We start from the raw sequence: 115343 nt of genomic DNA on the forward strand, positions 1-115343 counted from the left end.
CGTACCGTCCTGCGGCAGCCGGTAGGCGGCCATCAGCGCGCGGGCCGGGACCTCCTCCTCGATGACCTCGCGCACGCCCTCACCGATCAGGTCGGGCAGGGCGCCGTCGCGCGGGGGCTGCTTGCCGTCGTGGCGCGGGATGGAGCCGAAGTACTTCTCGACCCAGACCAGCGTCTGCTCGGGGTCGATGTCTCCGACGACCGAAAGCACGACGTTGTTCGGCGCGTAGTACGTACGGAAGAAGTTCCGCGCGTCCTCCAGGGTGGCCGCGTCCAGGTCGGCCATGGAGCCGATGGGCGTGTGGTGGTACGGGTGGCCCTCCGGGTAGACGAGGGCGGTCAACTTCTCGAACGCGGTCCCGTACGGAACGTTGTCGTAGCGCTGACGGCGCTCGTTCTTGACGACGTCGCGCTGGTTCTCCATCGACTCCTCGTCGAGCGCGGCGAGGAGGGAGCCCATCCGGTCGGCCTCCAGCCAGAGCGCGAGCTCCAGCTGGTGGGTCGGCATGGTCTCGAAGTAGTTGGTGCGCTCGAAACTCGTCGTCCCGTTCAGCGAGCCGCCGGCGCCCTGCACCAGCTCGAAGTGCCCGTTCCCGTGGACCTGCTTCGAGCCCTGGAACATCAGGTGCTCGAAGAGATGAGCCAGGCCCGTGCGGCCCTTGACCTCGTGGCGCGAGCCGACGTCGTACCAGAGGCAGACGGCTGCGACCGGGGTCAGGTGGTCCTCGGAGAGCACCACGCGCAGGCCGTTGGCGAGGCGGTGCTCGGTCGCTGTCAGGCCGCCGGAGCCGGCCTCGGCGGTGGCCGTGTGACCCATGGGCATGTACGTCCCTTCGATCGCTGAACTATCGCGGAAACTGCAGATGTGCTGCCAGTTCTGCCACTGTATGCAAGCGTTCTGACGCCTGGCGAAGTTCCCGCACTGGGTACGCCGAGAGCGAGCACCGAACGCCCTACGGACGGGTCGCGGTCGGCGTTGTCAGTGGGGCGGTCCACAATGGTGCGCGTCAGATTCTCGTACATGCCCCGGCAGCATCTGTGAAGGAGCCGCAGCAGCGATGGCCCGCCGCAGCACGAAGACCCCGCCTCCCGACGACTTCGAGGAGCGGATCCTCGACATTGACGTTGTCGACGAAATGCAGGGCTCCTTCCTCGAGTACGCGTACTCGGTGATCTACTCCCGGGCCCTGCCGGACGCCCGTGACGGCATGAAGCCCGTGCACCGGCGCATCGTTTACCAGATGAACGAGATGGGCCTGCGCCCCGACCGCGGCTACGTGAAGTGCGCCCGCGTCGTCGGCGAGGTCATGGGTAAGTTGCACCCGCACGGAGACGCGTCGATCTACGACGCCCTGGTGCGGCTCGCCCAGCCGTTCTCGATGCGCCTCCCCCTGGTCGACGGCCACGGGAACTTCGGCTCCCTGGGGAACGACGACCCGCCGGCCGCCATGCGGTACACCGAATGCCGGATGGCCCCGGCGACGTCGCTGATGACGGAGTCGATCGACGAGAACACGGTCGACTTCGGGCCGAACTACGACGGCCAGGAGCGGGAGCCCGCCGTCCTGCCGGCCGCCTACCCGAACCTCCTGGTCAACGGCGCGTCCGGCATCGCCGTCGGTATGGCGACGAACATGCCGCCGCACAATCTCGGCGAGGTCATCGCCGCCGCGCGCCACCTGATCAGGCACCCGGGCGCCGACCTCGAGACGCTCATGAAGTTCGTCCCGGGCCCCGACCTGCCGACGGGCGGCCGGATCGTCGGCCTGTCCGGCATCAAGGACGCCTACGAGTCGGGCCGCGGCACCTTCAAGATCCGCGCCACGGTCTCCGTGGAGGACGTGACGGCGCGCCGCAAGGGCCTCGTCGTCACCGAACTGCCCTTCGCGGTGGGCCCCGAGAAGGTCATCGCGAAGATCAAGGACCTGGTCGGCTCGAAGAAGCTCCAGGGCATCGCGGACGTCAAGGACCTCACCGACCGCCAGCACGGCCTGCGGCTGGTCATCGAGATCAAGAACGGCTTCGTGCCGGAGGCCGTCCTCGAGCAGCTCTACAAGCTGACGCCGATGGAGGAGTCCTTCGGTATCAACAATGTGGCGCTGGTCGACGGCCAGCCCCTGACCCTCGGCCTCAAGGAGCTCCTGGAGGTCTATCTCGACCACCGCTTCGAGGTCGTGCGCCGCCGCAGCGAGTTCCGCCGTACGAAGAAGCGGGACCGGCTGCACCTGGTCGAAGGCCTCCTCGTCGCGCTGGTGGACATCGACGAGGTCATCCGCCTCATCCGCTCCAGCGACAACTCCGCACAGGCGAAGGAGCGCCTGATGGAGCGCTTCTCGCTGAGCGAGATCCAGACGCAGTACATCCTGGACACGCCGCTGCGCCGCCTCACCAGGTTCGACCGCATCGAGCTGGAGACGGAGCGCGACCGGCTCAACGGCGAGATCGACGAGCTGACCGGGATCCTCGACTCCGACGCCGAGCTTCGCAAGCTCGTCTCGGCCGAACTGGCGGCGGTGGCAAAGAAGTTCGGCACCGAGCGCCGCACCGTCCTCCTGGAGTCGGCGGGCACGGCGGTCGCCGCTGTGCCCCTCCAGGTCGCCGACGACCCGTGCCGCGTACTCCTGTCGTCCACGGGCCTCCTCGCGCGCACGGCGAACGCCGAACCGTTCGGGGACGACGAGGACGCCAGGCGCACCAAGCACGACGTGATCGTCTCCGCGGTGCCGGCGACGGCACGCGGCGAGATCGGGGCGATCACGTCCACGGGGCGCCTGCTGCGGCTCAACGTCATCGACCTGCCGCAGCTCCCGGAGACGGCCTCGGCACCGAACCTCTCCGGAGGCGCTCCCGTCACGGAGTTCCTGTCGTCGCTGGAGGCGGACGAGAAGGTGGTCTGTCTGACCACCCTCGACGAGTCGTCCCCCGGCTTGGCGATCGGTACCGAGCAGGGCGTGGTCAAGCGCGTCGTGCCCGACTACCCGGCTAACAAGGACGAGTTGGAGGTCATCGGCCTGAAGGACGGTGACCGCATCGTCGGCGCCGTTGAGCTGCGCACCGGCGAGGAGGACCTCGTCTTCATCACGGACGACGCACAGCTGCTCCGCTACCAGGCGTCGCAGGTACGTCCGCAGGGCCGGGCCGCGGGCGGCATGGCGGGCATCAAGCTGACCGACGGCGCCAAGGTGATCTCGTTCACCGCCGTCGATCCGGCTGTCGACGCGATCGTCTTCACGGTGGCCGGGTCGCGCGGCACGCTCGACGACTCCGTCCAGACGACCGCGAAGCTCACCCCGTTCGACCAGTACCCGCGCAAGGGGCGCGCCACGGGCGGCGTGCGCTGTCAGCGCTTCCTGAAGGGCGAGGACTGCCTGAGCCTGGGCTGGGCGGGCCCGACACCGGCCCGCGCGGCGCAGAAGAACGGTACCCCGGCCGAGCTGCCCGAGGTCGACCCGCGCCGCGACGGCTCGGGCGTCTCCCTCGCGAAGACGGTCTCGGTGGTGGCGGGACCGGTCTAGCCCGCGTCGCTTTCCGCGTCGCTCGGCTCCTGTACGTATCTCAGGACGCCCCACATGCTGTGCTCGTCGGCATAGGTGTGCGGGGCGTCCTGGGCGCAGGCGGTCAGTTCCTTGCTCAGCCGCGGGGCGTCGATCCCGGCGCCGATGAGGACGAGCCGGCTGAGGCGCGGCTCCCCTGGAGTCCAGGGCTCCGGCGAGAACCGCAGGAACCGCCCGACGGCGTGCACGGTGTACTTGTTGCGCGCGTCGGCCGCACCGAAGTCGACGTACCCCTTGATGCGGTAGAGACCTTCGGGCCTGCTGTCGAGGAACGTCATCAACCGGCGTGGATCGAGCGGCACTTCGGACTCGACGGAGACGCTGTCGTAGGCGGAGTGCAGATGTCCGTCGTGCACGTCGTGCTCGCCGTGCCCGTCTCGGCCTCCGCCTGCGCTGTCGCTGTCGCTGTCGCTGTCGCTGTCGGGACCGTCTTCGTGATGTCGGTGCAGGTCGTCGAACGACAGCTGTCCGATCCGCTCCCCCGTCGGCCGGCAGTCGAAGAGGAACTCGGGGTCCACGCGCGCGTACGTCGCGGGAACGACTGCCGCGCCTCCGGCCAGCCCGCGCACGCGCTCCAGGACGCGCCGGTGCTCTGTCTCCGGGATCCGGTCGGCCTTGTTGGCCACCACGAGGTCGGCGATGGCCAGATGCCGGTCGAGCTCGGGGTGGCGTTCCCGTGTCGCGTCGAACTCGACGGCGTCGACGACCTCGACCAGACCGCCGTACACGATCCGCGGATTCTCGCTGGCGAGCACCATGCGCACGAGCTCCTGCGGCTCGGCGAGCCCGCTCGCCTCGATCACGATCACATCGATGCCATCGATGCCGTTGCGGGCCGACGGCCGGGTGAGCCGGTCCAGGTACTCGTCGAGCTCGCTCGCGTCGACGGCGCAGCACAGGCACCCGTTGCCGAGGGAGACGGTGGAGTCGCCGAGTTGCCCGGCGACGGCCATGGCGTCGATCTCGATGGAGCCGAAGTCATTGACGATCGCGCCGATCCGCGTGCCGCCGCCGTGGTGCAGCAGATGGTTCAGCAGGGTGGTCTTGCCGGAGCCCAGGAACCCGGCAAGCACGACGACCGGGATCTGCTGCGGAAGCTCCCGCCTCGACTGACTCAACGCGCGACCTCTCTCATACCGACGCGCACGCCGGTCTCATACCGACGCGCATACCGGCGTTCTTACGACGAATGAATGCCGCCCCAGGATACGAGCGCGTAGAAACACCGCGAAGTGAACGATTGTTAGCGTCGCGGGCTGGGCACACGACAGGCATGGCGCCCGGACGAGCGACCCCTGCTTCCCTCCGTGTGCCTCCTCTCCGCCTCCCCGCCGACCAGCGCCGCTCGGCACCCTGGGGGGCGGCAAGCGCGCCGCCCACCGCTCGCCGGTCCTTTCCCGTCGCCCCGCACCCGACGACCGGCGGACGGTCGCCTGAACCGGGGGTTGACATGGCCACACAGAGTAATGGGATATGGGCGTTGAGTGCCGCCGCGCTGGCGGGGTTCGCTCTCGGCGGGGCCACGTCGGCCTTCGCGAAGCAGCAGCGGCGCCGCGAGGAGGCGCGCCTGCGTACCGAGCAGCTGGAGCGGGACGAGGTGGCCGAGCGCCGCCGCGCACGTGCCCATCAGCAACGCATGCACTGGGCACTACTGGTCAAGGCCATCGACGACCCGTCCCTCGCGGTCGTGATCAACACGTACGGCGCGGATGTTCCGCTCGAGAAGTTGCGCCAGTACTTCTATGCGAATGCCTGGTACGTCAACCTCTTCCACCTGGAGCAGTCAGGCCTCGTCGACCAGGAGCAGGTGTACGGCCACCTCCGCGACTTCTTCCAGAGCCCGGTCTTTCGCGAGTACTGGGAAGCCACCCGCAACCACCGAATCGCCCTCAAGCACTCGTCCGACGAAGCCCGGCTCGGACGCCTGGCAGACAGGCTCTACGAAGAGTTGGAAGAGGCGGACACGGACGAGTGGTGGGTCGTCGGGGAACCTCCGACATTCTGAGCCCCAGCTGGCTGTCAACGAGCCCCTTCACCCACACCGGTGATCTCGCACGCCCATCTGCCCCAAAATTCCTCAACTTCCGTTCGCATGCGCCCCACAGGCCGCAGGTGGCGCACTAGCCTGACCCGGAACGTGCCAGAGCTATGCCTTCCCTAAGGACCGGTACCCCTTGAAGATCGTGCGCCGCATCGGTGTGCCTCCGCGCGAACGTGGCAGTGCGTCAGGGGCGACCTGCCCTGACCTGTTCGAGCTGAGCGACGGGAACTTCGCCGTCATCGGGACAGAGGCCACCGCGGAGCTCGACAAGGAGCTTCCGCCTGATGCGGCGCGCGCCGACTACGAGCGCATCGTGATCGTCAGCCGCGAAACGCTCGTGCGCGCGAAGGCCGATATCCCGGACGCCTAGCCCGCCGCTTCCCGGAGCCCGGCCCCCACGAAGGGCCGGGCTCCGGCGCGTTCAGGACACGACTGGCACCGGCACCGGAGCCGCCGGTCCCACATACCGCGCCGCCGGGCGGATGATCTTTGAGTCCCGTGCCTGCTCAAGGATGTTGGCGCTCCACCCCACCACCCGCGCAGCGGCGAACGTGGGGGTGAACATCGTGCGCGGCAACCCGCACAGCTCCATGACCACGCCCGCGTAGAACTCCACGTTCGTGTGAAGTTCCCGCCCCGGCTTCAGCTCCGCGAGGATCGACTCCACATGGCGCTCGACCTCGACGGCGAACTCCACCATCGGCCCGCCGAACCCCTCGGCGATACCCCGCAGCATCCGCGAGCGAGGGTCCTCCGTGCGGTAGACGGGGTGACCGAAGCCCATGATCCGGTCACCCGCGAGGACCCGCTCGCGGATCCACCCGTCGATCCGGTCCGGTGTGCCGATCGCGTCGAGCGTGTCGAGCGCGCGGCTCGGGGCACCGCCGTGCAGCGGCCCGGAGAGCGCCCCCACGGCGCCGACGAGACAGGCTGCGACATCGGCACCGGTCGACGTGATGACCCTCGCCGTGAACGTTGACGCATTGAAGCCGTGATCAATGGTGGAGATCAGGTACTGCTCGATGGCACGGGCGTGAGCGGGCTCCGGCTCCGAACCCGTCAGCATGTAGAGGTAGTTGGCCGCGTACGACAGGTCGTCGCGCGGCTCGACCGGTTCGAGCCCGTCGCCGAGCCGGTGCAGCGCCGTGAGCAGCGTCGGCACGACCGCCGCGGCGGCCAGCGTGTCGTCGCGCCTCCGCCCTTCGTCGATGTCGTACACGGGGCGGAAGCCCTGCGAGGCACCGAAGAGCGAAAGAGCGCTGCGCAGCCCGGCGAGCGGGCCGGAGAGCGCTCCGGCGCGGGCGATCACAGGCAGCGCGGCCCGCACGTCGTCGGGCAGCCTGCGCAGGGTGGCGGTGCGCGTGGCGAAGGCCGCGGAACGCGCGGCGTCAGGCAGCTCGCCGTGGATCATCAGGTGCCATACGTCCTCGAAGCTGCGGGTCTGCGCGAGCTCGACGGCCGAGTACTGGCGGTAGTGGTAAAAGCCCTCACGCCCTCTGACGTCACCCAATTCGGTGTCGGTGACGACGACGCCCGCGAGTCCCCGCGGTACGTCGACAGGGGCGGCCGTGGTCCCGTTGATCGGCATGTTTCCTCCCTGGACTTGATTCGACTGTCCATGCTTGACTTAATGTCTGTCAATATTGATTGAATCAATGCAAGCGATGCGGATATACGGTGGCGCGTATGACGGATCACGAACCCGCACCCGCGCGGGAAGCCCGGCGGCTCAGCACCAAGGAGACGGCCGAACTGCTGGGCGTGAAGCCCGAGACCGTGTACGCGTACGTGAGCCGCGGTCAGCTCAGCAGCCGCCGGGCGGCGCCGGGCTCGCGCGGCAGCACGTTCGACGCGGCCGAGGTGGAGGCGCTCGCGCAGCGCAACAGGCGGGAACCCACGGCCGGTTCGGCCCCTAGCGAGCTCTCGGTGCGCACCCGCATCACGTTGATCGACGAGGACCGCTACTACTTCCGCGGGGTCGACGCGACCGAGCTCGCGGCGCATCACAGCTACGAAGAGGTCGCCGAGTGGCTGTGGACGGGGGTGCTGCGGCCGGGGGTCCGGTTCACCGCTCCCCGGCAGTCGCTCGCAGCGGCCCGGCGCGCTGTGGGGGCCCTGCCGGAACACAGCAGTCCCGTCGACCGTCTGCGGGTCGCCGCGGTGGCCGCCGCCGTCGCCGATCCGCTGCGCTTCGACCTCTCCGAAGAGGCCGTACTCGGCACGGCCCGCACCCTCATCCCGACACTGGTGACCGCCCTGCCGCCCGTACGGCACACGCACCGCGACGGCGGGCCGCTCGCACAGCGCCTGTGGGGTCGCCTCTCCGGACGCGAACCCGACGATCCGTCACTGCATGCACTGGACACGGCGCTTGGGCTCCTTGTCGACCACGACCTCGCCGCGTCGACGCTCGCCGTCCGGGTCGCCGCGTCGGCGCGCGCGCACGCGTACGCGGCGGTGTCCGCGGGCCTCGGCGTCCTGGAGGGGCCGCTCCACGGCGCCGCCAGCGGACTCGCGCACCGCATGCTCCTCGAAGTCCTCGACCGCGGCAGCGCGGCCCCCGTGGTGGCGGACGAACTGCGGGCCGGGCGCCGCGTACCGGGTCTCGGCCACCGCCTGTACCGGGGTGAGGACCCGCGCGCTCAGGCCCTGTTCGCCCTCCTCGAAGAGATCCCGCAGGCCCACTCGGCACTCGCCGCAGCCCGTGACATCGTGACGACGACCGCCCGCCACACCGACCTCCACGCCAATGTGGACCTCGCCCTCGCGGTCTTCACCGTCTCGTGCGGCATGCCCGCCGAGGCCGGCGAGACCGTATTCGCGGTGGCCCGGACGGCGGGCTGGATCGCGCACGCCCTGGAGGAGTACGGCGAGCGCCCGCTGCGGATGCGGCCGAGCGGCCAGTACGTGGGACGGCGCCCGCCTCAGCCGTTGCCCGTGCCCGACGCCCCACTGCCGGCCAAGTGAGGTTAGGCTCCCCTACGTGAGTACGTGTACGACCGCCTCGCAGGACCTGAACGAGCCTCTCGCGGGGACCGCCGCCACCGCGAGTACCTGGCTGCTGATCGAGCAGCCGGGCCCCTGGGGTGTGAAGGCGCTGACGTCCAGCCATCTGGACCCGGCGCTCGGCAGGGCCCTGGAGGCGGCCGCGGAGGGGACCGGCGTACGCGTCGCCCTCATCCGGCGCCCGGGCCGGCACGCCGACTTCCATGCCGCCACCCGGCGCCATGTGTATGTGGCCCACACCATTCCGGGGAACACCTGGCTGCGCGGCACCATGACCGAGTCCCCGCAGTCGTTGCTCGCCCTCGACTTCGTAGCCCTCGGAGCGGGTGATCACCGCGGCTTCGGCGCGCCGCACGAGGGCGCGCCGCTCGCCCTCGTCTGCACCAATGGCAAGCGCGACCGCTGCTGCGCCCTCCTGGGCCGGCCTCTGGCCGCCGACCTCGCCGCGTCCGGACAGGACGGCGTCTGGGAGGTCACCCACCTCGGCGGCCACCGCTTCTCCCCCACGCTCCTCGTCCTGCCCTACGGGTACGCGTACGGCCGTGCCGACGCCTGGCACGTCAGGGGCACCCTCGACGCGGTACGGGCCGGCCGGATCGCCACCGACGGGTGCCGCGGGAACTCCGCGTGGGAGCGGCCCGGGCAGGCCGCCGAGCTCGCCGTGCGCACGTCTGCGGGAATCGATGACGCAGGAGTGCTGAGTGTCGTCCACACGAAGGGCGTGGCGCAGGGACCCGTGGCTCCGCTCTGGGAAGTGACCGTCGCCCACACGGACGGCCGCCGCTGGCACGTCACCGTTGCACAGAGCGCTTCGCAGCCGCCCCGCCCCGAAAGCTGCGGTGCCGCACTGGGCACTCCGGCGCGCATGGACGTACTCGCGGTGGACGAGGCCGCGCCCGTCGTCACAGGCCCCCTCAGCGCGAGCGGCTGACCCGGCGGCCCCGCCCCCTCAGCCGCTCGCGGCACCCCACCACCCCGTGCGAGGCGCATCCCAGGTCGCGAGATGCGAGATACCCGCCACATCCGCTACGGAGTAGCCCGCGCGCCCCCTTACCGTTCTTCATATGAGCCCCACTCCCCCCACTCGCCGGCTGCGCTTCGGCCTGCCGCGGCGCGTCTTCGCGCAGGTGCTGCTGATGCAGGTGGCGATCGCCGCCGGGGTGGCCGTGCTCGCGACGGGGCTCTTCCTCGCGCCGCTGAGCGACCAGCTCGACGACCAGGCGATGCGCCGCGCGCTCGCCATCGCGCAGACCACCGCGGCCCAGCCGAGCATCGCCGAGGACCTGCGTCATTCACGTCCCACGGTCGACGGTCCCGTCCAGCGGGAGGCCGAGCGGATCCGCCGGGCCAGTGGCGCCGAGTACGTAGTGATCATGAACAAGGAAGGCGTCCGCTGGTCCCACACGGATCCGGGAGAGGTCGGCAGGATCGTCTCCACGGACCCGAGCGAGGCGCTCGCGGGCCACGAGGTCATGGAGATCGACAGCGGCACCCTGGGCCGCTCCGCGCGCGGAAAGGTTCCCCTGCGGGACGCTCAGGGCGACATCGTCGGGGCCGTCTCCGTGGGCATCGAGTACGACAGCGTCAGGGCGCGGCTCATCCACGCCATTCCGGGTCTGTTCGCGTATGCGGGCGGCGCCCTCGCGGTGGGCGCGCTGGCCGCCTACCTGATCTCGCGCCGGGTTCAGCGGCAGACCCGTGACCTGGCGTTCTCCGATATTTCGGGGCTGCTGTCGGAGCGCGAGGCCATGTTGCACGGCATTCGCGAAGGCGTCGTCGCGCTGGACCGGAGCGGCCGGATCCGGCTGCTCAACGACGAGGCGCACCGGCTCCTGGGCATCGGCGACGAGGTGCTCGGGCAGTCGCTCGACGACGCCCTGGGCCCGGGTCGTACGACCGATGTGCTGGCGGGCCGGGCCACGGGCACGGATCTCGTGACCGTCCGCGGACAGCGCGTCCTGATCGCCAACCGCATGCCCACGGACGACGGCGGCGCCGTCGCCACCCTCCGGGACCGCACCGAGCTGGAGCAGCTGGGCCGCGAACTCGACTCGACGCGCGGCCTGATCGACGCCCTGCGTGCCCAGGACCACGAGCACGCCAACCGCATGCACACGCTGCTCGGCCTGCTCGAACTGGAGATGTTCGACGACGCCGTCGAGTTTGTCGGCGAGGTGGTCGGCGATCACAGGGCGACCGCGGAGCAGGTGACCGAGAAGGTGCACGACCCGCTGCTTGCGGCGCTCCTGGTCGGCAAGGCGACGGTGGCCGCGGAGCGAGGAGTCGCGCTGTGGATCTCCGACAGGACACTCCTCCCCGATCAATTGATCGACCCGCGGGGACTCGTCACGATCGTCGGGAATCTGGTCGACAACGCGGTGGACGCGGTCGCGGGCACCCCCCACGCGCGCGTGGAGGTCGATGTACGGGCGACCGACGACCACACAGTGGAGTTGCGGGTACGCGACACCGGACCCGGCATCCCCGCCGCCCGACGGGAGCTGATCTTCACAGAGGGGTGGTCGACCAAGAAGCTGCCCTCCCACGGGAAGCGCGGCATCGGCCTGCCCCTAGTGCGCCGGCTCGCGGAACGGCAGGGCGGCAGCGTCCACGTCGGCGAACCGGACGGCGGGGGCGCCGAGTTCACCGTCGTCCTGCCCGAGGCGCTCACGGATCCGGGCCTCGCGCAGGAGGCCGGCGAAGCACCCGCGACCACCACGGCCGGCACCGCCGCCGATGCCATGGCCACCCCCACGAAGGAGGACCCGCGATGATCGAAGTGCTGGTCGTGGACGACGACATCCGCGTCGCGCGCGTGAACGCGGCCTACGTGCAGAAGGTGGCGGGCTTCCGCGTGGTGGCCGAGGCGCACAGCTCGGCCGAGGCCCTGCGCGAGGTGGAGGCCCGGCCGCAGATCGACCTGATCCTCATGGACCACTACCTGCCGGACGAGACGGGTCTGGCGACCGTTCAGGAGATCCGGCGCCGCGGCCACCAGACCGACGTGATCATGGTGACGGCGGCGCGAGACGTCTCCACCGTGCAGGCCGCCATGCGACTCGGGGCGCTGCAGTATCTGGTCAAGCCGTTCGCGTTCGCGGGTCTGCGCGCCAAGCTGGAGGCGTACGCGGGGCTGCGCCGCACCCTGGACGGCGGCGGCGAGGCCGAACAGGCGCAGGTCGACCGGATCTTCGGGGCCCTCTCGGCCGACACCGAGCCGGACCTCCCGAAGGGGCACTCCCTCAGCACGGCGGAGCTCGTCCGCAGGGCGCTGGTGGACGCGGAGGGCCCGCTCTCGGCGCAGGAGGTCGCGGACCGTACGGGTCTGAGCCGGCAGACGGCCCAGCGCTACCTGAAGCTCCTGGAACGCACCGGCAGGGCCGGCCTGACCCTCAAGTACGGCGATGCGGGTCGCCCGGAACACCGTTATGTCTGGGCGACCCGCACCTGAGGCACATACTTCGAGTTGACGTGGTCAGCCGGCGGCCTTGTCCACGAACTCGGTGGTGTAGGTCTTGCTCAGGTCGACCTTGGCGTTCTTGATGTTCGGGTTGAACGCCTTGAGCACACTCTCAACAGTCTCGGGGCCGTTCTCGGGCATCACCCCGTCCGTCGTGAACATCGGCAGCGTGGCCTTGATCGCCTCGGCGTACAGCTTCTTGTCGCCCTGTGAGTAGTCGGCCGGCATCTTGGCCGCGATCTCGTCGGCACTGTGCGTGGACATCCACTTGAGCGTCTTCACGAACGCGTTGGCGAGCTTCTGGACCGTCGGCTTGTGGCTGTTGACCCAGTCGGTCTGCATGTAGAGGCTCGACGACGGGTACGGGCCGCCGAGCGCCTCCTGGGAGCCCTCCGGGGTCCGCATGTCGACGAGGACCTTGCCGAGCTTCTTGTCCAGGATCGTGGCGACGGTGGGGTCCGTCGTCATGCCGCCGTCGATGGCGCCCTTCTGGAGCGCGGAGACGAACGTCGGGCCCGCGCCGACGGCCACCGGCGAGAACTGGCTCGGCTGGACGCCGTTCTTGACCGCCAGATATTTCGTGAGGAAGTCCGTCGAGGAGCCGAGGCCCGTGATGCCGAGCTTCTTGCCCTTGAAGTCCTTGGGCGAGGAGATGGCCCCGGACGCCTTGTTGGAGACGATCTCCACCTCTCCGGGGGCGCGTGAGAACTGCACCACGGACTCGACGGCCTTGCCCTTCACCTGTAGGTCGAGGGTGTGGTCGTAGAAGCCGACGGCCCCCTGGACCTGGCCGGAGACGAGCGCCGTCTCGGCCTGGACACCCGCGGGCTCACTCAGAAGTTGGACATTCAAACCCTCGTCCTGGAAGTAGCCGAGCCGGTCCGTGAGCATCGCCGGCATGTAGATGACCTTGTCCAGGCCACCGACCATGATCTTGACGTGCTCTCCCTTGCCGTCCGCCTTCTTGCCGGAGCCGGTGCTCGTACTGGCGGCGTCGTTGGCGCACGCCGTGAGCGAGGAGAGGGCGAGCAGGCCGGTCGCTGCGAGGGCACAGAGCCGCGCGGTGTTACGCATGGTGGTTCACGTCCTTGTGAAGAGACTGAGGAGGGCGGAGAGGGTGGGGAGTGGGGAGAGAGCGGTACGGGGAAGCGCTCGTGACTCGCGCCGAGCGGCGGTGGTCAGCTGTCCGAATCCGCCGGCTTCCAGCGGAAGATGCGGCGCTCGGCAAAGGTGAGCAGCCCCTCGGCCAGCAGGGCCACGACGGCGAGGATGACCATCGCCGCGTACACACCGGCCGCGTTGAACGTGCCCTGCGACTGTGCGACGAGCAGGCCGACGCCCTTGGTCGCGCCGATGTACTCGCCGACGATGGCGCCGATCAGCGCGAAGCCGAAGCTCACATGGAGGCTGGTGAAGATCCATGACGTGGCGGACGGGATGACGACCTGAAGCGTCACGCGGCGGTCGCTGGCGCCGAGGATGCGGGCGTTGGCGACCAGGTTCCGGTCGACCTCACGGGCTCCCTGGAAGGCGTTGAAGAACACCGGGAAGAACACCAGGACCACGGCGGAGGCCACCTTCGAGGCCGGGCCGAGGCCGAACCAGATCACGAAGATCGGGGCGAGCACGATCCTCGGGATCGAGTTGAGGACCTTGATGTACGGGCCGAGGATGTCGGCGAGGAAGGTGATGCGCCCGAGCGCGATTCCGAAGACGACACCGGCGATCACACCGATGATCCAGCCGACGAGCGCTTCGTAGAGCGTGAACCAGACCTGTTCGCCCAGCGAGCCTAGCGCCGTGCCATGGGTGGTCCACGTCCAGATCTGGTCCCAGATCTTCGACGGCATCGAGAAGTTGAACGGGTCGATGATCGCGGCGCGCGAGAGCACCTCCCAGAGGCCGAGCACGGCGACGAGGAGCAGGACCCGGGCGCCGCCGATCAGTACCTTGCGCCGGCGGGCGGCACGGGCCTTGGTGACGGCGCGTCCCGGCTTGGCGGTTTCGGTGGCGGGCACGGTGGTGACGGCATCAGGCGACATCGGCGGCACCTCTCTCGCGCGTGATGCGGACCTCTTCGCCCAGGGACTCCCAGATCTCGCGGTAGATCTCGATGAACTCGGGCAGCAGGCGCACCGATTCGACCTTCCGGGGGCGCGGCAGGGCGATGTCGAAGACCTGCTTCACGGTGGCCGGTCCCGCGGTCATGACGACGACCTTGTCGGCCAGCGCGATGGACTCCTCCAGGTCGTGGGTGACGAAGACGACCGAGGCGCCCGTCCCCTCCCACAGCTCCAGGAGCTCGTCCGACATCAGGGCCCTGGTCTGCACGTCGAGCGCCGAGAACGGCTCGTCCATGAGCAGGATCTCGGGGTCGTTGACGAACGTGGCGGCGAGGGCGACCCGCTTGCGCTGGCCTCCGGAGAGCTGGTGCGGGTAGCGGTCCTCGAAGGAGGCGAGGCCGACGCGGGCCAGCCACTCACGGGCCTTGGCCTTCGCCTCGGCCTTCGGTACGCCGCGGAAGCGCGGACCGGCCATGACGTTGGACAGCACCGTTCGCCAGGGGAACGTCGCGTCCTGCTGGAACACGAATCCGACCTTGTCGCCGACTCCCTCGACGGGTTCGCCGGCCACCAGGACCTCGCCGTCGGTGGGTTCCTCCAGGCCGCTGACGAGGGTGAGGGTGGTCGACTTGCCGCAGCCCGTGGGGCCGACGACGGCCACGAACTCGCCGCGTCCGACGGTCAGATCGAGCTCCCTGACCGCGGTGTGCAGGCCGCCCGAAGGCGTCCTGAAGGTTTTGCTCGCGCCCCGCAGTTCGATGGCGGGGCCGGTGTCTGTGCTCATGGCCGGAAGGTAGATGTGACCTGGGACACCGCATCAGTCTTCTGGGCGCAAGGCGGACTTCTGCTTGCAAGAGACTGTTGTGCTCGTTTTGCTCGCGCTACAACAGCTGAGCCGAAACACGGGCTTAACAGCTCGCCTGGGCTTGAGGGAGAGAGGCCCGATGATTGACGTCCTGGTCGTGGACGACGACTTCCGTGTCGCCGAGATCAACGCGAAGTACGTGGGAAAGGTTCCCGGCTTCCGGGTGGTCGCCCGCGCCCACAACGCCGCGCAGGCACTGGCCGCCGTGGAGCGCCAGCGCATCGACCTCGTGCTGCTCGACCACTACTTGCCCGACATGACGGGCCTCGAACTCGCCCACCGGATGCGGGAGAACGGCCACAACACCGACGTCATCATGATCACCGCGGCGAGCGACGTCCTGACGGTGCAGGCGGCGATGCGCCAGGGAGCCCTGCACTACCTGGTGAAGCCGTTCACGTTCGCCGCGCTGCGTTCGCGGCTCGACTCGTACGCGGCGCTGCGCCGCACCGTGGACCGGGTCAGCGGCCGCGGCGCGGCGGGCCAGGAGCAGGTCGACCGGATTTTCGGTGCGCTACGGGCGCTGCCCATGCCCGCGTCGCCCGGCCTGCCGAGCGGTCAGTCGGAGCCGACCACGGATCTGATCTGCGATGTGCTGCACCGCGCCGACCATCCGCTGTCCGCCCACGAGGTGGCGGCGGAGACCGGCCTGAGCCGCTCCACGGCGCAGCGGTATCTGCGCCACATGGAACAGTCGGGCCGGCTTCACCTCTCGCTCAAGTACGGGGACACCGGGCGTCCTGAGCATCGCTATGTGTGGGTGGCGCCCTGAGGCGGCCGGCGATGGCCTGACCTGAGCACTCTGGGGCAGCCGCGCGGGGGCGGCCACACCTGTGGGGCGCGGTCCTCAGACGGCTCCCGCCCCGGTCAGCGCACGCACCTCCGTCTCCGCGTGCTTGGCCTCGTCCGGTGGCTCATGTGAGGTGACCGTGCCGAGCCAGCCCGCCAGGAAACCGAGGGGAATGGAGACGAGGCCGGGGTTCTCCAGCGGGAAGTACTGGAAGTCCACACCGGGGAACAGCGAGGTCTCGCTGCCGGACACGACCGGTGACAGGACCACCAGGACGAGGGCGGGCACGAGCCCTCCGTAGACGGACCACACGGCGCCGCGCGTGGTGAAGTTCCGCCAGAACAGGGAGTAGAGCAGCACGGGAAGGTTCGCGGAGGCGGCCACGGCGAAGGCGAGGCCCACGAGGAACGCCACATTGAGGTCGCGGGCGAGCAGTCCCAGGGCGATCGCGACCACGCCGATGCCGGCGGCGGCGACGCGGGCCACGGCGACCTCGCTGCGCGGCTTGGCGTGGGGGCGGCGCAGGGACGCGTACAGATCGTGGGCCACGGAGGCCGAGGAGGCGAGCGTGATCCCGGCGACGACGGCGAGGATCGTCGCGAAGGCGACGGCCGCGACGACGGCGAACAGAACCGTTCCACCTGTGGAGTCCGGGCCGCCGCCCAGGTCGAGCGCGAGCAGCGGAACCGCCGTGTTCCCCGCCGCGTTCGAACCCCGCACGGCGTCGGATCCCACGATCGCCGCCGCACCGAAGCCGAGCACGATGGTCATCAGGTAGAAGCTGCCGATGAGTCCGATGGACCAGATGACCGAGCGGCGCGCGGCCCGTGCCGTCGGAACGGTGTAGAAGCGCGACAGGATGTGCGGCAGTCCGGCCGTGCCGAGCACGAGCGCAAGGCCCAGGCTGATGAAGTCGAGCCTCGCGGTCCAGTCGCCGCCGTACTTCAGTCCGGGCGCGAGGAACGCGGCTCCGTGCCCGCTGCGCTGCGCCGCCGTACGCAGCAGCTGGTCGAAGTCCCCGTGGAAACGGACCAGGACGAGCACGGTCAGGACGATCGCCCCGCCCATGAGCAGGACCGCCTTGACGATCTGGATCCAGGTGGTGGCCCGCATCCCTCCCAGCGACACATAGATGACCATGAGCCCGCCGACGCCGACGACGGTCCACGCCTGTACGGCTCCGCCGGTGCTGCCGAGCAGCAGCGCGACCAGGCTGCCCGCACCCACCATCTGCGCCACCAGATAGAGAACGGACACCGTCACCGAAGAAGTTCCCGCCGCGATCCGCACGGGACGCTCTCGCATCCGGGCGGCGATGACGTCGGCGAGGGTGAACCGCCCGCAGTTGCGCACGAGTTCGGCAACCAGCAGCAGCACGACGAGCCAGGCCACGAGGAACCCGACCGAGTAGAGCAGGCCGTCGTAGCCGAAGAGCGCGATCAGGCCAGAGATCCCGAGGAAGGAGGCGGCCGACATGTAGTCGCCCGCGATGGCGAAACCGTTCTCCATGGGCGAGAACAGCCGGCCGCCCGCGTAGAACTCCTCCGCCGATCCGTGCCTGTTGCGGCTCACCCATGTGGTGATCGCCAGCGTGACGGCGACGAACACGCTGAACAGCAGCAGCGCCAGCGTCTGATGGTTCCCGGTCACCGCTGGCCACCCTCGATCACTCGGGTCATCTCCTGGGTGTCCCAGCGCAGTTCGAGCGCCGCGCGGTCCCTTCGCAACCGCGCGTGGCGCGAGTACAGCCACGTCAGAAGGAAGGTGCTGAGGAACTGCCCGAGGCCCGCCAGCATCGCCACATTCACCGCTCCCGCGACGGGCCTGCCCATCAGACCGGGGGCCGTCGTCGCCGCCAGGATGTACGCGAGGTACCAGGCGAAGAAGGTCGCGGCGGCCGGAATGACGAACCTCCGGTAGCGGCTGCGTACTTCCTGGAAGGCCGCGCTGCGCTGCACCTCCAGATAGATCGCCGCCGCGCTCCGCTCCGGGGGGGCGGCCTGCGGAGGTACGGCCGGGGCCGGTGCCCCCGTGCCGTCCAACTCGCCCCACCCGGAGGCCAGCGCGTCGTACCAGGGATCGCCGAGAACACCGCGATCACCGGGCCGGGTCTGCGCCGCCTCGCGCCCGTCGTGCTTCTCCACCGAACTCTCCTTGTCCGCGGGCCACTTAGGCCGCGAGCCCAAGGATGGGCAGAACGGGAAGATCCCGGACTCTTCTCACATCTCCCTTCACCCCATTAGGTGATGGCCGACCCCGGTGGCTGAACAAGGCCGTGCCGATAGGCATACCGCACTGCCTGAGCCCGGTCCTTGAGGCCGGTTTTGGCGAAGAGGTTGTTGATGTGTGTCTTCACCGTCGCGGTGGAGACATGCAGGGCGCGGGCGATCTCCTGATTGGTGAGCCCCTCGGCGATGAGCCCCAGAACTTCGGCCTCTCGCGCGGTGATTCCGTCGGGCGGCGCCACGGGCGCGGGGGCCGGCGCCGGCTCCGAAAGACGCTCCAGAAGTCGACGCTGGATCTTCGGGGAAAGGCCCGCGTCACCGGAGAGCACGTCCTCGACGGCCCGCACGATCTCGTCGCCGCCCGCGTCCTTGGTCAGATAGCCGCGGGCTCCGGCCTTGAGCGCGGGGAACAGCGACTCGTCGTCCGCGTAGGTGGTCAGGATGACGACCTGGGTTCCGGGGTACTTCGATCGGATGCGCCGCGTCGCCTCCACCCCGTCACAGCGCGGCATACGCAGGTCCATGAGGACGACGTCCGGGGCGAGTTGGGCAACCAGCGCGACGGCCTCGTCGCCGTCGCCGGCCGCTCCGACGACCTCGATGCCGGGCAGTAGCCCGAGCAGCATCACGATGCCTTCGCGCACGACCGTCTGATCATCGGCGACCACCACTCTGGCGTCCCTACGCGCCGCACCGCCCCCTTGCGAACCTGCCGCGTCCGCCGCGCCTGTCTGCGAACTTTCCGCGTCCGCACCGCCCCTTTGCGAACCTGCCGAGTCCGCCCGGCCATCCGTCCCGTTCGCCCCCGGGTCCGTCCCGTTCATGCGGGTACCTTCAGCTTCACTGCGAAACCCTCCTCGCACGGCCCTGCCACGAGCGTGCCGCCGAGCAGCTCCGCACGCTCCCTCATCCCCAACAGACCGTAGCCGGAGCCACTGCCAGTGAGCTCCCCCGCCGACGTGGCCGAACCCGAATCCCTTACCTCAAGGGTCACTTCGGCGGTGCCGTACTCCAGTCTCACCTGGGCCTTCGCGCCGGGCGCGTGCTTGCGTACGTTCGTCAGGGCCTCTTGGGCGACCCTGCGTACTGTCTGTGACGCCTCGACGGACAACGGCCGCCGCACCCCCTCCACCGAGACCGTCGCGCCGTCCGTGGCGACGAGTTCGCGCAGGAAGTCCTCCAGCGGGGTCATCTCTCCGCGCAGCGCCGAGAGTGCCTGACGTGTCTCGGTGAGCCCGTCGCGTGCCATGCCACGGGCGGCGACGACGCGCTCGTGGATCTGGTCGAGATCCGCGCCCCGCTCGATGAGCAAACGTGCCGCCTCGAGGTGGACGAGCTGGGCGGAGAGGCTGTGCGCCAGCACGTCGTGGATCTCCCGCGCGATCCGGGCCCGCTCGGCCAGGGCCGCGGATTCCGCCTCCGCGGCGCGCGCGGCCCGTTCCTGGCGGAGCAGCCGCTGCGCACTTCCTCTGGCCTCCGCGTCGAGGCGCAGGACGTATCCCGCAAGGCAGAGCCCGATGGTGGTGACCGCTGTGGTGAACCATGCGTCGTTGTTCAGGACAGCGAACCCGGTGAGCGCGCCGGCGGTGAGAGGAATGGCCGCGACCAGGGGCAGCCGCTCAAGAGCGGTGACGGCGCAGCCGCACCAGAGGACGAGCGCCGGCCCTCTGAACCCCGCCTGCTCCGCCGCGAATGCCGCGCCCAGCAGGACGGCGAGCAGACCCACGGAGGGCCACAGCAGGTGTTCCAGCGTGGTCCGGAAGAACCCCCAGGCCGCGGCGCCGCAGGCGATGAGCGCGACCGGCGCCAGGGCAACGGTCCAGCCGTGCACGCCACGCTCCGCTGCCGCGGTCCACACGAGAGCGGTGAGCGCGACCGCTCTCACGACGCGAGCAAGGACCCGCCGCGCCCGCGTGAGCCCTTCGCGGGAGAGCGCCTCCCGCGAGGGCCAGCTGGTCCAGGCTCCGGACGTCACACGCGGTCCTTCCACGACGGCACGGGCACGCCGTCACCGTACGCCCCGGCCCCCTGGGGTGCAGGCCGCAGGGACTGCGCACGCCAGATGAGGACTCCGGAGCGAACGAGCAGTGTGGCGGCCAGGGCGAGCATGAGCGCGGCGCTGCCCTGCTTGATACCGAAGGCCGCGCCGGCGGCGTAGAGACCGGCCCGTACGGCGATTCCGACGACCCAGACGGCGCCGCTGGCCTTGGTGCTCTTGCTCCACACGGTGCCGTCCTGCGCGGTCCAGATCCGGGTGGTCCAGGCCCAGCCGGCGCCGAGGGCGAGACCGACGAGCAGCTCAAGGCCTATGAGCGAGGCCGAGAGGGCCTGGTGGTGGGAGTCGAGGAGGTCCGGCTTGCGCAGCGCCATGAAGACGAGCACGGCGGGCACGACCCACCAGCGCTTGTCCATGGTGATCTGCTGCGCCTTGAACTGACGGACGACCACCAGCACGACGACTGCGATGATCACCAGCACATTGGTGAGCCCGGACATGGTGGCCTCCGACTTTCCGTGACTTCGAGGATTTCGAGAACTTCGCCGGACGACGCCGAGCAGCGGCGTCGAGCAACGTCTTCGAAGTTACGGAGAAGGCCAGCTCACGGTATCGGAGCTGGGGTGGATCGTGGGTGGATCAGCCGGCTCCACCCACGGGTGGAGCCGGCGTCCGGGTCGCCCCTAGGCGTCGATGCGCGAGCGGTCGAGCGTCGCGGCCGAGCTGCTGATGAACTCCTTGCGCGGCGCCACGTCCGTGCCCATGAGCAGATCGAAGACCTGCTCCGCGGCGTCCAGCTCGCCGATGTTGATACGGCGCAGCGTGCGGTGACGCGGGTCCATCGTGGTCTCGGCCAGCTGGTCGGCGTCCATCTCTCCGAGGCCCTTGTAACGCTGGATCGAGTCCTTGTAGCGCACGCCCTTGCGCTGGTACTCGAGGAGCGTCTCGCGCAGCTCGCGGTCCGAGTACGTGTAGACGTACTTGTCCTGGCCCTTCTTCGGCTGGACGAGCTCGATGCGGTGCAGCGGCGGCACCGCGGCGAACACGCGGCCCGCCTCGATCATCGGCCGCATGTAGCGCTGGAAGAGGGTCAGGAGCAGGGTGCGGATGTGCGCGCCGTCGACGTCGGCGTCGACGAGCAGGATGATCTTCCCGTAGCGCGCGGCGTCGATGTCGAAGGTCCGCCCGGACCCGGCTCCTATGACCTGGATGATCGCGCCGCACTCGGCGTTCTTCAGCATGTCCGACACGGACGACTTCTGAACGTTGAGGATCTTGCCGCGGATCGGCAGCAGCGCCTGGAACTCGGAGTTCCGGGCCAGCTTGGCGGTGCCGAGCGCGGAGTCCCCCTCGACGATGAAGAGCTCGCTGCGCTCCACGTCGTCGCTGCGGCAGTCCGCCAGCTTGGCCGGCAGCGACGACGACTCGAGGGCCGTCTTCCTGCGCTGCGCGTCCTTGTGCTGGCGGGCCGCGATCCGCGTACGGGCCGCGGCGACGGCCTTCTCCATGACGGCGCGGGCCTGGGCCTTCGCGTCGCGCTTGGTGGAGGTCAGGAACGCTTTGAGCTCCTTGGCCACGACGTTCGCGACGATCCTGTTGGCCGCCGAGGTGCCGAGCACCTCCTTGGTCTGGCCCTCGAACTGCGGCTCGGCGAGACGCACCGTGACGACGGCCGTGAGGCCCTCGAGGGCGTCGTCCTTGACGACGTCGTCCTCGGCGACGCGCAGTAGTTTCTGGGAGCGCAGCACCTCGTTCATCGTCTTGGTGAGCGAGCGCTCGAAGCCACTCACGTGGGTGCCGCCCTTGGGGGTGGCGATGATGTTGACGAACGACCTGAGTGTCGTGTCGTAGCCGGTGCCCCAGCGCATCGCGATGTCCACAGCGAGCTCGCGGGTGACCTCGGTCGGCGTCATCTGACCGTGGTCGTCGAGGACCGGGACGGTCTCCTTGAAGGTGCCCTGTCCGGAGAAGCGGAGGACATCGCAGACCGGCTTGTCGGCGGCGAGGTACTCGCAGAATTCGCTGATACCGCCGTCGAAGCGGAAGGATTCCTCGCCCTTGCTGCCGCCGTCACCGAGCCCGTACTCGTCGCGCACGACGATGGTCAGGCCCGGCACGAGGAACGCGGTCTGGCGGGCGCGCTGGTGCAGGTTCTCCAGGGAGAGCTTGGCGTCCTTGAGGAAGATCTGGCGGTCGGCCCAGTAGCGCACGCGCGTGCCGGTGCGGTTCTTCGGGATCCGCTTGACCTTGCTGAGCCGCGCGGCCGAGTCGAAGGTCGCGTCGGGTCCCGGCTTGGCGAAGGCGCCGGGGACACCGCGGCGGAAGCTGATGGCGTGCGTGTTCCCGCCTCGGTCGACCTCGACGTCGAGCCGCGCGGAGAGCGCGTTCACCACGGAGGCGCCCACGCCGTGCAGGCCGCCGGAGGCCGCGTAGGAGCCTCCGCCGAACTTGCCGCCCGCGTGCAGCTTGGTCATGACGACCTCGACCCCGGAGAGCCCGGTCTTCGGCTCGACGTCCACGGGGATGCCGCGGCCGTTGTCCCGCACCTCTACGGATGCGTCGTCGTGGAGGATGACCTCGATGTGGTCGCAATAGCCTCCGAGGGCCTCATCGACGGAGTTGTCGATGATTTCCCAGAGGCAGTGCATCAGGCCACGGCTGTCCGTCGACCCGATGTACATGCCAGGGCGCTTGCGTACGGCCTCGAGCCCCTCAAGGACGAGCAGGTGCCGCGCGGTGTAGTTGGAACTGTCCTTGTCCACGATGCCGCCTGCTCCGGTCAGCAGCGCTGTGGACGGCACGGACGTTTCGGCGGTCACGCAGTTCGCTCCTCGCTGAATTTCAGTTGGAACCCTTTTGGGTAAGGGGTCGGCTTCGGTCGCCGCTCAGAGGGTACCGAGGCCTGGTAGAGCCGATGTAACGCAACCCTCGCCTCTGCCCAGACTAGTCCAGCATCGTATGCATGTTCGATCCCTCGATGGGGTGAAGCACACATCACGTTCCCTTTGGCGCATGAACCATTTAGGCTCCGGGCACGTCCTCATGAACAACCGACAAGCCAGTCGGCGAGGACCGACCCTGACGGAACGCGCGAACCCGTAAGACACGTAAGAGACGCAATACGGCCCATTCGCCGCCAACCGGCAGCAGACAGCCCCTCGGAAAGATTTTTCGAGGAAAAGCCACGAGCGGGAACGTTTTCGGCCTGGTTGGATGTTGACCCTGGTACGACAGCTCGTCGAGCTAGAGAAGAGGCGACGTGACTACTGTTCTGACCCCCGCGAGCCCACTGACGGCCGCTGACCGCTGTGACCGTTGCGGCGCCCAGGCGTACCTTCGTGTCGTCCTCATCAGCGGTGGTGAACTGCTCTTCTGCGCCCACCATGGCCGCAAGTTCGAGCCGGAACTCAAGAAGATCGCCGCTGAGATACAGGACGAGACGGAGCGCTTGACCGCCGCTCCGGTAAGCGCCGAAACCGAGGAACGCTGACACCTCGCACAACGACGAGCCAGCTCCGGCCCAGGCCGGTGATCGGGCGGCCATCCCTGCACCACAGGGGTGGCCGCCCGTCCTCGCATCAGGCCCACATATGCCCGTGAGGCGCCCTGAGCGCCTCAGACAGGCTTCGGCATGACGCGCCTTACCTCCGACACCCGGGTGTAGACGCCGGGGCTTCCACGGCGCCCACAGCCGTTCCCCCACGACACGAGCCCGATCAGGCGCCCGCGCGCCACGAGAGGGCCACCGCTGTCCCCCTGGCAGGCATCCCGCCCGCCCTGCGGCGCCCCCGCACACAGCATCGTGCGAGCGAGGAACGCTCCCTCAGGGCCGCCCGGATAGGCCTCCTTGCACACGGAACCACCGAACACCTGCACATCCGACGCCCGCAGCATGGTCGCGTAGTCACCGGCCCCGGTGGTGTCGCCCCAGCCGTAGACAGCGGCGCCGGTCCCGGCCGCGTACACAGAGTCCCCTGCTCCCGCCATCGGGATCACGTACCTGTCGGGTAGTGGCGCGTCCAGTGTGACGATCGCCACATCCCCGGAGTTGGTCTCGGGGTTGTAGTCGGGGTTGACCCAGGTGCGGCGCACCCGGATCTCCACGCCCGACCGGGTCCGCAGGTCATCACGCCCCGCGATGACCTTGAAGTCAGCCACGGCGCGCCGCGTGGCGCCGAGGACCTCTGGGCCAAGGCAGTGGGCGGCGGTCATGACTGTCGACCGCCCGACCACGACGCCCCCGCAGAACTGCCCGGATCGCGTACCCCCGAACCGGTCACGACTGGAGAGCGCCACCACCCACGGACTGTCGGCCACCCGGACCGGCCGGCCCCCGATGACGACACTGTCCGCCGCTGACGGGGCGGGGGAGGCCAGGGGCAGCAAGGCCGCCGCCGCCAGCAGGGCAGGTGCCCGGAACAGCGTTCGGGCGAAGGGGCGACGCATTCTGTGTCCTCACTCTGGGTTGTATCGACCCACCCAGCGTGAGTGAACTTCGTGCGTCATGCACACGAGCACATCGAAGGGCCCGGCCCCCACAGGGGGCCGGGCCCTTCGATGACGGACCTACCGACCGGATCCGGTCCGGGCGGTCGCGCTTCTAGTCCAGGTAGTCGCGCAGCACCTGCGAGCGCGACGGGTGACGCAGCTTCGACATCGTCTTGGACTCGATCTGACGGATCCGCTCACGCGTGACGCCGTAGACCTTGCCGATCTCGTCGAGGGTCTTCGGCTGACCGTCGGTGAGACCGAAACGCATCGAGACGACGCCCGCCTCGCGCTCCGACAGGGTGTCGAGGACGGAGTGCAGCTGCTCCTGGAGGAGCGTGAAGCTGACCGCGTCGGCCGGCACGACTGCCTCGGAGTCCTCGATGAGGTCACCGAACTCGCTGTCGCCGTCCTCACCCAGGGGGGTGTGGAGGGAGATCGGCTCGCGGCCGTATTTCTGGACCTCGATGACCTTCTCCGGGGTCATGTCGAGTTCCTTGGCCAGCTCTTCCGGGGTGGGCTCGCGGCCCAGGTCCTGGAGCATCTGACGCTGCACGCGCGCGAGCTTGTTGATGACCTCGACCATGTGCACCGGGATACGGATGGTGCGGGCCTGGTCGGCCATCGCGCGGGTGATCGCCTGGCGGATCCACCACGTCGCGTACGTGGAGAACTTGTAGCCCTTGGTGTAGTCGAACTTCTCGACCGCGCGGATCAGACCGAGGTTGCCCTCCTGGATCAGGTCCAGGAAGAGCATGCCGCGGCCGGTGTAACGCTTGGCCAGGGAGACCACCAGACGGAGGTTGGCCTCCAGGAGGTGGTTCTTGGCGCGGCGGCCGTCCTCGGCGATGATCTCCAGCTCGCGCTTGAGCTTCGGCGCGAGCTTGTCGGCGTTGGCGAGCTTGTCCTCGGCGAACAGGCCGGCCTCGATGCGCTTGGCGAGCTCGACCTCCTGCTCGGCGTTGAGCAGCGGGACCTTACCGATCTGCTTCAGGTAGTCCTTGACGGGGTCGGCGGTGGCGCCGGCCGCGGCGACCTGCTGCGCGGGCGCGTCGTCCTCGTCCTCGTCGGACAGGACGAAGCCCTGCGCGCCCTCCTCGCCGGGCTCGCCTTCGGCCTTGGCCGTGCCGGGGGTCTCCTCGGCCTCGTCGTCGGCCTCGTCGTCCTTCTTGCCGGACGTCTTCTTCGTCGCCGCCTTCTTGGCGACGGTCTTCTTGGCGGCGGCCTTCTTGGCCGTCGTCTTCTTGGCTGCGACCTTCTTGGGTTCGGCGTCCTCAGCCTCGGCCTCCACGGCCGGGGACTCGGGGGTGGCCGTGGCAGCGACCTTCTTCGCCGTGACCGTCTTGGCAGCGACGGTCTTGGTGGCGGTGCGCTTGACCGGGCTCTTAGCTGCGACGCTCTTGCGGGGGCGCTTCGGCTCCGCGGCACTGACCATCAGCGTCACACCCTCTTCCTCGAGGATCTGGTTGAGGCTGCGCAGAACGTTCTTCCACTGAGTGGCCGGAATCTGGTCGGCCTCGAAGGCACGGCGCACGTCGTCGCCGGCGATCTGGCCATCAGCCTTTCCCCGCTCAATGAGCGCCATGACAGAGACGGACTCGGCGATCTCCGGCGGGAGCGTACGGGATGTGCTGGCCGACACGAACAACCTCTCGGAACGTTGGAAAACGGCTTCCGGCCCCGTCCTGTGAGGACCGGAGCCGACGACCGCCGACTTGGGGATGGGCCGACGGCGTGGGCGGGGGCCGGGGAGATGGACAGCGCCATACGCGGCTGCTGTATTCCCTCCTCGACTGTCGCCTCTTAGGTCATCGCGCTGTTCCGAGGAGCGTTACGCCCAATCTGCGTGGCCCGAGTCACACCCCGTAAGCGGTCAAAAACTAATGGATACGGTCAAACATGGCCACTCTTTGAGTACCCAGCTCGAACCGGCGGAACTCATGGTCCACGCATATGTCGCCGGATCGCGCCAGGTCCGGGGGGATCAGGCGCGATCCGGCGACACATGAGGAACAGATGGTGGGCGCACCCGGACCGTGCGGTGCATCGGACACCGGGGGCCTGCACCGAGGCGCCGATCACCGAATCGCCGTGGAAGGCGTCAGTGCTCGCGGGGCGCGGGGACCACACGTTCGACATCGGGGTGGACGGTGAGCAGCTGCCGCATGGCGGCCTCCGCGCCCGTGCCGTCACCCGCGGCGAGGGCGTCGGCGATCCGGCTGTGGTGGGCGACGGCCACCTCGTTCGGACGGTCGCAGCCCGTGACGGGCCCCCCGGAGACCTGGAGGGCCGCGGAGACGATGCCGGACAGGTGCTCCAGCATCCGGTTGCCCGCGAGCTGGATGAGCAGGGAGTGGAACTCGGCGTCGGCGCGGGCGAAGGTGATCGGGTCGCCCTGACCCAGGGCGTGCCCCATGATCTCGACCATGTCGGTGAGCCGCTGCTGGACGTCCTCACGGCCGTGTCCGGCCGCGAGCCGGGCGGCGAGGGGCTCGATCGTCCAGCGCAACTCGTTCAGCTCCCGGCGCTGGTCATCGCGCTGCGGGCCGAAGGCGCGCCATTCGATGATGTCCGGGTCGAGCAGGTTCCAGTCACTGACGGGGCGGACGCGGGTGCCGACATTGGGACGGGCGCTGACCAGGCCCTTGGCCTCGAGGACGCGGAGCGACTCGCGGACGACGGTGCGGGACACCTCGAATCGCTGGCCGATCTCCTCGGGGACGAGCGGGCGGTCCGCGCCAAGGTCCCCGGAAACGATCATCTGACCCAGCTGCTGGACGAGCTGGCCGTGCAGGCCGCGGCCGCGGCTGCCGGCGGCACGCCGCCCCATCCGGCCGAGGTCCTGATCCGCGACATCCCAAACAGGGGCGCCGACACGGTCGGCACCATTGGCCTCCCCATAGGGGTAACGGTCGAGTTCGCCCGGGCCGCTCAGGCCGGAGTCGGCGGAGCGGGCGGCGGTCATCATGGTGTGCGCAAGGGTACTCACGGATCTGTTGTCGGCGCCGCTCCCAAGTCCCTTGAGGTCTTTGGTGAAAAGCACACGAAAGGGTGATCGCTTACCTCGTCGCAATTGACGCCTTATCGGACGGAAATAGGCGATCATCGCGGAGTTGTGCGCGTGGCCGGACCGGAAGGCGCCGGACGGTCGTCATCGAGCCCTGGGACGCAGCACTGTGAGCAGATAAGCGCAGAGCAGAGCGGTCAGCGACAACATCAGCGCGCCGCCCACAGGTTGAGCGATCATCCGCAGTCCAGCGGCCAGAAAGCGCTCCGCCCCGAACGGCCAGTGCACAAGTGCCAGATCACGAAGCCTCGACGGAAGTCCCGCCGCCGTTCGCACAGATGGACCCGCCAAGGCCTCCTGTACGAGGGGCACGACGAGGATCGGAACGGCGAGTACGGCGGCCAGTCCGGCCGCAGTGGACCGGAAGACACCGGCGGCCAGCACCCCGGCCCAGGCGCAGCCCATGACGAGCGCGAGCCAACTCGCGCTCGACGAAAGCCAGTCGACGGGAACCTTGGTGAGCTCTTCTCCGTATACAAGGTGAAGCAGCACCGCGTCGGACACGACGACGAGGAAGGCCAGCGAGGCGGCGATGGCCGCTGCGACGACGAGTTTCGCGCAGAGAAGTCCCAGGCGACGGGGGACGGTGCCGCGGTCGGCGGCCAGCGCGGGGTGACGGAATTCATCACCGAACGCGAAGGCCCCGAGCAGCCCCGCACCGAGGGCGGCCGGCGGAAGCGGCAGTTCCTGCGGCCAGGCCGCCAGGAGACGGGACTGCGGCGTGTGACCGGTCCGGGCGAGCAGTACGGCGACGATCGCGGAGGCGGCGAGAACGGCGGCCGCCGTGAGGTAACCGGTGGCGATGCCGGTCGCCCGGCGAACCTCGTAACGCAGCGGACGGAGCGGGCTGGGTGCGGGGTGGATCGTGATGGGGGGTGGGAGGGGGGACAGGGGGGAGGGGGGAGGGGCGGGGGCTGGGCGTGAGGAAGTTCCGGGCCCCTGAGGGCCCGGGTCGTCACGCTGCGGCGCCTCGGCCGGGGAGGAGGCGCCGACAAGGTCCGCGTCGGGTTCCGACGGCTCTGTGGCCGGAGGTGGCGTCTCGGCGAGCGATGCCTCCGCGACGGTCGTCTGAGGCGCGGTCAGCTCCGCGTCGCGGACTGCTTCAGTGTGCGCCCGTGCCGGAACGCTCACCGCCGGCCCCGCATCCCCGACCTCGTCCGCGAGTTGGTGGACCAGGATGCTGTGGCGGAACGCGGTTTCGCCGACGTCCGCGCAGTTACTGCCGTATACGGAGAGGCGGTTGCCGTCCTCGTTCACGACCTCGACGGATCGCTGCTTCGCGCGCGCCTCCTTGGCCAGCAGGACACCGAGCCGGGCGGCATGCGGGCTGCGCACGGCGACGCGGGGGCGCAACCGCGTACGGGAGAAGTCCGCGACTCCCTGGTCCGCGATGACGCGCCCTGCCTCCATGGTGACCACGCGGTCAGCGGTCCGCGCCGCTTCCTTGGCGTCGTCGGTGGAGAAGAGCACGGTGCCGCCGAGCGACGCGTGGGCCCGCAGGATGCCGTGCAGCCACTTGCCCTCACGCACCGAGAGCCCGTCGGCGGGTCCGTCGAGGACGAGGGTGTGGGGGTCCGCGAGAAGCGCGCAGGCGAGGCCGAGGCGCCTGTCCATGCCTCGCGAGAGCGTGCCGAGTCGCTGCTCACGCAGGCTGACGATGCCGACGACTTCGAGGACCTCGTCGGCACGCTGCACCGGCACCCCTGCGGCCGCGCACAACATACGCAGTTGTCCGCGCACGGTTCGGGACGGATGCCCCTGGACCTCGCCGAGCAACACGCCCACCTCGCGGGATGGATGGGGGATGCGATGCAGGGGGCGGCCTCTGAAATGCGTGATTCCGCGGCCTTGTTGGAGTTCGAGCATCAGCCGAACCGCCGTCGTCTTGCCGGACGTGCGCGCACCGAACAGCGCCGTGACGCGACCCGTCGGCGCCTCGAAGGACACGTCGTCGACAGCGGGCGGGAGCTCCTGGCGGGGGTTGCTGGTCAGTCCGAAGGCCTGGATCATCGCTTCTCTCGCAGGATGTGCGACCGCTCGGCGGCCGGGACCCGTCCGCCGAGCGGGGACGGACGAACCCCGTGGGTACCGCAGCAAGATAACGCGATATTTCCGCCTTTTCGGGCAGGATGCGCCCTTCGGGTGTCCCTGCGCGGCGTGGGCGGGCAGAGCCCGGAGGTCAGGCTCGGTCAGCTCCGGGTCACACCTCGGGACGCAGCATCGGCGGGTTGAGCAGTGTCGCGCCCCCGGCGCGGAAGAGCTGGGCCGGCCTGCCGCCCTGGCGGGTGGTGGTCCCGCCGGTGGGCACGAGGAAGCCCGGGGTGCCTGTCACCTTGCGGTGGAAGTTTCGCGGATCGAGCGCGACGGCCCACACCGCCTCGTACACGCGCCGCAGCTCGCCGACCGTGAACTCGGGCGGGCAGAAGGCCGTAGCGAGCGACGAGTACTCGATCTTCGAGCGGGCGCGCTCCACGCCGTCCGCGAGGATCTGCGCATGATCGAAGGCCAGGGGCGCCGCCTGCTCACCCTCGCGCCCGTACCCGCTCTGGTTCAGCAGTGCCTCTACGGGTGCCCATCGCGCGCTGTGCGCGTCGCCACCCGCACGCGGTGCGGGCAGATCCGGCGCCAGGGCCAGATGAGCGACGCTGACCACGCGCATACGAGGGTCGCGCTTGGGGTCGCCGTAGGTGGCCAGCTGCTCCAGGTGCGCGCCATTTACCTGGTCCGGGTCTGCGGGATCATGGGCGCAGAGCCCGGTCTCCTCGATCAGTTCGCGCGCCGCGGCGGACGACAGGTCCTCGTCGTCCCGTACGAAGCCGCCGGGGAGTGCCCAACGCCCCTGGAACGGCGGTTCGCCTCGCCGTACCGCGAGCGCACAGAGCGCGTGACGACGCACGGTCAGCACGACCAGGTCGACGGTGACTGCGAAGGGCGGGAAGGCCGACGGGTCGTAGGGCGACATGCCGCGATCATAGTCGTCTTCCTGACGATAAACACTCCCTTCGCGATCGTCGATCAAGGCCTTCTTCGAAGTCTCCGAGGTGGGACCCCGCCGATCTCCCGAACTCACGTCCGCCCCGGTCACACCCCCAACTGCAGCCCGTCGGCCGCCTCCTCGACCATGGCGAGACCGAGTCTGCTGACCCGCACCGAGAATGGTGCGCCCGCGACCCGCAACCCGGCCAGTCCGATCTCCCCCAGGGGTGCGCTGCGCATCGGTCTCAGCGTCACCGTCCCGGCGGGCGCGTCCGGCCGGATCCCGGCGAGGGCCGCGAGGATCTGCACCCCTGCCGCCGCGGCGGTGGCCGCGGGTCTGCAGGCGGCCGGATGCGGAAGCGGCGCGCCCCCTTCGCAACGCTGCTCCCCCGCGTACATCTCGGGCAGCCGGAACCCGAATGCCTCGGCCGCCGACAGGATGCCCCGCAGCAACGAACTCGACTCCTTCTCGTAGCCCGTATCGGCCAGGCCGCCCACGGCCAGCGCCGTCTCCTGCACCCGCACGGCACCGCCACGGTGCCCGAACGGGTTGTACGACGCCTCCCGTACGCCCAGACTGCGCAGCCCCCACCCTGAGTCGAGTGCCGGACCGCCCAGGAGCCGTGCGAGCTGTTCGGTCTGCACCTTGTCGAGGAGTCCCGGCGCCATCACACCGCCGCCGAGCAGCCCTGTGTCGAGGAGGTGGGCCGCGGCGCTGCCGAGGTGGGGCAGGAGGCGTCCGTCCGGCGTGCGGGCGGCGGCGGGCCTGCCGCCTCCGCGGTCCTCAGCCCAGAAGTCCTCCCTGAACCGTGCCCGCAGCACTTCGGCCCACTGACGCAGTTCTACGGCGCCGGGTCGGCCATGGGCGTCGAGGAGATCCGCGCCGAGCAGGGCGGCCCGGTGAGCGTGGGCCTGGGTCTCGCAGCGCAACGGTCCTCCGGGGCCGGGGTCCGCCAGGTACGTCCCTTCGCCAATGGCTGCCCGCAGCCAGTGCAGGCAGCGCTCCGCGGTGGGCAGCAGCTCGGCGACCTCCTGCTCGGGAAGGCCCCAGCGTCTCGCCTCCGCGAGGAGCGCCGGAAACAGGAGCGTCGCTTCGGTTCCAGTACAGCCGGGCGGCAGATGCGGGCCTGCGTCTCTCAGCGGGCCGGGGATCATCCCCGCCTCCCTTCCTGCACCCGGGAGTTGGGTCCGCGCGAGGGCCCTGAGCGTGCCCGCGGCCAACCGGGTTCCCAAAGGCAGCGCCATCCGCGCGGCCGCCAACGCCTCGGCCGGAGCCAGACCACAGCGCCAGGGCGCGCCTGCGGCGAGGTAGAGGTCCGAGGGGTGCGCAGGGTCGCGCAGCAGCAATGCGTGCAGGTCCTCGGCGCAGGTTCTCAGCAGCGGCCCCACGCGTGCGTCGTCCCCTGCGGCTTCCGCCCCGGCGAGCGGACGTGCGGTGCCATGCCCGACCGGCCGGCCCGTCCCACCGCCGTCGGACCGTACCCGTAGTTCGACACTCCACGTGCCACCCGGAAGCAGGTCGAACTCCCAGCGCAGCAGGCCGGCGGAGGCGAGCGCATCCCGGGGCGGCGGGTCGGCGGTGACGACGGCGTGGCCCGCGGGCGACGACCATCGCATGCCGGAGTCGTGGACGGTGGCGGACAGTGCACGCCCTGGCCGTCCGGCCGCCACCGCGCCCAGCTCGGCCAGATCCGTACCGAGCGCGACCTCGACCGGGAGTCGCAGCGGGCGTGTGGCCGAGCTGCGCAGCGTAATCCGCTCCGTGCCGTCGGCATGCCGCATCCGCTCGACCATGATGTCCGGGTCGGGGCCGCCGTCCACGACAGGCCTCAGCGTCGCCACGAACCGGGCCCGGTCGGCGGCGACCATACGGGCCTGAACCGCGACCGGCTCGCGCCCCGCCACGCGGAGCAGGCAGCGCGACAACAAACGGCGCCCGGCACGGTAGAACCCCTCCAGGCCATCGCCCGTCAACTGCCCTTGCTGCGAAGAAATCGCGAGCGAGGGCAGGGCCACGCAGATCAGCGCCGTGTGCGCCGGCGGCAGCTCCGCGGAGCGCCGGGGAGCTGGGGTGTTCGCGCGACCGGCGTGCGCATTTGGGGGCGGAGCGTTGCGGGTAGCAGGTGGAGCCGGGTCCTTGCGGTGAGCGGACGAGATCGCTGGGGAGATTGCAGATGTCACTGCATGAGCGGATGGCGCTCCCTCGATGGCGGTTGACGGCCCCGCGGTGCCGGATGGCGCTCCCAGTCCTGAGGCCGCGGACGACACCCCAGCGGGCGCGGTCGATACCCCAGCCGGTGGAGCGGGCGGCATCCATGCGGGCATTCCAGAGGCCCGGTCCGCACCTCCGCCGAGGCGGTCGACGAACGTGGCCTCCGAGGGACTCTCGAAGGACGCCTTGAACGAGTCTTCGGGCTCCGGCGCGCGTGCAGCTGAAGGCATCACCGCCGCCTCGTCCCCGGACAACCAGCGGTACCGGTCTCGCGGGGCGGTCCGACGGCACCTGGTGGGGCGTCTTTCTCCAGGGCGAGCAGCACCGGCACGGCGCAAGTCGATACGGCGGACACGGTCGACGACGCGGGGGGCGGCATGGGGTGGCTCCTTCCGCGCTGGGCGCGCGCGAGGCGCCGATGGCGCTCCGAAGGGTCGGCGGGGAGACAGCGGCGCAGCCCGATCACGGGCCGTGCCACAGAGGTGAACGGGCCTGCCCCACCCCAAGTCACGCCCTTGGCAAAGGAAGCCGAGCAGCCGACGCCCCGTGCCCCTCCCCAAATCCCCCACGCCGGCCGGTGCCCGCGCTGCTACAAAGGCGGGCATGCGGAACCTGCGCCACGAGCTGGTACTCATCCGTCCCGCCTCGTCCCCTGCCGCCCCACTCGGCGACGTCCCTGCGGTCGCCTCGGCGCATGCGCCCCAGCCTGGGCGGGCCCCTTACCCGCGCCTGCACGTCGCGATCCGCGCCGGCGCAGGGCCGCTTCCAGGGCCCGCGTCACTCGATCCTCGGCCGGTTCCCGCGAGTCCTCGGCACTTGGCCGCCCAGAGGATCCTGCGCCCTTACGGCCGGCGGCGCCTTCGGCATTGACGCCGGCAACGGGCCTCGCGCCTACCGCTGCTCCTGCCCCGGCTCCATCAGAGTCCTCCTCGGAATCCGCCCCGGACGGCGTCACGTTCCGCTCGTCCCGGGTCTTGCGCAGGCTTCGCCGCACCGGCTCCGGATCCAGGTCCGCGCTGCACGCCTCCATGAGGAGCCGGGCGAAGACGTACCGGGGATCCGCCGCCAGAGCCATGTCCAATGCCTCGCCTGCCTCCACTCGGTCGCCCAGAGACCACGCGACCCAGCCGGCGAGCGTCAGCGGCGCCGCCGCGTGTTCGCCGTACGGACCCACGCAGCGGCGGGCCAGGGCTCGCCACAGACGCAGAGCACGCGGTGCCTCGTCGCCCTCCATCCACTCGGCGGCGTGATCCCGGGTCAGCCGGTCCTGGAGGCCGAGGATCAGCCTCGCCGCTTCGTCATGCGCGAGCTGCTCGTCGTCTTTGAGATCGGCTTCGAGCGTGTCGCCGCCGGTCGGCAGGTGCCCGAAACGGCTCCAGACCCGCCGTGCGAGATCGAGCGTCTCGTCCGCGACCTCGACGCGCGGGACTCCGGCGAGAATCCTGGGGACCAGAGCCATGGCCGCGGCATCCAGCGCACGCTCCTGCTCCGGCACGGCCGCCGTCTGCCACGGCATGAGCCTGGCCCTCATCTCCCTTAGCGGGCGCCGCACTTGGATGCCCGCGTAGGTCATCGCGGCCGCCGTGACGGACGTACCGGACGCGGCCAGCGGTGTGCCGTCGGGCGGGCAGCACTCCGCGACCGGGCAGCTGTACGACCAGAAGTGATTGTCGGCGATACAGAGGGTCTCGACCACGGGCACGTCGAGGCGGCCGCAAGCCAAGCGCAGCATCTGCGCCAGTGGGTGCAGGCGCTCCATGATCTGCCGACCGGTCTCGACGGTCTTCGGATCTCGGCACAGGAACGCGACGATGCCGTCCGGCGTTCCGTCCTTCCTCTCGCATCCACTGATCAGGCACTTGGCCATCTCGTCCGCGACGGACGGCCAGTCGCCCGGGCGCTCGGGGATGCCGAGTCGCACGCGCCCGCCGAAGCGTCCGCGGTGCAGGGCGACAAGCACGATGCTGTCCTCGGGCTTGAACCCGAGCAAGTACGGGAGCGCTTCGGCCAGTTCGGACGGGTTGCGCAGGGTGACCTGTTCCGTGCCGGGTGCACCGGCTGCTTCGCTGTGATTCGTCATGTGACGACCATGCCGCGAATCTCAAGGTTCCGTTTTTACCTGTGGATAACCCGGATCAGGGACACGACAGGAGTTGTCCACAAGCCGGCAGGGCCACTCGCGCGAAGCCGACCCATCAGGCCATGCTTGTCCCAGCCATGTCGTTCGCTTGCTGACGTCAGCTCAGCAGCCGTATGCGGAAAGGGACTTCTGGCAAGAAGCGCGCGAACCGCGATCAGGCGTGGCTCTCGCTCCCGTGCTTGAGGTTGTTGACCCAGGTGTGGAGCGAGGCGTCGAGGGCGGCCTGCCGGTTGGCGGTGTCGGCGTCGACCGGTGCGCCGGTCCAGGACGCGAGGCCTCCCCAGGCCGGCCGCTTGCCGGGCACGACCTGCTTGACGGCGGAGTTGACGCCCAGCCCCTGGGTCCCCCCAGCGGAACACCGAGCCCGGCCGCAGTATGCCCGACGTGCCCTTCTTTACCGTGGTGACGTCGGGCTGCCACGACGGCCAGTTCTCGACGTCCGTCTGCACCTTCCAGATTGTGCGCAGCAGCGCATGGATCACGATGTCCTCGCGAGTGATAACGGCAGCGGTCTCGTCGATCTGCGTGTCTGCGGCGGTGAACCTGAAAGTCGCAGAACCCGTCAACGGCACGGGCCTCAAGCCGCACACGCCGCCAGAAGCAGAAGCAGAAACAGCAACGGAAAGGGACGCGCTCGCCCATACTCCGGGCTCGCACGTCCCCCTCTACGACTCCGGTCAGTGACTCAGCTCAGTGCCTCAGCCCTGAGCACCCAATGCTCAGCCCGCCGCAGCCAGCACCAACGGCAGAACCTGCTCGCTCCCCGCCTGCCGGAGCAGCCGCGCGGCGACGGCGAGGGTCCAGCCGGAGTCCGTGTAGTCGTCCACGAGCAGGACGGGACCCGGAGCGCCGGCCAGGGCCGCAGCCAGATCGTCAGGAACAGTGAAAGTGTTGGACAGTGTCCTGAGCCGCTGGGCGGAGTTGCTGCGGCGTGCCGCGTGTACGTCCCCCGGCCCCGAATACGCGAGCGTGCCCAGGAAGGGGAGGCGGCCGACGGTCGCGATTCCCTGGGCGAGGGAACCGACCAGTTGCGGCCGGGTCAGGGACGGCACGGCGACGACTCCCACCGGCCGGGCAGAGGCGTCCGGAACACTCGGCGCCCACCCCCCGGGCGAGCGCGCCCAGTCGGCGATGACGGCTACCGCGGCCTTCAGGGCGTCGTCGGGGACGGGCCCGTCGGGCGCGTTCTCGGCCAGCAGCGGGCGCAGCCGGTTGCCCCAGCCGATGTCCGAGAGCCGCCCCAGGGCGCGCCCGGTGGAGCACTGTTCCTTGGCCGGGATGCGCCCCTTGAGGTCAATGCCCAGCGCGGGCATCCCCGTCGGCCACATGCGGCGCGGCTCGATCTCCACCCCCGGGCGGTCCAGTTCCCTGGCCGCCCCCGTCAGCATCTCCGCCGAAACCGAGGAATCGGCCCAGGCCCCCGCACAGTTGTCGCAACGGCCACACGGAGCCGCACCCTCGTCGTCCAGTTGCTGGCGCAGGAACTCCATCCGGCACTGGGACGTGCTCGCGTAATCACGCATGGCCTGCTGCTCGGTCGCCCGCTGCTTGGCCACCCACGCGTAGCGCTCGGAGTCGTACACCCAGTCGGCTCCCGTGGCCGTCCAGCCGCCCTTCACTCGCTTGACCGCGCCGTCGACGTCCAGCACCTTCAACATCGACTCGAGGCGACTGCGCCGAAGATCCACCGCCGCCTCCAGGGCGGGCACGGACAGCGGCCGTCCCGCACCCGCGAGCGCCGAGAGCGTCTGGCGGACCTGCGCCTCGGGCGGGAAGGCCGTATCGGCGAAGTAGCGCCAGATGGCCTCGTCCTCCTTGCCCGGCAGCAGCAGCACATCGGCGTGGGCCACACCGCGGCCCGCACGCCCCACCTGCTGGTAGTAGGCGATCGGCGAGGACGGCGAGCCGAGATGGATCACGAATCCCAGGTCCGGCTTGTCGAAGCCCATCCCCAGCGCGGAGGTGGCGACCAGCGCCTTCACGCGGTTCTCCTGGAGATCGATCTCGGCCTGGAGCCGGTCGGCGTTCTCCGTCTTGCCCGTGTACGACGCCACGTTGAAACCGCGCTGGCGCAGGAAGGCGGTGGCCTCCTCGGCCGCGGCCACCGTCAGCGTGTAGATGATGCCGGAGCCCTGAAGCTCATTCAGGTGTTCGGCAAGCCAGCCCAGGCGGTGTGCGGCATCCGGCAACTGGACCACGCCCAGGCGCAGACTCTCCCGATCCAACGGGCCGCGGAGTACCAATGCCTCGCCGGCTCCCGTACCCAGCTGATCGGCGACATCCGCCGTGACCCGCGCGTTCGCCGTAGCGGTGGTGGCCAGCACCGGAACACCGGCGGGAAGCTCGGCCAGCATCGCCCGCAGCCGGCGGTAGTCCGGCCGGAAGTCATGGCCCCAGTCGGAGATGCAGTGCGCCTCGTCGACCACGAGCAGACCGGTCGTGGCCGCGAGCTTGGGCAGGACCTGATCACGGAAATCAACCGAATTGAGGCGCTCCGGACTCACGAGGAGAACGTCGGTCTCGCCACGCTCGACCTCCTCATAGATCGTGTCCCACTCCTCCGGGTTGGCCGAGTTGATCGTGCGCGCCTGGATACCGGCCCGCGCCGCCGACTCGACCTGGTTACGCATCAGCGCCAGCAACGGCGAGATGATCACCGTGGGACCGGAGCCACGCCGCCGCAGCAGGGCCGTGGCCACGAAGTACACCGCCGACTTGCCCCAGCCGGTGCGCTGCACCACAAGGGCACGCCGACGCTCCTCGACCAGGGCTGCCACCGCCTGCCACTGATCCTCCCGAAGGCGCGCCGAACCCCCTGGATCGCCGACCAGCTCAGCGAGGATGGCGTCGGCTTCGGCACGCAGCTCCTGGTTACTCATGCCCCCATGCAACCCCACACCACTGACAACGACCCAATCCCCCGCCGCGATGATCACCGCCCGGCCCTTCCATCCGGCTGCCTGGAGGGTGTCCCGCCAGGTGCCGAGCTCCTCTTGATCCGAACCCCTCTTGATCCAATTCTCGGCGCGCCCGGGTCGCGGAGGTCAGGGGGTGTTACCGCTGGTCGTGGCGGTGACGACGCGATCCTGGCGTCTGGTCGAAGCCGTAAAAAACGTGATCCTGGCGTCACGGGTGACGGCGGTGGGCAGGGATATAGCCGACGCTTCCCCAGATACCGGCCCCTGGCCCCGATTGCTCGTTGCCGCAAGCCAGTGCGAAGGGAAGAATTGGAATCGCTCCCGCGCGGCTCGATCGTGGTCCGGTAGGGCTGTGCCGCGGTGCGCTCCCGCAGTCCGACCCCGCCCGCAGTGTGGGCGCGTAGCCGAAGGGAGGACCGTGACCTTCGGATTCGCTCCGTCCTCGGCGACATCATTGTCGACGTCATCGACGCGTGCCGACATGTCCGCCGACTCCGCCAATCAACTCGCCAGGGTGCTCGAACCCGCGGAATGGGCCGCGGCGGGGATCCCCTTGCTGCGCAATCCGCGCGAGGTCGTCAGCGGCCTGCACGCCCGGCACCGCCCCAAGCCTGAGACGGCCGTCGTGGCCGTTCTTGACACGGAGGAGCGGCTCAGTGCCAGCGCGTCGTTCACGCGGCGCGCGAGCGCGGCGGACGGCTGGGTGTTCCGCAACGCGCTGCTCACGCACCTGCGCCGGGTCATCCCGCACGACCTCCGACGCCGTACACCGGTGCGTACAGCTGTACTGCTCTACTGCCGCGAGGGCGACGCGCATTGGACGGAGGAGGACGGTGCGTGGATGTGGGGGCTGCGGGATGCCTGCACACTTCATGGGCTGCGCTGCGGGGCGTACATCACCATGACGCGGGACGGCTGGCAGGTACTCGGCGAGGGACGTGGCGGCCGGCGGCCGAGCCTTGGGTCGACGCCCGAAGTGTTCGAGGGCGGCGTCGAGCCGCCACTGCCGCGCGCAGGAGGAGCCGCGTCGGAGGTACTGCGCCGCGCGGCCGCCCGCTGAGAGCTGCCACTGGAACGAGCCCGTCGCGACGCGGGCCGCAGTCACACGACGCCGCCGGCCGCCCGCGGAACCGTCGAGCGGTCCGGGCAGCCGGCGTGCGGCGTGTCAGACTCCGGCGCCCAGCAGGGAGTTGATCCGCTGCGGGTCGCCGCACACGATCAGCAGGGCGCCCGCCCGGCCGAGGGCGAGAGGCATTGCCGCGGCGGCCGCCTCATCGGCGCCGCCGTTCAGCGCGACGACGACCACAGGCCGCTTGGTGGCACGCCCAGCGGCACCGGCGTCGGCGTAGAAGACGTCGTCACCCGCGTCGTGCTGCGCCCAGTAGGCGGTGTCGCCGAAGGACAGCTCGTGCGTGGCCCACGGGTGCGGGTCGCCGGTGGTGATCACCAGCACCTCGCCGGGCGCACGGCCCGAGTCGAGGAGCAGGTCGACGGCTTCCTCCGCGGCATCCAGGGCCCCCTCGACCGAAGCCGGGATCAGCTGGATCTGCGGCTGCGCGGTCGGCACGGCGGCGGGGGCGGGGGCGGCCGGAGCCGAAGGCCCCGGCTTGGCGGCGGACAGCGACTCGCGCGACGTGCGCTGCGCGGGCGGCATCGGCCGTGCGGGACCCGGGCGTCCGGGTCGCGGCGGCGCCGCGGGACGCGGGCCGGGTACAGGGCGGGGGGTCGGCGCGTTGCGGCTGCTGGGGGCCGAAGTGGCGCGGGGACCCTGGGCACTCTCGTGAATCTGAGGCTCCTCGGGAAGGAGAGGCATGAACTTATCTATCAAACGCCGGTGCGGGTGGCCCCGGCGGGTGGCACATGAGTGCGAACGGAAGATCAGAAGTCGAAGCCGAGTTGTCCTTCGATCTCCGGAACGTTTCCGTCCGCCCAGATGCGGGCCTTCTTGAGGTGCCGCCACTGGGGCAGCGCATCAAGATACGCCCACGTGAGCCGGTGGTACGGGGTGGGCCCCCGCACCTCCAGCGCGGCTTTGTGGACCGGCGACGGATAACCGGCGTTGGCCGCAAAACCGAAGTCTGCATGTTCGATGCCCAGTTCGGCCATCATTTTGTCGCGCCGAACCTTGGCGATCACCGATGCCGCGGCGACGGCCACACAGGACCGGTCCCCCTTGATCACCGTGCGGACCTGCCAGGGAGCGCCGAGGTAGTTGTGCTTGCCGTCGAGGATGACCGCGTCCGGACGGACCGGAAGGGCCTCGAGGGCGCGCACCGCGGCGAGCCGCAGAGCGGCCGTCATCCCCAGCTCGTCGATCTCCTCGTGGGAGGCGTGCCCGAGAGCATGTGCCGTCACCCAGCTCTCCAGCGTCTCGGCGAGCACTTCGCGCCGCTTCGGGCTGATCAGCTTGGAGTCGGTGAGACCTTCGGGCGGTCGGCGCAGCCCGGTGACGGCGGCGCACACAGTGACCGGTCCCGCCCACGCACCGCGACCGACCTCGTCCACACCGGCGACGATCTTGGCTCCGGTGGTGGCGCGCAGTGAGCGCTCGACGCTGTGAGTGGGTGGTTCGTACGGCATGGCGCCAGATAGCCTACGCCGCCTTGACCACTCAGCGACACCCCGGTACGACCGGCCCCTTCTCCGTCCACGCGGCACGATGCCACCACACACCCCGGCGCCGACTCAGATCCACGGTCGGCGCCGCCTCGCGTCACGCCCCCCGCGGCCGCAGCAGCGGAACCATCACCTGATCGATCATCTCCGTGAGATCACGCTCTTCCCATTCGCTCGCGCACACCTTGGAGCGGTACATCATCATCGCAGGAATGACATCGCAGACGTACGCGTCAGCGGCGCCGGGGCGAACCTCTCCCCGCTCGATCCCGCGGTTCACGACCTCTTTGATCAGCTCGACGCTCGGCTGGACGACGCCCTCGAAGATCACCTCATGGAAGCGCTGCGCCGTCGCCGAGTCGCATTCGTGAAGAACCGAACGCAGAGCGAATCCGGGGCGCGAGTACATCGCCTCACGCATCAGGCCGCAGAGCTCGATCAGGTCCTCCCGGACGCTGCCGCGGTCCGGCGCTCCGTCGAGCCTGGGCAGCGCCGCCTGGAGGGCGTCCGCGACGAGCTCCTCCTTGGACGGCCAGCGGCGGTAGACGGCGGCCTTGCCCGTCTGCGCTCCGGCGGCGACGCCTTCCATCGTGAGGGCGTTCCAGCCGACCGTACTGAGCTGCTCCAGCGCGGCTTCCAGGATGGCCCGCTCCAGCACGGGGCCACGCCGGCGCAGGGTGGCCGTCCGAGCGGGGGCGGCCGTCCAGCGCGAAGTATCCATCGTCTTCTCTCCGTTGGGGAACCGGGTGTTCTCGGCAGCTTCTTCAGTGAACGGTTGCGTTCACTGATGGGGAGTCACTACCGTTCGAGGCGACAGTGAACGGTTGCGTTCACTAACGCACTTGTGGGGGATCCATAGTGTCAACCTCTCAGTTAACTCAAGATCAGAAGCCGAACAAGCCAGGGAAGCCGGGGCAGGCACGACGGGCCGGGCGCCCCGGCATAGCCCTCGCCGTCATCGCGGCCTGCCAACTCATGGTGGTACTCGACGCGACGATTGTGAACATCGCGCTCCCGCACATTCAGGGCGCGCTCAAGTTCTCCACGACAGATCTCACTTGGGTCGTCAGCGCGTACACGCTCACCTTCGGTGGGCTGCTGCTTCTCGGTGGTCGCGCGGGAGACATCCTCGGTCGCCGCCGGGTCTTCATGTCCGGCATCCTGCTCTTCACGCTCGCCTCCCTGCTCGGCGGACTCGCCCAGGAACCCTGGCAGTTGCTGGCGGCCCGGGCCCTGCAGGGCGTCGGTGGCGCGATCGCGTCGCCCACCTCGCTCGCCCTCATCACCACGACGTTCCCCGAAGGCCCGGAGCGGAACCGCGCGTTCGGCGTCTTCGCGGCCGTCTCCGCGGGCGGCGGCGCCGTCGGTCTCCTCGCCGGCGGCATGCTCACGGAGTGGCTCGACTGGCGCTGGGTGCTGTTCGTGAACGTACCCATCGGCATCCTCATCGCGGTGCTGGCGCCGATGTACATCAACGAGTCCGAACGCCACCCGGGACGCTTCGACATCGCGGGCGCGCTCACCTCCACGGCGGGCATGGCCTCGCTCGTGTACGGCTTCATCCGGGCGTCGGAGGAGGGCTGGCGGGACAGCATCAGCGTGGGCTCGTTCGTCGCCGCCGTGGTGCTGCTGCTCGCCTTCGTGTTCATCGAGAGCCGGGCGAAGGAACCCATCACTCCGCTGCGGATGTTCGCCGACCGCAACCGCTCCGGCACGTACGTGATCATGCTGAGCCTGGCCGCGGCGATGTTCGGCATGTTCTTCTTCATCGTCCTGTTCGCACAGAATGTCCTCAACTACACGCCGATCGAGGCGGGCCTCGCCTTCCTGCCCGTGACGGCCGCGATCATCGTCGGTGCGGGCCTGTCGCAGCGGCTGCTTCCGGTCCTCGGCCCCAAGCCCTTCATGATGACCGGCGCGACCTTCGTCCTGCTCGGCCTCGGCTGGCAGACGTTCGTCTCCCCCGACAGCTCGTACGTGGGTGGGGTGCTCGGCCCGATGCTGCTGTTCGGCATCGGGATGGGGCTCAACTTCGTGACGCTCACCCTGACCGCCGTCTCCGGAGTCGCCCAGCACGAGGCGGGCGCGGCGTCCGGGCTGCTCAACGCGATGCAGCAGGTGGGAGGTTCGCTCGGCCTCTCCATTCTGACGACCGTCTTCGGTACGGCCAGCAGGAACGAGGCCAAGGACCAGATCCCCTCCTTCATGGCGCAGGCCACGCCCGAGCAGAAGGCGGAGTTCGCCAAGACCCATCAGCTCCCGGCTCCCTGGGGTCACCAGGTCCTGGCCGAGGGCATCTCGACCGCGTTCATTCCGGCCGCGGCGATGGCGCTGCTCGCCCTGATCGTCGCCACTGTGGTGATCCGGGTGCGCAAGAGCGACCTGGAAGCGCTCGCGGGTACCGCGGGTGCGGCCGGGCCGGCGGGCGGCTGACTGGGGGAAGCCGTCCACCGGGGAGGTGGATGCCGGGCCGTCCGACTCGACGAAGCCGGCCCGGTATCCATCACACCCAAGCCGATGCGTTCACCTGAGCCCTAGCCCCACGGTCTATCCGTCACGCCGAGTGAGGCGTGAGGAATCCACAGGTCAGACCGGCAGTCCGGGCGCCCACTCCGGCAGGGGCTCGGTCCGCTGCAGCCACAGGTCCGCCGGAGCGCCACCCAAGCCTGAAGCGACCACTCCGCCCACGATCGCGCACGTCGTATCCATGTCGCCGCCCACCTGGGCCGTCTCCCAGAACGCGCGCTCGAAGTCGCCGAGCCCGCGCGCCGCCGACCACAGGGCGAACGGCACGGTGTCGTGCGCCGTGGTGCGTCGGCCGCAGCCGAGGACCGCGGCCACCGTCCCCGGGTCGCCGTAGTCGAGCATGTCCCTGGCCCGCCGGAGCCCCGCGCCCACCGCACTGCGCGGCACAAGCGCGATCACTCCGTCGAGGAGCGCCTGCGGCGTCGGCGGTCCTGCCGGATCGGCCACGATCGCGGCAGCCGCGGCCACGGCCATGGCCCCGACCACGGCCTCCCGGTGCTGATGCGTCGGATAGGCGGAGATCTCGGCCTGATGGGTGGCCTGCTCCGGATCGTCCGCGTACCAGGCCCCGAGCGGCGCGATCCGCATCGCCGCGCCGTTGCCCCAGGAGCCCTGGCCCTTGAAGAGCGCGGAGGACAGGGAACGCCAGTCGCCGCCCTCGCGGATCTGCCGGAGCAGCCGGTTCACCGCAGGGCCGTAGCCGCGGTCGAAGTCGTGGTGCTCCGCGAAGGACCGGGCGAGCGCGTCCTGCTCGATCCGGTTCTCGGCGGCCAGGACCGCCACTACGGAGCACGCCATTTCGGTGTCGTCGGTCCACTGCCAGATGCCGTCGGGCAGCTCGCGGCGCTTGAGCAGCGGATGGTTGGCGGGCACGAAGAACTGGGAGCCCAGCGCATCCCCCACCGCCAGGCCGCGCAGGCTGGACAGGGCGCGGTCAAGCCGCACATGAGGAGAGGAGTCAGCGGTCATCGCCCTGCCACTCTAACCGGTGACTCCGTAAGGCTCCGGGTCACGCCATCGTTCGAACGGCCGGTCCAAGGTGTATTTGCCGTCCTTCCCGAGAACGAGTGCCCGCGTCTCACCGTTCCTGGGATTCGACAGACATTCGAAGTCGGCGACGGTCCAGTGGAACCAGCGCATGCAGAACAGCCGCATGGTGAGCCCATGGGTGACGAGGAGGACGTTCGAGGGGTGGTCGTGCGCCTCGAAGCTCCGGTACAGACTCTCCAGAAAAGCACCCACACGGTCGTACACGTCAGCCCCGGACTCGCCCTGGGCGAAGCGGTAGAAGAAATGGCCGTACGCGTCGCGGTACGCCTTCTGGAGGCGTACGTCGTCCCGGTCCTGCCAGTTTCCCCAGTCCTGCTCCCGCAGCCGCGGCTCCTCGCGCACCCGTACGAGTTCGGGGTCGAGCCGGAAGGCGCGGAACGTCTGGTGCGTGCGGCGGTAGGGCGACACGTACACGCTCACCTGCTCACGGCCGAACAGCTCCCGCAGGTACTTCCCTGTCTCGTCCGCCTGCCGGTGCCCGGTCTCGGTGAGGGCCAGGGCGTGGTCGGGCTCGCGTTCGTAGACGGTGTCGTCGGCGTTGCCCTCCGACTCGCCGTGCCTGACAAGGACAATGCGCCGCGGTCGTGCCATGCGGAAACCCTAGATCGGGAGGGCCCGGTTCGAGCACCCGTACGGGCTCCATCCGGCGTATGTCACACCGTGGTCGCTCCTGTGGCCGATCCGGATCAGACCGTCCAGGAGGGTTCGAGCTGGACGATGTCGCCCGTGATCCCGGCGATGTCGGTCTCCGTCTGGGCGCGGGTCGAGAGCCGCTCCACGCGTTCGGCCTGGTACTTGCCGTGCTCGGCCACGGAGTGCCACATCGACAGGATCAGGAACTCGTTGCCCGGCGCCTCACCGAACAGTCCGCGCACCATCCCCGGGGAGCCGGCCATCGCGGGGTTCCAGACCTTCTCCTGCATGAGCGCGAAGTGTTCCTCGCGGTCCGCGTGCACCCGGCAGTGCGCGAGGCGCACCGTGTCCGCATCCGTGAAGCGCGGCTCGAAGCCCGTCTTCACGTCGAACCGGTGGTCGAAGAGCTTCACTTGGATGTCTTTGTACGTGCCCGACTGGGCGGCCGCGAGCCGGTCGTGCGAGCGCGCCATGAAGGAGTCGTAGAAGGCACGGCTCTCCCAGAAGCCGAGGACATGAGCCACCCCCGGCCGATTTCTGCTCCAGCCCCCGCCCTGTCCCCGGAATCCCGGCTCCCCCAGAAGCCCCGCCCACTTTCGCTGCCCCCGCTCGAACCCGCGTCGATCGGTCACGGTGCAGCGAATCCACTTGACCAGCACCGCGCCATCGTACGGCCCACGACGTGGGTTAGGTCACGCTCCGGCGTCGCGCATCCTGGTCAGTCGTGCCGCGTCCTCGTCACTCAGTTCGATCCCGAACTCACGGGCGAGAAGGTCCATCAACTCGCCGTCCTGCACGTCCTGTTCGTCCCGGGTCCCGTCCGGCAGCTCGACCGACATCCGCATGTCGATGAGGGAGCGCTGACTGTCGACGGCGGCACGCTGGACGACGGGGCGATGAGTGAAGGCGGACCGCGGATGCGTCGACGTGTAGTGGTTCATCACCACGTAGTCGACGGGATAACGCTCCTCCAGGGTGAAGGCGTATATCTCCTCCCAGCCGCCGGGACGCAAGCCGCACAGGACCAGAACGCCGGCGCCCTCCGGCACGAGGCCGAAGGTCCACGGTCCCTGACGCACCTCGATCCCGTCCCTCAGGGGGATCGGCTCGCGCAGGCCCTGGGCGCCGAAGCCCACGTCGCACAGCCACTCCTGGCCGTCCCCCACGGTGACGCGGGTCAGCATGTGAGTGACCGCGCGAAGCGCCGTGGCGCCCGCCCGGACGCGGGCCCCAAGTCCCTTCACGGGGTAGCCGATTCGCTCCAGAACGGCCGCGAAGAGCAGGTTCTGCTCGTAGCAGTAGCCGCCGCGGCGCTGCCGCACAAGCTTCGCCTGCAAGGCGGAGAGGCTCAGGTCCACCGGCCGCCCGAGCATGATCTCCAGGTTCTCGAACGGGATCGCCGCGATATGCGCCCGGTGCAGCGCGCGCAGCGTGTCCAGGTCCGGTTTGACGTCTCCCGTGAAGCCGATTCGCGCCAAGTAGGCGTCGAGATCAAGGTCTTCCCCGTTCCAGTTCATGGCCACAATCGTAGGACGTAGCGTGTCCGTAGCAGTCATGAGCAGTCAGTGACGAACAGCCGTAACCAGCAGCCGAGAAGGGGGAGTTCGGTGAGCAGCTTCAAGAAAGGGCTCAAGAAGGTCGAGGTCGCGCTGAAATGGGACCCGAGCCCGATCGGCCAGCCGCCCCATGATCTCGACATCATCGCGGCGACCTACACATCCGACGATCCGGGCGGAGCTCCGGCCTACGTCGTGCACTTCGACAGCCGCTCCCCCGACGGGACCATCACCCTCAACAGGGACAGCACGACGGGCCAGGGCTTCGGATTCGACGAAGTCATGACACTGGAACTGGAGCGCCTGTCGCCCTCCTACGCGCGCGTGGTCGTCGGTATCGCCATACAGCAGGGAGAGCGGGCAACGGTGTTCGGAGCGGTGGCGAACACAGCGGTCCGTATCCGCGAGGGGTACACCGGCCTCGCACAGAACGACTTCTCCGAAGTGGCCGATTCCACGGCGGCCGTGATCGCCGAATTCGCGAGGGACGACTCCGGAGAGTGGGCCTTCCGCGAGGTGCTCCAGGGCTACGACAGCGACCCGACATCGTTCGCCGCCGCGATGGGCGGCGCGCACTGAGCGCTCCGGGAACGCGGAACGGGTGAGGGGCGGCGGGCCTGGTGGCCCGCCGCCCCTCACCTCACTGCGTCAGCGGATCAGCTGCAACCGCTGGTCGAGCCGCAGCCCTCGCAGATGTAGCAGGAGCCGGCGCGCTGCATCTTCGTGCCGCAGGAGAAGCACAGCGGGGCGTCCGCCTGGATGCCCAGCTGCATCTCCACGAGCTCGGCGCTGGTGTGCGCCTGCTGCGGAGCGGGCGCCGCGGCGACGGCCTCGGCCTTGGGGGCCTCGACGACGGCCTTCAGGGACTCGGTCTGCCGCGGGGCGGACTGAGCCAGCCCCTCGACGTCGACATCGTCGATGGACTGCTCGTACGAGCCCGTCTCCAGGTGACGCTGACGCTCCTCGGCCGAGTGGATGCCGAGCGCGGAGCGCGTCTCGAAGGGCAGGAAGTCGAGCGCCAGGCGGCGGAAGATGTAGTCGACGATCGACTGCGCCATCCGCACGTCCGGGTCGTCCGTCATGCCGGCCGGCTCGAAGCGCATGTTCGTGAACTTCGAGACGTACGTCTCCAGCGGGACGCCGTACTGCAGACCGACGGAGACGGCGATCGAGAAAGCGTCCATCATGCCGGCGAGGGTGGAGCCCTGCTTCGACATCTTCAGGAAGACCTCGCCGAGACCGTCGTCCGGGTAGGAGTTGGCGGTCATGTAGCCCTCGGCGCCACCGACGGTGAAGGAGGTGGTGATCCCCGGGCGGCCCTTGGGCAGACGCTTGCGGACCGGACGGTACTCGACGACCTTCTCGACCGCGGTACGGATGGTCTCCTCGGCCTTGGCGGTGACCGCCTCCTTCTCCTTCTCCTTGGTCTTGGCGGAGAGGGGCTGGCCGACCTTGCAGTTGTCGCGGTAGATGGCGAGCGCCTTGACGCCCATCTTCCACGCCTCGAAGTAGACCTCTTCGACGTCCTCGACCGAGGCGGTCTCGGGCAGGTTGACCGTCTTGGACAGCGCGCCGGAGATCCAGGGCTGGATGGCGGCCATCATGCGGACGTGGCCCATCGCGGAGATGGAGCGCTCGCCCATCGCGCAGTCGAAGACCTCGTAGTGCTCGGTCTTCAGGCCGGGGGCGTCGATCACATTGCCGTTGTCGGCGATGTGGGCGACGATCGCCTCGATCTGCTCCTCCTGGTAACCCAGGCGGCGCAGGGCCTGCGGGACGGTGCCGTTGACGATCTGCATCGAGCCGCCGCCGACGAGCTTCTTGAACTTGACCAGGGCGAGGTCGGGCTCAAGGCCGGTGGTGTCGCAGGACATCGCGAGACCGATGGTGCCGGTCGGGGCGATGACCGAGGCCTGCGAGTTGCGGAAACCGTTCTTCTCGCCGAGGCGGACGACGTCCTGCCAGGCCTCCGTGGCGGCGGCCCAGATCGGCGTGTCCAGGTCGTCGATACGGACGGCCTTGGTGTTCGCGTCAGCGTGCTGCTTCATGACCCGCTGGTGCGGCGCGGCGTTACGGGCGTAGCCGTCGTAAGGGCCGACGACCGCGGCGAGCTCGGCGGAACGCTTGTACGAGGTACCGGTCATCAGCGACGTGATGGAACCGGCCAGGGCGCGGCCGCCCTCGGAGTCGTACGCGTGACCCGTGGCCATCAGCAGGGCGCCGAGGTTGGCGTAGCCGATGCCCAGCTGGCGGAAGGCGCGGGTGTTCTCGCCGATCTTCTGCGTCGGGAAGTCCGCGAAGCAGATCGAGATGTCCATCGCGGTGATGACCAGCTCGACGACCTTGGAGAAGCGCTCGACGTCGAAGGACTGGTGACCCTTGCTGTCGTCCTTCAGGAACTTCATCAGGTTCAGCGACGCGAGGTTGCAGGACGTGTTGTCCAGGTGCATGTACTCGCTGCACGGGTTCGAGCCGTTGATCCGGCCGGACTCCGGGCAGGTGTGCCACTGGTTGATGGTGTCGTCGTACTGGATACCGGGGTCGGCACACGCCCACGCGGCCTCGGCCATCTTGCGGAAGAGCGACTTGGCGTCGACCTCCTCGATGACGTCACCGGTCATCCGGGCGCGCAGACCGAACTTGCCGCCGGTCTCCACGGCCTTCATGAACTCGTCGTTCACGCGGACCGAGTTGTTGGCGTTCTGGTACTGGACGGACGTGATGTCGTCTCCGCCCAGGTCCATGTCGAAGCCCGCGTCACGCAGCGCGCGGATCTTCTCCTCTTCCTTCACCTTGGTCTCGATGAAGTTCTCGATGTCGGGGTGGTCGACGTCGAGGATGACCATCTTGGCCGCGCGGCGCGTGGCGCCACCCGACTTGATCGTTCCTGCGGAGGCGTCGGCACCGCGCATGAAGGAGACGGGACCGGAGGCATTGCCGCCCGAGGACAGCAGCTCCTTGGAGGAACGGATCCGCGAGAGGTTCAGGCCGGCGCCGGAGCCGCCCTTGAAGATCATGCCCTCTTCCTTGTACCAGTCGAGGATCGACTCCATGGAGTCGTCGACGGCAAGGATGAAGCAGGCGGAGACCTGCTGGGGCTGCGGCGTACCGACGTTGAACCACACCGGGGAGTTGAAGCTGAAGATCTGGTGCAAGAGGGCGTACGCCAGCTCGTGCTCGAAGATCTCGGCGTCGGCGGGCGAGGAGAAGTAGTTGTGGTCCTCTCCGGCCTTCCGGTACGTCTTCACGATCCGGTCGATGAGCTGCCTGAGGCTCACCTCGCGCTGCGGGGTGCCGACCGCGCCGCGGAAGTACTTGCTGGTGACGATGTTGACCGCGTTCACCGACCAGAAGCCGGGGAACTCGACGCCACGCTGCTCGAAGTTGATCGAGCCGTCGCGCCAATTGGTCATGACGACGTCACGGCGCTCCCACTCCACCTCGTCGTACGGATGCACGCCGGGAGTCGTGTGGATGCGCTCGATACGCAGCCCCTTGTTGGCCTTGGCTCCCTTGGCGCGGGAACCTCGTGCCGGGCCACTCGTCGTCTCTGTCATGCCGCCTCCCTATACCGGGCTAAAACGCCCCGAAGTGCCTCGATCTTCCCGTGGCACGGTGTGTGTCTTGTATTGCGGACGCCGCTCTTGCCGCCCGCAACAGGTCTGGATGGCCGCCGACCGACCCCTGGGCCGGTCAGTCGGCAGCGGTGGCGGGCACGGGGACTTCGACAGTCCCTCCGGGCCCGCAGCCACATGGTTCGCGCTCTCCGCCCGCGTCCCCGCGGCTCGCACCGGGCAGCTGTTCCCTCAGCTCCGCGATGGCCGAGTCGAAGTCCTCCAGCGAATTGAACGCCCGGTACACGGACGCGAAGCGCAGATAGGCGACGAGGTCGAGTTCCTGAAGCGGGCCGAGTATGGCCAGGCCCACGTCATGAGTGGTCAGCTCCGCACTGCCGGTGGCACGCACCGCCTCCTCGACCCGCTGGCCGAGCTGGGCGAGGGCGTCCTCGGTGACGGGGCGGCCCTGGCACGCCTTGCGGACGCCGTTGATCACCTTCGTACGACTGAAGGGTTCGGTCACCCCGCTCCGCTTGACCACCATGAGCGAGCACGTCTCCACGGTCGTGAAACGACGGGAGCAGTCGGGGCACTGGCGGCGCCGGCGGATCGACGTGCCGTCGTCGGTGGTGCGACTGTCGACGACACGGCTGTCGGGGTGCCTGCAGAAGGGGCAGTGCATGGAACTCCAACCCTCCTTCACAGCACGACTCAATGGCCTCGCGAGGCCCTTCAGGCCCCTCGAAGCAGCCCCAAGCATAGGCGATGACCGAGGCCTCGTTGGACCGGGGACCACAACTTCTGGGCTACTGATGCCATCGAACCACTAGATCTGGGGTTTGGTCGCTAATTCGCCCCCACGCGTGTCGCTTTCACCTCACGAACACCGGGGCGGGAGCGCGCTCATGACGGATGCGCGCAGATCGCGGGCGGCGGCGCACGGAGAGGGGGCCGGTTCCGGGTTGACGGACCACCGGATGGCACACTGGGAGCCCCACGGAGCGGGTCTCGGCCTCGGCGGTGAAGCGTACCGCAATGGACCGAATTGCCACTCCGGCAAAGCGCAAGGCATACACCCAGGCACATGATCACGACAAGCAATCTGCGATTTTTCACTCGAACGTGTGTTTGGCGCAACCTTTCGAAAGCAACTACCGTTGGCTAGCTAGGGAGAACATCTCGAGAGGGGCCGACCGACGTGACCACCACCGCAGACAGCGCCACCATCACTGCCCAGGACCGTTCCCAGGGCCGACTCGAGCCGGTGCATGCCATGAATGACGCATCCATGAGCGCGGAGGGGCCGAAGCCCGCGCGCTCCTTGCCGGGCCGACCTCCCGGAATCCGCGCGGACAGCTCGGGGCTCACGGACAGGCAGCGCCGCGTCATCGAGGTGATCAGGGACTCCGTGCAGCGGCGTGGTTACCCGCCGTCGATGCGGGAGATCGGTCAGGCGGTGGGCCTGTCGAGCACGTCGTCGGTCGCGCACCAGCTGATGGCCCTCGAGCGCAAGGGCTTCCTGCGCCGGGACCCGCACCGCCCCCGCGCCTACGAGGTCCGCGGGTCCGACCAGCCGAGCGCGCAGCCCACGGACACCGCGGGCAAGCCGGCCGCGTCGTACGTCCCGCTCGTCGGCCGCATCGCCGCCGGTGGCCCGATCCTCGCCGAAGAGTCCGTCGAGGACGTGTTCCCCCTCCCCCGGCAGCTGGTCGGAGACGGTGAGCTGTTCGTCCTGAAGGTCGTCGGCGACTCGATGATCGAGGCCGCGATCTGCGACGGCGACTGGGTCACGGTCCGCCGCCAGCCGGTCGCGGAGAACGGCGACATCGTCGCCGCGATGCTCGAGGGCGAGGCCACCGTCAAGCGCTTCAAGCGCGAGGACGGCCATGTGTGGCTGCTGCCGCACAACTCCGCGTACCAGCCGATCCCCGGTGACGAGGCGACCATTCTCGGCAAGGTGGTGGCCGTTCTGCGGCGGGTGTGACCCCGCGCCCCTGACCGGGCCCCGGAACCAACTGCGCCGGTTCCGGGGCCCTGCTGTGTGCTGAGTCTGCTGTGTCCTAAGTCCGATGTGTCCTGGGCCTGCCGAGCGTCATTGGCCTACCGGATCCGAGGGCCTGCCGCGTGGGCGGAGCCCCGGGTGTCCGGGCCTGCCGCCCACGCGATGGCGCGGTCCGCGCGGCTACGCGCTCTCTTCGGCTTCGGCGGTCGCCTTCGCGTCGATCGCGGCCAGCGAGCGCCGCACCTGGTTCCGGTCCGTCGTGTACCAGAAGTCCGGCATCGAGGCCCGCAGATAGCTGCCGTACCGGGCCGTCGCCAGCCGCGGGTCCAGGACCGCCACCACGCCGCGATCCCCCGTCGCCCGTACGAGGCGGCCCGCGCCCTGGGCCATCAGCAGGGCCGCATGCGTCGCCGCAACGGCCATGAAGCCATTGCCTCCGGCATCCTCGACGGCCTTCTGCCGGGCGCTCATCAGCGGGTCGTCCGGCCGCGGGAACGGGATCTTGTCCATGACGACGAGCTGGCAGCTGGCGCCCGGCACGTCCACGCCCTGCCAGAGGGAGAGCGTGCCGAACAGACACGTCTTCGGGTCGGCCGAGAACCCCTTGATCAGCTCGCCGAGCGTCTCCTCGCCCTGGAGGAGGATCGGGTACTCGGGAAGCCGGGTCCGCAGCTCCTCCGCCGCGGCCTGTGCGGCGCGCATCGACGAGAAGAGCCCCAGCGTCCGGCCACCGGCGGCCTGCATCAGCTCGGCCAGCTCGTCCATCATGTCGCTGCGGGTGCCCTCACGCGCAGGGCGTGCCAGATGCTTGGCGACATAGAGAATGCCCTGCTTGCGGTACTCGAACGGCGATCCGACGTCGACGCCCCGCCACTGCGGGAGGCCCTCGCCCTCCTGGCCCTCGGGGGCCAGGCCCAGAGAGGCACCCACCCCGTTGAAATCGCCGCCCAGCTTGAGTGTCGCCGAGGTCAGCACCACGGACCGCTCCGCGAAGAGCTTCTCCCGCAGCAGGCCGGACACCGACATGGGGGCCACTCTGAGGGACGCGCCGAAGCGGTCGTGTCGCTCGTACCAGACGACGTCGTATTCGGAGCCGTTCGTGATGCGCTCGGCCACGTCGTGGATGCTCTCCACGGAGGCCAGTGCCTGCTTGCGTACCGCGTCCTCGTCCTGGACGGACTTGTCGCGTGTGGTGCCCATGGCCGAGATGACGGTCCGGGAGGCGTCCCGCAGCGCCATCAGCGCGTAGCCGAGGTCCTCCGGGATCTCCTCCAGACGGCCGGGCAGCGCCAGCTCCATGAGCCGCTCGAAGCCCTCGGCGGCGGTCTGGAGCTGATCGGCCGCCTTCTCGTTGACGAGCTTGGCGGAACGGCGCACCGCGCGGTTCACCTGCCCCGGGGTGAGCTCGCCGGTCGCCACACCCGTGACCCGGGAGACGAGCTCGTGCGCCTCGTCCACGATCAACACCTCGTGGGACGGCAGGACCGGTGCCCCTTCGATGGCGTCGATCGCCAGGAGCGCGTGATTCGTGACGATCACATCGGCGAGCTTGGCCCGCTCGCGGGCCGCCTCGGCGAAGCACTCCTGCCCGTACGCGCACTTGGTGGCGCCCAGGCACTCCCTGGAGGAGACCGACACCTGGGACCAGGCCCGGTCGGAGACTCCGGGGGTCAGATCGTCCCGGTCGCCCGTCTCCGTCTCGTCGGCCCAGTCCCGCATCCGCAGCAGGTCCTGGCCGAGCTTGCTGGTCGGAGCGGCCGCCTCGAACTGGTCGAAGAGCCCTTCCTCCTCGTCCTGCGGCGCTCCTTCGTGGAGACGGTGCAGGCACAGGTAGTTCGACCGGCCCTTGAGCATGGCGAACTGGGGGCGCCGGCGCAGCAGGGGGTGCAGCGCGTCGACCGTGCGCGGCAGGTCCCGCTCTACGAGCTGGCGCTGGAGGGCCAGCGTGGCCGTCGCGACCACGACCCGCTCCCCGTGCGCCAGGGCAGGAACCAGGTAGCCGAGGGACTTACCGGTACCCGTGCCTGCCTGGGCGAGCAGGTGGGAACCGCCGTCGATCGCCTCGGCGACGGTCTCGGCCATGGTCACCTGGCCAGGTCGTTCCGTACCGCCGACGGCGGCGACGGCGGCGTGCAGGAGCTCGGGGAGGGAGGGCTTCGTCATAGCTCGACCACCCTACGGGGCACCACTGACAATCCCGCGATCACGGCTGGTGCAGCGGATTGGGCACCGTGCCGTGCACGGCCGCGTGGGGGCGCTGCGACCGGTCGCGGTAACCGTCCAGGTGCAGTCGGTTGCGATTGAGGCAGAGCCGCTCGATACGGGGAGTGAGGAGGTCGAACATCTCGTACCGCTCCTTGAGCTCGGGGAAGCGCGCCTGATGCCGCACGATCTCTGTGCGCACCAGGGACCAGAACTTCTCTTCCGTGACCCCCAGTTCCTTCTCGCACAGGGGCGCCAGATACCGGAAGACGCCGACGAAGAGCCCTGAGTGGATGAACTGGGTCAGGAAGGCGGGCGGCTCGGTGAGCAAGATCTCGCGTACGTCGTGCGGCATGCGGTCGTGTTCGGGCAGCGGCTCGGCGCTCACGTTCACGTCGTCGACGAAGTCCTTCACCGCGAGCCGCACCGGCACGTCGTGGTCGTCGAAGACGACGATGGCGTTCTCCCCGTGCGGGGAGAACACGGTGCCGTAGCGGTAGAGGAAGTGCAGAAGCGGGGGCAGCAGGGCCGCGAAGAGCCGGCGCAGCCACACCTCGGGGGTCAGCCCGGATCGGGCGACGAGCTCCCCGGTGAATGCCCGGCCGTGCGGGTCTACGTGGAGCAGAGAGGCCAGGGTGCGGGCCCGCTCGCCGGGGGCGAGATACCGGGAGACCGGTTCGCGCCAGATGGCGCCCAGCAACTCCTTGTACTGATACGGGACTTCTTCGAGGCCGTCGTATACGGGGTGCTCGACGGCGACCGAAGCCACCTCTCCCAGGAGGATGACCCCGCAATCGTCCTTCAAGAAGGGGTCCGTTTCGCGGAGGGAGTGCATCCACGCCGTGACCGACGGTGCCGCGAGCGTGCGCTCTGTGGGCAGGCCGCGCCACACAAGGGTGTTGAGCACGGACAGCGGAAGCTTCACCGTGTGGCGGTCGGGGCGCGAGATGTTGAGGAACGTACGGATGGACTGCTGGGGTAGGCGCACGTCGCCGTCGGTGGGGAGCGGCACGATGGCGTCCGTCGCGACGGGGCCGGTGAAGAGCGGCAGCACGATGTTGTTCCACTGCCACGGATGTACTGGTAGGTACAGGTAGGCCTGCGGGTCCAGGCCGCGCTCCCGGAGGGCTTCGGCGAAGGAGTCCCGCGCCGCCGGGGAGAGCTCGCGGTCGTACAGCCGATCTGCTGTCGCCAGGTCCGCGACGCCTCTGTAGGCGGCGATCCTCGTGTGGACGGCGATCCACGGAAGTGTCCCGGGGATACGGGCCTCGGGGGCCCAGCGGGCCGTGTCGGAGGCTGAGAACCCCAGGCGGCCCTTGTTGAGGACGAGCCAGGGGTGGCCCGTCTGGTGGCCTTCCAGTTCGGCGTATCCGAGATCGGCGAGCTGGGCCGCGTCGAGCGCGGTGTCGGCGAGACGGGCGTCGGCAGCAAGGGTGACGGTGAGCTCGCGGATGAGATGCCCGAGCGTGGCGCCGTCGAGGCCGAGGACGTGCTTGGCGCGGAGGAGGAAGGCGAGGGGGTCGGTGAAGCGTTCCGGTGGGTTCGCTGTGGTGAGTGACAGCTCGGGCTCGGTGGCGTCCCCGTCCATGTCCGTGTGCGCGGGGCGGCCGGCGGTCTTCTTTGGGCGGCCGGCGATCCACTGGATGCTGCCCGGATCTACGAGCCAGCTGCCGTACGCGCCCCGGCGGGCCCTGAACCGGAACGCGCTGCCCGGGGGCACGTGGGTTCCGTCGACGGGAAGGGTGTACAGGTCTGTCCGCAACAGCCCTGTCCCCTGCCCCGGCCCATGTCCCCGCTCCGGCTCCGGCTCCGGCTCCCGTTTCGGTTCGATGATCTCCTCGTACGCGAACTCCCCGATCATCTTCGCCAGCAGCCGGGCTGCGGCGCCCTCCCAGTTCTCGGAGGTCAGCTCCGCTGGGTCGTACAGAGCGGAGGACGCTGCGGACGGCTGGGGCTCGGACGGATTCGGCACGGGGACTCCTCGGGAGGGAACCGGATCGGGGTGAGCGGTGTACTAAGAGTGACGGGTTCACAGCAGAGCGCGCAGGGCCCGGTCTCGGATCATGAGTGCGGCTCGCTTGTCGGGGAGGTCCACCTCGGCGGAGAAGCGGAAGCCAGCACTCAAGAACGCTGATACGGAGGGGGTGTTGCGAAGGTCCGGCTCCGCGACGACACGTGCGCAGCGCGGGCGATGGTCGAGTACGAGGTCGGCGACGGCCTTGAGCAGGCCTGTGCCGAGTCCTCGGCCGCGGTCGGCGACACCACCGATAAGGAGGTGAACACCTGTGTCGTGCGGGCGGGCGGGGTAGTGGCGCGCCAGCGGGTCGAGGTCGGCGCGGTAGATCTCCCAATAGCTCATCGGAGTGCCGTCCAGTACGCCGAGGCAGGGGACGCTGCGCCCGTCGCCGTCCAGCTGGGGGCGGAGATGGGTCTCCGTGACGCTCTCCGGGCCTTCAAGTTCCCAGAAGGCAGCAACGGCTGGATCGTTCATCCAGCGACTGATCAGCGCCAGGTCGCGTTCGATACGGACGGGAACCAGCTGGAAGACGCCGGAACGTGTGGTGACCGGTCGCCACGCTCCGACGTTGTCGAGCAGGTCGTCGTCCGCCAGGGCCGTCGAGGTGCCGCCCGGTACGTGCGCTCGCGTTCCGTCACCTGTGTGCCCGTAGTCGCCGGAACCCGCATCGGTCCCCTCGCCCGCGCTGCCGTTGACCTGTCCGCCGGGTCCATCCTGCCCGGCGATCAGGTCGATGAGTTCGTCGGGCAGGCGCAGGTCCAGGGTGTCGGCAACATCCGTGCCGCCACCGGGATCGGAGCCAGTGAGCTCGTCGGCGCCGGGGCCCGTGCCCGTGATCTCGTCGGTGACGGCATCAGCAGGGGCGGTGGCGGGCGTGACTCCGGCGTCGGTGCGCGCGTCGGTGGATGACACGGCGACGTTCCTCTCAGGGGATGGGGTGGGGCATGTTCCTCAGGAATGAAGGGGGTTGGCGATGGTGACGTAGACGGACTGGGTGTCGACGGGGCCCACGAGTTCGTCGAGTCCGTGCAGGCGGGTGAGGAGGTTGGCCTTGCAGCGCAGGGCCGGGGAGTCGAGGAGGTATCTGGGCAGAGGGGTGCGGAGCTTGTCCGGGCCTGATGCGACATCGGAGAGGAACCCGCGGAAGGCAGCGAGCAACAGCCGTTCGTCCGCAAGCTGTTGGGAGCCGAAGGCGCCGATGAGACCGAAGATGTTGTTGATCCCGAGGTAGTAGGCGAACCTTTCGTCGGTGACGTCGTCGGAGACGAAGGTGTCGCTGTGGCTGCCGATGCCTGGCAGCCGGCCGTCCAGCTCGGTGCGCCGGGACTCGCGGAAGTAGTAGCCCTGGTTGTCGCGGTAGCGGCCGCCGACGGGCCAGCCCTCGGGGTCGAGCAGCAGCAGTGTGTTCTGCTGATGGGCCTCCAGGGCTACGCCGGCGGTGCTGTCCAGCCAGAGGACGGGGCGCACGACGTGTTCCAGGTAGCGCAGGAACCACTCGGCGGCGACGGCACCGCGGGGGCGTCCGGTACGGCCGGCGAGGCGGGTGATGGTCTCGGCGAGACGGGAGCGCATGAGCTGGCGGTCCCGTTGCCCATGGGCCAGAGCCGGGGGCCTGGGTGACACGAGGCCGGCAATGCAGGCTGCGTCATCTCCGGGTGCGAACGGGTTGTTCCGGATCATCACGTCCAGGCCGGGCACCGGTTCGCCGTCCGGGCCGTTGACAGCGAGCCAGGCCGGGTCGCGAACGATGTCGAATCCCGGGTGAGCGGCCTGCCACTGCTCGAAGAGGCCGGTGCGCAGCAGTCGGTGAACCTCGACGCCGCGGTGGAGTTCCTTACGGAGGTTCTCCCGACGGGAATTGGTGATGCGCAGGCCGATCGAGAGCTTCAGCATGGCCGACGCGTCGGGCTGGTAGAGGGTACGGACGGAGGAGGTGGGGTACCAGGGGGCGCCATGCGGACCGAGGTCACGCAGAAGGCCGGCGTCCAGAAGGGCCGCAGTCTGGGGGCGGTGCTTGAGCTCGCGTACCTGCCAGGGGTGCAGCGGCAGCGCGGCGTGGCCGTCGGGCAGGGGCAGTTCCGTCCCGGCCAGTTGGAGGGCGAGCTGGTCCGCGGGGAGTGGGCGGCCTCGCTGGGTCCAGGCCGAGTCCATCGCGAGCACCGAGCGGTTCACCGCCATCCAGTGCACGGGGAAGGACCCCTGCAACTCGGGCGAGTAGAGCCGGGATTCGGCCTCGGACAGGCCCTCGCGACTCTTCGGGGTCGGATGCAGAGGGTGGCCGAGGAGGAGGGACTGTTCGGCGGCCAGGAAGAGGTCGGTCGTGTCGCGGGGGTTGCTGCGACGGTGAGCGATGAAGTCGGCGGTGCGGCGAACCGAGTCGGCCACGCGCCCCACCAGGTCGGCTCCGTCGCCGGAGAGGCTGGGGTGGGAGTGGTGGAGGGTGGTCGGGCGAGAGGGCTCGGGATGGGGTGACTGCGCCTCCGGGTGAGGGGCCATAGAGGCGGAGGCAGCAGCGACGCCCTCCGGGACGACCTGCGTGCGCGGGGGAACGCTCGGGGTCGGCGACGAGGCGGTCGGCGCCGGGCCGGTCACCGGCTCGGGCCCGGCGTGCGTGCCGGACGTGGTGTCCGGCGTATGCGCCGGCCCTGGGACGACCCCCACCCGTGCGGCGACATCGGCGCCGCTTCCGTCGGCGTCCCTCGCCGGGACTCCGCCCCGCACCGCGGCCGCGCTTCCCGGCCCCGATGCCTCGCGGCTCAGGAGGGCGGCGACTGTGACGGCGTCGACGCGCGGGGCGTCGAGCGGGCCGTCCTGGAGATGGGGCATGCCGAACCGGTGCCAGCCGGTCACGGACCAGTGGTGGACAGGGATGAGGAGGGCGGTGCCACTTGCGGGCAGAGGGATACGCAGAGTGCCGTGCGGGGGTTCGGCCAGATCGTTCTCCCGCACCCAGCAGCGGAGCAGGTTCTCGACGGCCGCGGCCTGGGCCGCGGTGCCGGGGTCGGGATGCTCCAGCAGGTCGGCGGTGGAGCCGTGCAGATGCTCGGCCTCCTGGCTGCCGTCCTTCTGCCGGGGGACCGTCGTCCCGCATTCCGGGGCTAGTTGGGCCTGCGTGTCGCAGGCTCCGCTCGCCTGGGGGCGGTGTCGGTCTTCGGGTGCGGGAGTGGCGTTCAACGGGGCTTCCTTGTGGGGTAGTTGACTCCGTGATGCGGTTGTCCGGACTGTCCGGTGTTCCGCGGCTGTCCGTGGTGGTCCGTGTCGTGGTCGTCGGTGTCGTGGCGGTCCTGGCCCGGTGGGTGTGGGGCCTCGGAACGCGCCCGTCCTGGCAGGGCTATCCCCGATGGGTGCGGGCCGCTTCGGCCAGGGCGTCTGCGAGGCGCTCGACGACCGCGGCAGCCTGTTCGTCGGTAATCGTGAGGGGCGGCAGGAGGCGTACGACGCTGGAGTGGCGGCCGCCGAGCTCGACGATGAGTCCACGACGGAGGCATTCGTGCTGCACGGACGCGGCGAGTTCGGGCGCGGGAAGATGCGGGCTCGCGTCGGGTCCGGCGGGCCGGTTCGGGTCCTGGGCGGCGCCCACGTCGACCAGTTCGACGCCGATCATCAGACCGCGGCCCCGTACGTCCCCGATGCAGGGGTGTTCGGCGGCGAGACCCTGGAGCTGACCCACCATGCGGGCGCCCAGGAGGGCGGCGCGTTCGGCGAGACGGTTCTCCCGGACATAGGCGAGGGTCGCGGCGCCGGCGGCCATGGCGAGCTGGTTCCCGCGGAACGTGCCGGCGTGGGCCCCGGGTTGCCAGACGTCGAGGTCGTCCCGGTAGACGACGACGGCCAGGGGAAGGCTGCCGCCGATCGCCTTGGACAGGACCATGACGTCGGGCACGACTCCGCTGTGTTCGACGGCCCAGAAGGTGCCGGTCCTGCCCACTCCGGTCTGGACCTCGTCGGCGATCAGCGGGATGGAGCGTGCCGAGGTGAGTTCGCGCATCCGGCGCATCCAGGAGTCGGGCGCGGGAATCACTCCGCCTTCCCCCTGGACGGGTTCGAGGATCATGCCGGCGGGGTGCGGCACCCCCGACTTGGGGTCATCGATGAGGGATTCGGTCCAGCGCGCGGAGAGTTCGGCGCCGCGCTCGCCGCCGACGCCGAAGGGACAGCGGTAGTCCTGCGGATAGGGCAGCCGCGCGACCCTGACGTCCTGCGCCCCGCCGGACGCTTCGAGCGCCCCCGCGGTCATCCCGTGGTAGGCGCCGGTGAAGGCGAGCATTCCGCTGCGGCCGGTGGCCGTGCGGACGAGTTTCAGGGCGGCCTCCACCGCGTCGGTGCCGGCCGGTCCGCAGAACTGGATCCGTGCCCGTTCGGCGAGCCCGGCGGGCAGCGTGCGGAAGAGTTCCGTCGTGAAGGCGTCCTTCACGGGGGTGGCCAGATCGAGCACGTGCAGGGGGGCGCCGGAGTCGAGTACGCGTCTGATCGCTTCGAGGACGACGGGGTGGTTGTGGCCGAGGGCCAGCGTGCCCGCGCCGGAGAGGCAGTCGAGGTACCGGCGACCGTCGGCGCCCTCGATGGTCAGGCCGCGCGCCCGCACGGGCACGATCGGCAGGGCGCGCGCATAGGTGCGGGCCGCCGACTCCCGCGCGGACTGCCGCCGCAGGATCCCCTCTTGGGCAGCGCCCTCACGGGCGGCGCCTCCCTCATACCCCGCGGGCACCGCCGCGGGCGCAGGCTCGGTGACGGCCACGACTGCTGGTCCTCCCCCTGGATCCCGCTGGATCCGGTCGAATTCTCGGTGTGGGGGGATCAGTTGACGTACGTGTGTCCGGGGCCGAACCCCAAGGACCGAGCGACGGCACCGAATCCCCCGTACGTACCAACGACGGTGACTGCGCGGGATCACGGGTCGGCGGAAAATCCTTGGCCCGCGGAAGATCCCTGCCGTGACGGAACCGTTGCCGTTCCGTGGATAGTCACCCGCAGCGCGCGCATAGGGTGGGTTGCCGTTCGACGGAGGGCGGAGGGTTCGGTCGCGGGGCGAGGCACATCAAGTGCCGAGCGTGGCGTGACCGGTTCACGACCGCCGGCGGCCGGCACTGCACAGTTCTCGAAGCCCAGGGGGATTCACGACATGCGACCCATACGTCCGCTCTTGACCGTTCAGCGCGGGAGGAGCGTGCGCCGCAGAACCTCCCCCGTGGCGGCCGCTCTCGCCATCGGTGCGGCGCTCGCGCTCACCGCCACCGCGTGCGGTCCTGGCGACGACAACGCGGACTCGAAGCCGACCGCGACCGCGACGCAGGGCGGCAGCGACAAGATCCAGATCCCGGACGACATCAAGGACCGGCTCAAGGAGCACGGTATTGATCTGGACAAGTGGAAGAACGGCGAGTGGAAGAACTGGGACAAGGACAAGTGGCTGCGCGAGGCGCAGGACTACGTCAACCCCATCATCGACGGTCTGTGGGACCCGGACCGGATGCGTGACGCCGACAAGAACCCGGACAACGAGGTCGACGACAACGACATCTCGGGCGACCAGGGCGTGACGGACCCGACGCCGCAGCCGGTGAAGGCCGCGGCCGTCGGCACGCCGTACCACGAGAGCGCACCGTACGCCGGAAAGCTCTTCTTCGACGGCCCCGAGGGGTCGATGGTCTGTTCGGCGACGGTCGTCACGGACCCCGCGCACCCGGGTAAGTCGAACATGGTGTGGACCGCGGGCCACTGCGTGCACGCCGGCAAGAACGGCGGCTGGTACCGCAACATCGCCTTCGTGCCCTCGTACAACAACGCGGGCCTGTCGGACGAGCAGCTCAAGACCGCCACCAAGGAAGAGGTCGCTCCGTACGGCGTCTGGTGGGGCGCGTGGGCGCAGACGTCCGACCAGTGGATCGAGCAGGGCGGCCCGACGGGCGGGCAGGGCGCGCCGTACGACTTCGCGGTCATCCAGGTCACGCCGGAGAAGGGCAGCGAGGGCAAGTCCCTTGAGGAGGCGGTCGGTACGGCCGTACCGGTCGACTTCAACGCGCCCGCGGTGCCCAAGATCGCGACCATGACGGCGAAGGGCTACCCGGCAGCGCCGCCGTACGACGGCCAGACGCTGTACCAGTGCGCCGACAAGCCGGGCCGGCTCTCGCTGGCGAAGGCCGAGCCGACGATGTACCGCATCGGATGCACCATGACCGGCGGTTCGTCCGGTGGCGGCTGGATCGCGCAAGGCTCCAGCGGCAAGCCGTCGCTGGTGTCGAACACGTCGATCGGCCCGGTGACGGCCGGCTGGCTCGCGGGCCCGCGCCTCGGCAAGGAGGCCAAGGGAATTTACGACGCGGTCAGCAAGAAGTACGCCGGCCGGTAGGCAGGCGCCGCCCGTAGGCAGCCCACAGGCAGGCACCGCCAACCGGCAGGCAATGGGCGGCGGCGGGGTGACGAAACCTTCACCACCCCGCCGCCGTTCGTCCCCAACTCCACAGGCATAGTGGGGTGCTGCGTCCGAGATCTCCGCACGGAGCCCAATCCGGACCTGACAAGCTCATGACACATTCAACGGGGGTAACTGCACCATGCGTTCCACACGTCCGTCATCCACGCGGAGCCGGGGCCGGCGTACCGTCCTCGCCGCTACGGGGCTCGCCGCGGCCCTGGCGCTCACCGCCACGGCCTGCGGCCCGAGCGACGACAAGACGAGTGACAAGTCGGCCGCCTCCGCTTCACAGGGCGCCGACGACGGATCCAACGGCCAGCTGCCCGGGGGCATCGCCGACCAGCTCAAGAAGCACGGCATCGACCCGGACAAGTGGCAGAACGGCGCCTGGAAGAACTGGGACAAGGACGACTGGCTGCGCGAGGCCAAGGACTTCGTCAACCCGGTCATCAAGGACCACTGGAAGCCCGAGCGGATGAAGTCCGCCAAGGACCCGGACAAGACGATCGCCGCGAAGGACGCCTCGGCCGACCAGGGTGCCACGGACCCTGAGCCGCAGCCCGTCAAGGCCGTGCCCGAGAAGACCCCGTACCACGACAACGCCGCCCCGGTCGGCAAGGTCTTCTTCGACTCGCCCGAGGGTTCGATGGTCTGCTCCGGCACCGTCGTGAAGGACCCGCGCAACCCGGGCAAGTCCAACCTCGTCTGGACCGCGGGTCACTGCGTGCACGCGGGCTCGGCGGGCGGCTGGTACCGCAACATCGCCTTCGTCCCGGCCTACAACGACCTGGGCAAGTCCGAGGCGCAGCTGCAGAACGCGGCCCCGCAGGAGATCGCCCCGTACGGCACCTTCTGGGCCGACTGGGCCTCCACCTCCAACGAGTGGATCGACACGGGCGCCGAGTCGGGCGGTGCGGGCGCTCCGTACGACTACGCGGTACTGCACGTGAAGCCGGAGCAGGGTTCCAAGTCTCTTGAGGAGACCGTCGGCAACGCGCTGCCCGTCGACTTCTCCGAGCCGGCGGTCCAGTCGGTCAGCAGCATGGGCGCCTGGGGCTACCCGGCCGCGCCGCCGTTCGACGGCCAGCTGATGCACAAGTGCATCGACCGCCCGGGCCGTCTCTCCCTCAGCCCCGACATGCCGACGATGTACCGCATCGGCTGCACCATGACCGGCGGTTCGTCCGGTGGCGGCTGGTTCCGGATGGTCGACGGGAAGACGCAGCTGGTGTCGAACACGTCGATCGGCCCGGCCGAGAACACCTGGCTGGCCGGACCGCAGCTGGGCAAGGGCGCCCAGCAGGTCTTCGACACGATGAGCGAGAAGTACGGCAGCCAGTAACCGCCGGCTTCACCGAACGAACGAGGGCCCGCCCCCAGGAAGTTGGGGGCGGGCCCTCGCCGTCGGCACAGGAGGCCCGGCTGCTGCCGGAGCGTCAGCTCGCGGCCGCCGCCGGAAGGTACGGCGCGAACTCTGCGGCGAGTTCCTCGTGCACCCGCGCCTTGAGCAGGGTGCCGTCCGGGGTGTGCTCCTCGGAGATCACCTCGCCGTCGGCGTGCGCACGCGCGACCAGCTGGCCATGCGTGTACGGCACGAGCGCCTCGATCTCGACCTCGGGACGCGGCAGCTCGTCGTCGATGATCGCGAGCAGCTTGTCCATGCCGAGCCCGGTGCGGGCCGACACCGCGATCGCGCGCTTCTCGACGCGCAGCAGCCGCTGGAGGACGAGCGGGTCGGCCGCGTCCGCCTTGTTGATCACCACGATCTCGGGCACCTTCGTGGCGCCCACGTCGCGGATGACCTCGCGTACGGCGGCCAGCTGCTCCTCCGGCGCCGGGTGCGATCCGTCCACCACGTGCAGGATCAGGTCGGATTCACCGACCTCCTCCATCGTGGAGCGGAACGCCTCGACGAGGTGGTGCGGCAGGTGCCGCACAAAGCCGACCGTGTCGGCCAGCGTGTACAGCCGGCCGCTGGGCGTCTCCGCCCTGCGGACGGTCGGGTCGAGGGTGGCGAACAGGGCGTTCTCCACCAGGACACCGGCGCCCGTCAGACGGTTGAGCAGGGACGACTTGCCCGCGTTGGTGTACCCGGCGATGGCCACCGAAGGCACCTTGTTGCGCTTGCGCTCCTGGCGCTTGATCTCGCGGCCGGTCTTCATCTCCGCGATCTCCCGGCGCATCTTCGCCATCTTCTCGCGGATCCGTCGCCGGTCCGTCTCGATCTTGGTCTCACCGGGACCACGGGTGGCCATGCCGCCGCCGGAGCCGGAGGAGCCACCGCCACCCATCTGCCGGGAGAGCGACTGACCCCAGCCGCGCAGTCGCGGCAGCATGTACTGCATCTGCGCGAGGGCGACCTGCGCCTTGCCCTCTCGGGACTTGGCGTGCTGGGCGAAGATGTCGAGGATCAGGGCGGTCCTGTCGACCACCTTGACCTTGACGACGTCTTCGAGGTGGATGAGCTGGCCGGGGCTCAGCTCACCGTCACACACGACGGTGTCGGCTCCGGTCTCGAGGACGATGTCGCGCAGTTCCAGTGCCTTGCCCGAGCCGATGTACGTCGCCGCGTCGGGCTTGTCCCGGCGCTGGATGACGCCGTCGAGCACCAGGGCGCCGGCGGTCTCGGCGAGGGCGGCCAGCTCCGCGAGGGAGTTCTCCGCGTCGTTCACCGTTCCCGAGGTCCACACGCCGACGAGCACGACCCGCTCCAGGCGGAGCTGCCGGTACTCGACTTCGGTGACGTCCTCGAGCTCGGTGGAGAGACCAGCGACGCGGCGCAGGGCCGCACGCTCGGAGCGGTCGAACTGGTCGCCGTCCCGCTCTTCGTCGATCTCGTGGCTCCAGGCGACGTCCTCTTCCATCAGGGCATCGGCCCGAAGACCTTCGGGGTTGTTCTGCGCGAAGCTCTGCGCGTCCTGGGAAGGGGAAGAAGAGGAGGTCATTGGATCCTTACGTCGAGGTGATACGAACTGGTGACGGTCCGCGCATGACAGCGTGGTCCATCGACTGACACAACGTCCCGGGGCGTCCGTAGATTCCCGGGGCGGCCGTGCCGCCGACCTGGAAGATGGTCGCACGGTACGGCCCGTCTCGTCACCCGACTTATTGCCCGCCGGCGCCGGGCCCGAAGCCTGTCCTGCCTGGGCTGTGCGCCGCCGGTCGATGGCCTACCCCTTGGCCGGCTTCGCCTTCGCCACCGGCGTCGACTTCCAGTCCGGGTGCCCCGGCATCGGCGGCGTCTTCTTCCCGTAGAGCCAGGCCCGGAGGAAGCCCTGGAGGTCGCGGCCCGAGGTCTGCGAAGCGAGGCTGATGAAGTCCGCCGTGCTCGCCGTGCCGTCACGGTGCGTGCGCACCCAGTCGCGCTCCAGGCGCTCGAAGGCCGGGGTGCCGATCTCCTGGCGGAGTGCGTAGAGGACGAGGGCGCTGCCGTCGTAGACCACCGGCCGGAAGATGCTGATCTTCTGGCCCGGCTTCGGGGCCTTGAGGGAGGCCGGCGGACCGCCCGCGGCGCGCCAGCCGTCCGAGGCGCGGTAGGCCGCACGCATGCGCTTGGCCATGGACTGGTGGCCCTTCTCCTGGGCGTAGAGGGCCTCGTACCAGCTGGCATGTCCCTCGTTCAGCCACAGGTCGGACCAGGTGCGGGGGCTGACGCTGTCACCGAACCACTGGTGCGCCATCTCGTGGACCATGATCGAGTCGATGTACCAGGCGGGGTACGCGGGCTCCGTGAAGATCTCCTTCTCGAAGAGGGAGAGCGTCTGGGTCTCGAGCTCGAAGCCGGTCCGGGCCTGGGCGATCAGGAGGCCGTAGTTCTCGAAGGGGTAGCGGCCGACCTTCCCTTCCATCCAGGCGAGCTGGGCGGGTGTCTTCTTGAGCCACGGTTCGAGGACCTTCCGGTACTTGGCGGGGACCACATCGCGGACGGGAAGCCCGTGCGGCCCCTCCCGATGCAGCACCGCGGAGTTACCGATCGAGACCTGCGCCAGCTCGGTGGCCATGGGGTGGAGGGTGCGGTACGACCAGCTGGTGTCCGCGCCATGGCGCATCTTCAGGAAGGGCACCCCGTTGGCCACGACCGTGAGCGCCTTGGGGGCGGTGACCCGGAGCGTGAACAGGGCCTTGTCCGAAGGGTGGTCGTTGCTCGGGAACACACGGTGCCCGGCGTCGGCCTGATTGGCCATGGCGAGACCGTCCTTGGTCTGCACCCAGCCCCCCTCCTCCTTGCCGGGCACCGGGTTGCTGGTGTGCCGCACCGTGATCTCCAGCGGGGCACCCTCCGGGACGGCCCTCTCGGGCGTGACGACCAGGTCTTCGTCGCTGGTGTCGAACCGCGCGGGACTGCCGTTGACCTCCACGGAGCGGACGGTTCCGTGCGAGAAGTCGAGATTCACCTGCTCGAGGCGGGCGGTCGCCGTGGCCTCGAGCTTGGTGACGGCATCGAGCGGCTTCTTGTTGTCGCCGTGGTACGTGAACGCGATGTCGTACGACTCCACGTCGTAACCGGGGTTGCCCAAGTGCGGGAAGAGCCGGTCTCCGATGCCCAGCGGGACGGCCGGCGGCGGGGCGCTCGCGGCGAGAAGTGCGGTGGAGGCGGCCGCGGCGACGAGCGCGGCGCCCATGCGGATGGTGCGGGGGGTGAGCAGCATGAACTACGGCTACCAGCGCCCGCGTCCGGACCCGGGCGGGACGCGCCACACCCACCCGAACGAGACCCTACGAGCTGGTCTGGGCGGAGTGCTGCGCGCGGCTGACGTCGTACACCCCTGCGATGTTGCGCATGGCGCGCATCAGCGCGGGGAGCGTTGTCGCGTCGGGGAGTTGAAGCGTGTAGGTGTGGCGCACACGGCCCTGGGTCGGCGGTTCCACGGTCGCGGAGATGACGGCGACGCTCTCCAAGGCGATGGCTTCGGTGAGATCGGCCAGCAGATGCGGCCGGCTGAAGGACTCGGCGATCAGGGAGACCCGGCACTCCGTGGTGTCGCCCCAGTGCACGCCGACCTCGGCGCGCCCCGCGCTCTTCATGCGCTCCACGCCGTGACACTCCGCGCGGTGCACCGTCACGACACCGCCGCGTACGGCGAAGGCGGTCACCGCGTCGGGCGGCACGGGCGTGCAGCAGCCCGCGAGGCGGACCGTGGCACCCGGCTGGTCCACGACGGCGTTCGCCTCGGCGGGACGGCCCGCAGGGGCGCCCTGAGGCGTCCTGGGGGCCGGCTCCGGGGTGCGCCGGTCCTCGGGCTCGGGCTGGGGTGTGGCCGGGTGGGTCGTGAGCCAGCGCCGGATGGCGATGCGCGCGGCGGGCGTACGGGCATGGTCGAGCCAGTCCCTGGAGGGCTCGGAAGCGGGGTCCTGGCCCATGAGGAGCTGAACGGTGTCCCCGTCGCTCAGGACCGTGCTGAGCGTCGCCAGCCGGCCGTTGACGCGGGCTCCGATGCAGGCGTGGGCGTCCTCGCCGTACTGGGCGTACGCGGCGTCGACGCAGCTGGCGCCCGCGGGCAGGCCGAGCGTGCCGCCGTCGGGCCGGAAGACGGTGATCTCGCGGTCCTGGGCGAGGTCTTCGCGCAGCGTCGACCAGAAGGTGTCCGCGTCCGGGGCGGCCTCCTGCCAGTCGAGGAGGCGGGAGAGCCAGCCGGGCCTGGTCGGGTCGGCGCGCTCCCCGTCACTGTCGGCCTGCTCCTCCGAAGGAGGAGCGTAGGGATTGCCGAGGGCGACGACGCCGGCCTCGGCGACCTTGTGCATCTGATGGGTACGGATGAGGACTTCGGCGACCTCCCCGTCACCGCGCGACACGGCTGTGTGCAGCGACTGGTACAGGTTGAACTTCGGTACAGCGATGAAGTCCTTGAACTCCGAGACGACCGGCGTGAAGCACGTGTGCAGCTCGCCGAGCACCCCGTAGCAGTCGGCGTCCTCGCCGACGAGCACCAGCAGGCGCCCGAAGTCCGCACCGCGCAGCGTTCCGCGCTTGCGTCTCGACCGGTGCACGGAGACGAAGTGCCGTGGCCTGATCAACACTTCGGCCGTGATACCGGCGTCCTTCAGGACGGCGCGGGCGTCCTCGGCGATCTCCGCGAGGGGGTCGGTGTGCCGCGCGTCGTTGGCCGCGATGAGCTCGCGCGTCACCGTGTACTCGTCGGGGTGCAGGATCGCGAAGACGAGGTCCTCGAGCTCGGTCTTGAGCGCCTGGACGCCGAGGCGTTCTGCGAGCGGGATGAGCACGTCCCGGGTGACCTTGGCGATGCGCGCCTGTTTCTCGGGGCGCATCACGCCGAGGGTGCGCATGTTGTGCAGCCGGTCGGCGAGTTTGATCGACATGACCCGCACGTCGTTGCCGGTGGCGACGAGCATCTTGCGGAAGGTCTCGGGTTCGGCGGCCGCTCCGTAGTCGACCTTTTCGAGCTTGGTCACACCGTCGACGAGATAGGCGACCTCTTCGCCGAATTCCGTACGCACTTGATCGAGCGTCACCTCGGTGTCCTCGACGGTGTCGTGGAGGAGGGACGCGGTCAGCGTCGTGGTCTCGGCGCCCAGCTCGGCGAGGATCAGCGTCACGGCGAGGGGGTGTGTGATGTAGGGCTCGCCGCTCTTGCGCATCTGTCCCCGGTGGGAGGACTCGGCGAGGACGTACGCCCGGCGCAGCGGCTCAAGGGGGGCTTCCGGGTGGTGGGCGCGGTGGGCCTCGACCACGTGTCCGATCGCGTCGGGCAGCCGGTTGCCCGCGGCGGGGCCGAGGAGCGCGGCCCAGCCGATGCGGCGCAGGTCGATCCGGGGACGGCCGCGCCGGCGGTGCGCGCCCGGTGTGACCGGGCCCGGCGTCGCGGGATTGGTCGCCTCCGCACTCATGAGCACCTCCGGCTGCGTCGACCGGCGGCGGTCTGCGGGGTTCCCGCCCGGGCCGGTGCTTGATGCTACCGAGCCCATCACGTGGAGCAGTCCCCCTCTCGCCCAGCGTGAAACGGATCACCCATTCGAGCGAACGTTCAGGGGTTTACGGTTTCGAGACCCGCCAGCCAGTCCGTGTCGATCTCCCCCTCGGCGACGATCACCGCGGGTCCTGTCATCTCGATCTCCCCGTCGGCCCGCTCCGTGATCACCAGCTGTCCGCCGGGCAGATCCACTGCGTACGTCACCGGCGATCCGGTGACCGCCGGGTCCAGGCCGTCCCTGCGGGCCGCCGCGACGGCCACGGCGCACGCGCCCGTGCCGCACGAGCGGGTCTCGCCCACACCGCGCTCGTGGACCCTCATGGCTACGTGACGGGGGCCGCGGTCGACGACGAACTCGACGTTCACCCCGTCCGGGTAGGCCGTGGCCGGGGTGAAGGGCGGGGCGGAGAAGAGGTTGCCGGCCTGGGCGAGGTCGTCCACGAAGGCGACGGCGTGGGGGTTGCCCATGTTCACGTTGCGCGCGGGCCAGCTGTGGTCGGCGACGCTGACGGTGACATCCCCTTCGGGGAGGAGGGCCTTGCCCATGCCGACCGTGATGTCGCCCTCCTTGTCGATGTGCACGCTCTTCACGCCTCCGCGCGTGGCCACCGCGAGGTCGCCCTCGCCGACATGGCCGGCGCGCTGAAGGTAGTGGGCGAACACACGCACGCCGTTGCCGCACATCTCGGCGACCGAGCCGTCGCCATTGCGGTAGTCCATGAACCACTCGGCCTCGGACGCCAGGTGCCGCGCGTCGGGGTGGGCTGCGGAGCGCACCACGTGCAGCAGGCCGTCACCGCCGATTCCGGCTCGTCGGTCGCACAGGGCTGCGACGGCCGCCGGGGGCAGCTCCAGGGCGTTCTCCGGGTCGGGGACGATCACGAAGTCGTTCTCGGTCCCGTGCCCCTTGAGGAAGGCGATCCGCGTGCTCATTCCTCGATCGTACGGGGTGGCGACGACAACCCATCGGGACGTCCCATTACGCGGACCGGCCCAGCCTGATCGGAACGAAAGGCACTAGCGCAGGCGGGCGACGCGCCACACGGCGAGGACGGCGACTGCGGCAACCACGACTGCGTACGCGCCGACGACCCGCCAGTCCGGGCGCCGGCCCGATCCCCGGGCCGGGAAGCCGGGCCAGGTGTAGCCGACGCGGCGCGCGGCCATCATTCCCCAGCCCGCGGCGCAGGAACTGATCAGCAGCCCCAACATCGCCACGACGGCCCCGCCGTCCCCGAACTCGAAGAAGAGCGGGAAGGCGAACATCAGGGAGCCGATCGCGGAGAGGATCACAATGGGCGCGAGCTGCCACAGGCGCAGGCGCCGCTGCGGGCGCAGCTCCACCTCGACCTCGGCGCCTCCGGTCTGCGATGCGAGCTCCTCGGCCGTGGGGCCGTCGGCGATCACACCGTCCGGGGTCGCGTCCGGTCCGTCAGGGCTCAGCTGTTCCCCGCCGGGTGCGGTGTCACGAGGGCCGGCCTCCATCGCCACGCGCCCTCCCACTTCGGACTCCACTGGTCGATCGATGGTCGATGATGGCACGCTCCCAGGGGCCGCGATGACGGCCGGAGCGTCCCGATGCCATCACGTGATCAGGCTGTAACCGGTCGTTCGATCAACGTCATTGCCCGGGCCGGGAGTTCCCCGCGTTCGGCCGCCTCGCCGCTGAGCCAGTGGACGCGCGGATCGCGCCGGAACCACGAGTCCTGACGGCGCGCGAAGCGCTTGGTGGCGCGGACGGTCTCGGCGCGCGCCTCGTCCTCGGTGCACTCCCCGGCCAGCGCGGCGAGCACCTGCTGGTAGCCGAGCGCGCGCGACGCCGTACGCCCTTCCCGCAGGCCGCGCGCCTCCAGGGTGCGCACCTCGTCCACGAGGCCGGCGTCCCACATGCGGTCGACGCGGGTCGCGATGCGCTCGTCGAGTTCGGGGCGCGCCACGTCCACGCCGATCTGGACGGTGTCGTAGACGGACTCGTGTCCGGGCAGGTTGGCCGTGAAGGGCTTGCCTGTGATCTCGATGACTTCGAGGGCCCGGACGATGCGCCGGCCGTTGCTCGGCAGGATCGCCTTGGCGGCCCCGGGGTCGGAGACGGCGAGGCGGGCGTGCAGGGCGCCGGAGCCGCGCAGGGTGAGCTCCTCCTCCAGGCGTGCGCGCACCTCGGGGTCGGTGCCCGGGAACTCCAGGTGGTCCACCGCTCCGCGGACGTAGAGGCCGGAGCCGCCGACCAGGACGGGCCAGCGTCCTGCGGCGAGCAGCCGGTCGATCTCGGCGCGGGCGAGCTTCTGGTATTCCGCGACGCTGGCCGCCTCGGTGACGTCCCAGATGTCCAGGAGGTGGTGCGGAACCCCGTCACGTTCCTCGGGCGTCAGTTTGGCGGTGCCGATGTCCATCCCCCGGTAGAGCTGCATGGAGTCGGCGTTGACGACCTCGCCGCCCAGCTCTCTGGCGAGAAAAACGCCCAGATCGGACTTTCCGGCCGCAGTGGGTCCGACGACGGCGATGACCCGCGGAGCGGGAGCTGCACTACTCACCGCCCCAGTCTCGCAAACCTCGGGACCTCTTCCCGAACGAGCTACGTGACGCCACAGGTCCGGGGTCGTTCCCTGTTGCGAGGTTCCGACCGCCGGTTTCGAGTACCTCAGGCCCGGGCGATGCAATCGGACGCACCGGGCGACGCGGGATTTCGCCCGCACGAGTAACGTATGGAGTTGAAATGGGTGTTTTCGCCAGGTTCCGCCGGAAGTCGAAGGACACGGAGGAGGCGTCAACCAGTGAGGCGCAGGCCGCCACTCTGACGGCCGAGCCCGAGGCCGAGGGCTCCTCCCCCGGGACTTCCGAGGCTGCCGACACCTCCGCAGCCGCCGACGCTGCGGCGCCGGAGGCGTCCACAGAGGCTGCCGATACCCCCGAGCCCGCCACGGCGGAGCCCGTGGAGATCCCGAAGCAGCAGTCCGCGGAGCAGGCCGCCGACAACGAGGCCGGTGACAGCGCCCGCAAGTAGTCCCCCGCCAGTGAAGGTGAACCCATGGGAATCATGGACACGCTGAAAGCCAAGCTCAGCAAGGACAAGGCCTCGGACCTCGCGCAGCAGCACGGGGACAAGATCGACCAGGGTCTGGACAAGGCCGGGAAGACGGCCGACCAGAAGACCCAGGGCAAGTACAGCGACCAGATCCAGACAGGCACGAGCAAGGCCAAGGACGCTATGGACCGCTTCGGGGGTCCGGGCCAGGACAAGGGCGGTAGCTCGGGTGGCGGGGCCACCCCGCCACCTCCTCCCGCCTCCTGAGACGCGGTACCCGCACAAGGTGACGGCCGCGGACCCTTGCGGTTCCGCGGCCGTCACCTTTCGTCTGTGAGCGCTCTGCTACAAGTGCGTGCGCGCTCGTCTACGACCAGCTGGCGACGAAGTAGCCGACTCCGTAGGGAGCGTCCTCGTAAAGGACGCTCCAGTTCTGGCACTCGTCCTGGTCCTCGTCCTCGACGGAGGCCGCCGTGAGGATCTGCCACGGGGAGCGGCAGGAGATCTTGAGTTCGCGGGCGAGGTCCGCGTCGAGGTTCGCGAAGAATCCGTCGCGATCGCCGTTGCCCAGGGCCTGAGCGATCGACGCGTCGACCCCTTCGGCACGGTCGTCCAGATACCCGGGGGCCTTGACGCTGCGGCAGGCCGTCCCGTCGCCCATGACCAGGAATCCCACGCGGTCGGCCCGTGCCGCGAGGTGCACGCCGTCCTCGCCGTTGGCGGGCCAGGACCTGTCGCTCTCGACCTCGTAGCCCTCCACAGGGCCGGTCCACCCGGCGCGGTCGAGCAGCCAGGCGCCCACCGTGAGGGATAGGGGCAGCCGGTGCGCCGGTGCCTCGGAGTCGGGAGCCGCGCCCAGGCGGACCTCGCGGTCGACACCGAACGGCTGGAAACCGCCCATGGCGCCCTGCTTGTGCGTACGGGTCGCGGGCCCTTCGCCGACGACCACGATCAGGTCGGGCCGGGCGGCCAGGACCGCGCGGACGGCCTCGTCGCAGGCCGCGCGCGCGGCCTCCAGCTCGGGGGCCGCACCCACGGCGACCTCGGGTACGAGCAGGGGCGGGCAGGGACAGACGGCGGCGGCGACAAGCATGATCGGCAGCCTACTGCGCGGCACGTGGCCCGCAGGGAGTGGTGCCGTCAGTTGACGGCGCAGCCGCCCGTGGCCGCCGGCAGCGGGGCCGGGACGCCCACCGAGGGCAGGCCCAGCATGACGCCCTGTTTCTGCTGGGGCTCCGCGTTCCGCTTCTCCCAGGCGTCACCCGCGCGCGTGCGGCGCACGTCGAGGACGTCGCCCTCGGCGAGCAGGTGGTGCGGGGCCGCGTACGTGATCTCGACAGTGACGACGTCACCGGGTCGCACCTCGGCGTCCGGCTTGGTGAAGTGCACCAGGCGGTTGTCGGGGGCGCGGCCGGACAGGCGGTGCGTGGCGCCGTCCTTGCGGCCCTCGCCCTCGGCGACCATCAGCTCCAGGGTGCGGCCGACCTGCTTCTTGTTCTCGTCCCAGGAGATCTCCTCCTGGAGCTCGACCAGGCGCATGTAGCGCTCCTGGACGACCTCCTTGGGGATCTGGCCCTCCATGGTCGCCGCCGGGGTCCCGGGGCGCTTGGAGTACTGGAAGGTGAAGGCATTCGCGAAGCGGGCCTCGCGGACCGCGTGCATGGTCTGCTCGAAGTCCTCCTCGGTCTCGCCGGGGAAGCCCACGATGATGTCCGTGGAGATGGCGGCGTGCGGGATCGCGGCGCGCACCTTCTCGATGATCCCGAGGTAGCGTTCCTGCCGGTAGGACCGGCGCATCGACTTCAGGACGGTGTCCGAGCCGGACTGCATCGGCATGTGCAGCTGCGGCATCACGTTCGGCGTCTCGGCCATGGCCGCGATCACGTCGTCCGTGAAGTCGCGCGGGTGCGGGGAGGTGAAGCGCACCCGCTCCAGGCCCTCGATCTTCCCGCAGGCGCGCAGAAGCTTGCTGAAGGCCTCGCGGTCGCCGATGTCCGAGCCGTACGCGTTCACGTTCTGGCCGAGCAGCGTGATCTCGCTGACGCCCTCGCCGACGAGCGCCTCGATCTCGGCGAGGATGTCGCCCGTCCTGCGGTCCTTCTCCTTGCCGCGCAGGGCGGGCACGATGCAGAAGGTGCAGGTGTTGTTGCAGCCTACGGAGATGGAGACCCAGGCCGCGTAGGCGCTCTCGCGGCGCGTGGGCAGCGTCGAGGGGAACGCCTCCAGGGACTCGGCGATCTCGACCTGCGCCTCCTCCTGGACGCGGGCACGCTCCAGGAGGACCGGCAGCTTGCCGATGTTGTGCGTGCCGAAGACGACATCCACCCACGGGGCCCGCTGCACGATGGTGTCGCGGTCCTTCTGCGCGAGGCAGCCGCCGACGGCGATCTGCATGCCGGGCCGCTTCGTCTTCATCGGCGCCAGGCGACCGAGATTGCCGTACAGCCTGTTGTCCGCGTTCTCGCGGACGGCGCACGTGTTGAAGACGACGACATCGGCATCACCGTCGGCGCCCTCGGGCGCACGGACGTATCCGGCGTCCTCAAGGAGGCCGGAGAGCCGCTCGGAGTCGTGGACATTCATCTGGCACCCGTAGGTGCGCACCTCGTAGGTCTTCGCGCTCATCTCGCACACCAGGGTACGGGGTCACCACGCGCGCGTGCCCCGGTGTTCCCTGACCTCGGCCCTGGTCCTCACGGTGAGTGAAATGGCAGGATCGCCCGCATGCACAAGGCCCTCCCCCGTGTCAGCAGGCGCCGAGCCCTGGAGGGCTCGGCCGCCGCCCTCGTCGTCCTCGGGCTGCTCCTGTGGTGGCTGCTGCCGCTGGACGACAGGGCACCGGGGGGCAGCGTGACGTTCAGTACGGGCCAGCGGACCGGGGTGTACGAGACCTACGGCAACCTCCTCAAGACCGCGCTCGGCCACGACCTGCCGGACCTCGATGTGCGCCTGACGAACAGCGAGGGGTCCCAGGAGAACGTCGAACGGGTCGCCACGGGGAAGGCCGATTTCACGATCGCGGCCGCCGACGCCGTGGAGAAGTACAAGCTTCAGGGCGGCGCCGGAGGGGACCGGCTGCGCGGCTGTGCCCGCCTGTACGACGACTACGTGCAGCTGGTCGTGCCCCGCTCGTCGTCGATCAGGTCGGTCCAGGATCTGCGCGGCCGCAAGGTCGCCGTGGGCGGCAAGGGCTCCGGGGTCCGGCTCATCGCGGAGCGCGTGGCCAAGGCAGCCGGGCTCGACCTGGAGAGGGACATGAAGCCCGTCCCCACAGGGATCGACGGCATGCCCCAGGCGCTCAAGGACGGCGACATCGACGCCTTCTTCTGGTCGGGCGGCCTGCCGACGAACCATGTGCGCAAGCTGTCCGAGAACTACCCCATCCGTCTCGTCGAGCTCGGCAACCTCGTCGACGCGCTGCACAAGCAGGGCGGCGCGTCCCGTTACTACCGGGCCGCCGTGATGCCCGCCGACGCCTATCCGGACGCGCAGCAGGGTGTCTCGGTGCCCACGCTGGCCGTGGCTAATCTGCTGGTGACCACGGACCGTGCCGACCCCCGCCTGACGGAGGCGCTGACGCGCACGGTGATAGACAGCCGCGACCACATCGGCACACAGGTGCACGCGGCGCAGCTCGTGGACCTGCGGACGGCGCTCTACACGGATCCGCTGGCGCTGCACGAGGGCGCCCGCCGCTACTACCGCTCGGTGAAGCCGTAGGGCCCCTGGCCCGCCGCCTCAGCCTTCCCGGTGGGTCCGGGGCACCGCCACCGTCACGCACAGCCCGTGGGGCTCGTGAGGGGCGTACGTGATGGAGCCGCCGCCCGCCGCGAGCAGCGCCCGCGAGATGGACAGGCCGAGGCCCGATCCCTTGACGTTCTGATGGCCGGTGCTGCGCCAGAACCGGTCGCCGATCCGCGCGAGTTCGTCCTCGCGCAGGCCCGGCCCCCGGTCCGCGACCACGATCTCGGTGGACTCTCCGTTACGGGCGACGCAGACCCGTACCTCCTCGCCGGAGGGGGTGAACTTCAGGGCGTTGTCGATCACCGCGTCCAGGGCGCTCGACAGCGTCACGGGGTCCGCCCACCCGGTGACCGCGGGGCAGTCCCCGGTCAGCCGCACCCCCTTTTCGTCGGCGACCGGCCGCCAGGCGCCCACGCGTTCGGTCACCAGCTCGCCGATGTCCGTGAGCCGCAGATCCGCCTCGGTGTGCTCGGCGAGGGCCAGGTCGAGCAGGTCGTCGAGGACCGAGGCGAGCCGCTTGCCCTCCGTGCGCACGGAGGCGATCTCCTCGTTCCCCTCGGGCATTTCGAAGGCCAGGAGTTCGATGCGCAGGAGCAGGGCGGCGAGCGGATTGCGCAGTTGGTGCGAGGCGTCGGCGACGAAGGCGCGCTGCTGCTCCAGGACGTCCTCGACGTTGTCGGCCATCTCGTTGAACGACCGGGCCAGACGCTGGAGTTCCGGCGGTCCGCCGGCCGAGGCGACGCGCGACTTCAGGCGGCCGGTGGCGATGTCGTGGGTGGTCGCGTCGAGGACGCGCACGGGCCGCAGGACCCAGCCCGTCAGCCGCAGGGCCGCGCCTACGGCCAGAAGCATCGCCGCCACCTCGCCCGCCGCGATGAGCAGCCACCCCTGAAGAGTCTTGGAGCGCATCTTGCCGGTGGGTGAGTCGGTGACGACGACCGCGACGACATCGCCGTCGCTGATGACCGGTGACGCGACGACGAGCCGGCCGCGCCTCCAGGGCCACACCTGCTGCGGGTCGTGGCTGCCGCGCGAGAACAGGGCCTCGTCGAAGGCCTCGCGCACGGCTCCGTCGCGGGGCAGCTGCCAGTCGTCCGGGGCGCGCCCCATGGGGTCACTGTTGCGGTAGAAGACGCCCGCGCGGATCCCGTACACCTCGTAGTAGCGCGTGAGTTCGTTCTGCAGGGTCTGCTGGCGCTCGTCCGTGACACGTACGCGGGAGCCCGTCGAGCGCTTGGTGACGAACTGGGCCAGCGCGGCAAAGCGTGCCGTGTCGTCGATGCGGTCGACGACGACCTTCTGCTGCTGGGCGGCCGCCACGCTCGCGGCGAGCGGGAAGCCGAGCGCGAGCAGCACGCCCGCCATCAGGACGATGAGCAGCGGGAGGAGGCGAGCGCGCACCCGCGGCCTCTAGGCGGCCGGCGCGACGAGCCGGTACCCGACGCCGCGCACGGTCTCGATGAGGGCGGGCATGCGCAGCTTGGAGCGCAGGGACGCGACATGCACCTCCAGCGTGCGGCCCGTCCCCTCCCAACTGGTGCGCCAGACCTCGCTGATGATCTGTTCCCGGCGGAACACCACCCCGGGGCGCTGCGCGAGAAGCGCCAGGAGGTCGAACTCCTTGCGGGTCAGTTGGACAACCGAACCGTCCACGCTGACCTGGCGGGTGGGCAGTTCGATGTGCACGGACCCGAGCCGCAGTCCGTCCTCGGCCGGCGCGGAGGACTCGTCCGGCACACTGCGCCGGCTGACCGCGTGGATCCGGGCGAGCAGCTCCCCGGTGTCGTACGGCTTGACCACGTAGTCGTCGGCACCGAGGTTGAGGCCGTGGATGCGGGAGCGTACGTCCGCGCGCGCGGTCACCATGATCACGGGTGTCGACGTGCGCTTGCGGATCTTGCCGCACACCTCGTAGCCGTCCTGGTCGGGCAGGCCGAGATCGAGGAGTACGACTCCGAAGGCGTCCGCCTCGGGGACGAGCGCCCGGAGGGCTTCCTCGCCGCTGCGGGCATGCGCCACTTCGAAGCCGTGCCGGGCGAGGACCGCCGACAGAGCAGCGGCGACATGGTCGTCGTCCTCGACGAGAAGCAGTCTCATCACGGCCCCCTTCGGTTCATCGGTCGTTCGGCCCCGGCACGCCGGCAGGCGTTATCCGTGCACGCGCGTGCGGCACACCATGGCATCCACTCCGATACATAAGGACGCCGTCAAGAGCGTTCCGGTTACGGGCGCCTTCCGTTATCCAGCCGGTACGCGCGGGGCCACCCTCTTCACGGATCGTGGCCGGTTGAAGCCGGATCGTTATGCTCAAGTTCCCCTCAGATGTAATGACGCTGGTCGTACGGCATTACTACTGTCCTCCCAACCGAGGAGGATGGAGCAAGACCCCGATGACCGATGTATCGGTGACCAAGGACGCCATTCCCGCGGCCGACGAGCTGGTCGTGCTGAACCAAGTCAACAAGCACTTCGGCGCGCTGCACGTGCTCCAGGACATCGACCTGACCATCGCGCGTGGTGAGGTCGTCGTCGTCATCGGACCCTCGGGCTCCGGCAAGTCGACGCTGTGCCGCACGATCAACCGCCTGGAGACCGTCGACACGGGTGACATCACGATCGACGGCAAGCCGCTGCCCCAGGAGGGCAAGGAGCTGGCCCGCCTCCGCGCGGACGTGGGCATGGTCTTCCAGTCCTTCAACCTCTTCGCGCACAAGACCGTGCTCGAGAACGTGATGCTGGGGCAGATCAAGGTCCGCAGGACGGACAAGAAGGCGGCCGAGGCCAAGGCGCGCACCCTGCTCGACCGGGTGGGCGTGGGCACGCAGGCGGACAAGTACCCCGCACAGCTCTCCGGCGGGCAGCAGCAACGCGTCGCGATCGCACGGGCGTTGGCGATGGACCCCAAGATCATGCTCTTCGACGAGCCGACGTCGGCCCTCGACCCGGAGATGATCAACGAGGTCCTGGAGGTCATGCAGCAGCTCGCCCGTGACGGCATGACGATGATCGTCGTCACCCACGAGATGGGCTTCGCGCGCTCGGCGGCCAACCGCGTGGTCTTCATGGCGGACGGACGGATCGTCGAAGAGGCCACACCCGACCAGTTCTTCAGCAACCCGCGCAGCGACCGGGCCAAGGACTTCCTGTCGAAGATCCTGCACCACTGACGCTGACGCACGGGCGTCTGACTTTTCACGGCCGAAATCTGCCGACACGAAGGATGTTCACCATGAAGCTCCGCAAGTCCGCCGCGGCGGCGGCCACTGTCGCCGTGCTCGCCCTCACCGCCACCGCGTGTGGCGGCGACTCCGGCAACGCCGGTGACAAGCCCGCCGGCGGCGCCGGCGGCAAGGACCAGCCGAAGCTGCCCACGTACACGGTCGCCTCGGGCGTGAAGCTGGACTCCGCGACGCTGAAGCGGGCGCAGAAGGCCGGCAAGCTCGTCATCGGCGCCAAGAACGACCAGCCGTACCTGGGCTTCCAGGACACCGACGGCAAGCGCTCGGGCTTCGACATCGAGATCGCCAAGATGGTCGCCGCCGACCTCGGCTTCAAGCCGTCGCAGATCGAGTTCAAGACGATCGACTCGAACGTCCGTGAGACGACCATCTCCAAGGGCGAGGTCGACCTCTACGTAGGCACCTACACGATCAACGACGAGCGCAAGAAGCAGGTCGGTTTCGCCGGCCCGTACTTCATGGCCGGCGCCGACCTCCTCGTCCGCGGCGACGAGAAGGGCATCACTGGCCCGGACTCCGTCAAGGGCAAGACGGTCTGCTCCATCAAGGGCTCGACCCCGCTCCAGGAGATCAAGAAGCCCAAGTACGGTGCCAAGACCGTCGAGCTCTCCAAGTACTCCGAGTGCGTGCAGCAGCTGCTCAACAACGAGGTCGACGCCGTCACCACCGACGACGCGATCCTCAAGGGCTACGCCGCACAGCGCCCCGGCAAGCTGAAGGTCGTCGGCAAGCCGTTCACCGAGGAGCCGTACGGCGTCGGTATGAACAAGGACGACAAGGCGCTGCGCGAGGCGGTCTCGAAGGCCATCGAGGCCCACGAGAAGAACGGCGACTACAAGAAGGCGTACGACGCGACGCTCGGCCTGTCCAAGTCCGCGTACACCGCGCCGCCGGCGCTCGAGCGCTACTGACGCGCTGACGGTGCGGGCCCCGGCCCGCACCGTACGACCCCCCGGCAGTGAACGGCCCGCCACGGGCGCAACCGCACAGTGCGCCCGTGGCACGGCCCGCGCTGCCTGTCCGCCGCCGCCCACGAGGACATCCCCGTGAACGTATTGCTCGACCATCTCGCGGAATTCCGCGAGGGGTTCATAGGCACCGTCCTGCTGACCCTGGCCAGCGGGCTCCTCGCGATGGTCCTGGGTGTCATCATCGCCGGGTTCCGTGTCTCACCCGTACCCCCGCTGCGCTTCTTCGGCACCGCCTGGGTCACGCTCTTCAGGAACACCCCGCTGACCCTGCTCTTCCTTGTGGCGTGGTTCGTCGTTCCGGTCATCTTCATGCCGGGCCTCAGCCCGTGGGCCAAGGCCCTCATGGCGCTGAGCTTCTACACCTCGGCGTTCGTGTGCGAGGCCGTCCGGTCCGGCATCAGCACGGTGCCGCTGGGACAGGCCGAGGCCGCCCGGTCCATCGGGATGACCTTCTTCCAGACGCTGCGTCTGATCATCCTTCCGCAGGCCACCCGGACCGTCCTGCCGCCGCTCAGCTCGATCTTCATCGCGCTGACGAAGAACTCGGCGATCGCGGGCGCGTTCAGCGTCACCGAGCTGTTCGGCGTGCAGAAGCTGCTCAGCGACCAGGGCTTCGCCATCGCCTGGATCTTCCTCTGGGTGGCTCTCGGCTACCTGGTCATCACCTTCACCATCAGCGGTCTCTTCCGGCTGCTCGAGCGGCGCATGGGGGTCGCACGATGAGTTCGAGCGTCCTGTACGACGCACCGGGCCCCAAGGCCCGGGTGCGCAACCGCATCTACACGGTCGTCGGCTCCCTGGCCGTGCTCGGCCTGATCGCGTTCACCCTCTACCGGATGAACGTCAAGGGGCAGTTGGAGCCCGAGGTCTGGAACATCTTCAACAACGCCGGCGTGCGGGCCAGCATCCGCGACGGCGTGCTCACCACGCTGAAGGTGTTCGCCGTCGCCGGCGTGCTCTCCCTGGTGCTCGGCCTGCTCCTGGCCGTCGCTCGCCTGTCCGAGCACAAGACGGTCCGCTGGGCCGCCACGGGCTTCATCGAACTGTTCCGCGCGATCCCGCTGCTGATCACGATCTACGCCCTTTGGTTCCTGTTCCTGACCTACAAGACCAGCCTCGGTGTCGTCGGCGACAACACCGCCTTCTGGGCGCTCGTCATCGGTCTGACCGTCTACAACGGCTGCGTGCAGGCCGAGGTGATACGGGCGGGCGTCAACGCCGTGCCGCGCGGACAGGTGGAAGCCGCGTACGCACTGGGGCTGCGCAAGTCGCAGGTCATGACGATGCTGCTGCTGCCGCAGGCCGTGCGCTCCATGCTGCCGACGATGATCAGCCAGCTCGTGGTGACCCTCAAGGACACCTCGCTCGGCTACATCATCACGTACAGCGAGCTGCTGTTCGCGGCGCGCACGATGGCCAGCAACATCATCGTCAACGGCGAGAACCCGATCACCGCGGTGGTCATCGTCGTCGGTGCGATCTATGTGGCGCTGTGTCTGGCCCTGGCCGCGCTCGCCACCTGGATCGAGCGGCGCGGCCGGCGTGCGAGGACCGGTATCGCGGTGGCGACCGCCACCGACCCCTCCGTCGTCAACGGGACCGACTGAACCGCCCTGCAGAAGAACTGACGAGATGTGAGCAAACGGAGGCAGTGGCATGATCGCCGCTGCCTCCGTCACTTGACGCAAGCACCGGCAATGGGTTGCATACGTTCTGTGATCGCGCACCCCGCTCCAACTGCCCTTTCTTGTACGCCTCCCACAGCACTCCCCGGGGCAGGAGGAGCCGCGCCGTGGACCCGGTGATCGTCGTCGGCGCCGGCCCCGTCGGGCTCACGCTCTCCCTCGCTCTCGCCCGCCAGGGCGTGCCCTCCGTAGTGCTCGACGAGGGCCCGGGCAAGGACGAACAACGGCCCGCACGGACCGTGATCCTCCGCGAGGACACCGCCGCCCTCATGGAGCGGCTCGCCCGGACGTCGTTCGACAAGACGGGCACGCGCTGGGCCGGCTGGCGTTCCCTGCGGCGCAAACAGGTGATGCGGGAGCTCGCCTTCGGTGAACAGATGCCCTCGCCCCTGCATCTGGCCCAGCACGAGCTGACCGGCTCACTGCGGGAGGCCGCCGACGGCGAGCGGCTCATCAGGATCGCCGTGAACAGCCGCCTCGACTCGATCGAGCAGGAGAGCGGCGCACTGACCGCGCACACGCGCGGGCCGAAGGGCACCTGGTGGCGCGGGAGCTTCCTGGTGGGCTGCGACGGACCGCGCTCCACGGTCCGCAAGCTGCTCGACATCCGCTTCCCCGGCCGCACGGCCGTCGAGCGACACGCCGTCGCCGCGCTGCGCACGGAACTTCCGTGGCCCGGCGAGGCGTTGCTCCATCGGAGCCTTCCCTGGCGGACGTCGGGCCCGTCCGGCGGGGAGGTCGTCGGCCGCCCCCTCGCCGACGGCGTCTGGCGCCTCGACTGGCTGCTGCCGCCCCGCAGCGAGCTGGTCACGCCCGACATCCTGGTGACCCGCATCCGGGAGACGCTGGCCGGCTGGTGCGGTGGCTCGACACCGCCGTACGAGCTGCTGGACACGGGGGTGCACACGGTTCACCACCGCCTGGCCCGGCGGTGGCGGGTCGGCCGGGTTTTCCTCGCCGGTGACGCGGCGCACCTGCTCGGCGCGCTCGGCACCCAGGGCCTCGACGAGGGCCTGCGGGACGCGGACAACCTCGCCTGGAAGCTGGCCCTCGCCTGGCACGACGGCCCGCACGAGGCGCTGCTCGACAGCTATCAGGCCGAGCGCCGAGCCGTCGTCGCGGGCCGGCTGCGCGCCGCCGACCAAGCGCTGCCGATACTGCGGGGCGGCAATGGGCTGCGCTCGTACGTCGCCGGATCAGCGCGCGGCCATGACGCGCTGCTCACGGACGGTCATCTGGGGCACGGGGCGCTGGGCGCTCTGGGGGCGTATGCCGAGTCGCCTCTCGCGCCGGAGCCCCCGGAAGCCGCGGTCGACGTGGGTACGGCTCCGGGCGCGCCCATCCGGGACGTGCGGGTCACGGCGCCCGACGGGTCCTTCGCCCGGCTGCGGGACCGGCTCGGCCTCGGGCGCCTGCTCGTCGTTCTGATCGCGCCCGGCACTGGCGTGTGGGAGCGGCGGCACTGGGTCTCGGCCGGGGTCATGCCACGGCTCGCGGCCGCCGTCACGGCGCTGCCGCACGAGGCGGAGCTGCTCGTTGCGGAGAGTTACCCGGGCGCCCCGGCGCACTCCGTGCTGCTTGTACGCCCGGACGGCCACCTGGTCACGGCCCTGAGCGGGGTGCATCCCGCTCAGCTGTACGCGGCCGCGCAAGCCGCGCTCGGGGGGCCCGTGGAGAACGGCGCGAAGGCCGGGAGCGCCGCCGGAACGAGTTGACCGACCCCCTCCGCCATGGTGTACTCCGGAGCGTGACCGACACCGATGTGCGCCTGTGGCGGAGGGTCCATATGGACCTCGTCCGCTATGTGGGCTGCGTGTGTCGCCCGTCCTGCTGATTCGCCTCTTCCCTCTGCGCGATCCCCCTTTTCCCGGGTTCACCGGTTCTTCCGGGGCTTCTCGCGCACTCTCCGCGAACCTTCAGGACGGTATCTGTGTCTGCCTCACCCTCCCCTTCCCTGGCGACCGCCGCGCCCACGCAGCGTGACCTCCTCGACTTCGTACGCCGTACCGCCGAGGACCACGAACTCATCGCCTCGCTCCCCCTGGACCCCGAGGGCCGCACGTGGGTGCGGCTCGAAGGGCCCGGCGGCAGCGAGGCATGGCTCATCGGCTGGCCGCCCGGCACGGGCACCGGCTGGCACGACCACGCCGAATCCGTCGGCGCCTTCCTCACGGCGTCGGGCGAACTCAAGGAGAACTCACTCGCGGCCCGGCTGCCCGCCGACGGCTGGAAGACGCTTGAGCTGTCCGAAGACGTGGACCGCGAACGGACGCTGGCCGCGGGCAAGGGCAGGTCCTTCGGACAGCACCATGTGCACGAGGTCCTCAACGAGTCCACCAGCGAGCACGCGATCTCCGTGCACGCCTACTACCCGCCACTCCCCCAGATCCGCCGCTACAGCCGCGCGGGCGCGGTGCTGCGGCTCGAGACGGTGGAGCGGCCGGAGGACTGGCAGTGAGCGGAGGAGGCAGGGTGAGTGACATGACAAATGGGGTGAGTGGCGGCGTGGGTGGCGCGGGTGGCTTGAGCGGCTCGCGAAGTGAACGGCCTCAGGGAATCGACGAGTTGCTCGATCGGGTGCGCCTCGGTCTGGACCGGGTCGAGGCCGGTGAGGCGCACGCGGCCGCCACGGCGGGCGACGCGCTCCTCGTCGACATCCGGTACGCGGCGCTGCGGGAGCGGGACGGGCTGATCCCCGGGGCGCTCGTGGTGGAGCGCAACGAACTGGAGTGGCGGCTCGACCCCCAGGGCAGCCATCGCGCAGTCGAGGCGACGAGCCACGATCTGCGCGTCGTGGTCGTGTGCAACGAGGGATACGCGTCGAGCCTCGCCGCCGTCTCCCTGCGGCAGCTGGGGCTGCACCGGGCCACCGATCTGGTGGGCGGCTTCCAGGCGTGGAAGGCGGCGGGGCTGCCGGTGGCCGAGTGACGGTCGCGTGAGGTGGTAGGTGTACGTGATGGTGGGCGCCCCCGAGGTAAGGGGCGCCCACCATTGCGTACTGCCCCTTACTCCTTGGCTGTTGCCACCTCGACCGGACGGGGCCTCAGTGCGGCGCGGCCTGGCAGCGAGGTCGCGGTGAGCGCGAGGAGTCCTGCGGCGGCGATCACGGCCATGTAGACGAGGGGTGTGACGGCGGGGGCGGCGCTGCCGGTCATGCCGACGCTGAACGCCGTCAGGACGGCCAGAGCGATACCGCTGCCCAGAGTCGTGCCGATGAACAGCACGGCGAGGGCCTCGGTGCGTAGCATCCTCAAGACCTGACGGCGGGTGGCGCCGGCGAGACGGAGCATCGCGAACTCCCGGATGCGTTCGGAGACCGACATCGCGAGGGTGTTCACGACGGCGATCGCGGTGAACGCGAGGATCAGGCCCATGGCGAGGAGGTTGACCTCGGCGTTGCCCTGCTGGCGTTCCGCCTGGAGGTCGACGGCCGCCGCGGGGGCGAGGACGCGCAGACCCGGGAACTCTCGCACGGTGCCCACGAGTTGTCTCTGTGTACGGCTGGTCCTGACGAGTACGGAGGAGGCGAGGGGATTGTCGACGTGCCGGGCCACCAGATCATGGGCCAGAGTCAGATCGCCGAAGCCGAGACCCTTCGCGTAGACGGCCGTCACGGTGAGGGTGGCCGGTGTGCCGTCCCCGAGCGTCAGCTTCAGCCTGCTGCCAGGCTTCAAGTGGAGCTGGTCGGCGGCGAGTTCGCTGACGGCGACGCCGTCCTGCCGGAAATCCTTCAGCGATCCCGCGGTGACGTCCGGGTCCCACGTGCGTGTGAGGCCTTCGCGGGTGACCCCCTGAGCCGGGTACTTGGCAAGTCCTACGCGCACGGTGGTGCGGACGACCTCGGTCGCGACGGTGCCCTTGGTTCTGCGGATCTCGCGTGCGGCCTCGGCGGGCACACCGGGACCCTGCGCCGCGACGATCCAGTCCGCCCGGATGCCTTCGCGTGCCTGTGCGCGGGCCGCGTTGCCCAGGGTCGGCTGGGTGAAGAGGACGGTGCAGGTCAAACCGATGAGGAGGGCGAGCGGGGTGACGACGGCGGCCATCCGGGCCGCGTTGCCGCGGAGGTTGGCGGTGGCCAGTTTGCCGCCGGGCCCCGCAAGGCCCAGAGGTCCGGCGAGGAGGGCCGCGGCGCCCTTCACCAGGAGCGGGCCGAGCAGCGCGACGGAGGAGGCGAGGACGACAACGGAGAGGAACGTCACGGGAGTTGACGCGGGTTCGGTGCGCAGCACGCTGAGTACGGCAACGAGGACGGCGCCGCCCGCGAGAAGCGCGATTCCGGCTGCGATGCGGCCCCAGGTGGGCCGAGAACGCTCGACCCTGGCCTCCGCGAGCGCTTCGGCGGGGCGGATACGGGCGATGCGGCGGGCTGAGATCTGGGCGGCGGCCCAGGCGCCGAGCAGCGTGGCGCCGACGGCCGCGAACAGGGGGAAGACGCTGACGGTCCGTTCGAGGGTCGGCGGCACCGCTCCGAGTTCGACGAAGCGGTGGTACAGCCACCCTCCGAGCGGAAGCCCGGCGAGGGAGCCGAGGACGCCCGCGGCGGCGCCGACGATGAGCGCCTCACGTCCGAGGAGCTTGCGGATCTGCCCGGGCGTGGCGGCGATGGCGCGCAACAGGGCGAGTTCGCGGTGGCGTTGCTGGACGGAGAGCGCGAAGGTGCCGACGACCACCAGGACGGCGACGAGGAGGGAGGTGCCGCCCATCGCGCCACCCATGCTGATGAGCTTGATGCGAGCCCCCGCGGCGTCGAGGAACTCGACGGGGCCTCGGGCGTCGCCGGTGGTGACCTGGGCGGTCGTGCCGTCGAGAGCCTTCGCGACGGCACGCGCCAGCTCTGCCGGCTTCTGGCCGGGGGCGGGGATGACGCCGAGGGCGGTGACCCGGCCGGGGTGGTCGGCGAGGCGCCGGGCCTCTGAGGTGGTGAAGAACAGCGAGGTCTGGTGGGTCACTGACGCGTGCCCGGCGGGCGCGGCGATTCCGGTGACGCGGTAGGTGCGCGGTGCCTGGGTGGACTGGACGGTGAGGCTGTCTCCGGGCGCGAGGTGGGTGCGGTCGGCCAGGTCCCGGTCCACGACGAGGTCCTGGGGCTTGGTGGGTGCGGTGCCGGCTGTCAGCGCGTAGGGGGTCAGCGCGGCGGAGTCCCAGGCATGCCCGTACGCGGGCCGGTCGGGGTCGGCGGCTCCTGGCGACAAGGGCTGGGCCATGAAGGTGAGTTCGGGGACGATCCGCTCGACGCCCGGGAGGTCGCGGAGCCGTCGCGCGGTGTCCTGAGGCAGCCAGGCCCGCTCGGCGATCGGTTTGGCCTTGTGCTTGACCTTGGTCTTGCCCTTCTTGTGCTTGACCGTGGTCTTGTGGACGTTCTGGTCGGCGGAGACGACGACGGGGGCGGCCGCGTACCGCTCGGTGCGGATGGTGCCGCGCAGGCCGGTCTCCAGAAGGGTGCCGCAGGCCGTGATGAGGGCGGCCGCGCACATGAGGGCGAGGAAGGCACCGAGGAACCCCCCTTTGCGGTCCCGGACGGTGTGCAGTGCGTAGCGCAGCATCATGGCGTGTCCGTCTCTGCGGTGTTGTCGAGGGCCTGGATTCCCTCGGCCGGGGTCTGATTCCCGTCGGCCGGAGCCCGGCGCGCCGGGGCCTGGGCGTCGTTGGGGCGGGCGTCGTCGGCGTCGTCGGGGTGGGCCGGCGCGGGGAAGGCGAGCAGGCGGGTCAGGACGGTGCGTGCGCCGTCCGGAGTCTCGCTGTCGGGGCGCTTGTAGCGGTTGAGGAGCGCGATGAACTCCTCGAAGAACGCGCGGAGTTCGGGCAGCGTGAGTCGGATCGCGCCGCGTGAGTACGGGAAGGCGTCGGCCCACTCCCCCAGGTTCTGCCCCTGCCGCTGGAGCCGCTCGAAGAGTTCGAGGTCGGCGGCGTACGAGAGGTGGTTCAACTCGTCCATGACGAGCCGGGTTTCGGGGTTCTGGCGGCTGCGGGGTGGGAAACGGCGGTCGCCCGGGACGGCTCCCCACCAGCGCTCGCGCCCGCCCACACTCTGGTCCTGGGGCGAGCTCTCCTCGGTGAATCCGTAGCGGGCCAGCTCACGCAGGTGGTAGCTGGTGGCGCCGGTGTTGAGCCCGAGGTCGCGGGCGAGCATCGCCGAGGTCGCGGGGCCGTGGAGGGTGAGGTGCTGGAGGATCTGCTGGCGGCGGGGCTGAGCCAGCGCCTTCAGAGCGCTGAGATCGCTCAGCTCCTGGCCGCCGGTGGGAGCGGCTGAGCCGGGTTCCGGTGTCATGCGTACACAGTCGCCTGTGCACACACCCCTGTGCACTGCGGTGACCAGGCGTCATGACCCGGGGGTTAACCCCACCTGGGTGAGGGCGAGGGCGGCGTCGGACCCCCGTACCGACGCCGCCCTCCCCCTCACCAGGCGGAGCTCACCAGCTCCTCACCCGGCAGAGCTCAGCCCCTTACCGAGGGAAGCTCAGAGTCCTCACCCGGGGGCTAGAAGTCCCCCAGCCCGAGGTCCTCGGTCTCCTCGCCCTCTTCCTCCAGCGCCTGGCGGACCACCCTGAGCGCCACGCCCTCCGGGTATCCCTTGCGGGCGAGCATGCCCGCGAGGCGGCGCAGGCGCTTGTCGCGGTCGAGGCCGCGTGTGGAGCGGAGCTTGCGGGCCACGAGCTCGCGGGCGGTCTCCTCCTCCTGCTCGGAGTCGAGCTGCCCGACGGCCTCGTCGATCACCGCGGAGTCCACCCCCTTGGTGCGCAGCTCCCGGGCGAGCGCCCGCCGGGCCAGCCCCCGGCCGTGGTGCCGCGACTCCACCCAGGCGTCCGCGAAGGCGCCGTCGTTGATCAGGCCGACCTCCTCGAAGCGGGACAGCACTTCCTCCGCCACCTCACCGGGGATGTCCCGCTTCGCCAGCGCGTCGGCGAGTTGCTTGCGCGTACGCGGTTGTCCGGTGAGCAGGCGCAGGCAGATGCCGCGCGCCCGCTCCGCCGGGTCGGCAGGCGGCTCCCCCTTCTCGGCCCTCGACGAGGTTGGGGAGCCGCTGCCCTGTCGTCCTCCGGCCGCTTCGCCGAAGCTGCCGCGCCGACGGCCACGGCTGCGTCCGCCGTCACGAGTACCGCCACCGCCCCGTGGACTGTCGCCGTCACGCGGTCCGTCGCCGTCACGCGGCGCCCCGTGCCCGTCCAGGTCACCCGGGCCCCCGTCGCCCAGGTCCGCCGGGGAGGCGGAGTAGGCGTGATCGGCCCAGTCGGTTCGTCGCGTCACGGACTAGCTCTTGGCCGCCGCGGCCTTGGACTTGGTGGCCTTGGCCGCGGGCGCGGGCACCGTCTTGGCCGCGTCCTCGGCGGGGGTGGCACCCGCCGCGTCGGCACCGGGCTCGGCCGTGGGCGCCTCCGGCTTCACACCGACGCCCAGCTTCTCCTTGATCTTCTTCTCGATCTCGTTGGCCAGGTCGGGGTTGTCCTTCAGGAAGTTGCGCGCGTTCTCCTTGCCCTGACCGAGCTGGTCGCCCTCGTACGTGTACCAGGCGCCGGCCTTGCGCACGAAGCCGTTCTCCACGCCCATGTCGATCAGGCCGCCCTCGCGGCTGATGCCCTGGCCGTAGAGGATGTCGAACTCGGCCTGCTTGAAGGGCGGCGCGACCTTGTTCTTGACGACCTTGACGCGCGTGCGGTTACCGACTGCGTCGGTGCCGTCCTTCAGCGTCTCGATACGGCGGATGTCGAGTCGCACCGAGGCGTAGAACTTGAGCGCACGGCCACCGGTCGTCGTCTCCGGGGAGCCGAACATCACGCCGATCTTCTCGCGCAGCTGGTTGATGAAGATCGCGGTGGTCTTCGACTGGTTGAGCGCGCTGGTGATCTTCCGGAGCGCCTGGCTCATCAGGCGGGCCTGCAGACCCACGTGCGAGTCGCCCATCTCGCCCTCGATCTCCGCGCGCGGCACCAGGGCGGCGACGGAGTCGATGACGATCAGGTCGAGCGCGCCGGAGCGGACCAGCATGTCGACGATCTCGAGCGCCTGCTCGCCATTGTCCGGCTGGGACAGGATGAGGTTGTCGATGTCGACGCCGAGCTTCTTCGCGTACTCCGGGTCGAGCGCGTGCTCGGCGTCCACGAACGCCACGGCGCCGCCGGCCCGCTGCGCGTTGGCCACGGCGTGCAGCGTCAGGGTCGTCTTACCGGAGGACTCCGGCCCGTACACCTCCACCACACGGCCGCGCGGCAGACCGCCGACACCGAGGGCCACGTCGAGCGCGGTCGACCCGGTGGGGATGACCTCGATGGGCTCATTCGGCCGCTCGCCCATGCGCATCACTGCGCCCTTGCCGAATTGCCGTTCAATCTGTGCGAGCGCGGCGTCGAGCGCCTTCTCGCGGTCAGTACCTGCCATGGGTTCCACCCGATTTGCTTGAGTCGATCGCTTCACGTCAATGACGCTAGCGCCTGCCACTGACAATCGGCCTCGGCGCCCGTCCGCCTGTGGATAACTCGAGGCTCACAGCCCTGCCGCTCCCACCGAAATCCCCGGAAACACTGGGGAGAGAGCCGCCAGACACTCCATAAGAATGGATGTTCGATTTTGCTGTCAAGCGCACCACGCGCACCACGCACCCTGCGATGCGGAAGCCCGTAGACTCTGGCGCTCCCGAGGCGGCTCCGGGGCTCCCGAGGCCTGGAGGGTCCGCAGATGCCCTTGCCCTGCGCTGCAGAACCGCGGTGCTGTCCGCCGTACTCATCCTCTCTCCGGCCGGGTGCGGGCCGGATGCGAGCGACTCCGGGAAGGCCTCGCGCACGCGTGCTTCACCCACGCCGGCCTCGCCCTCCGCCGGTCTGCCGGAGGGGGACAGCTGGCGCAGCGCGTACGTCAGCGAGTCCGGCGACGCCGAGACCAGGGATGTCGCCGCCGCCTCCGCCATCGAGGACTGGGCGATCGGCCGCGACAGGATCCATGTCAGCACCGCAATCGAGAAGGCCTCCGGGTACTCGACGTTCTTCCTCCACTACGGCGGAAAGAAGTGGCGGAACTACGACGCCGCCGCCGACCTGCCGAAGCTCGCCACCCTCGGGCTGACCGTCCTGGAGGCATCCGGGCCGGACAACGTCTGGCTGGCATTGGGCGGCCTCCTACCTGCCGGGCAAAACAGGCAAGGTCACAGAGGCCGACCGTCAGCAGCGACTGCTGCTTCACGAAATCGAGCGGGTACCGGACACCCAACAGGTCTGGGGCGTTGGGTACATCGGGTCGGGCGGGGCCGACGAGGGGAACTTCTACCACGGCGTGGTGGTGACCTACGGCTCCTCCTGAGAGCCCGGTCTCGACCAGCAGCCCGGCCTGAAGCCAGGCCGTCACCGGCGGGCCACCGGCCACTCCTCCGCCGGGGATACTCCCCCCGGCGTACAGGCGGTGTCTTCGGCCGGGGGACGACGGCGCGTCCCCCGTTCGCGAGGCTTGCGCCATGGAGAACGCGCAGAACCACCGCCCGGGGACCCCGCAGGACCAGCGACCGGAGCGCCCGCGAGACCACCGCCCGGGCCGGCGCCCCACCGTCGTCGTCACGCTCGCCGCCCTGGCGCTGCTCGCCCTGTCGATCGTCGGCCAGATCGTGGCCGGCGCGGACTACCCCGCCGTGCCGCCCGGCCTCGTCATCCCGGTGGTGGCCGCCGCGCTGCTGGCCTGGCGGCCGAACCGCCGGACCGCCGGGCTCGCCCTGGCCGTCGGCCTGTTCATCGGCGTCGGCGCAGTCGTCACCCCCAACACCGGAGACCGCCTCTCCTCCGGCGACTCCCCGCTGATCGTCTCCACTCTGGCCGAGCTCCTCGCCCTCGCCGGCACGGTCGTGGCCGGCGCCGTGTCCGTACTGCGGTTCGGCCGTCCCAAGGAGGTGCGCGTCTGATGTCCTCGCCCACTACAGCCACTCCCCTGCCGGGCCCGACAGGCCCCGCCCTGACCGGCGCGGTACGGGACCTGTGGCGCGCCGCCCGCCCCTCCGAGCGCCTCTGCTGCGCCACCGGCGCCGCACTCACCCTCTCCGGCCTCGCCCACCTGCTGGTCTTCGCGGTCGACAGAGGGCCCTGGGACGGCCCTGTCTCGTGGCGCAAGCCGGTCACGTTCGGCGTCTCCTTCGGCCTGACGCTGATCGCGCTCACCTGGGTGACGTCGTATCTGCGGATCGGCGACCGCGCCAGGAACGTACTGCTCGTCGTGTTCGCCGCCGACTGCGTCCTGGAGGTCGGCGGGATCACCCTCCAGGCATGGCGGCGGGTGCCGTCGCATCTCAACATGGAGTCCGGCTTCGACACCGCCGTGTCCATGTCCCTCGCGGTGGGCGGCGGGATCCTGGTCGTGCTGCTCTCCGTGTTCGCGGTCGCCTCGTTCCGGCGCCGGCCGTCGGGGCCCACAGGGATGCCGCTCGCGCTGTGGTCCGGCTTCGCGATTCTGCTCGTCGCGCTGGCGTCCGGCGCCGCGATGATCGCGCGCGGGGTGATCCTCACGAAGACCGGCCACCAGGAGGCGGCCTACCACTCGACCGCGCCCCTCAAGCCGCTGCACGGCGTCAGCCTGCACGCCGTGCTCGTCCTGCCCGCGCTGGCCTGGCTGATGTCCCGTACGGCATGGAGCGAGAGGACCAGGAACGGCGTGATGCGCGGTGCGGTCGCCTGCTACGTGGCAGCCGTCGCCGCCGCCGGGATCTGGGCGGCGATCACCTACTGAGACCTAGGAGGCCCACCTAGGACGACGCCTACTCAGAGCCGTCCCGGGTATCGTCCGCGTCCCGTTCCGGCCCGGTCGCCGCTCCGCCCCTCGGATCGTCCGGATTACGCAGGGCGGCCCGCATGCGCGCGAAGGGGGATGAACCGGATCTGGTCCGATGGCCGTGCACCCGCGGGTCGTCCGTGACGGCATAGCGCTTCACGTACGCCCCGAGGAAGGCCTGCAGCGTCGCCACCGCGGGGATGGCGATCAGCGCGCCGACCGCACCGAGGAGCGCCGTGCCCGCGATGACGGAGCCGAAGGCGACCGCCGGGTGGATGTCCACGGTCTTCGCGGTCAGCTTGGGCTGGAGCACATAGTTCTCGAACTGCTGGTAGACGACCACGAAGATCAGCACCCACAGCGCGTACCAGGGGTCGACCGTGAAGGCGATCAGCATCGGCAGGGCGCCCGCCAGATACGTGCCGATGGTCGGGATGAACTGGGACACGAGACCGACCCAGACGGCGAGCACGGGCGCGTAGGGCACACCCAGGGCCTCGAGCAGGATGTAGTGCGCGATCCCGGAGATCAGTGCCATCAGACCGCGCGAGTAGAGATAGCCGCCGGTCTTGTCGACCGCGATCTCCCAGGCGCGCAGCACCTCGGCCTGCTTGGCGGGTGGCAGCACCGAGCACAGCGCGCGACGGAGCCGGGGGCCGTCGGCGGCGAAGTAGAACGAGAACAGCAGTATGGTCAGCAGCCGGAACAGGCCTCCTAGGACCTGCCCCGACACGTCGAGGACGCCGCTCGCGCTGTTCTGCACGTATTTCTGGAGCCAGTCGGAGTGCAGCAGGCTGTCCTGGACCGCGACCCTGCTCAGGTCCGTGTGGAACGTCTGGTTGATCCAGTTGATCACCGAGTCGAGGTAGGCGGGAAAGTCCTCGACCATGCTGACGATCTGGCCCGCGAGCATCGAGCCGAGCAGAACCATGAAACCCAGGCCGGCGATCGTGACGCCCAGGAAGACGATCCCGGTGGCCAAGCCCCGGCGCATGCCGCGCCCGGCCATCCAACTGACCGCCGGCTCCACGGCGAGCGCCAGGAAGAAGGCGATCAATACGTTGATCAACAGCCCGGTGAGTTGGTGGAACGCCCAACTGCCCAGCTGGAAACAGGCGATGAGGGACAGGGCGAGCACCATGGCCCGCGGCAGCCAGCCCGGCATCCGCGCACGCGCGCTCGCGGCCCCGCCCCCGGGGGGCGTCGGGCCGGGCGGGGAGGCGTCGGCTGTCGCCTGCAAGGTCTCGTCTGTGGGTGCCACGGAGCCAGTCTCGCCCACGCCGCTGACAGCCGGGCACCGCCCCCGCTCGTTCGAGCAGGTCAGCGGTTCTCCGACGGAACATTCATCGTGGCGCACACCGCACGCCACACGTCCTTCGCCTCCCAGCCGGCGTCGAGCGCTTCGTGCACGGTGCGCCCACCGAGTTCCGTCATCACATGATCACGCGCGAATGTTTCGGCGTAGCCAGGACCGAAGTGATCCGCCATCCGCTGCCAGAAGACCGTCAACCGCATGCCACCAGTATCCCGCCCCTGAGAGTGCAGCCCGGCACGGAAGGCTCACCGAGAACGCTTTCCGTCCTACGGTCGGTGCATGGCCGAAAACGGAGCATCCCCACTCCCTCAGACCACCTCGGCGCCCTCCCCGCTCTCCCGTGCCGAGCACTTCATCTGGCTGACCGCGCGCGTGCTGGAACAGCGCCGCTTCGCCTACCACTTCCTCGGTGCGGGCCGGGCGGGCGCAGACGCCGTCGAGACCGCCCTCGCCGCCTACCGCAACGAGGACGAGGGTTACGGTCACGCCCTCGAACCCGATCTCCGCGGCCCGGTGAGCCAGCCGCTGCACACCGGGCACGCGCTGCGGGTCCTCGACTCGATCGGACGCTGCAGCGGCCAGCGGGTGGAGCGGGTGTGCCGCTACCTGACGTCCATGTCGACCCGCGAGGGTGCTCTCCCGGCGATCCATCCCAGCCAGCGCGGCTACCCGTGCGCGCCCTTCATGCCCGTGGTGGACGACCCGCCGAGCGAGCTGCTCGCCACGGGCCCCGTGGTCGGCCTGCTGCACCGCAACCAGGTGTGGCACGCGTGGCTGTTCCGGGCGACCGACTTCTGCTGGGCCGCGGTCGAGTCCCTCAAGAAGTCCCATCCCTACGAGGTCGAGGCGGCCGTGGCCTTCCTGGACGGCGCGCCCGATCGCCCGCGCGCGGAGGCGGCCGCCGACCGGCTCGGCCGGCTCGTGCGCGAGCAGCGGCTTGCGCTGCTCGATCCCGAGCGGCCGGAGGAGTACCCCGTAGCGCCCGGGTACGCGCCGGGTGAGCACCACCTTCCGCACGACTACGCGAAGACTCCGGAGTCGCTGGCGCGCGCGTGGTTCACGGACGAGGAGATGGCACGCTCGCTGGACTTCCTCGCGGGCGAGCAGCAGGACGACGGCGGGTGGCCGATCCGCTGGCGCCAGTGGGCTCCGGCGGTCGCGCTGGAGGCGCGCCCGATGGTGACGGTCGAGGCGCTGCGCACGCTGCGGTCGTACGGGCGGCCCATCGCCTGACGCCTTCGTGGGCGGCACCTCAGGAGGTGTCGGCCGCGTCCCTCAGCAGAAGCGCGGCGATGGCGAGTGCCGTCCCGCGCGGAGCCGACAGGTCGATGCCCGTCTGCTCGCCGATGCGGGCGAGCCGGTTGTCGACCGTGTTGGGATGCAGGCCGAGCGCGGCAGCTGTCGCCCTGCGGTCCTGCCGGTGGGCGAGATGGGTCCGCAGGGTCTCCAGGAGTTCGGGCCGGTCGGCCACCGGGTCCAGGAGGGCCGCTATCCGATGGCTCGTCTCGCTGGGACGGGACAGGTGATACTCCAAGAGCACGTCGTCCAGTCGGTGCAGTCCGGCCGGGATGCCGCACGCGCGCGTGATGCGCAGGATCTCGGTCGCGGTGCGGGCCGCCGCGGTCACCTCCTCGGGGCCGGCCGCCTGCACGGCGGCCACCCGGACCTCGAACCCGCCGGCCTTGGCGAGGCGGCCAACCAGATCGTCGGGGGCCGGGCAGTCCTTGGGCACGATGACCCGCCCGCCGTCGGCCTCCAGGAGCGCGAACACTTCCACTCCGAAGGCGTGGTCCAGGGCGGTCTGCACCCGACGCAGCCTGCGCCGCACGGCGACCCGCCCCTCGGCGGGATCCGCGTCGAGGCCGAGGGCCAGTACGAGCGCGGGCCCTTCGAGGCGGAGCTGGTCCAGGAGGACGTGCCCGGGCGGGACCATCCCGTCGAGCAGGCCGCGCACCAGGGAGCGGACCTGGGCCCGCTGCTCGGCCTCCAGGGCGGACCGCTCGTCGAGATACGTCTCCGCCACGGCCCCCACGATCCCCGGGTGCGACTGCAGCAGTACGTCGACGAGTTCGACCAGCGCGCCTTCCTCACCGGGGCCCGCAGCGTCACGCAGGGCCCGCCACAGGACGTAGGCGCCGTGTGCGTGGGTGCGCAGGAGGAGGTGCAGCGGCATGCCCTCCTCGGCCCGCTGAGCGGCGCGCTCGCGGAACAGCCGGAGGCTGCCGGGCTGGACCAGGTCCGGCTCGCTGACACTGCGCAGGAAGAGCCGTACGCCGTGCCGGGCGGTCGCGGCGACTTCCAAGTCCTTCACGTCATCGGGGAGTTCGGCGTATCCGGGCAGTTCCTCGAACGACTCGCGAGCCATGCGGCGGGCGAGTTCGTTGACCCTCGGTTCGCAGCGCGCGGCCAGGGAGCGGGCTTCGGGCGACAGGGCCACTGTTCCTCCATTCCCCCATGGACGTGGACCGGGCACTGCGTTTGTGACGCGTCACATTACCCACGGGTGGGACATGTGACGCGAGGCGGTGTCCGATCTCACATCTGGGGCCGAAACTCGTGGCCGGTGGCGATCGACCGCACTGCACACAAGGAGCCGAGGACATGACCGAACACAAAGAGCGGGGCACCCAGCACGCCGCGTACGCCGACTACATCGACCGGGTCTGGCAGGGCACCGAGACGCTGCTGCCTCATCTGACGGGCACGTACTCCGGGAGTGAACTGGTGCGCCTGCGTGACCGCGTGGGCTTCTTCCCGGCGTTCGCCAACGTGGCGGCCTTCGACACGGGCGACGGCGTGGTCCTCATCGACTCGGGCGACTTCCGTACGGCGGGCCAACTGCACGAGGCGGTCGCCGGGTTCGGCGCGGGACCGGTGCGCTCCGTGGTGTACACGCACGGCCACGTGGACCATGTCTTCGGAGTGGCTCCCTTCGACCAGGAGGCCGACGAGAGCGGCGGACCGCGCCCCGAGGTGATCGCCCACGAGGCCGTCCCCGCGCGGTTCGACCGCTACATCAAGACGGCGGATTACAACTCCTGGATCAATCGCAGGCAGTTCGGAGTGCCCTCCCTGGAGTGGCCCACCACATACCGCTATCCGGACGTCGTCTACAGGGACCGTCTCACCGTGCGGCGCGGGGAGCTGACGTTCGAGCTCGTGCACGCGCGCGGGGAGACCGACGATCACACGTACGTATGGATCCCCGAACTCAGGACGCTGTGCACGGGCGACCTGTTCATCTGGAACGCGCCGAACGCGGGCAACCCCCAGAAAGTGCAGCGCTATCCGGAGGACTGGGCGCACGCCCTGCGCGCGATGCAGGAGCTCGGCGCCGAGCTCCTGCTGCCTGGGCACGGCGTTCCCGTCGTCGGCTCCGACCGCGTGCACCAGGCTCTCGACGACACCGCGCGCCTCCTGGAGTCGCTGTGCGAGCAGACCAGGGAGCTGATGAACGCGGGCCACCGCCTCGACGCGGTGATCCACGGGGTCAAGGCCCCGGAGGACCTGCTGGCGAAGCCGTACCTCCACCCGGCCTACGACGAGCCCGAGTTCGTCGTGCGCAACCTGTGGCGCCTGTGGGGCGGCTGGTACGACCAGAATCCTGCGCACCTCAAGCCCGCCCCGGAGGCGGACGTCGCGGCCGAGTTCGCACGGGCCGCGGGCGGGGCGTCCGCGCTGGCGCTGCGCGCCTCCGAGCTGCTCGCCGCCGGGGAGCTGCGCCTCGCCTCGCATCTGGCCGAGACGGCGGCTCTGGCGGCGCCCGCCGATCAGGAGGTGGCACGCGTGCGTGCCGACGTGTTCGCACAGCGTGCCCTCCAGGAGACGTCGACCATGGCCCGCGGTGTCTTCCACTGGGCCGCGGCAGAGTCGGCGGCCGTGGCCGCCGGCACGGACGTACAGACGGAGTTGACGCGCTCCCCGGCAGGACGCAAGCGGGCCGAAGGGGCGATCAGCGTCGGTGTGGTCGACGACGAAGACGGCTGCTGCTGATGAGCCGGGCGTGGCGCACCACGTGGCTGCTGCTCGCCTTCATGCTCGTGAACTTCGCGGACAAGGCCGTGCTCGGGCTCGCGGGCCCCGAGATCCGGGCGGACTTCGGCATCACGCGGCAGGAGTTCGGCACGGCGCAGTCGGCGTTCTTCGCGCTGTTCTCGCTTGCCGCGCTCGGGGTCTCGGCCCTGACGCGGCGCGTGCGGACGACGACCCTGCTGTTGGTGCTCGCGCTGTTGTGGTCGGTGGCGCAACTGCCGATGCTGTGGGGAGCGGCTGGGTTCGGCACACTGCTGGCCACGCGCGTGCTCCTCGGTGCGGCGGAGGGGCCCGCCTCTCCGGTCGCCATGCACCACGTCCACGGCTGGTTCCCGCAGCGTGAGCGGGCCCTACCCACCGCGGTCCTCCTGGTCGGCGCAGCGGCGGGCGTGGCCGTCGCGTCGCCAGTGCTCACCTGGGTGATCACGCACTGGGGCTGGCGCTGGTCGTTCGGTGTCGTCGGTCTGGCGGGACTTCTGTGGGCCGTCTGCTGGCGGCTGTGGGGCACCGACGGGCCACTGGCCCCGTCGGTCACCACGAAGAAGCACTCCGAGGCCGCAGAGCGGACGCCCACGACAGACACAGTGCCGTTGCGCGCCATCCTGCTCTCCGGCACGTTCCTGACCGCCGCGTTCGGCTCGTTCGCCGCCTACTGGTCGATGAGCACCATGCTGACGTGGGCACCGGACTACCTGGAGAGCGTCGTCGGCTGGGACCTGCACCAGGCGGGCACGATGGTCGGCCTGGGCGCCCTCGCCAGCGGGGCGGTCATCCTCGGCCACGGCCTGATCGCCCAGCGGTCCGCCCGCAAGGGCACACCCCGGCGCCTGCCCCCAGGGGCTGGTGCGGGTCTCCTCGTCACCGTCGCGGGCTGCGCCACCGCCGTGTACGGCACGACGGACTCCCTGGCGGTCAAGGTGCCCATGATGCTCGGCCCCATGGCGCTCGCCATGGTGATGCTGACGGTGGCATCCACGGCCTGTGCCCGCATCGCTCCTCCGGCCCAACGCGGCGTCGTCCTGGGCACCTTGACTTTCGTCTACGCGCTGGGCGGCATCCTGTCGCCCCTCGTGCTCGGCGGCATGGTGGACCGCGCGAGGTCGGTGTCGGCCGGTTACGAAGAGGGCTGGCTCCTCACCGCCGGGCTGCTGGTGACGGCGGGGGTGCTGGCGGCGCTCTTCTGCCGCCCGGAGACAACGGCCCGGCGACTCGGCCTACCGGAACCCGCGGCGGGGTCGGTGCCGCAGGTGCCGGTGGCGCACTGAGTGTGGGTGGCAGGCGCGCAAGGGGTCCACGCGCGCGTGGGGGGGGCTCAGCCCGTGACGGCGCGCAGTCCGGCCGTCACCACGACGGCCGCCGCGACGACGACCAGGAACGGCGCGCGCAGGATCAGCGCGACCGCCGCCGCGGCCAGCCCGGCCGCCTTCGCGTCGAGGACGAGCGTGGTGCCTTCGGCGAAGGTCTGCTGGGCCGTGAGCGCGGCCAGCAGGGCCACGGGGAGCAGCGCCGCCAGTCGTCGGACCAGGGGCCGTTCCAGGACACCGGCGGGCACGAGGAGGCCGATGAGCTTGACGGCGTAACAGCCGACTGCGGTCACCGCGACCGCGATCCAGATGTTCATCGGTCCTCTCCTTGTCCGCCGTCGGTCTTCTGCAAGGTCGCTCGTGAGTTCTGGTCCGGGCTCTCCTCGGTCTCTCTCCGTGCCACCCGGCGCCCCTCTACGTAGAGCACGGCCGGCGCGGCGAGTGCGGCCACCAGGACCGGCACACCGGCCGGCAGGACGGGCAGCAGCCCGAGGCCGAGGATGACGGCGATACCGGCCACGGCCCGTTCCGTTGAGGTCCGCAGCATCGGCGCGAGCAGCGCCAGGAAGACCGCTGGTCCGGCCGCGTCGAGCCCCCACGCGTCGGTGTCGCCGATGGCCTCCGCGCCGAGCGCCCCGAGCAGGGTCGTGAGGTTCCACAGCACGTACAGGGTGAGTCCCGTGACGGTGAAGCCGATACGGGCGCTGCGGCGCGTGGGCTGGGCGAGCGAGACGGCCGTGGTCTCGTCGATGACCCAGTGCGCGGCGAAGGGGCGCAGCACGCGCGGGAGGGCGAGCAGCTGGGAAAGACGCAGCCCGTAGAAGGAGTTGCGCACGCCGAGGAAGAAGGCGCCCGCGGCGGCGGTGAGCGGGTTGCCGCCGGCCGCGATCGCGCCCACGAGGGCGAACTGCGAGGCCCCGGTGAACACGAGCAGGCTGAGCGCGCAGGTCTGGAGCACGCTGAGGCCGCTGCCGGCCGAGGTCACGCCGAAGGCGAATCCGGAGAGTCCGACGGCGACGCCGACGCCGAGCGCGTCCCGGACGACGGCGGAATCGGCCTTCTCAGGCCCTCCGCCCCCAGGCCCACCGCCCCCAGGCCCACCTGCTCCGGGCCTGCCCTCCCCGGGAGTCCCTACTTGCCCAGGCTCGCCCGGCTCCCGTGCTGATCCGGCGCGTCCTGATCCGGTGCATATCGCTGCGGATGTTGTCTGTTCTGCCACGCCTCCGACGGTACGAGGGAGCGCGCGGCCGGGTCTTGTACGTTCTTGCGCTCCCGCTGGTAGGCGCCGGGCGGTACGCCGACGATCCGCGTGAAGTGCCGGTTCAGGTGCGGCTGGTCCGTGAAGCCGACTTCCACGGCCGCGTCGGCCGGTGCCGTGCCGCCGTCCAGGAGGCGGCGGGCGGCCCGCACGCGCGCGTCGGTGAGCCAGGTGTGCGGCGGCATGCCGTACGCGTCCCTGAAGGCGCGCAGCAGAGCGAACGGGCTGGTGCCGAGTTCGGTGGCGAGGGTCTCCAGGGACGGCGGCTCGGCCATCCGCTCGACGAGCACGGCACGCGCGCGTGCCGCGATCGAGGCGCCGGCGGACCGCATGGGGCGCGCAGTCATGGGCTGCCCGTGATCGCGCAGCAGCCGCGCGACCACGATGCGCAGCAGACTGTCGGCGGCGAGCGCGTTGCCCTCCTCGGCGGCGCGGTGCACCTCACTGATGAGGTGAGCCGCCTGCGGGTCATTCACGATCGGCTGGGCGAACGCCGCGGTCCCTCGGACCGCCATGGTCTCGCCCGCGATCTCGGCTATGACATCGGCCGACGGGTAGAGCGTGTGGTAGGCCCACCCTTCGGGCTCCCCCGCCCTCGCCGTGTGCGCCACCTCGGGGTTGATCATGACGACGGTGCCGGGGCCCGCGTGCACCGTGCCCGTCGGCAGGCCCACGTCCTCGACCCCGCTGTTGACCGCACCGAAGACGTACCCGTCGTGGCTGTGACGGGGGAAGGTGTGACGGACGTAGCGCGCCCGCAGCAGGTCGAGGCCCGGCAGCTGTTCGTAGCGCCAGTGCCTGGCCCATTCCTTCGTTCCCGAACCTGCCATGTGTTCCATTCTGCGCCACGACCGGGCCGCGCCGCCCCGCCGCCGAGGTCAGGATGCGGAGCGTTTGCGCAGGTCCGGGCCATTGTCAGTGGGGAGGTGCACGATGGGTGCATGGTCAGGTCCGCACGCAGCCCGCTCGACGGTTTCTCCCCCGCGACCCGCAATTGGTTCACGGGGGCGTTCTCCGCGCCCACGTCCGCACAGGCCGGGGCGTGGCAGGCCATCGGCGAGGGCTCGGACGTGCTGGTCGTCGCGCCGACGGGTTCCGGCAAGACGCTGGCCGCGTTCCTGGCCGCCCTGGACCAGCTGGCGTCGACGCCACCGCCGGCCGACCCGAAGAAGCGCTGTCGCGTCCTGTACGTCTCGCCGCTCAAAGCCCTCGCGGTCGACGTGGAGCGGAATCTGCGCAGCCCGCTCACCGGTATCCGGCAGGAGTCGGTGCGCCTCGGGCTGCCCGAGCCCGAGGTGAAGGTCGGCATCCGCTCCGGGGACACTCCCCCGGCCGAGCGCCGCGCCCTGTCGACCCGGCCCCCGGACATTCTGATCACGACGCCGGAGTCGCTGTTCCTGATGCTCACGTCCGCCGCGCGTGACGCGCTCACGGGCATCGAGACGGTGATTCTCGACGAGGTGCACGCGGTCGCGGGCACCAAGCGCGGCGCCCATCTCGCGCTGTCCCTGGAGCGCCTCGACGAGCTGCTGCCCCGGCCCGCCCGCCGGATCGGACTGTCCGCGACGGTCCGCCCTGTCGACGAGGTGGCGCGCTATCTGTCGCCCCAGCGCAAGGTGGAGATCGTCCAGCCGCGCTCGGGCAAGGAGTTCGACCTCTCGGTGGTCGTCCCCGTGGAGGATCTGGGCGAGCTCGGCGGCTCGCCCGTCGCCGACTCCGACCAGGGCGCGGAGCGGCCGTCGATCTGGCCGCATGTCGAAGAGCGCATCGCCGACCTGGTCCAGTCGCACCGCTCGACGATCGTCTTCGCCAACTCCCGCCGCCTGGCCGAGCGCTTGTGCAACCGGCTGAACGAGATCGCGTACGAGCGGGCGACGGGCGAGGCCCTCCCCGAGGACCATGCACCGGCCGAGCTGATGGGCGGCTCGGGCGCGGCGAACGGAGCGCCGGCGGTCATCGCCCGCGCCCACCACGGATCGGTCTCCAAGGAGCAGCGCGCCCTCGTCGAGGAGGACCTCAAGGCGGGCCGGCTGCCCGCCGTGGTGGCCACGTCCAGCCTCGAGCTGGGTATCGACATGGGCGCGGTGGACCTCGTCGTCCAGGTGGAGTCCCCGCCCTCCGTGGCCTCCGGCCTCCAGCGCGTGGGCCGCGCGGGACACCAGGTGGGCGCGGTCTCCACGGGCGTGGTCTTCCCGAAGTACCGGGGCGACCTCGTCCAGGCGGCGGTGGTCACCGAGCGGATGCGCACGGGCTCCATCGAGTCCCTTCGTATCCCCGCCAACCCCCTGGACGTGCTGGCGCAGCAGCTGGTCGCGATCACAGCGCTCGACACGTGGCAGGTGGACGACCTGCTCGCGCTCGTCCGCCGTGCGGCCCCCTTCGCATCGCTTCCGGAGTCCGCGTTCACCGGCGTTCTCGACATGCTGGCGGGCCGCTATCCCTCCGACGCGTTCGCCGAGCTGCGTCCACGCGTGGTGTGGGACCGCATCGCCGGCACGGTCACCGGACGCCCCGGTGCCCAGCGCCTGGCCGTCACCTCCGGGGGCACGATTCCGGACCGCGGCCTCTTCGGGGTGTTCCTCGCCGGATCCGACCCCAAGAAGGGCGGCGGGCGGGTAGGTGAGCTCGACGAGGAGATGGTCTACGAGTCCCGGGTGGGCGACGTGTTCACCCTCGGTACGAGTTCCTGGCGCATCGAGGACATCACGCGCGACCGCGTGCTGGTCTCCCCCGCGCCCGGCGTCCCGGGCAGGCTGCCGTTCTGGAAGGGCGACCAGCTCGGCCGCCCGCTCGAACTGGGGCGCGCGGTGGGCGCGTTCCTGCGCGAGGTCGGCTCCCTGTCCACGGAGGACGCGCGGCTCCGGCTGCTCGCGGCGGGCCTCGACGCGTGGGCCGCCGACAATGTGCTGGCCTATCTGTCCGAGCAGCGCGAGGCCTGCGGCCACATCCCGGACGACCGGACCATCGTGGTCGAGCGGTTCCGTGACGAGCTGGGCGACTGGCGGGTCGTCGTGCACTCCCCCTTCGGCGCGCAGGTGCACGCCCCCTGGGCGCTCGCTCTCGGCGCCAGGCTCGGCGAGAAGTACGGCATGGACGCCCAGGTCATGCACGCCGACGACGGCATCGTGCTGCGCCTTCCCGACGCCGACCTCATGAGCCTCGACCTCCTGGACCAGGAGCCCTCGAAGGCCGGTTCGGAGTACGACGCCGACCAGGCGCCCCTCGGGGCCGCCGACGTTGCCTTCGACAAGGGCGACGTCAGCCAGATCGTCACCGACCAGGTCGGCGGCTCGGCCCTGTTCGCGGCCCGCTTCCGCGAGTGCGCGGCCCGCGCCCTGCTGTTGCCCCGCCGCAACCCCGGCAAGCGCACCCCCCTGTGGCAGCAGCGCCAGCGCGCCTCCCAACTCCTCCAGGTGGCCAGCGAGTTCGGCTCGTTCCCGATCGTCCTCGAAGCCGTACGGGAGTGCCTCCAGGACGTCTTCGACGTGCCCGGCCTCGCGGAGTTGATGGGTGACATCGAGTCCCGCAAGGTCCGCCTCGTCGAGGTCACCACCCCGGAGGCCTCCCCGTTCGCCCGTTCCCTCCTGTTCGGCTACGTCGCCCAGTTCCTGTACGAGGGCGACTCCCCGCTCGCCGAGCGGCGCGCCGCCGCCCTCTCGCTGGACTCGCGGCTGCTCGCCGAACTGCTCGGGCAGGCCGAGCTGCGCGAGCTCCTCGACGCGGACGTGCTCGCCGAGCTGGAACAGGAGCTCGGGTGGCTCACCGACGACCGCCGCATCAGGGACGTCGAGGGCGTCGCGGACCTGTTGCGCGTCCTCGGGCCGCTCACGGACGCCGAGTTGGCGGATCGGGGCGCCGAGCCGGGGTGGGCCACGGAGCTGGCGTCCGCCCGCCGCGCCATCCGAGTCCGTATCGCGGGAGCCGACCACTGGGCGGCGATCGAGGACGCGGGCCGGCTGCGGGACGCGCTCGGCACCGCGCTGCCCGTGGGCGTACCCGAGGCCTTCACGGAGCCCGTCAAGGATCCCCTGGGCGACCTTCTCGCCCGGTACGCGCGCACGCACGGCCCGTTCACCTCGGCCGCGGCCGCCACCCGCTTCGGCCTCGGCGCGGCGGTCACGGACGGCGCGCTGCAACGCCTGGCGGCGAACGGGCGGGTGGTGCAAGGCGAGTTCCATCCGGCCGGCATCGGCCAGGAGTGGTGCGACGCGACGGTGCTCCGGCGTCTGCGCAGGCGTTCGCTCGCGGCCCTGCGGCACGAGCTGGAGCCGGTCCCGCCCGCCGCCCTCGCCCAGTTCCTGCCCCAGTGGCAGCACTTGGGCGGGCAAGGGCTGCGCGGTGTCGACGGTCTGGTGCGCGCGGTCGAGCAGTTGCAGGGCGCGTCCGTACCGGCGTCCGCCCTGGAGAAGCTCGTCCTGCCGTCCCGGGTCTCGGGCTACACGCCCGCGATGCTCGACGAACTCACGGCGTCGGGCGAGGTCGTGTGGGCGGGCGCGGGCTCCCTGCCCGGCAAGGACGGCTGGGTCTCCCTGTACCTGGCCGACACGGCACCCCTGCTGCTCCCCGCGCCGCACCCCCTGGAGCTCACCGCCCTCCACCAGTCCGTCCTGGACACGCTCTCCGGTGGCTACGGCCTGTTCTTCCGCCAGATCGCCGACCAGGTCCGCGCGACAACGCACCCCGACGCCACCGATCCTCAACTGGCGGACGCACTCTGGGACCTGGCCTGGTCCGGGCGGCTCACGAACGACACGCTGGCCCCGATGCGCTCCCTCCTCGGGTCGGGCCGCACCGCGGGATCCACGGCTCACCGCGCCCGCCGCGCGATCCCGCGCGGGCGCTACGGGGGCCTCACCGCCGCCGCGCGGACCGCCTCCCGCTCGGGCCCGCCGACCGTCGCTGGCCGCTGGTCACTGCTGCCCACAGTCGACCCCGACCCGACAGTGCGCGCCCACGCCCTGGCCCGCACGCTCCTCGACCGGCACGGTGTGGTGACCCGGGGCGCCGTCGCCGCGGAGGGCGTGGAGGGCGGTTTCTCCGCGGTGTACCGCATCCTGTCCGCCTTCGAGGAGAGCGGCCAGGCCCGGCGGGGGTACGTCGTCGAGGGCCTCGGCGCCGCGCAGTTCGCGATGGACGGGGCGGTGGACCGCCTGCGCGCGGCCGCGAACGCACGCGATCGCGGGGATGCCCCGCCCGACCCCTACGCCGGTCCGCCCGGCGCGCCCATGCCCCCCACGACCGACCCGTCGGCTACCTGGGACCCGTCGTGGTCCACCGCCAGCGGGCCGCACACCATCCCGGACTTCCCCCCGGACTTTCCCCCCGGCTTCTCCCCGGACGCCGTCCCGGATTTTCCCCCGGACTTCGCGGAACACAACGCCTGGCCCGCACCCGGCCGCCCAGGCCCAGGCCCCGGCCCCGATCGCACCCCGCGCCGCCGAAGAGCCGCGTCCAGAGCCGTCGTTCTCGCCGCCGCAGACCCGGCGAACGCCTATGGCGCTGCCCTGACCTGGCCCGACTCCCCCACCGGCGCCGGACACAAGCCGGGCCGCAAGGCGGGCTCCCTGGTCGTGCTCGTCGACGGCGAGCTGACCCTCTACATGGAGCGCGGCGGCAAGACCCTGCTGGCCTGGCCGGCGTCCGAAGGCGACGCCGGCGCGCTCTCCGCGGCCGAGGTCGCCGAGGACTCCCGGCTGCCCGCCGCCGCGGAGGCACTGGCCGACGCCGCCAGAGCGGGCTCCCTCGGCACGATCACCGTGGAGCGGATCAACGGCTCCGCCGCTCTGACCTCTCCGTTCTCGCCCCTCCTGGAAACAGCCGGCTTCCACGCAACCCCGCGAGGCCTACGCCTGCGCGCATAGACCCGACCCCGCACGGAACACGCCCACCCGCCCCCTCCGACGTCACCCCAAACCCTCACCGGCCCACCGCTCCCCCCATGCCGCCCACCGCCGCCCCACGCCGACCACCCCACCGCTGCCACCCGTGCCACCCTTGACCCATGCCCGAAGGAGACACCGTCCTGCAGACCGCGCGGCGTCTGCACACCGCCCTCGCGGGCCAGGTGCTCATCCGCTCCGACCTGCGCGTCCCCCGCTTCGCCACGGCCGACCTGACCGGCCGCACGGTCCTCGACGTCACCCCGCGTGGCAAGCACCTCCTCACCCGCATCGAGGGCGGCCTCACCCTGCACTCACACCTCCGGATGGACGGCTCCTGGAAGGTGTATGCACCGGGAGAGCGCTGGACCGGTGGCCCCGGCCACCAGATCCGCGCCATCCTCGGCAACGCCACCCGCACCGCCGTGGGCTACCGCCTCCCCGTCCTCGAACTCATGCGCACGGCCGACGAGATCAAGGTGGTCGGCCACCTCGGCCCCGACCTGCTCGGCCCGGACTGGGATGCCGAAACGGCCCTGCGCAACCTCCTCAGCGACCCGGCTCGCCCCCTCGGCGAGGCACTCCTCGACCAGCGCAATCTCGCGGGCATCGGCAACGTCTACAAGTCCGAGCTGTGCTTCCTCCTTCAGGTCACCCCATGGCTGCCCGTCGGCGACCTCCCCGACGGCACCGCCGCTCGACTCCCCGAGCTGGCCAAGAAGCTCCTCGAAGCCAATCGCGACCGCCCCGCACGCGTCACCACCGGCAGCGGCCGCCCCGGCCAGCGGCTCTACGTCTACGGCCGGGCGCCTCGCCCCTGCCTGCGCTGCCGCACCCCGATCCGCGTGGCCGACCAGGGCGACGGCTCCCGTGACCGCCCCACCTACTGGTGCCCCTCCTGCCAACACGGCCCGGCCCCACGCCCGTACGCCAAGCAGCCCGCGCACGCCAGATAGCGAAGCCCTGCTCCGCAACCACACCAGATAGCCCGTACAAGCTAATTGACGACCCGTCAGAAGTGCTCGTACGGTCCCCTCATGCCCGTCACCGCGTACGACCTCACCGGACGCACCGCATTCGTCACCGGCGCCGCGAGCGGCATCGGACGCGCTTCCGCCCTGCTCCTGGCCGACGCCGGAGCCACCGTGCACTGCGCCGACCGCGACGCGCAGGGCCTGCACGAGACGGAGACGCTGATCAAGGCCAGGGGCGGCACGGCCCGCACCCACGCCCTCGACGTCGCGGACCGCACCCAGCTCGCCGAGGCGGTGGCCGCGGCCGTCGACGCGACGGGCCGTCTCGACGTCATGGCCGCGATCGCCGGGATCATGCACAGCAGCCCCGTCCTGGAGACCCGCGACGAGGACCTCGACCGCGTCCTCGGCATCAATTTCAAGGGGGTGCTGTACGCCTGCCAGGAGGCCGCCCGCGCCATGATCGCGACGGGCACTCGCGGCAGCATCGTCACGATGGCGTCGGGCGCCGTGGACACCGGCGGCCCCGGACTGCTCTGCTACGGCGCCTCGAAGGCCGCGGTCGTCCAGCTGACGAAGACACTGGCGACCGAGGTCGGCCCGCAGGGCATCCGCGTCAACGCGGTCGCGCCCGGCTGGATCCGTACGCCCATGACCGGCCGCCACGACGCGTCGGAGCAGTCGCACACCGAGGCTCTGATGGTCCGGATGTCCCCGCTGGGCCGCGTAGGCGAGGCGGACGACATCGCCCACGCCGTCCTGCACCTGGCGTCGGACGCGTCATCGTTCACGACGGGCCAGATCCTCCGCCCGAACGGCGGCGTCGCCATGCCCTGGTAAGCAGGCCGGCCCCAGCGAACCGCCTCGCCCTCATAGCCGCTCCATCAGCCCCCGTCGCCCCCACAGCCGCCCCAGAAGACTGCCCCGCCCCCACAGAGGTCCTGCCCCGCCTCACGGCCCCCACCGCCCTCGCGGCCCGGGCCTTGGGCACACAGTGCACCGGCAGCAGGCTCAGCCCCCACCCGCCGGCCGCCACGGCTCCCTCGAACGCTCCCGCGTCCGGCGAGAAGGCCAGCCGCAGCACGCCCCACCACCACAGCGCCCCGAAGGCCACGGCCGGTATCCAGCGCGCGTTCCGCCACACCCCGGCCGGTATTCCGCGCACGGTCCGCCACGCCACGGCCGCCACCTCCTGCCCGATGCCGGATCGGATCGAACCCGAACGCCGGCGCCACCCGGCGGCAGGGCGCTACGGAGGCGTTCCCGCACACCGAAGGCGCTCCCGCCCACGTCGAAATCCCCTTCACCATGGCACGAATGCCCTGATACGGGCATGTCGAGCCCGCCCCGGCACCCCTGGCCCACCGCTCCAAGCACCCTGGCCCGCCCCTCCTGACACCCCGATCCCGCCACTCAGCCCCCTCTCCTGACACCGCGCTCCCACCACCCAGCCCCCTCGGCATGCAAAAGCCCCGGCCGATCTCCCGGCCGGGGCTTTCACACACTTATGAGTGACACCTGCACGAGGCGTCACGCCGCGCGAACTCACGCAGCGACGACGTCCACCGCTTCCGCAGGCGCCTTGATGGTCACCCGTTCCGGTGGAACACCGGCCACGGAGACAGAATTGAGCCGCGGGCGAACCGGTGCGGGCACCGGATCAGTAGCCGCTGCCGACTCGGCCAGCTCGGCGAGAGCGAGCTCGTCGCTCACCTCGCGCATGAGCTCGGACATCCGTACGTCAAGCGCGTCGCAAATAGCGGACAGCAGCTCGGAGGATGCCTCCTTCTGCCCCCGCTCCACCTCGGAGAGATAGCCGAGCGAGACTCGGGCGGACGAGGAGACTTCGCGCAGAGTACGGCCCTGGCGCTGGCGCTGCCGACGCAGCACGTCACCCAGCAGGCGACGGAGCAGAATCATCGGTGGCTCCCTCCTCGGACCGCGTAGCCGCATCCTTCACGCCCCACCGTACCGCCTTGCGCCGCGGCCGTGCGGGGAGCGATGTCGTGTTCACTCAGGGCTGTAAACATCAAAACCCCCCGTTCTGTTCCGTATCCTGTGCCCGCTCATTCTCTGCGCGTTCGCTCAAGAGCCGCTCAAGCAGCAGCTCAAGCACACTCCGTACACTCTTCATACGGATTTCCGAACGGTCGCCGTTCAACCGCAACGCGGCCACTTTCCGGCTACGAGCGAAACTGCCGGCCTGACCCCCGGACCCCTCAACCCCGGCGCCGGCTCCCGCGTCAGCCCCTCCGGATCCCGCCTCGAAGGCCATGGAGTCCCCCGGACCGGCGACGGCCACGAACACCGTCCCCACCGGCTGCCCGTCCTGCTCGTCGGGCCCGGCCACGCCTGTGGTCGCGATTCCCCAGTCGGCGCCGAGGACCCTGCGCACCCCGGTCGCCATCTGCAGGGCGACCTCGGGATCCACTGCCCCTCGCTCGGCCAGGAGAGTGCCGTCGACGCCGAGGACGTCCCGTTTCAGCTCGGTCGCATACGAGGTCACGGACCCGCGGAAGACGCGCGAGGCGCCCGGCACCGAGGTGATGTCGGCCGCCACGAGGCCGCCGGTGAGCGACTCGGCGACCGCGAGGGTCTCGCCGCGCTCGGTGAGCAGCCGGAGCACCACGGCGGCGGTGGCGAGGCCGTCCGCCCCTCCACCGCCGACCGCTCCGGACGTCACTGCTCCGCCGCCGCCTCACGTTCGTCGCGGGCGGCACGCTCGGCCGCCATGCCCTGCCGCCGCAGCACCACGGCCTGCTTCACGTAGTCGAGGCCGGTGAGCACGGTCAGCGCGACCGCCACCGCCATCACCCAGAACCGGAAGGTGGCCAGCGGTCCGGTCAGCGCCAGGACGTACATCCCGACCGCCGTGCCCTGCGCGAGGGTCTTCATCTTGCCGCCGCGGCTGGCCGGGATCACCCCGTACCGGATGACCCAGAAGCGCAGCAGGGTGATCCCGAGCTCACGCCCGAGGATCACTCCCGTCACCCACCAGGGGAGGTCGCCGAGGCTGGAGAGACAGATGAGGGCTGCCCCCATGATCGCCTTGTCGGCGATGGGGTCGGCGATCTTCCCGAAGTCCGTGACCAGGTTGTACGTGCGCGCCAGATGCCCGTCGAAGACATCCGTGATCATGGCGACGGCGAAGGCCGCCCAGGCCCAGGCGCGCCAGACGGGGTCGTAGCCGCCGTCCGTGAGCAAGAGCACGACGAAACCCGGCACGAGGAGGAGCCGGACCATGGTCAGGATGTTCGCGATGTTCCAGAGGCTGGCCTGGTTGACGGCCGCAGCGCCCAGTTTCCCGCCGGGCGCCGGCCTACCGGAACCGCCCGTAGCGGACGCCGGGACTCCGGTCATCTGCCCGCCTCCTCAGAACACCCGAGCGGCTCGGCGACCAGGTCCACGCCCTGGGTGCCGATCACCTTTGCCTCGACGATACGACCCACGCTCAGGCCCTCGCTGCTCGTGAGCAGCACCTGTCCGTCCGTCTCGGGCGCCTGGTGCTCTCCGCGCCCGACAGCGCCGTCCTCGTCGTCGATGGACTCGACGAGCACGTGGACCGATTCGCCGACGCGCTCGTCCGCGCGCTGCGAGACCAGCTCCTCGGCGAGCCGCGACACGCGCGCGAGGCGCTCGGCGACGACGTCCTCATCGAGCTTGTGCTCGTACGTCGCAGCTTCGGTGCCCTCCTCGTCGGAGTAGCCGAAGACGCCGATCGCGTCGAGGCGGGCGCCGGTGAGGAAGCGCTCCAGCTCGGCCAGGTCGGCCTCGCTCTCGCCGGGGAAGCCCACGATGAAGTTCGACCGGACACCGGCCTGCGGCGCCTTGTCCCGGATCGTGGAGAGCAGGTCGAGGAACCGGTCGGTGTCCCCGAAGCGCCGCATGGAGCGCAGCACGGCGGGTGCCGAGTGCTGGAACGAGAGATCGAAGTACGGGACGACCTTGTCGGTGCCCGTGAGGACGTCGATGAGGCCGGGGCGCATCTCGGCGGGCTGGAGGTAGCTGACGCGCACCCGCTCGATCCCTTCGACGGCGGCCAGCTCGGGCAGCAGCGTCTCCAGGAGTCGGATGTCGCCGAGGTCCTTGCCGTACGAGGTGTTGTTCTCGGAGACGAGCATGACCTCCTTGACGCCCTGTTCGGCGAGCCAGCGCGTCTCACCGAGGACGTCGCTGGGCCGGCGCGAGATGAAGGAGCCGCGGAAGGACGGGATGGCGCAGAACGAGCAGCGGCGGTCGCAGCCGGACGCCAGCTTCACCGAGGCGACGGGGTTCGTCCCGAGGCGGCGGCGCAGCGGGGCACGGGGGCCGGACGCGGGCGCGAGACCGTCGGGCAGGTCCACGGGGGCGTGTCCGGGAAGCGCCACCTCGGCGCCCGCGTCCTGCCGCTCGGCAGGGCTGATCGGCAGCAGCTTGCGCCGGTCGCGCGGGGTGTGGGAGGCGTGGATGCCGCCGTTGAGGATGGTCTGGAGCCGGTCGGAGATGTCGGCGTAGTCGTCGAAGCCGAGCACGCCGTCGGCCTCGGGGAGGGCTTCCGCCAGGTCCTTGCCGTACCGCTCGGCCATGCAGCCGACGGCCACGACGGCCTGGGTTCTGCCATGGCCCTTGAGGTCATTGGCTTCGAGAAGGGCGTCGACGGAGTCCTTCTTGGCGGCTTCGACGAAGCCACAGGTGTTGACGACAGCGACGTCTGCGGCCTCGGCGTCCTCGACGAGCTCCCAGCCGTCCGCCTCCAAGCGGCCTGCGAGCTCCTCCGAGTCCACCTCGTTACGGGCGCAGCCAAGAGTGACAAGGGCGACGGTACGGCGTTCGGGCATGGGCTCAAGACTACTTCGTCCCACCGACAGCCCCGCCCGCGAGGGTTACCCGGAGATCATCACCGGGCAACCTCCCGCTCATCCGACCTCGGGATCACCCTTGGTGTAGGTAAGGCGCTCGACCTGTCCGGGCTCGAACTCGTTGTCCACCTGCTTGCCGTTCACGTACAGCTGGATGGCGCCCGCGTCGCCGAGGACGAGGTCGACCTTCTGGTTGTCCTGGAAGGTCTTCGACTCACCCTGCTCGAGCAGGCCGTCGAACATGATCCGTCCGTTGTGGTCCTTCGCGGAGATCCAGCTGCGCCCGTCCGCCGCGTTGATCTTGACGGTGACCTTGTCGCGCGGTGCGGCCGCGATCGCGCTGTCGGTCGGGTCGGGCTTGGGGTCGGTGGGCTTGTTGGCCTTGGGGGTCTGCGTGGGCTTGGGCTTGCCGGTGGCCGGTGTCGCACCGTCGGCCGCCTGCTGCTTGGCACCGTCGTCGCTGCCGCCGAACGCGGTGAACCCGACGAAGCCGATCACCGCGACGATCGCGGCGACCATGGCCGCCGTCCAGTTCGGCCGGCGCGGCTCGGACCTGATCCGCTCGGCCTCGAACAGCGGAGCGGCCGCAGTCGGCGCGGGCCGCCCGCCGTGCTCGTCGGCGAACTGGGCGAGAAGCGGCTCGGGATCGATGCCCACGGCGCGTGCGATGGTCCGGATGTGACCGCGGGCGTAGACGTCGCCGCCGCACCGGGAGAAGTCGTCCTCCTCGATCGCGTGCACGATCGGGACACGCACCCGGGTGGACGTACTGACTTCGTCGACGGTCATCCCGGCGTCGACGCGCCCCTGACGGAGGACACGTCCGATCGAGGGACGGTCGTCCGCGGGCGTGGGCGCCTGCTCGACGGCCGGCGGGGGCGTCGCGTGAAGGTCATCCGAAGGACGGTCGTCTTCAGGGGAGTTGCCGATGGACACGAGGGCGCCTTTCGAGCGTGTAACCACCTGCTGGAGGTTCAGTCTAGGGGGGGTACGAAAGGGTGGGGCAACCGGGCGGTCAGACTTTGTACGCCATCGGAATGGCCGGACACAACGGCCGGTCACCCCGATGCTGGGACACGTACCTGGCCCCTCCCCCAACTTGACGTACGAGGAGGGGAAACGGTTGCCTCACGCTCCCTTACGAGTGAGCGTCGATCGCGAGTGTGAGCCGTCCGTTCCTTCTGCGGGGGCGCGCGCTGTCCCTGCGACGCGCGCCTCAGGGTTGAGCCTCCCCGCGGATCACGGCGAGCACTCCATCCAGTTCGTCAGGCTTCACAAGAACGTCACGTGCCTTCGAACCCTCACTCGGGCCCACGATGTTCCGCGACTCCATGAGGTCCATGAGCCGCCCGGCCTTCGCGAAGCCGACGCGCAGCTTGCGCTGGAGCATCGACGTGGACCCGAATTGCGTGGAAACGACCAGCTCAGCGGCCTGGCACAGCAGATCGAGGTCGTCGCCGATGTCCTCGTCGATCTCCTTCTTCTGCTTGGTCCCGACGGTGACGTCCTCCCGGAAGACGGGCGCCATCTGGTCCTTGCAGTGCTGGACGACGGCGTGGATCTCGTCCTCGGTGACGAACGCGCCCTGCATACGAGTGGGCTTGTTCGCGCCCATCGGGAGGAAGAGCCCGTCACCCTTGCCGATCAGCTTCTCGGCGCCGGGCTGGTCGAGGATGACGCGGCTGTCGGCGAGCGAGGAGGTGGCGAAGGCGAGCCGGGAGGGGACGTTGGCCTTGATGAGGCCGGTGACGACGTCGACCGACGGCCGCTGGGTGGCGAGCACCAGGTGGATGCCGGCCGCGCGCGCGAGCTGCGTGATGCGCACGATCGAGTCCTCGACGTCCCGCGGCGCGACCATCATCAGGTCCGCGAGCTCGTCGACGATGACCAGCAGATACGGGTACGTCTTCAGCTCGCGCTCGCTGCCCTCCGGCGTCTTGAGCTTGCCGTCGCGGATCGCCTGGTTGAAGTCGTCGATGTGCCGGTATCCGAACGCCGCGAGGTCGTCGTAGCGCAGGTCCATCTCGCGCACGACCCACTGCAGCGCCTCGGCGGCCCGCTTGGGGTTGGTGATGATCGGCGTGATCAGGTGCGGGATGCCCTCGTACGCGGTGAGCTCGACGCGCTTGGGGTCGACGAGGACCATGCGCACGTCCTCGGGGGTCGCCCGGCACATGATCGAGGTGATCAGGCAGTTGATGCAGGAGGACTTTCCGGAGCCGGTGGCGCCGGCGACGAGGATGTGCGGCATCTTCGCCATGTTGGCCATGACGTAGCCGCCCTCGACGTCCTTGCCGAGCGCGACGAGCATCGGGTGGTCGTCCTCGGCCGCGTCGGCGAGGCGCAGCACGTCGCCCACGTTGACCATCTCGCGGTCGGTGTTCGGGATCTCGATGCCGACGGCTGACTTGCCGGGGATGGGCGAGATGATCCGGACGTCCGGGGACGCGACGGCGTAGGCGATGTTCTTCGCCAGCGCCGTGATCTTCTCGACCTTCACGGCGGGGCCGAGCTCGATCTCGTAGCGGGTGACTGTCGGCCCGCGCGTGAAGCCGGTGACGGCGGCGTCGACCTTGAACTCGGAGAAGACGTTCGACAGCGAGTCGACGACGGCGTCGTTGGCCGCGCTGCGCGACTTGCCGGGGCCGCCGCGCTCCAGGAGGTCGAGCGAGGGCAGCGAGTAGGTGATGTCGCCGGACAGCTGGAGCTGCTCGGCGCGCGGCGGGAGGTCGCGCGGGGCGTCGGGGGCCGACTTCGTCAGGTCGGGCACGCCGGCCTTGGCCGCCGCGGCTGCGGGTTCCGGGTCCGCCTCCTTGGTCTCCTTCACCGGGGTCTTCGCCCGCGCGGTCGGTACCGGCGCCGTGCGCTCCGGAGCACTTTCCCGCTCCGTACCGACCCCCTGCGTCAGATCGGCGACGAGCGGCGACGGCGGCATGCCGTGCAGCACGGCCCCGTCGAGCGCGGCAGCGGCCGCCGCGGCCACGTCGACCGCGTCCATGGGCCGGGTCACGACGGGCTGCACAGGCGTGCGCCGGGGCCTGC

General features: G+C 70.3%; 95 protein-coding genes (2 of these 95 cut by a window edge). 34 read left to right on the plus strand and 61 right to left on the minus strand.

Annotated features, from left to right (window positions below):
- Window positions 1-816: the 5' portion of a M16 family metallopeptidase gene (locus OG574_RS15655; protein WP_326778502.1), read on the minus strand. It extends 594 nt beyond the left edge of the window; 816 of the gene's 1410 nt are visible here — the first part of the coding sequence; it begins with the start codon at window positions 814-816; its stop codon lies off the left edge, out of view.
- A 241-nt stretch (window positions 817-1057) separates the two neighbouring features.
- Here OG574_RS15655 and OG574_RS15660 point away from each other — a divergent pair, with 241 nt between their 5' ends.
- Complete coding sequence (locus OG574_RS15660; RefSeq protein ID WP_326773751.1) at window positions 1058-3514, plus strand: DNA gyrase/topoisomerase IV subunit A; 2457 nt, start codon at window positions 1058-1060, stop codon at window positions 3512-3514.
- Here the strand turns inward: OG574_RS15660 and OG574_RS15665 are convergent.
- Window positions 3511-4671, minus strand: coding sequence for a CobW family GTP-binding protein (locus tag OG574_RS15665; protein ID WP_326773752.1), 1161 nt, complete (start codon window positions 4669-4671; stop codon window positions 3511-3513). The two genes, OG574_RS15660 and OG574_RS15665, sit on opposite strands and share 4 nt — an antisense overlap.
- Window positions 4672-5003: 332 nt before the next feature.
- Here OG574_RS15665 and OG574_RS15670 point away from each other — a divergent pair, with 332 nt between their 5' ends.
- Together OG574_RS15670 and OG574_RS15675 are read left to right on the plus strand one after the other, a co-directional pair.
- Entirely contained in the window at window positions 5004-5558 is a 555-nt protein-coding gene (locus OG574_RS15670; protein ID WP_326773753.1) for a DUF6082 family protein, read from the plus strand.
- A gap of 169 nt (window positions 5559-5727) precedes the next feature.
- Window positions 5728-5964: a hypothetical protein gene (locus OG574_RS15675; protein WP_100591144.1), complete on the plus strand. Its 237-nt coding sequence runs from the start codon at window positions 5728-5730 to the stop codon at window positions 5962-5964.
- A gap of 51 nt (window positions 5965-6015) precedes the next feature.
- Here the strand turns inward: OG574_RS15675 and OG574_RS15680 are convergent, their stop codons facing one another.
- Entirely contained in the window at window positions 6016-7182 is a 1167-nt protein-coding gene (locus OG574_RS15680; RefSeq protein WP_326773754.1) for a citrate synthase/methylcitrate synthase, read from the minus strand.
- A 98-nt stretch (window positions 7183-7280) separates the two neighbouring features.
- Between OG574_RS15680 and OG574_RS15685 the strand changes: the two genes are divergently transcribed.
- The 4 genes from OG574_RS15685 (at window position 7281) to OG574_RS15700 (ending at window position 12051) form a co-directional block, all read left to right on the plus strand.
- Window positions 7281-8561 (plus strand): citrate synthase, encoded by a 1281-nt coding sequence (locus tag OG574_RS15685; protein WP_326773755.1) that lies wholly within the window; start codon window positions 7281-7283, stop codon window positions 8559-8561.
- Between the two features lie 16 nt (window positions 8562-8577).
- Window positions 8578-9531 carry a sucrase ferredoxin gene (locus OG574_RS15690; RefSeq protein WP_326773756.1) on the plus strand — a complete coding sequence of 318 codons (954 nt, stop codon included), beginning with the start codon at window positions 8578-8580 and terminating at the stop codon, window positions 9529-9531.
- 133 nt (window positions 9532-9664) lie between these two features.
- Window positions 9665-11374 (plus strand): sensor histidine kinase, encoded by a 1710-nt coding sequence (locus OG574_RS15695; protein WP_326773757.1) that lies wholly within the window; start codon window positions 9665-9667, stop codon window positions 11372-11374.
- A complete protein-coding gene (locus tag OG574_RS15700; protein WP_100591139.1) occupies window positions 11371-12051 on the plus strand; it encodes a response regulator in 681 nt (226 codons plus the stop codon). Before OG574_RS15695 ends, OG574_RS15700 begins: the two co-directional genes overlap by 4 nt.
- 24 nt (window positions 12052-12075) lie before the next feature.
- On the opposite strand, the gene OG574_RS15705 is transcribed toward OG574_RS15700, so the two are convergent.
- From OG574_RS15705 to OG574_RS15715, 3 genes are all read right to left on the minus strand, one after another.
- The gene (locus tag OG574_RS15705) at window positions 12076-13134 is read right to left on the minus strand and encodes an ABC transporter substrate-binding protein (protein WP_326773758.1); all 1059 of its coding nucleotides are present in this window, start codon (window positions 13132-13134) and stop codon (window positions 12076-12078) included.
- Between the two features lie 104 nt (window positions 13135-13238).
- Window positions 13239-14102, minus strand: coding sequence for an ABC transporter permease (locus OG574_RS15710; protein WP_326773759.1), 864 nt, complete (start codon window positions 14100-14102; stop codon window positions 13239-13241).
- A complete protein-coding gene (locus OG574_RS15715) occupies window positions 14092-14907 on the minus strand; it encodes an ABC transporter ATP-binding protein (RefSeq protein ID WP_100591136.1) in 816 nt (271 codons plus the stop codon). The genes OG574_RS15710 and OG574_RS15715 overlap by 11 nt, the downstream gene beginning before the upstream one ends.
- Before the next feature lie 160 nt (window positions 14908-15067).
- Between OG574_RS15715 and OG574_RS15720 the strand changes: the two genes are divergently transcribed.
- A complete protein-coding gene (locus OG574_RS15720; protein WP_326773760.1) occupies window positions 15068-15760 on the plus strand; it encodes a response regulator in 693 nt (230 codons plus the stop codon).
- A gap of 75 nt (window positions 15761-15835) precedes the next feature.
- Here OG574_RS15720 and OG574_RS15725 read toward each other — a convergent pair whose 3' ends face one another.
- From OG574_RS15725 to OG574_RS15750, 6 genes are all read right to left on the minus strand, one after another.
- Window positions 15836-17428: a solute symporter family protein gene (locus OG574_RS15725; protein WP_326773761.1), complete on the minus strand. Its 1593-nt coding sequence runs from the start codon at window positions 17426-17428 to the stop codon at window positions 15836-15838.
- Window positions 17425-17922: a DUF485 domain-containing protein gene (locus tag OG574_RS15730; RefSeq protein WP_326773762.1), complete on the minus strand. Its 498-nt coding sequence runs from the start codon at window positions 17920-17922 to the stop codon at window positions 17425-17427. The genes OG574_RS15725 and OG574_RS15730 overlap by 4 nt, the downstream gene beginning before the upstream one ends.
- 95 nt (window positions 17923-18017) lie before the next feature.
- Window positions 18018-18671, minus strand: coding sequence for a response regulator (locus OG574_RS15735; RefSeq protein WP_442816824.1), 654 nt, complete (start codon window positions 18669-18671; stop codon window positions 18018-18020).
- Window positions 18672-18823: 152 nt separating this feature from the next.
- Window positions 18824-19978, minus strand: coding sequence for a sensor histidine kinase (locus tag OG574_RS15740; protein ID WP_326773763.1), 1155 nt, complete (start codon window positions 19976-19978; stop codon window positions 18824-18826).
- Complete coding sequence (locus OG574_RS15745; protein ID WP_326773764.1) at window positions 19975-20499, minus strand: DUF1453 domain-containing protein; 525 nt, start codon at window positions 20497-20499, stop codon at window positions 19975-19977. Before OG574_RS15745 ends, OG574_RS15740 begins: the two co-directional genes overlap by 4 nt.
- A gap of 183 nt (window positions 20500-20682) precedes the next feature.
- Window positions 20683-22818: a DNA gyrase/topoisomerase IV subunit B gene (locus OG574_RS15750; RefSeq protein WP_326773765.1), complete on the minus strand. Its 2136-nt coding sequence runs from the start codon at window positions 22816-22818 to the stop codon at window positions 20683-20685.
- 440 nt (window positions 22819-23258) lie between these two features.
- Between OG574_RS15750 and OG574_RS15755 the strand changes: the two genes are divergently transcribed.
- Window positions 23259-23489, plus strand: a complete 231-nt coding sequence (locus OG574_RS15755) for a DUF7455 domain-containing protein (protein WP_100591128.1) — start codon at window positions 23259-23261, stop codon at window positions 23487-23489.
- Between the two features lie 125 nt (window positions 23490-23614).
- Here OG574_RS15755 and OG574_RS15760 read toward each other — a convergent pair whose 3' ends face one another.
- The 8 genes from OG574_RS15760 to OG574_RS15795 form a co-directional block, all read right to left on the minus strand.
- Window positions 23615-24445, minus strand: a complete 831-nt coding sequence (locus OG574_RS15760) for a S1 family peptidase (RefSeq protein ID WP_326773766.1) — start codon at window positions 24443-24445, stop codon at window positions 23615-23617.
- A gap of 154 nt (window positions 24446-24599) precedes the next feature.
- Window positions 24600-26129 carry an RNA polymerase sigma factor gene (locus OG574_RS15765; RefSeq protein ID WP_326773767.1) on the minus strand — a complete coding sequence of 510 codons (1530 nt, stop codon included), beginning with the start codon at window positions 26127-26129 and terminating at the stop codon, window positions 24600-24602.
- 459 nt (window positions 26130-26588) lie between these two features.
- Window positions 26589-27476, minus strand: coding sequence for a FadR/GntR family transcriptional regulator (locus OG574_RS15770; RefSeq protein WP_100591749.1), 888 nt, complete (start codon window positions 27474-27476; stop codon window positions 26589-26591).
- 162 nt (window positions 27477-27638) lie between these two features.
- A complete protein-coding gene (locus tag OG574_RS15775; protein ID WP_326773768.1) occupies window positions 27639-29564 on the minus strand; it encodes an ATP-binding cassette domain-containing protein in 1926 nt (641 codons plus the stop codon).
- A gap of 190 nt (window positions 29565-29754) precedes the next feature.
- A complete protein-coding gene (locus OG574_RS15780) occupies window positions 29755-30516 on the minus strand; it encodes an NUDIX hydrolase (protein ID WP_326773769.1) in 762 nt (253 codons plus the stop codon).
- A gap of 119 nt (window positions 30517-30635) precedes the next feature.
- Complete coding sequence (locus OG574_RS15785) at window positions 30636-32576, minus strand: glycogen debranching N-terminal domain-containing protein (RefSeq protein ID WP_326778504.1); 1941 nt, start codon at window positions 32574-32576, stop codon at window positions 30636-30638.
- A gap of 797 nt (window positions 32577-33373) precedes the next feature.
- A complete protein-coding gene (locus OG574_RS15790; protein WP_326773770.1) occupies window positions 33374-34822 on the minus strand; it encodes a DUF4192 domain-containing protein in 1449 nt (482 codons plus the stop codon).
- A gap of 214 nt (window positions 34823-35036) precedes the next feature.
- On the minus strand, window positions 35037-35186 hold the full coding sequence (locus OG574_RS15795; RefSeq protein WP_326773771.1) for a hypothetical protein: 150 nt from the start codon (window positions 35184-35186) through the stop codon (window positions 35037-35039).
- A gap of 80 nt (window positions 35187-35266) precedes the next feature.
- Between OG574_RS15795 and OG574_RS15800 the strand changes: the two genes are divergently transcribed.
- Window positions 35267-35566 (plus strand): hypothetical protein, encoded by a 300-nt coding sequence (locus tag OG574_RS15800; protein WP_326773772.1) that lies wholly within the window; start codon window positions 35267-35269, stop codon window positions 35564-35566.
- A gap of 35 nt (window positions 35567-35601) precedes the next feature.
- On the opposite strand, the gene OG574_RS15805 is transcribed toward OG574_RS15800, so the two are convergent.
- Window positions 35602-37761 carry a RecQ family ATP-dependent DNA helicase gene (locus tag OG574_RS15805; protein WP_326773773.1) on the minus strand — a complete coding sequence of 720 codons (2160 nt, stop codon included), beginning with the start codon at window positions 37759-37761 and terminating at the stop codon, window positions 35602-35604.
- Between the two features lie 457 nt (window positions 37762-38218).
- Here OG574_RS15805 and OG574_RS15810 point away from each other — a divergent pair, with 457 nt between their 5' ends.
- Window positions 38219-38860, plus strand: a complete 642-nt coding sequence (locus OG574_RS15810; protein ID WP_326773774.1) for a hypothetical protein — start codon at window positions 38219-38221, stop codon at window positions 38858-38860.
- A gap of 105 nt (window positions 38861-38965) precedes the next feature.
- Here the strand turns inward: OG574_RS15810 and OG574_RS15815 are convergent, their stop codons facing one another.
- The 3 genes from OG574_RS15815 to OG574_RS15825 form a co-directional block, all read right to left on the minus strand.
- Entirely contained in the window at window positions 38966-39613 is a 648-nt protein-coding gene (locus OG574_RS15815; RefSeq protein ID WP_326773775.1) for a hypothetical protein, read from the minus strand.
- A gap of 65 nt (window positions 39614-39678) precedes the next feature.
- A complete protein-coding gene (locus OG574_RS15820) occupies window positions 39679-40380 on the minus strand; it encodes a ribonuclease HII (RefSeq protein WP_100591121.1) in 702 nt (233 codons plus the stop codon).
- Between the two features lie 133 nt (window positions 40381-40513).
- Window positions 40514-41137, minus strand: coding sequence for a TetR/AcrR family transcriptional regulator (locus tag OG574_RS15825; protein WP_100591120.1), 624 nt, complete (start codon window positions 41135-41137; stop codon window positions 40514-40516).
- Window positions 41138-41274: 137 nt separating this feature from the next.
- On the opposite strand from OG574_RS15825, the gene OG574_RS15830 reads away from it, so the two are divergent.
- The gene (locus OG574_RS15830) at window positions 41275-42849 is read left to right on the plus strand and encodes an MFS transporter (RefSeq protein WP_326773776.1); all 1575 of its coding nucleotides are present in this window, start codon (window positions 41275-41277) and stop codon (window positions 42847-42849) included.
- Window positions 42850-43002: 153 nt separating this feature from the next.
- Here the strand turns inward: OG574_RS15830 and OG574_RS15835 are convergent, their stop codons facing one another.
- The 4 genes from OG574_RS15835 to OG574_RS15850 all read right to left on the minus strand — a co-directional run bounded on the left by OG574_RS15835 (window position 43003) and on the right by OG574_RS15850 (window position 46142).
- Complete coding sequence (locus OG574_RS15835; protein ID WP_100591118.1) at window positions 43003-43911, minus strand: ADP-ribosylglycohydrolase family protein; 909 nt, start codon at window positions 43909-43911, stop codon at window positions 43003-43005.
- A 12-nt stretch (window positions 43912-43923) separates the two neighbouring features.
- Entirely contained in the window at window positions 43924-44583 is a 660-nt protein-coding gene (locus tag OG574_RS15840; RefSeq protein WP_100591117.1) for a histidine phosphatase family protein, read from the minus strand.
- A 95-nt stretch (window positions 44584-44678) separates the two neighbouring features.
- Window positions 44679-45284 carry a YdbC family protein gene (locus tag OG574_RS15845; RefSeq protein ID WP_326773777.1) on the minus strand — a complete coding sequence of 202 codons (606 nt, stop codon included), beginning with the start codon at window positions 45282-45284 and terminating at the stop codon, window positions 44679-44681.
- A 33-nt stretch (window positions 45285-45317) separates the two neighbouring features.
- The gene (locus OG574_RS15850; RefSeq protein ID WP_326773778.1) at window positions 45318-46142 is read right to left on the minus strand and encodes an arylamine N-acetyltransferase family protein; all 825 of its coding nucleotides are present in this window, start codon (window positions 46140-46142) and stop codon (window positions 45318-45320) included.
- Window positions 46143-46232: 90 nt separating this feature from the next.
- Here OG574_RS15850 and OG574_RS15855 point away from each other — a divergent pair, with 90 nt between their 5' ends.
- Entirely contained in the window at window positions 46233-46760 is a 528-nt protein-coding gene (locus OG574_RS15855) for a TerD family protein (RefSeq protein ID WP_326773779.1), read from the plus strand.
- A 77-nt stretch (window positions 46761-46837) separates the two neighbouring features.
- On the opposite strand, the gene OG574_RS15860 is transcribed toward OG574_RS15855, so the two are convergent.
- Window positions 46838-49738: a vitamin B12-dependent ribonucleotide reductase gene (locus OG574_RS15860; protein WP_326773780.1), complete on the minus strand. Its 2901-nt coding sequence runs from the start codon at window positions 49736-49738 to the stop codon at window positions 46838-46840.
- A gap of 136 nt (window positions 49739-49874) precedes the next feature.
- On the minus strand, window positions 49875-50420 hold the full coding sequence (nrdR, locus tag OG574_RS15865; RefSeq protein WP_326773781.1) for a transcriptional regulator NrdR: 546 nt from the start codon (window positions 50418-50420) through the stop codon (window positions 49875-49877).
- 516 nt (window positions 50421-50936) lie between these two features.
- Here nrdR and lexA point away from each other — a divergent pair.
- A complete protein-coding gene (gene lexA, locus OG574_RS15870) occupies window positions 50937-51722 on the plus strand; it encodes a transcriptional repressor LexA (RefSeq protein ID WP_100591111.1) in 786 nt (261 codons plus the stop codon).
- A 198-nt stretch (window positions 51723-51920) separates the two neighbouring features.
- On the opposite strand, the gene OG574_RS15875 is transcribed toward lexA, so the two are convergent.
- The 5 genes from OG574_RS15875 to OG574_RS15895 form a co-directional block, all read right to left on the minus strand.
- Complete coding sequence (locus OG574_RS15875) at window positions 51921-53903, minus strand: ATP-dependent DNA helicase (RefSeq protein WP_326773782.1); 1983 nt, start codon at window positions 53901-53903, stop codon at window positions 51921-51923.
- Between the two features lie 40 nt (window positions 53904-53943).
- Entirely contained in the window at window positions 53944-55914 is a 1971-nt protein-coding gene (locus tag OG574_RS15880; RefSeq protein WP_326773783.1) for an IucA/IucC family protein, read from the minus strand.
- Between the two features lie 57 nt (window positions 55915-55971).
- Window positions 55972-56871, minus strand: a complete 900-nt coding sequence (locus OG574_RS15885) for a GNAT family N-acetyltransferase (protein WP_326773784.1) — start codon at window positions 56869-56871, stop codon at window positions 55972-55974.
- Between the two features lie 39 nt (window positions 56872-56910).
- Window positions 56911-59133, minus strand: a complete 2223-nt coding sequence (locus tag OG574_RS15890) for an IucA/IucC family protein (RefSeq protein WP_326773785.1) — start codon at window positions 59131-59133, stop codon at window positions 56911-56913.
- Window positions 59134-59290: 157 nt separating this feature from the next.
- The gene (locus OG574_RS15895) at window positions 59291-60697 is read right to left on the minus strand and encodes a diaminobutyrate--2-oxoglutarate transaminase family protein (protein ID WP_398376253.1); all 1407 of its coding nucleotides are present in this window, start codon (window positions 60695-60697) and stop codon (window positions 59291-59293) included.
- A 384-nt stretch (window positions 60698-61081) separates the two neighbouring features.
- Here OG574_RS15895 and OG574_RS15900 point away from each other — a divergent pair, with 384 nt between their 5' ends.
- The gene (locus OG574_RS15900) at window positions 61082-62308 is read left to right on the plus strand and encodes a trypsin-like serine peptidase (RefSeq protein WP_326773786.1); all 1227 of its coding nucleotides are present in this window, start codon (window positions 61082-61084) and stop codon (window positions 62306-62308) included.
- A gap of 205 nt (window positions 62309-62513) precedes the next feature.
- Complete coding sequence (locus OG574_RS15905) at window positions 62514-63716, plus strand: trypsin-like serine peptidase (protein WP_326773787.1); 1203 nt, start codon at window positions 62514-62516, stop codon at window positions 63714-63716.
- Window positions 63717-63810: 94 nt separating this feature from the next.
- On the opposite strand, the gene hflX is transcribed toward OG574_RS15905, so the two are convergent.
- From hflX to miaA, 6 genes are all read right to left on the minus strand, one after another.
- Window positions 63811-65319: a GTPase HflX gene (hflX, locus tag OG574_RS15910; RefSeq protein ID WP_326773788.1), complete on the minus strand. Its 1509-nt coding sequence runs from the start codon at window positions 65317-65319 to the stop codon at window positions 63811-63813.
- A 225-nt stretch (window positions 65320-65544) separates the two neighbouring features.
- Window positions 65545-67023 (minus strand): M1 family metallopeptidase, encoded by a 1479-nt coding sequence (locus tag OG574_RS15915; protein WP_326773789.1) that lies wholly within the window; start codon window positions 67021-67023, stop codon window positions 65545-65547.
- A gap of 67 nt (window positions 67024-67090) precedes the next feature.
- Window positions 67091-69220, minus strand: a complete 2130-nt coding sequence (locus OG574_RS15920) for a RelA/SpoT family protein (protein ID WP_326773790.1) — start codon at window positions 69218-69220, stop codon at window positions 67091-67093.
- Window positions 69221-69357: 137 nt separating this feature from the next.
- Window positions 69358-70236 (minus strand): diaminopimelate epimerase, encoded by an 879-nt coding sequence (gene dapF / locus OG574_RS15925; RefSeq protein ID WP_326773791.1) that lies wholly within the window; start codon window positions 70234-70236, stop codon window positions 69358-69360.
- An 84-nt stretch (window positions 70237-70320) separates the two neighbouring features.
- On the minus strand, window positions 70321-70788 hold the full coding sequence (locus OG574_RS15930) for a hypothetical protein (RefSeq protein ID WP_100591101.1): 468 nt from the start codon (window positions 70786-70788) through the stop codon (window positions 70321-70323).
- A gap of 107 nt (window positions 70789-70895) precedes the next feature.
- On the minus strand, window positions 70896-71834 hold the full coding sequence (miaA, locus tag OG574_RS15935) for a tRNA (adenosine(37)-N6)-dimethylallyltransferase MiaA (RefSeq protein WP_326773792.1): 939 nt from the start codon (window positions 71832-71834) through the stop codon (window positions 70896-70898).
- A 182-nt stretch (window positions 71835-72016) separates the two neighbouring features.
- On the opposite strand from miaA, the gene OG574_RS15940 reads away from it, so the two are divergent.
- The gene (locus OG574_RS15940; RefSeq protein WP_326773793.1) at window positions 72017-72304 is read left to right on the plus strand and encodes a hypothetical protein; all 288 of its coding nucleotides are present in this window, start codon (window positions 72017-72019) and stop codon (window positions 72302-72304) included.
- Between the two features lie 24 nt (window positions 72305-72328).
- Window positions 72329-72592 carry an antitoxin gene (locus OG574_RS15945; protein WP_100591098.1) on the plus strand — a complete coding sequence of 88 codons (264 nt, stop codon included), beginning with the start codon at window positions 72329-72331 and terminating at the stop codon, window positions 72590-72592.
- Window positions 72593-72692: 100 nt separating this feature from the next.
- Here OG574_RS15945 and OG574_RS15950 read toward each other — a convergent pair whose 3' ends face one another.
- A complete protein-coding gene (locus tag OG574_RS15950; RefSeq protein WP_326773794.1) occupies window positions 72693-73418 on the minus strand; it encodes a class III extradiol dioxygenase subunit B-like domain-containing protein in 726 nt (241 codons plus the stop codon).
- 47 nt (window positions 73419-73465) lie between these two features.
- On the minus strand, window positions 73466-74950 hold the full coding sequence (miaB, locus tag OG574_RS15955; RefSeq protein WP_326773795.1) for a tRNA (N6-isopentenyl adenosine(37)-C2)-methylthiotransferase MiaB: 1485 nt from the start codon (window positions 74948-74950) through the stop codon (window positions 73466-73468).
- 99 nt (window positions 74951-75049) lie between these two features.
- On the opposite strand from miaB, the gene OG574_RS15960 reads away from it, so the two are divergent.
- Window positions 75050-76045: a TAXI family TRAP transporter solute-binding subunit gene (locus OG574_RS15960; protein ID WP_326773796.1), complete on the plus strand. Its 996-nt coding sequence runs from the start codon at window positions 75050-75052 to the stop codon at window positions 76043-76045.
- Between the two features lie 18 nt (window positions 76046-76063).
- Here the strand turns inward: OG574_RS15960 and OG574_RS15965 are convergent, their stop codons facing one another.
- Window positions 76064-77470 (minus strand): HAMP domain-containing sensor histidine kinase, encoded by a 1407-nt coding sequence (locus tag OG574_RS15965; RefSeq protein ID WP_326773797.1) that lies wholly within the window; start codon window positions 77468-77470, stop codon window positions 76064-76066.
- Between the two features lie 9 nt (window positions 77471-77479).
- On the minus strand, window positions 77480-78166 hold the full coding sequence (locus tag OG574_RS15970) for a response regulator transcription factor (RefSeq protein WP_326773798.1): 687 nt from the start codon (window positions 78164-78166) through the stop codon (window positions 77480-77482).
- Window positions 78167-78459: 293 nt separating this feature from the next.
- Here OG574_RS15970 and OG574_RS15975 point away from each other — a divergent pair, with 293 nt between their 5' ends.
- The 7 genes from OG574_RS15975 (at window position 78460) to OG574_RS16005 (ending at window position 84892) form a co-directional block, all read left to right on the plus strand.
- A complete protein-coding gene (locus OG574_RS15975; protein WP_100591093.1) occupies window positions 78460-79236 on the plus strand; it encodes an amino acid ABC transporter ATP-binding protein in 777 nt (258 codons plus the stop codon).
- 62 nt (window positions 79237-79298) lie between these two features.
- Window positions 79299-80219, plus strand: a complete 921-nt coding sequence (locus OG574_RS15980; RefSeq protein WP_326773799.1) for a glutamate ABC transporter substrate-binding protein — start codon at window positions 79299-79301, stop codon at window positions 80217-80219.
- A 135-nt stretch (window positions 80220-80354) separates the two neighbouring features.
- On the plus strand, window positions 80355-81002 hold the full coding sequence (locus OG574_RS15985) for an amino acid ABC transporter permease (protein WP_100591744.1): 648 nt from the start codon (window positions 80355-80357) through the stop codon (window positions 81000-81002).
- On the plus strand, window positions 80999-81886 hold the full coding sequence (locus tag OG574_RS15990) for an amino acid ABC transporter permease (RefSeq protein ID WP_326773800.1): 888 nt from the start codon (window positions 80999-81001) through the stop codon (window positions 81884-81886). The genes OG574_RS15985 and OG574_RS15990 overlap by 4 nt, the downstream gene beginning before the upstream one ends.
- Before the next feature lie 185 nt (window positions 81887-82071).
- The gene (locus OG574_RS15995) at window positions 82072-83679 is read left to right on the plus strand and encodes an FAD-dependent monooxygenase (RefSeq protein WP_326773801.1); all 1608 of its coding nucleotides are present in this window, start codon (window positions 82072-82074) and stop codon (window positions 83677-83679) included.
- 215 nt (window positions 83680-83894) lie between these two features.
- Entirely contained in the window at window positions 83895-84422 is a 528-nt protein-coding gene (locus OG574_RS16000; protein ID WP_326773802.1) for a cysteine dioxygenase, read from the plus strand.
- A gap of 23 nt (window positions 84423-84445) precedes the next feature.
- Window positions 84446-84892: a rhodanese-like domain-containing protein gene (locus tag OG574_RS16005; protein WP_326778506.1), complete on the plus strand. Its 447-nt coding sequence runs from the start codon at window positions 84446-84448 to the stop codon at window positions 84890-84892.
- 77 nt (window positions 84893-84969) lie between these two features.
- Here OG574_RS16005 and OG574_RS16010 read toward each other — a convergent pair whose 3' ends face one another.
- From OG574_RS16010 to recA, 4 genes are all read right to left on the minus strand, one after another.
- Entirely contained in the window at window positions 84970-87510 is a 2541-nt protein-coding gene (locus tag OG574_RS16010) for an FtsX-like permease family protein (RefSeq protein ID WP_326773803.1), read from the minus strand.
- A complete protein-coding gene (locus OG574_RS16015) occupies window positions 87507-88232 on the minus strand; it encodes an ArsR/SmtB family transcription factor (RefSeq protein WP_326773804.1) in 726 nt (241 codons plus the stop codon). The genes OG574_RS16010 and OG574_RS16015 overlap by 4 nt, the downstream gene beginning before the upstream one ends.
- A gap of 209 nt (window positions 88233-88441) precedes the next feature.
- On the minus strand, window positions 88442-89209 hold the full coding sequence (recX, locus tag OG574_RS16020; protein WP_326773805.1) for a recombination regulator RecX: 768 nt from the start codon (window positions 89207-89209) through the stop codon (window positions 88442-88444).
- Between the two features lie 3 nt (window positions 89210-89212).
- Window positions 89213-90337: a recombinase RecA gene (gene recA, locus OG574_RS16025; RefSeq protein ID WP_326773806.1), complete on the minus strand. Its 1125-nt coding sequence runs from the start codon at window positions 90335-90337 to the stop codon at window positions 89213-89215.
- Between the two features lie 1066 nt (window positions 90338-91403).
- Between recA and OG574_RS16030 the strand changes: the two genes are divergently transcribed.
- Together OG574_RS16030 and OG574_RS16035 are read left to right on the plus strand one after the other, a co-directional pair.
- Window positions 91404-91841, plus strand: a complete 438-nt coding sequence (locus OG574_RS16030) for a hypothetical protein (RefSeq protein ID WP_326773807.1) — start codon at window positions 91404-91406, stop codon at window positions 91839-91841.
- A complete protein-coding gene (locus tag OG574_RS16035) occupies window positions 91841-92659 on the plus strand; it encodes a hypothetical protein (RefSeq protein ID WP_326773808.1) in 819 nt (272 codons plus the stop codon). The genes OG574_RS16030 and OG574_RS16035 overlap by 1 nt, the downstream gene beginning before the upstream one ends.
- A 28-nt stretch (window positions 92660-92687) precedes the next feature.
- Here the strand turns inward: OG574_RS16035 and OG574_RS16040 are convergent, their stop codons facing one another.
- On the minus strand, window positions 92688-93962 hold the full coding sequence (locus tag OG574_RS16040) for an AI-2E family transporter (RefSeq protein ID WP_326773809.1): 1275 nt from the start codon (window positions 93960-93962) through the stop codon (window positions 92688-92690).
- A 59-nt stretch (window positions 93963-94021) separates the two neighbouring features.
- Window positions 94022-94216 (minus strand): DUF3046 domain-containing protein, encoded by a 195-nt coding sequence (locus tag OG574_RS16045; RefSeq protein WP_100591081.1) that lies wholly within the window; start codon window positions 94214-94216, stop codon window positions 94022-94024.
- A 79-nt stretch (window positions 94217-94295) separates the two neighbouring features.
- Here OG574_RS16045 and OG574_RS16050 point away from each other — a divergent pair, with 79 nt between their 5' ends.
- Complete coding sequence (locus tag OG574_RS16050) at window positions 94296-95249, plus strand: hypothetical protein (RefSeq protein WP_326773810.1); 954 nt, start codon at window positions 94296-94298, stop codon at window positions 95247-95249.
- A 19-nt stretch (window positions 95250-95268) separates the two neighbouring features.
- Here the strand turns inward: OG574_RS16050 and OG574_RS16055 are convergent, their stop codons facing one another.
- Window positions 95269-96453, minus strand: a complete 1185-nt coding sequence (locus OG574_RS16055) for a PucR family transcriptional regulator (protein ID WP_326773811.1) — start codon at window positions 96451-96453, stop codon at window positions 95269-95271.
- A 164-nt stretch (window positions 96454-96617) separates the two neighbouring features.
- Between OG574_RS16055 and OG574_RS16060 the strand changes: the two genes are divergently transcribed.
- Window positions 96618-98009: an alkyl sulfatase dimerization domain-containing protein gene (locus OG574_RS16060; RefSeq protein ID WP_326773812.1), complete on the plus strand. Its 1392-nt coding sequence runs from the start codon at window positions 96618-96620 to the stop codon at window positions 98007-98009.
- Window positions 98009-99313, plus strand: coding sequence for an MFS transporter (locus tag OG574_RS16065; protein ID WP_326773813.1), 1305 nt, complete (start codon window positions 98009-98011; stop codon window positions 99311-99313). Before OG574_RS16060 ends, OG574_RS16065 begins: the two co-directional genes overlap by 1 nt.
- A gap of 47 nt (window positions 99314-99360) precedes the next feature.
- On the opposite strand, the gene OG574_RS16070 is transcribed toward OG574_RS16065, so the two are convergent.
- The 3 genes from OG574_RS16070 to OG574_RS16080 are packed head-to-tail and all read right to left on the minus strand — an operon-like array spanning window position 99361 to window position 101440.
- Window positions 99361-99669: an AzlD domain-containing protein gene (locus OG574_RS16070; protein ID WP_326773814.1), complete on the minus strand. Its 309-nt coding sequence runs from the start codon at window positions 99667-99669 to the stop codon at window positions 99361-99363.
- Complete coding sequence (locus OG574_RS16075) at window positions 99666-100544, minus strand: AzlC family ABC transporter permease (RefSeq protein ID WP_442816926.1); 879 nt, start codon at window positions 100542-100544, stop codon at window positions 99666-99668. The genes OG574_RS16070 and OG574_RS16075 overlap by 4 nt, the downstream gene beginning before the upstream one ends.
- Window positions 100484-101440: an AraC family transcriptional regulator gene (locus tag OG574_RS16080; RefSeq protein ID WP_326773816.1), complete on the minus strand. Its 957-nt coding sequence runs from the start codon at window positions 101438-101440 to the stop codon at window positions 100484-100486. The genes OG574_RS16075 and OG574_RS16080 overlap by 61 nt, the downstream gene beginning before the upstream one ends.
- Before the next feature lie 111 nt (window positions 101441-101551).
- Between OG574_RS16080 and OG574_RS16085 the strand changes: the two genes are divergently transcribed.
- From OG574_RS16085 to OG574_RS16095, 3 genes are all read left to right on the plus strand, one after another.
- The gene (locus tag OG574_RS16085; protein WP_326773817.1) at window positions 101552-106471 is read left to right on the plus strand and encodes an ATP-dependent helicase; all 4920 of its coding nucleotides are present in this window, start codon (window positions 101552-101554) and stop codon (window positions 106469-106471) included.
- Window positions 106472-106611: 140 nt separating this feature from the next.
- The gene (locus OG574_RS16090; RefSeq protein WP_326773818.1) at window positions 106612-107445 is read left to right on the plus strand and encodes an Fpg/Nei family DNA glycosylase; all 834 of its coding nucleotides are present in this window, start codon (window positions 106612-106614) and stop codon (window positions 107443-107445) included.
- Window positions 107446-107526: 81 nt separating this feature from the next.
- Window positions 107527-108303 (plus strand): SDR family NAD(P)-dependent oxidoreductase, encoded by a 777-nt coding sequence (locus OG574_RS16095; RefSeq protein ID WP_326773819.1) that lies wholly within the window; start codon window positions 107527-107529, stop codon window positions 108301-108303.
- Between the two features lie 705 nt (window positions 108304-109008).
- Here OG574_RS16095 and OG574_RS16105 read toward each other — a convergent pair.
- From OG574_RS16105 to OG574_RS16130, 6 genes are all read right to left on the minus strand, one after another.
- A complete protein-coding gene (locus OG574_RS16105) occupies window positions 109009-109383 on the minus strand; it encodes a helix-turn-helix domain-containing protein (protein ID WP_100591071.1) in 375 nt (124 codons plus the stop codon).
- Between the two features lie 109 nt (window positions 109384-109492).
- Window positions 109493-110146 carry a CinA family protein gene (locus tag OG574_RS16110; RefSeq protein ID WP_326773820.1) on the minus strand — a complete coding sequence of 218 codons (654 nt, stop codon included), beginning with the start codon at window positions 110144-110146 and terminating at the stop codon, window positions 109493-109495.
- Complete coding sequence (gene pgsA, locus OG574_RS16115; RefSeq protein WP_100591070.1) at window positions 110143-110823, minus strand: CDP-diacylglycerol--glycerol-3-phosphate 3-phosphatidyltransferase; 681 nt, start codon at window positions 110821-110823, stop codon at window positions 110143-110145. Before pgsA ends, OG574_RS16110 begins: the two co-directional genes overlap by 4 nt.
- Window positions 110820-112280 (minus strand): 30S ribosomal protein S12 methylthiotransferase RimO, encoded by a 1461-nt coding sequence (gene rimO / locus OG574_RS16120; protein ID WP_100591069.1) that lies wholly within the window; start codon window positions 112278-112280, stop codon window positions 110820-110822. The genes pgsA and rimO overlap by 4 nt, the downstream gene beginning before the upstream one ends.
- A 78-nt stretch (window positions 112281-112358) precedes the next feature.
- The gene (locus OG574_RS16125) at window positions 112359-113237 is read right to left on the minus strand and encodes a helix-turn-helix domain-containing protein (protein ID WP_326773821.1); all 879 of its coding nucleotides are present in this window, start codon (window positions 113235-113237) and stop codon (window positions 112359-112361) included.
- A gap of 280 nt (window positions 113238-113517) precedes the next feature.
- Window positions 113518-115343, minus strand: partial view of a DNA translocase FtsK gene (locus OG574_RS16130; protein ID WP_326773822.1) — the 3' portion only. The gene runs 946 nt beyond the window's last position; only the last 1826 of its 2772 coding nucleotides appear in the window; its start codon lies off the right edge, out of view; the stop codon is at window positions 113518-113520.

Origin of the sequence: Streptomyces sp. NBC_01445 (genome assembly GCF_035918235.1) — a bacterium.
Classification (GTDB): Bacteria; Actinomycetota; Actinomycetes; order Streptomycetales; family Streptomycetaceae; genus Streptomyces.

Excerpts from the sequence above, each read along its gene's own strand:
- OG574_RS15920 (WP_326773790.1), bottom strand. The coding sequence starts at position 69,220 with ATGAGTGCGGAGGCGACCAATCCCGCGACGCCGGGCCCGGTCACACCG.
- OG574_RS16010 (WP_326773803.1), bottom strand. The coding sequence starts at position 87,510 with ATGATGCTGCGCTACGCACTGCACACCGTCCGGGACCGCAAAGGGGGG.
- OG574_RS16085 (WP_326773817.1), top strand. The coding sequence starts at position 101,552 with ATGGTCAGGTCCGCACGCAGCCCGCTCGACGGTTTCTCCCCCGCGACC.
- OG574_RS15680 (WP_326773754.1), bottom strand. The coding sequence starts at position 7,182 with ATGCCGATCAACGGGACCACGGCCGCCCCTGTCGACGTACCGCGGGGA.
- OG574_RS15720 (WP_326773760.1), top strand. The coding sequence starts at position 15,068 with ATGATTGACGTCCTGGTCGTGGACGACGACTTCCGTGTCGCCGAGATC.
- OG574_RS15970 (WP_326773798.1), bottom strand. The coding sequence starts at position 78,166 with ATGAGACTGCTTCTCGTCGAGGACGACGACCATGTCGCCGCTGCTCTG.
- OG574_RS15980 (WP_326773799.1), top strand. The coding sequence starts at position 79,299 with ATGAAGCTCCGCAAGTCCGCCGCGGCGGCGGCCACTGTCGCCGTGCTC.
- OG574_RS15820 (WP_100591121.1), bottom strand. The coding sequence starts at position 40,380 with ATGCCGTACGAACCACCCACTCACAGCGTCGAGCGCTCACTGCGCGCC.
- OG574_RS15860 (WP_326773780.1), bottom strand. The coding sequence starts at position 49,738 with ATGACAGAGACGACGAGTGGCCCGGCACGAGGTTCCCGCGCCAAGGGA.
- OG574_RS15990 (WP_326773800.1), top strand. The coding sequence starts at position 80,999 with ATGAGTTCGAGCGTCCTGTACGACGCACCGGGCCCCAAGGCCCGGGTG.
- hflX (WP_326773788.1), bottom strand. The coding sequence starts at position 65,319 with ATGACCTCCTCTTCTTCCCCTTCCCAGGACGCGCAGAGCTTCGCGCAG.
- OG574_RS15710 (WP_326773759.1), bottom strand. The coding sequence starts at position 14,102 with ATGTCGCCTGATGCCGTCACCACCGTGCCCGCCACCGAAACCGCCAAG.
- OG574_RS16005 (WP_326778506.1), top strand. The coding sequence starts at position 84,446 with ATGACAAATGGGGTGAGTGGCGGCGTGGGTGGCGCGGGTGGCTTGAGC.
- OG574_RS15850 (WP_326773778.1), bottom strand. The coding sequence starts at position 46,142 with ATGAACTGGAACGGGGAAGACCTTGATCTCGACGCCTACTTGGCGCGA.
- OG574_RS16060 (WP_326773812.1), top strand. The coding sequence starts at position 96,618 with ATGACCGAACACAAAGAGCGGGGCACCCAGCACGCCGCGTACGCCGAC.
- OG574_RS15805 (WP_326773773.1), bottom strand. The coding sequence starts at position 37,761 with ATGAGTAACCAGGAGCTGCGTGCCGAAGCCGACGCCATCCTCGCTGAG.
- OG574_RS16095 (WP_326773819.1), top strand. The coding sequence starts at position 107,527 with ATGCCCGTCACCGCGTACGACCTCACCGGACGCACCGCATTCGTCACC.
- OG574_RS16035 (WP_326773808.1), top strand. The coding sequence starts at position 91,841 with ATGTCCTCGCCCACTACAGCCACTCCCCTGCCGGGCCCGACAGGCCCC.
- OG574_RS15660 (WP_326773751.1), top strand. The coding sequence starts at position 1,058 with ATGGCCCGCCGCAGCACGAAGACCCCGCCTCCCGACGACTTCGAGGAG.
- dapF (WP_326773791.1), bottom strand. The coding sequence starts at position 70,236 with ATGAGCACGCGGATCGCCTTCCTCAAGGGGCACGGGACCGAGAACGAC.
- OG574_RS15875 (WP_326773782.1), bottom strand. The coding sequence starts at position 53,903 with ATGACGAAGCCCTCCCTCCCCGAGCTCCTGCACGCCGCCGTCGCCGCC.
- OG574_RS16050 (WP_326773810.1), top strand. The coding sequence starts at position 94,296 with ATGGCCGAAAACGGAGCATCCCCACTCCCTCAGACCACCTCGGCGCCC.
- OG574_RS15775 (WP_326773768.1), bottom strand. The coding sequence starts at position 29,564 with ATGATCCAGGCCTTCGGACTGACCAGCAACCCCCGCCAGGAGCTCCCG.
- OG574_RS15685 (WP_326773755.1), top strand. The coding sequence starts at position 7,281 with ATGACGGATCACGAACCCGCACCCGCGCGGGAAGCCCGGCGGCTCAGC.
- OG574_RS15945 (WP_100591098.1), top strand. The coding sequence starts at position 72,329 with ATGGGAATCATGGACACGCTGAAAGCCAAGCTCAGCAAGGACAAGGCC.
- OG574_RS15825 (WP_100591120.1), bottom strand. The coding sequence starts at position 41,137 with ATGGATACTTCGCGCTGGACGGCCGCCCCCGCTCGGACGGCCACCCTG.
- nrdR (WP_326773781.1), bottom strand. The coding sequence starts at position 50,420 with ATGCACTGCCCCTTCTGCAGGCACCCCGACAGCCGTGTCGTCGACAGT.
- OG574_RS16080 (WP_326773816.1), bottom strand. The coding sequence starts at position 101,440 with ATGGCAGGTTCGGGAACGAAGGAATGGGCCAGGCACTGGCGCTACGAA.
- OG574_RS15905 (WP_326773787.1), top strand. The coding sequence starts at position 62,514 with ATGCGTTCCACACGTCCGTCATCCACGCGGAGCCGGGGCCGGCGTACC.
- OG574_RS15705 (WP_326773758.1), bottom strand. The coding sequence starts at position 13,134 with ATGCGTAACACCGCGCGGCTCTGTGCCCTCGCAGCGACCGGCCTGCTC.
- OG574_RS16090 (WP_326773818.1), top strand. The coding sequence starts at position 106,612 with ATGCCCGAAGGAGACACCGTCCTGCAGACCGCGCGGCGTCTGCACACC.
- OG574_RS16070 (WP_326773814.1), bottom strand. The coding sequence starts at position 99,669 with ATGAACATCTGGATCGCGGTCGCGGTGACCGCAGTCGGCTGTTACGCC.
- OG574_RS15670 (WP_326773753.1), top strand. The coding sequence starts at position 5,004 with ATGGCCACACAGAGTAATGGGATATGGGCGTTGAGTGCCGCCGCGCTG.
- OG574_RS15700 (WP_100591139.1), top strand. The coding sequence starts at position 11,371 with ATGATCGAAGTGCTGGTCGTGGACGACGACATCCGCGTCGCGCGCGTG.
- pgsA (WP_100591070.1), bottom strand. The coding sequence starts at position 110,823 with ATGACCGGAGTCCCGGCGTCCGCTACGGGCGGTTCCGGTAGGCCGGCG.
- OG574_RS15760 (WP_326773766.1), bottom strand. The coding sequence starts at position 24,445 with ATGCGTCGCCCCTTCGCCCGAACGCTGTTCCGGGCACCTGCCCTGCTG.
- OG574_RS15840 (WP_100591117.1), bottom strand. The coding sequence starts at position 44,583 with ATGGCACGACCGCGGCGCATTGTCCTTGTCAGGCACGGCGAGTCGGAG.
- rimO (WP_100591069.1), bottom strand. The coding sequence starts at position 112,280 with ATGCCCGAACGCCGTACCGTCGCCCTTGTCACTCTTGGCTGCGCCCGT.
- OG574_RS16015 (WP_326773804.1), bottom strand. The coding sequence starts at position 88,232 with ATGACACCGGAACCCGGCTCAGCCGCTCCCACCGGCGGCCAGGAGCTG.
- OG574_RS15790 (WP_326773770.1), bottom strand. The coding sequence starts at position 34,822 with ATGACGAATCACAGCGAAGCAGCCGGTGCACCCGGCACGGAACAGGTC.
- OG574_RS15915 (WP_326773789.1), bottom strand. The coding sequence starts at position 67,023 with ATGCTGCTCACCCCCCGCACCATCCGCATGGGCGCCGCGCTCGTCGCC.
- miaB (WP_326773795.1), bottom strand. The coding sequence starts at position 74,950 with ATGAGCGCGAAGACCTACGAGGTGCGCACCTACGGGTGCCAGATGAAT.
- OG574_RS15950 (WP_326773794.1), bottom strand. The coding sequence starts at position 73,418 with ATGCTTGTCGCCGCCGCCGTCTGTCCCTGCCCGCCCCTGCTCGTACCC.
- OG574_RS15900 (WP_326773786.1), top strand. The coding sequence starts at position 61,082 with ATGCGACCCATACGTCCGCTCTTGACCGTTCAGCGCGGGAGGAGCGTG.
- OG574_RS16105 (WP_100591071.1), bottom strand. The coding sequence starts at position 109,383 with ATGATTCTGCTCCGTCGCCTGCTGGGTGACGTGCTGCGTCGGCAGCGC.
- recA (WP_326773806.1), bottom strand. The coding sequence starts at position 90,337 with ATGGCAGGTACTGACCGCGAGAAGGCGCTCGACGCCGCGCTCGCACAG.
- OG574_RS16045 (WP_100591081.1), bottom strand. The coding sequence starts at position 94,216 with ATGCGGTTGACGGTCTTCTGGCAGCGGATGGCGGATCACTTCGGTCCT.
- OG574_RS16030 (WP_326773807.1), top strand. The coding sequence starts at position 91,404 with ATGGAGAACGCGCAGAACCACCGCCCGGGGACCCCGCAGGACCAGCGA.
- OG574_RS15975 (WP_100591093.1), top strand. The coding sequence starts at position 78,460 with ATGACCGATGTATCGGTGACCAAGGACGCCATTCCCGCGGCCGACGAG.
- OG574_RS16065 (WP_326773813.1), top strand. The coding sequence starts at position 98,009 with ATGAGCCGGGCGTGGCGCACCACGTGGCTGCTGCTCGCCTTCATGCTC.
- OG574_RS15940 (WP_326773793.1), top strand. The coding sequence starts at position 72,017 with ATGGGTGTTTTCGCCAGGTTCCGCCGGAAGTCGAAGGACACGGAGGAG.
- OG574_RS15815 (WP_326773775.1), bottom strand. The coding sequence starts at position 39,613 with ATGCCTCTCCTTCCCGAGGAGCCTCAGATTCACGAGAGTGCCCAGGGT.
- OG574_RS15960 (WP_326773796.1), top strand. The coding sequence starts at position 75,050 with ATGCACAAGGCCCTCCCCCGTGTCAGCAGGCGCCGAGCCCTGGAGGGC.
- OG574_RS15745 (WP_326773764.1), bottom strand. The coding sequence starts at position 20,499 with ATGTCCGGGCTCACCAATGTGCTGGTGATCATCGCAGTCGTCGTGCTG.
- OG574_RS15780 (WP_326773769.1), bottom strand. The coding sequence starts at position 30,516 with ATGTCGCCCTACGACCCGTCGGCCTTCCCGCCCTTCGCAGTCACCGTC.
- OG574_RS15715 (WP_100591136.1), bottom strand. The coding sequence starts at position 14,907 with ATGAGCACAGACACCGGCCCCGCCATCGAACTGCGGGGCGCGAGCAAA.
- OG574_RS15835 (WP_100591118.1), bottom strand. The coding sequence starts at position 43,911 with ATGACCGCTGACTCCTCTCCTCATGTGCGGCTTGACCGCGCCCTGTCC.
- OG574_RS15930 (WP_100591101.1), bottom strand. The coding sequence starts at position 70,788 with ATGGAGGCCGGCCCTCGTGACACCGCACCCGGCGGGGAACAGCTGAGC.
- OG574_RS15695 (WP_326773757.1), top strand. The coding sequence starts at position 9,665 with ATGAGCCCCACTCCCCCCACTCGCCGGCTGCGCTTCGGCCTGCCGCGG.